General features: G+C 61.0%; 104 protein-coding genes and 1 pseudogene (1 of these 105 running past the window's edge). 76 read left to right on the forward strand and 29 right to left on the reverse strand.

Annotation, left to right across the window (positions count from 1 at the left end; all coding sequences use genetic code 11):
- Positions 1–63 precede the first annotated feature (63 nt).
- Entirely contained in the window at positions 64–2,082 is a 2,019-nt protein-coding gene (sucB, locus tag HMPREF2537_RS06325; protein ID WP_070526610.1) for a 2-oxoglutarate dehydrogenase, E2 component, dihydrolipoamide succinyltransferase, read from the reverse strand.
- A gap of 148 nt (positions 2,083–2,230) precedes the next feature.
- Between sucB and HMPREF2537_RS06330 the strand changes: the two genes are divergently transcribed.
- A complete protein-coding gene (locus tag HMPREF2537_RS06330; protein WP_070526613.1) occupies positions 2,231–2,638 on the forward strand; it encodes an oxidoreductase in 408 nt (135 codons plus the stop codon).
- A 20-nt stretch (positions 2,639–2,658) separates the two neighbouring features.
- Here HMPREF2537_RS06330 and HMPREF2537_RS06335 read toward each other — a convergent pair whose 3' ends face one another.
- Complete coding sequence (locus tag HMPREF2537_RS06335) at positions 2,659–3,201, reverse strand: isochorismatase family protein (RefSeq protein WP_070526616.1); 543 nt, start codon at positions 3,199–3,201, stop codon at positions 2,659–2,661.
- 28 nt (positions 3,202–3,229) lie between these two features.
- On the opposite strand from HMPREF2537_RS06335, the gene HMPREF2537_RS06340 reads away from it, so the two are divergent.
- Positions 3,230–4,504 (forward strand): glutaminase, encoded by a 1,275-nt coding sequence (locus HMPREF2537_RS06340; RefSeq protein WP_070526619.1) that lies wholly within the window; start codon positions 3,230–3,232, stop codon positions 4,502–4,504.
- A 48-nt stretch (positions 4,505–4,552) separates the two neighbouring features.
- Here HMPREF2537_RS06340 and HMPREF2537_RS06345 read toward each other — a convergent pair whose 3' ends face one another.
- Positions 4,553–6,052, reverse strand: coding sequence for a leucyl aminopeptidase (locus tag HMPREF2537_RS06345; RefSeq protein WP_070526623.1), 1,500 nt, complete (start codon positions 6,050–6,052; stop codon positions 4,553–4,555).
- 177 nt (positions 6,053–6,229) lie between these two features.
- Here HMPREF2537_RS06345 and HMPREF2537_RS06350 point away from each other — a divergent pair, with 177 nt between their 5' ends.
- Complete coding sequence (locus tag HMPREF2537_RS06350) at positions 6,230–7,333, forward strand: branched-chain amino acid aminotransferase (protein ID WP_070526626.1); 1,104 nt, start codon at positions 6,230–6,232, stop codon at positions 7,331–7,333.
- 9 nt (positions 7,334–7,342) lie between these two features.
- On the opposite strand, the gene HMPREF2537_RS06355 is transcribed toward HMPREF2537_RS06350, so the two are convergent.
- Together HMPREF2537_RS06355 and HMPREF2537_RS06360 are read right to left on the reverse strand one after the other, a co-directional pair.
- Entirely contained in the window at positions 7,343–8,260 is a 918-nt protein-coding gene (locus tag HMPREF2537_RS06355) for a nicotinate-nucleotide--dimethylbenzimidazole phosphoribosyltransferase (RefSeq protein WP_070526629.1), read from the reverse strand.
- A 12-nt stretch (positions 8,261–8,272) separates the two neighbouring features.
- Positions 8,273–8,965 (reverse strand): DUF3043 domain-containing protein, encoded by a 693-nt coding sequence (locus tag HMPREF2537_RS06360; protein ID WP_010190581.1) that lies wholly within the window; start codon positions 8,963–8,965, stop codon positions 8,273–8,275.
- Between the two features lie 181 nt (positions 8,966–9,146).
- Between HMPREF2537_RS06360 and HMPREF2537_RS06365 the strand changes: the two genes are divergently transcribed.
- A complete protein-coding gene (locus tag HMPREF2537_RS06365) occupies positions 9,147–9,491 on the forward strand; it encodes a HesB/IscA family protein (RefSeq protein ID WP_070526632.1) in 345 nt (114 codons plus the stop codon).
- 70 nt (positions 9,492–9,561) lie between these two features.
- Here the strand turns inward: HMPREF2537_RS06365 and asnB are convergent, their stop codons facing one another.
- Positions 9,562–11,484 carry an asparagine synthase (glutamine-hydrolyzing) gene (gene asnB, locus HMPREF2537_RS06370; RefSeq protein WP_070526635.1) on the reverse strand — a complete coding sequence of 641 codons (1,923 nt, stop codon included), beginning with the start codon at positions 11,482–11,484 and terminating at the stop codon, positions 9,562–9,564.
- Between the two features lie 354 nt (positions 11,485–11,838).
- Between asnB and HMPREF2537_RS06375 the strand changes: the two genes are divergently transcribed.
- From HMPREF2537_RS06375 to HMPREF2537_RS06430, 12 genes are all read left to right on the forward strand, one after another.
- Positions 11,839–12,918: an aa3-type cytochrome oxidase subunit II gene (locus HMPREF2537_RS06375; protein WP_070526638.1), complete on the forward strand. Its 1,080-nt coding sequence runs from the start codon at positions 11,839–11,841 to the stop codon at positions 12,916–12,918.
- 19 nt (positions 12,919–12,937) lie between these two features.
- Positions 12,938–13,369: an aa3-type cytochrome oxidase subunit IV gene (locus HMPREF2537_RS06380; protein ID WP_070526641.1), complete on the forward strand. Its 432-nt coding sequence runs from the start codon at positions 12,938–12,940 to the stop codon at positions 13,367–13,369.
- 584 nt (positions 13,370–13,953) lie between these two features.
- Positions 13,954–14,538, forward strand: coding sequence for an aa3-type cytochrome oxidase subunit III (locus tag HMPREF2537_RS06385; protein WP_198531141.1), 585 nt, complete (start codon positions 13,954–13,956; stop codon positions 14,536–14,538).
- Between the two features lie 67 nt (positions 14,539–14,605).
- Positions 14,606–15,493 carry a cytochrome bc1 complex diheme cytochrome c subunit gene (locus HMPREF2537_RS06390; RefSeq protein ID WP_029159009.1) on the forward strand — a complete coding sequence of 296 codons (888 nt, stop codon included), beginning with the start codon at positions 14,606–14,608 and terminating at the stop codon, positions 15,491–15,493.
- Positions 15,490–16,710 (forward strand): cytochrome bc1 complex Rieske iron-sulfur subunit, encoded by a 1,221-nt coding sequence (locus tag HMPREF2537_RS06395; RefSeq protein ID WP_070526647.1) that lies wholly within the window; start codon positions 15,490–15,492, stop codon positions 16,708–16,710. The genes HMPREF2537_RS06390 and HMPREF2537_RS06395 overlap by 4 nt, the downstream gene beginning before the upstream one ends.
- A complete protein-coding gene (locus HMPREF2537_RS06400) occupies positions 16,710–18,332 on the forward strand; it encodes a cytochrome bc1 complex cytochrome b subunit (RefSeq protein WP_070526650.1) in 1,623 nt (540 codons plus the stop codon). Before HMPREF2537_RS06395 ends, HMPREF2537_RS06400 begins: the two co-directional genes overlap by 1 nt.
- Before the next feature lie 1,282 nt (positions 18,333–19,614).
- Positions 19,615–20,244 (forward strand): C40 family peptidase, encoded by a 630-nt coding sequence (locus tag HMPREF2537_RS06405; protein ID WP_070527569.1) that lies wholly within the window; start codon positions 19,615–19,617, stop codon positions 20,242–20,244.
- Between the two features lie 158 nt (positions 20,245–20,402).
- The gene (locus HMPREF2537_RS06410) at positions 20,403–21,479 is read left to right on the forward strand and encodes a C40 family peptidase (RefSeq protein ID WP_070526654.1); all 1,077 of its coding nucleotides are present in this window, start codon (positions 20,403–20,405) and stop codon (positions 21,477–21,479) included.
- A gap of 3 nt (positions 21,480–21,482) precedes the next feature.
- Positions 21,483–22,646 (forward strand): glycosyltransferase family 4 protein, encoded by a 1,164-nt coding sequence (locus HMPREF2537_RS06415; RefSeq protein ID WP_070526657.1) that lies wholly within the window; start codon positions 21,483–21,485, stop codon positions 22,644–22,646.
- Entirely contained in the window at positions 22,639–23,595 is a 957-nt protein-coding gene (locus HMPREF2537_RS06420) for an ROK family protein (RefSeq protein ID WP_070526662.1), read from the forward strand. Before HMPREF2537_RS06415 ends, HMPREF2537_RS06420 begins: the two co-directional genes overlap by 8 nt.
- Before the next feature lie 66 nt (positions 23,596–23,661).
- Positions 23,662–24,408 carry a lysophospholipid acyltransferase family protein gene (locus tag HMPREF2537_RS06425; protein WP_070526665.1) on the forward strand — a complete coding sequence of 249 codons (747 nt, stop codon included), beginning with the start codon at positions 23,662–23,664 and terminating at the stop codon, positions 24,406–24,408.
- Between the two features lie 3 nt (positions 24,409–24,411).
- Complete coding sequence (locus HMPREF2537_RS06430; protein ID WP_070526668.1) at positions 24,412–25,605, forward strand: acyltransferase family protein; 1,194 nt, start codon at positions 24,412–24,414, stop codon at positions 25,603–25,605.
- A 194-nt stretch (positions 25,606–25,799) separates the two neighbouring features.
- On the opposite strand, the pseudogene HMPREF2537_RS13035 reads toward HMPREF2537_RS06430, so the two are convergent.
- Positions 25,800–26,693 (reverse strand): annotated as a pseudogene (locus tag HMPREF2537_RS13035) (glycosyltransferase family 87 protein); the annotation flags it as partial.
- 61 nt (positions 26,694–26,754) lie between these two features.
- Between HMPREF2537_RS13035 and HMPREF2537_RS06435 the strand changes: the two are divergent.
- Both HMPREF2537_RS06435 and HMPREF2537_RS06440 read left to right on the forward strand, forming a co-directional pair.
- The gene (locus tag HMPREF2537_RS06435) at positions 26,755–27,261 is read left to right on the forward strand and encodes a polyadenylate-specific 3'-exoribonuclease AS (RefSeq protein ID WP_070526671.1); all 507 of its coding nucleotides are present in this window, start codon (positions 26,755–26,757) and stop codon (positions 27,259–27,261) included.
- A 73-nt stretch (positions 27,262–27,334) separates the two neighbouring features.
- Positions 27,335–28,723 carry a class II 3-deoxy-7-phosphoheptulonate synthase gene (locus tag HMPREF2537_RS06440; RefSeq protein WP_070526675.1) on the forward strand — a complete coding sequence of 463 codons (1,389 nt, stop codon included), beginning with the start codon at positions 27,335–27,337 and terminating at the stop codon, positions 28,721–28,723.
- Positions 28,724–28,735: 12 nt separating this feature from the next.
- Here HMPREF2537_RS06440 and HMPREF2537_RS06445 read toward each other — a convergent pair whose 3' ends face one another.
- A complete protein-coding gene (locus tag HMPREF2537_RS06445) occupies positions 28,736–29,986 on the reverse strand; it encodes a protein kinase domain-containing protein (RefSeq protein ID WP_070526678.1) in 1,251 nt (416 codons plus the stop codon).
- A gap of 50 nt (positions 29,987–30,036) precedes the next feature.
- Between HMPREF2537_RS06445 and HMPREF2537_RS06450 the strand changes: the two genes are divergently transcribed.
- On the forward strand, positions 30,037–30,435 hold the full coding sequence (locus HMPREF2537_RS06450; RefSeq protein WP_070445241.1) for an Rv2175c family DNA-binding protein: 399 nt from the start codon (positions 30,037–30,039) through the stop codon (positions 30,433–30,435).
- Here the strand turns inward: HMPREF2537_RS06450 and HMPREF2537_RS06455 are convergent.
- The 3 genes from HMPREF2537_RS06455 to HMPREF2537_RS06465 are packed head-to-tail and all read right to left on the reverse strand — an operon-like array spanning position 30,404 to position 33,651.
- Complete coding sequence (locus HMPREF2537_RS06455; RefSeq protein ID WP_070526681.1) at positions 30,404–31,942, reverse strand: alpha-(1->6)-mannopyranosyltransferase A; 1,539 nt, start codon at positions 31,940–31,942, stop codon at positions 30,404–30,406. The genes HMPREF2537_RS06450 and HMPREF2537_RS06455 overlap by 32 nt on opposite strands.
- Before the next feature lies 1 nt (position 31,943).
- Complete coding sequence (locus tag HMPREF2537_RS06460) at positions 31,944–33,035, reverse strand: polyprenyl synthetase family protein (protein ID WP_070526684.1); 1,092 nt, start codon at positions 33,033–33,035, stop codon at positions 31,944–31,946.
- 43 nt (positions 33,036–33,078) lie between these two features.
- Positions 33,079–33,651, reverse strand: coding sequence for a GNAT family N-acetyltransferase (locus HMPREF2537_RS06465; RefSeq protein WP_070526687.1), 573 nt, complete (start codon positions 33,649–33,651; stop codon positions 33,079–33,081).
- A gap of 263 nt (positions 33,652–33,914) precedes the next feature.
- Here HMPREF2537_RS06465 and HMPREF2537_RS06470 point away from each other — a divergent pair, with 263 nt between their 5' ends.
- The 21 genes from HMPREF2537_RS06470 (at position 33,915) to HMPREF2537_RS12810 (ending at position 56,417) form a co-directional block, all read left to right on the forward strand.
- Positions 33,915–34,352, forward strand: coding sequence for an SAV_6107 family HEPN domain-containing protein (locus tag HMPREF2537_RS06470; protein ID WP_070526691.1), 438 nt, complete (start codon positions 33,915–33,917; stop codon positions 34,350–34,352).
- Between the two features lie 153 nt (positions 34,353–34,505).
- Entirely contained in the window at positions 34,506–34,913 is a 408-nt protein-coding gene (locus HMPREF2537_RS06475; RefSeq protein WP_070526694.1) for a DUF3040 domain-containing protein, read from the forward strand.
- A gap of 684 nt (positions 34,914–35,597) precedes the next feature.
- Positions 35,598–36,032, forward strand: a complete 435-nt coding sequence (gene mraZ / locus HMPREF2537_RS06480) for a division/cell wall cluster transcriptional repressor MraZ (RefSeq protein WP_010190539.1) — start codon at positions 35,598–35,600, stop codon at positions 36,030–36,032.
- Between the two features lie 173 nt (positions 36,033–36,205).
- A complete protein-coding gene (gene rsmH, locus HMPREF2537_RS06485) occupies positions 36,206–37,249 on the forward strand; it encodes a 16S rRNA (cytosine(1402)-N(4))-methyltransferase RsmH (protein WP_070526697.1) in 1,044 nt (347 codons plus the stop codon).
- Positions 37,246–38,082 (forward strand): cell division protein FtsL, encoded by an 837-nt coding sequence (locus HMPREF2537_RS06490; protein WP_070526700.1) that lies wholly within the window; start codon positions 37,246–37,248, stop codon positions 38,080–38,082. Before rsmH ends, HMPREF2537_RS06490 begins: the two co-directional genes overlap by 4 nt.
- Before the next feature lie 327 nt (positions 38,083–38,409).
- Positions 38,410–40,278 carry a peptidoglycan D,D-transpeptidase FtsI family protein gene (locus tag HMPREF2537_RS06495; RefSeq protein ID WP_070526703.1) on the forward strand — a complete coding sequence of 623 codons (1,869 nt, stop codon included), beginning with the start codon at positions 38,410–38,412 and terminating at the stop codon, positions 40,276–40,278.
- A 67-nt stretch (positions 40,279–40,345) separates the two neighbouring features.
- Positions 40,346–41,899: a UDP-N-acetylmuramoyl-L-alanyl-D-glutamate--2,6-diaminopimelate ligase gene (locus tag HMPREF2537_RS06500; protein ID WP_070526706.1), complete on the forward strand. Its 1,554-nt coding sequence runs from the start codon at positions 40,346–40,348 to the stop codon at positions 41,897–41,899.
- Positions 41,896–43,431 (forward strand): UDP-N-acetylmuramoyl-tripeptide--D-alanyl-D-alanine ligase, encoded by a 1,536-nt coding sequence (murF, locus tag HMPREF2537_RS06505; protein WP_070526709.1) that lies wholly within the window; start codon positions 41,896–41,898, stop codon positions 43,429–43,431. Before HMPREF2537_RS06500 ends, murF begins: the two co-directional genes overlap by 4 nt.
- 23 nt (positions 43,432–43,454) lie before the next feature.
- Complete coding sequence (gene mraY / locus HMPREF2537_RS06510; protein ID WP_010190532.1) at positions 43,455–44,567, forward strand: phospho-N-acetylmuramoyl-pentapeptide-transferase; 1,113 nt, start codon at positions 43,455–43,457, stop codon at positions 44,565–44,567.
- Positions 44,564–45,955: a UDP-N-acetylmuramoyl-L-alanine--D-glutamate ligase gene (murD, locus tag HMPREF2537_RS06515; protein WP_070526712.1), complete on the forward strand. Its 1,392-nt coding sequence runs from the start codon at positions 44,564–44,566 to the stop codon at positions 45,953–45,955. Before mraY ends, murD begins: the two co-directional genes overlap by 4 nt.
- 14 nt (positions 45,956–45,969) lie before the next feature.
- Positions 45,970–47,451, forward strand: a complete 1,482-nt coding sequence (locus HMPREF2537_RS06520) for an FtsW/RodA/SpoVE family cell cycle protein (RefSeq protein WP_070526715.1) — start codon at positions 45,970–45,972, stop codon at positions 47,449–47,451.
- Between the two features lie 29 nt (positions 47,452–47,480).
- Positions 47,481–48,566: an undecaprenyldiphospho-muramoylpentapeptide beta-N-acetylglucosaminyltransferase gene (gene murG, locus HMPREF2537_RS06525; protein WP_070526719.1), complete on the forward strand. Its 1,086-nt coding sequence runs from the start codon at positions 47,481–47,483 to the stop codon at positions 48,564–48,566.
- A gap of 38 nt (positions 48,567–48,604) precedes the next feature.
- On the forward strand, positions 48,605–50,095 hold the full coding sequence (gene murC / locus HMPREF2537_RS06530; protein ID WP_070526722.1) for a UDP-N-acetylmuramate--L-alanine ligase: 1,491 nt from the start codon (positions 48,605–48,607) through the stop codon (positions 50,093–50,095).
- Complete coding sequence (locus HMPREF2537_RS06535; protein WP_083298984.1) at positions 50,088–50,747, forward strand: cell division protein FtsQ/DivIB; 660 nt, start codon at positions 50,088–50,090, stop codon at positions 50,745–50,747. Before murC ends, HMPREF2537_RS06535 begins: the two co-directional genes overlap by 8 nt.
- Positions 50,748–50,953: 206 nt before the next feature.
- Positions 50,954–52,318: a cell division protein FtsZ gene (gene ftsZ, locus HMPREF2537_RS06540; protein ID WP_070526728.1), complete on the forward strand. Its 1,365-nt coding sequence runs from the start codon at positions 50,954–50,956 to the stop codon at positions 52,316–52,318.
- Positions 52,319–52,342: 24 nt separating this feature from the next.
- Entirely contained in the window at positions 52,343–53,083 is a 741-nt protein-coding gene (gene pgeF, locus HMPREF2537_RS06545; protein ID WP_070526731.1) for a peptidoglycan editing factor PgeF, read from the forward strand.
- Complete coding sequence (locus tag HMPREF2537_RS06550; RefSeq protein ID WP_070526734.1) at positions 53,083–53,793, forward strand: YggS family pyridoxal phosphate-dependent enzyme; 711 nt, start codon at positions 53,083–53,085, stop codon at positions 53,791–53,793. Before pgeF ends, HMPREF2537_RS06550 begins: the two co-directional genes overlap by 1 nt.
- 69 nt (positions 53,794–53,862) lie before the next feature.
- The gene (locus tag HMPREF2537_RS06555; RefSeq protein ID WP_012715146.1) at positions 53,863–54,285 is read left to right on the forward strand and encodes a cell division protein SepF; all 423 of its coding nucleotides are present in this window, start codon (positions 53,863–53,865) and stop codon (positions 54,283–54,285) included.
- Positions 54,286–54,513: 228 nt separating this feature from the next.
- A complete protein-coding gene (locus HMPREF2537_RS06560; protein WP_010190521.1) occupies positions 54,514–54,825 on the forward strand; it encodes a YggT family protein in 312 nt (103 codons plus the stop codon).
- 168 nt (positions 54,826–54,993) lie between these two features.
- Positions 54,994–56,124 carry a DivIVA domain-containing protein gene (locus tag HMPREF2537_RS06565; protein ID WP_070526737.1) on the forward strand — a complete coding sequence of 377 codons (1,131 nt, stop codon included), beginning with the start codon at positions 54,994–54,996 and terminating at the stop codon, positions 56,122–56,124.
- A 122-nt stretch (positions 56,125–56,246) separates the two neighbouring features.
- Positions 56,247–56,417 carry a hypothetical protein gene (locus HMPREF2537_RS12810; protein WP_168162406.1) on the forward strand — a complete coding sequence of 57 codons (171 nt, stop codon included), beginning with the start codon at positions 56,247–56,249 and terminating at the stop codon, positions 56,415–56,417.
- Between the two features lie 65 nt (positions 56,418–56,482).
- Here HMPREF2537_RS12810 and HMPREF2537_RS06570 read toward each other — a convergent pair whose 3' ends face one another.
- Entirely contained in the window at positions 56,483–57,556 is a 1,074-nt protein-coding gene (locus HMPREF2537_RS06570; RefSeq protein WP_070526741.1) for an HNH endonuclease signature motif containing protein, read from the reverse strand.
- Between the two features lie 362 nt (positions 57,557–57,918).
- Between HMPREF2537_RS06570 and ileS the strand changes: the two genes are divergently transcribed.
- A complete protein-coding gene (ileS, locus tag HMPREF2537_RS06575; RefSeq protein ID WP_070526744.1) occupies positions 57,919–61,116 on the forward strand; it encodes an isoleucine--tRNA ligase in 3,198 nt (1,065 codons plus the stop codon).
- 129 nt (positions 61,117–61,245) lie between these two features.
- Here ileS and HMPREF2537_RS06580 read toward each other — a convergent pair whose 3' ends face one another.
- Together HMPREF2537_RS06580 and HMPREF2537_RS06585 are read right to left on the reverse strand one after the other, a co-directional pair.
- Positions 61,246–62,430 carry an MFS transporter gene (locus HMPREF2537_RS06580; RefSeq protein ID WP_210383635.1) on the reverse strand — a complete coding sequence of 395 codons (1,185 nt, stop codon included), beginning with the start codon at positions 62,428–62,430 and terminating at the stop codon, positions 61,246–61,248.
- 182 nt (positions 62,431–62,612) lie between these two features.
- Complete coding sequence (locus HMPREF2537_RS06585; RefSeq protein ID WP_070526751.1) at positions 62,613–63,254, reverse strand: GntR family transcriptional regulator; 642 nt, start codon at positions 63,252–63,254, stop codon at positions 62,613–62,615.
- A gap of 150 nt (positions 63,255–63,404) precedes the next feature.
- Between HMPREF2537_RS06585 and HMPREF2537_RS06590 the strand changes: the two genes are divergently transcribed.
- Entirely contained in the window at positions 63,405–64,850 is a 1,446-nt protein-coding gene (locus tag HMPREF2537_RS06590; RefSeq protein WP_070526755.1) for a DNA polymerase IV, read from the forward strand.
- Here HMPREF2537_RS06590 and HMPREF2537_RS06595 read toward each other — a convergent pair.
- Positions 64,847–65,782 carry an asparaginase gene (locus tag HMPREF2537_RS06595; RefSeq protein WP_070526758.1) on the reverse strand — a complete coding sequence of 312 codons (936 nt, stop codon included), beginning with the start codon at positions 65,780–65,782 and terminating at the stop codon, positions 64,847–64,849. The genes HMPREF2537_RS06590 and HMPREF2537_RS06595 overlap by 4 nt on opposite strands.
- Positions 65,783–65,888: 106 nt before the next feature.
- Here HMPREF2537_RS06595 and HMPREF2537_RS06600 point away from each other — a divergent pair, with 106 nt between their 5' ends.
- Positions 65,889–66,521, forward strand: a complete 633-nt coding sequence (locus tag HMPREF2537_RS06600; RefSeq protein WP_070526761.1) for a WKL family lipoprotein — start codon at positions 65,889–65,891, stop codon at positions 66,519–66,521.
- A 127-nt stretch (positions 66,522–66,648) separates the two neighbouring features.
- Here HMPREF2537_RS06600 and HMPREF2537_RS06605 read toward each other — a convergent pair whose 3' ends face one another.
- On the reverse strand, positions 66,649–67,596 hold the full coding sequence (locus tag HMPREF2537_RS06605) for a hypothetical protein (protein ID WP_070526764.1): 948 nt from the start codon (positions 67,594–67,596) through the stop codon (positions 66,649–66,651).
- 32 nt (positions 67,597–67,628) lie between these two features.
- Here HMPREF2537_RS06605 and lspA point away from each other — a divergent pair, with 32 nt between their 5' ends.
- From lspA to HMPREF2537_RS06625, 4 genes are read left to right on the forward strand one after another with little or no spacing between them, the layout of a single operon-like run.
- Positions 67,629–68,144, forward strand: a complete 516-nt coding sequence (gene lspA, locus HMPREF2537_RS06610; RefSeq protein ID WP_070526767.1) for a signal peptidase II — start codon at positions 67,629–67,631, stop codon at positions 68,142–68,144.
- The gene (locus HMPREF2537_RS06615; protein ID WP_070526770.1) at positions 68,144–69,067 is read left to right on the forward strand and encodes an RluA family pseudouridine synthase; all 924 of its coding nucleotides are present in this window, start codon (positions 68,144–68,146) and stop codon (positions 69,065–69,067) included. Before lspA ends, HMPREF2537_RS06615 begins: the two co-directional genes overlap by 1 nt.
- Positions 69,064–69,663, forward strand: a complete 600-nt coding sequence (locus tag HMPREF2537_RS06620; RefSeq protein WP_070526773.1) for a hypothetical protein — start codon at positions 69,064–69,066, stop codon at positions 69,661–69,663. The genes HMPREF2537_RS06615 and HMPREF2537_RS06620 overlap by 4 nt, the downstream gene beginning before the upstream one ends.
- A gap of 33 nt (positions 69,664–69,696) precedes the next feature.
- Complete coding sequence (locus HMPREF2537_RS06625) at positions 69,697–69,966, forward strand: permease (RefSeq protein ID WP_070526777.1); 270 nt, start codon at positions 69,697–69,699, stop codon at positions 69,964–69,966.
- 3 nt (positions 69,967–69,969) lie between these two features.
- Here the strand turns inward: HMPREF2537_RS06625 and rarD are convergent, their stop codons facing one another.
- Entirely contained in the window at positions 69,970–70,866 is an 897-nt protein-coding gene (gene rarD, locus HMPREF2537_RS06630; protein ID WP_070526780.1) for an EamA family transporter RarD, read from the reverse strand.
- A gap of 65 nt (positions 70,867–70,931) precedes the next feature.
- Here rarD and dnaE point away from each other — a divergent pair, with 65 nt between their 5' ends.
- Positions 70,932–74,507 (forward strand): DNA polymerase III subunit alpha, encoded by a 3,576-nt coding sequence (gene dnaE, locus HMPREF2537_RS06635; RefSeq protein ID WP_070527571.1) that lies wholly within the window; start codon positions 70,932–70,934, stop codon positions 74,505–74,507.
- 112 nt (positions 74,508–74,619) lie between these two features.
- The gene (locus HMPREF2537_RS06640) at positions 74,620–75,816 is read left to right on the forward strand and encodes a cobalamin-independent methionine synthase II family protein (protein ID WP_070526783.1); all 1,197 of its coding nucleotides are present in this window, start codon (positions 74,620–74,622) and stop codon (positions 75,814–75,816) included.
- Between the two features lie 90 nt (positions 75,817–75,906).
- Here HMPREF2537_RS06640 and HMPREF2537_RS06645 read toward each other — a convergent pair whose 3' ends face one another.
- Positions 75,907–76,329 (reverse strand): hypothetical protein, encoded by a 423-nt coding sequence (locus HMPREF2537_RS06645; RefSeq protein WP_070526786.1) that lies wholly within the window; start codon positions 76,327–76,329, stop codon positions 75,907–75,909.
- A 105-nt stretch (positions 76,330–76,434) separates the two neighbouring features.
- Positions 76,435–78,360, reverse strand: coding sequence for a choice-of-anchor I family protein (locus HMPREF2537_RS06650; RefSeq protein WP_070527575.1), 1,926 nt, complete (start codon positions 78,358–78,360; stop codon positions 76,435–76,437).
- Between the two features lie 178 nt (positions 78,361–78,538).
- Here HMPREF2537_RS06650 and ilvA point away from each other — a divergent pair, with 178 nt between their 5' ends.
- Genes ilvA through HMPREF2537_RS06670 form a run of 4 tightly spaced genes read left to right on the forward strand, consistent with a single transcriptional unit; the run spans position 78,539 to position 81,124 of the window.
- The gene (gene ilvA, locus HMPREF2537_RS06655; RefSeq protein WP_070526789.1) at positions 78,539–79,822 is read left to right on the forward strand and encodes a threonine ammonia-lyase IlvA; all 1,284 of its coding nucleotides are present in this window, start codon (positions 78,539–78,541) and stop codon (positions 79,820–79,822) included.
- The gene (locus HMPREF2537_RS06660; RefSeq protein WP_070526791.1) at positions 79,822–80,460 is read left to right on the forward strand and encodes a YigZ family protein; all 639 of its coding nucleotides are present in this window, start codon (positions 79,822–79,824) and stop codon (positions 80,458–80,460) included. Before ilvA ends, HMPREF2537_RS06660 begins: the two co-directional genes overlap by 1 nt.
- A gap of 34 nt (positions 80,461–80,494) precedes the next feature.
- Complete coding sequence (locus HMPREF2537_RS06665) at positions 80,495–80,731, forward strand: hypothetical protein (protein ID WP_070526793.1); 237 nt, start codon at positions 80,495–80,497, stop codon at positions 80,729–80,731.
- A gap of 6 nt (positions 80,732–80,737) precedes the next feature.
- Entirely contained in the window at positions 80,738–81,124 is a 387-nt protein-coding gene (locus HMPREF2537_RS06670) for an RNA-binding S4 domain-containing protein (protein ID WP_010190494.1), read from the forward strand.
- Here the strand turns inward: HMPREF2537_RS06670 and HMPREF2537_RS06675 are convergent.
- The 5 genes from HMPREF2537_RS06675 to HMPREF2537_RS06695 all read right to left on the reverse strand — a co-directional run bounded on the left by HMPREF2537_RS06675 (position 81,121) and on the right by HMPREF2537_RS06695 (position 87,211).
- Positions 81,121–82,125, reverse strand: coding sequence for a GTP pyrophosphokinase (locus tag HMPREF2537_RS06675; protein WP_070526795.1), 1,005 nt, complete (start codon positions 82,123–82,125; stop codon positions 81,121–81,123). The genes HMPREF2537_RS06670 and HMPREF2537_RS06675 overlap by 4 nt on opposite strands.
- Positions 82,126–82,176: 51 nt before the next feature.
- Entirely contained in the window at positions 82,177–82,812 is a 636-nt protein-coding gene (locus HMPREF2537_RS06680) for a hypothetical protein (RefSeq protein ID WP_246818706.1), read from the reverse strand.
- A gap of 123 nt (positions 82,813–82,935) precedes the next feature.
- Complete coding sequence (locus HMPREF2537_RS06685; protein ID WP_070526800.1) at positions 82,936–84,327, reverse strand: 3'-5' exonuclease; 1,392 nt, start codon at positions 84,325–84,327, stop codon at positions 82,936–82,938.
- A 53-nt stretch (positions 84,328–84,380) separates the two neighbouring features.
- Entirely contained in the window at positions 84,381–86,609 is a 2,229-nt protein-coding gene (glgX, locus tag HMPREF2537_RS06690; protein ID WP_070526803.1) for a glycogen debranching protein GlgX, read from the reverse strand.
- Between the two features lie 14 nt (positions 86,610–86,623).
- A complete protein-coding gene (locus HMPREF2537_RS06695; protein ID WP_070526807.1) occupies positions 86,624–87,211 on the reverse strand; it encodes a TetR family transcriptional regulator in 588 nt (195 codons plus the stop codon).
- Positions 87,212–87,385: 174 nt separating this feature from the next.
- On the opposite strand from HMPREF2537_RS06695, the gene HMPREF2537_RS06700 reads away from it, so the two are divergent.
- Positions 87,386–88,120 carry a hypothetical protein gene (locus HMPREF2537_RS06700; RefSeq protein WP_070526810.1) on the forward strand — a complete coding sequence of 245 codons (735 nt, stop codon included), beginning with the start codon at positions 87,386–87,388 and terminating at the stop codon, positions 88,118–88,120.
- A gap of 149 nt (positions 88,121–88,269) precedes the next feature.
- Positions 88,270–88,710 (forward strand): hypothetical protein, encoded by a 441-nt coding sequence (locus HMPREF2537_RS06705; RefSeq protein ID WP_070526813.1) that lies wholly within the window; start codon positions 88,270–88,272, stop codon positions 88,708–88,710.
- On the opposite strand, the gene HMPREF2537_RS06710 is transcribed toward HMPREF2537_RS06705, so the two are convergent.
- Positions 88,669–89,592 (reverse strand): YbjN domain-containing protein, encoded by a 924-nt coding sequence (locus HMPREF2537_RS06710; RefSeq protein ID WP_070526816.1) that lies wholly within the window; start codon positions 89,590–89,592, stop codon positions 88,669–88,671. The two genes, HMPREF2537_RS06705 and HMPREF2537_RS06710, sit on opposite strands and share 42 nt — an antisense overlap.
- Before the next feature lie 151 nt (positions 89,593–89,743).
- Between HMPREF2537_RS06710 and hisD the strand changes: the two genes are divergently transcribed.
- The 14 genes from hisD (at position 89,744) to pyk (ending at position 102,218) form a co-directional block, all read left to right on the forward strand.
- Positions 89,744–91,093, forward strand: coding sequence for a histidinol dehydrogenase (gene hisD, locus HMPREF2537_RS06715; RefSeq protein ID WP_070526819.1), 1,350 nt, complete (start codon positions 89,744–89,746; stop codon positions 91,091–91,093).
- A 3-nt stretch (positions 91,094–91,096) separates the two neighbouring features.
- Positions 91,097–92,200, forward strand: a complete 1,104-nt coding sequence (locus HMPREF2537_RS06720) for a histidinol-phosphate transaminase (RefSeq protein WP_070526822.1) — start codon at positions 91,097–91,099, stop codon at positions 92,198–92,200.
- Positions 92,201–92,258: 58 nt separating this feature from the next.
- Positions 92,259–92,891 carry an imidazoleglycerol-phosphate dehydratase HisB gene (gene hisB, locus HMPREF2537_RS06725; protein ID WP_070526825.1) on the forward strand — a complete coding sequence of 211 codons (633 nt, stop codon included), beginning with the start codon at positions 92,259–92,261 and terminating at the stop codon, positions 92,889–92,891.
- A 5-nt stretch (positions 92,892–92,896) separates the two neighbouring features.
- The gene (locus HMPREF2537_RS06730; protein WP_070526828.1) at positions 92,897–93,079 is read left to right on the forward strand and encodes a hypothetical protein; all 183 of its coding nucleotides are present in this window, start codon (positions 92,897–92,899) and stop codon (positions 93,077–93,079) included.
- A gap of 50 nt (positions 93,080–93,129) precedes the next feature.
- Positions 93,130–94,350 (forward strand): MFS transporter, encoded by a 1,221-nt coding sequence (locus HMPREF2537_RS06735; protein WP_070526832.1) that lies wholly within the window; start codon positions 93,130–93,132, stop codon positions 94,348–94,350.
- Positions 94,347–94,982 carry an imidazole glycerol phosphate synthase subunit HisH gene (gene hisH, locus HMPREF2537_RS06740; RefSeq protein ID WP_070526835.1) on the forward strand — a complete coding sequence of 212 codons (636 nt, stop codon included), beginning with the start codon at positions 94,347–94,349 and terminating at the stop codon, positions 94,980–94,982. The genes HMPREF2537_RS06735 and hisH overlap by 4 nt, the downstream gene beginning before the upstream one ends.
- 30 nt (positions 94,983–95,012) lie before the next feature.
- A complete protein-coding gene (gene priA / locus HMPREF2537_RS06745; RefSeq protein ID WP_070526838.1) occupies positions 95,013–95,795 on the forward strand; it encodes a bifunctional 1-(5-phosphoribosyl)-5-((5-phosphoribosylamino)methylideneamino)imidazole-4-carboxamide isomerase/phosphoribosylanthranilate isomerase PriA in 783 nt (260 codons plus the stop codon).
- A gap of 4 nt (positions 95,796–95,799) precedes the next feature.
- Positions 95,800–96,603: an inositol monophosphatase family protein gene (locus HMPREF2537_RS06750; RefSeq protein ID WP_070526842.1), complete on the forward strand. Its 804-nt coding sequence runs from the start codon at positions 95,800–95,802 to the stop codon at positions 96,601–96,603.
- A gap of 121 nt (positions 96,604–96,724) precedes the next feature.
- Positions 96,725–97,489, forward strand: a complete 765-nt coding sequence (hisF, locus tag HMPREF2537_RS06755; RefSeq protein WP_070527579.1) for an imidazole glycerol phosphate synthase subunit HisF — start codon at positions 96,725–96,727, stop codon at positions 97,487–97,489.
- Positions 97,486–97,896, forward strand: coding sequence for a phosphoribosyl-AMP cyclohydrolase (gene hisI / locus HMPREF2537_RS06760; RefSeq protein WP_070526845.1), 411 nt, complete (start codon positions 97,486–97,488; stop codon positions 97,894–97,896). The genes hisF and hisI overlap by 4 nt, the downstream gene beginning before the upstream one ends.
- Entirely contained in the window at positions 97,889–98,548 is a 660-nt protein-coding gene (locus HMPREF2537_RS06765) for a TIGR02234 family membrane protein (RefSeq protein WP_070526848.1), read from the forward strand. The genes hisI and HMPREF2537_RS06765 overlap by 8 nt, the downstream gene beginning before the upstream one ends.
- Before the next feature lie 170 nt (positions 98,549–98,718).
- Positions 98,719–99,546 carry an indole-3-glycerol phosphate synthase TrpC gene (locus tag HMPREF2537_RS06770; protein ID WP_070526851.1) on the forward strand — a complete coding sequence of 276 codons (828 nt, stop codon included), beginning with the start codon at positions 98,719–98,721 and terminating at the stop codon, positions 99,544–99,546.
- A gap of 41 nt (positions 99,547–99,587) precedes the next feature.
- Positions 99,588–100,496 carry a prolipoprotein diacylglyceryl transferase gene (gene lgt / locus HMPREF2537_RS06775; RefSeq protein ID WP_070526854.1) on the forward strand — a complete coding sequence of 303 codons (909 nt, stop codon included), beginning with the start codon at positions 99,588–99,590 and terminating at the stop codon, positions 100,494–100,496.
- Between the two features lie 300 nt (positions 100,497–100,796).
- A complete protein-coding gene (gene pyk / locus HMPREF2537_RS06780; RefSeq protein WP_070527582.1) occupies positions 100,797–102,218 on the forward strand; it encodes a pyruvate kinase in 1,422 nt (473 codons plus the stop codon).
- A 151-nt stretch (positions 102,219–102,369) separates the two neighbouring features.
- Here pyk and HMPREF2537_RS06785 read toward each other — a convergent pair whose 3' ends face one another.
- Both HMPREF2537_RS06785 and HMPREF2537_RS06790 read right to left on the reverse strand, forming a co-directional pair.
- The gene (locus HMPREF2537_RS06785) at positions 102,370–104,760 is read right to left on the reverse strand and encodes a glycogen/starch/alpha-glucan phosphorylase (RefSeq protein ID WP_070526857.1); all 2,391 of its coding nucleotides are present in this window, start codon (positions 104,758–104,760) and stop codon (positions 102,370–102,372) included.
- Between the two features lie 144 nt (positions 104,761–104,904).
- Positions 104,905–106,113 carry an amidohydrolase gene (locus HMPREF2537_RS06790; RefSeq protein WP_070526860.1) on the reverse strand — a complete coding sequence of 403 codons (1,209 nt, stop codon included), beginning with the start codon at positions 106,111–106,113 and terminating at the stop codon, positions 104,905–104,907.
- Positions 106,114–106,149: 36 nt separating this feature from the next.
- Between HMPREF2537_RS06790 and HMPREF2537_RS06795 the strand changes: the two genes are divergently transcribed.
- The gene (locus HMPREF2537_RS06795) at positions 106,150–106,548 is read left to right on the forward strand and encodes a hypothetical protein (RefSeq protein WP_070526862.1); all 399 of its coding nucleotides are present in this window, start codon (positions 106,150–106,152) and stop codon (positions 106,546–106,548) included.
- A 31-nt stretch (positions 106,549–106,579) separates the two neighbouring features.
- Here the strand turns inward: HMPREF2537_RS06795 and HMPREF2537_RS06800 are convergent, their stop codons facing one another.
- Complete coding sequence (locus tag HMPREF2537_RS06800; RefSeq protein WP_070527585.1) at positions 106,580–107,698, reverse strand: glycerate kinase; 1,119 nt, start codon at positions 107,696–107,698, stop codon at positions 106,580–106,582.
- Between the two features lie 171 nt (positions 107,699–107,869).
- On the opposite strand from HMPREF2537_RS06800, the gene gdhA reads away from it, so the two are divergent.
- Together gdhA and HMPREF2537_RS06810 are read left to right on the forward strand one after the other, a co-directional pair.
- Positions 107,870–109,216 (forward strand): NADP-specific glutamate dehydrogenase, encoded by a 1,347-nt coding sequence (gene gdhA, locus HMPREF2537_RS06805; protein ID WP_070526865.1) that lies wholly within the window; start codon positions 107,870–107,872, stop codon positions 109,214–109,216.
- 125 nt (positions 109,217–109,341) lie between these two features.
- A complete protein-coding gene (locus HMPREF2537_RS06810) occupies positions 109,342–110,088 on the forward strand; it encodes a DivIVA domain-containing protein (protein ID WP_070526869.1) in 747 nt (248 codons plus the stop codon).
- Here HMPREF2537_RS06810 and HMPREF2537_RS06815 read toward each other — a convergent pair.
- Positions 110,085–110,666, reverse strand: coding sequence for a hypothetical protein (locus HMPREF2537_RS06815; RefSeq protein ID WP_070526873.1), 582 nt, complete (start codon positions 110,664–110,666; stop codon positions 110,085–110,087). The two genes, HMPREF2537_RS06810 and HMPREF2537_RS06815, sit on opposite strands and share 4 nt — an antisense overlap.
- Before the next feature lie 133 nt (positions 110,667–110,799).
- Between HMPREF2537_RS06815 and HMPREF2537_RS06820 the strand changes: the two genes are divergently transcribed.
- The 4 genes in view from HMPREF2537_RS06820 to HMPREF2537_RS06835 are tightly spaced (at most 34 nt apart) and all read left to right on the forward strand, a layout consistent with a single transcriptional unit that may run on beyond the window.
- Complete coding sequence (locus HMPREF2537_RS06820) at positions 110,800–111,339, forward strand: YceD family protein (protein ID WP_070526876.1); 540 nt, start codon at positions 110,800–110,802, stop codon at positions 111,337–111,339.
- The gene (gene rnc, locus HMPREF2537_RS06825) at positions 111,336–112,106 is read left to right on the forward strand and encodes a ribonuclease III (RefSeq protein WP_070526879.1); all 771 of its coding nucleotides are present in this window, start codon (positions 111,336–111,338) and stop codon (positions 112,104–112,106) included. The genes HMPREF2537_RS06820 and rnc overlap by 4 nt, the downstream gene beginning before the upstream one ends.
- Before the next feature lie 14 nt (positions 112,107–112,120).
- The gene (mutM, locus tag HMPREF2537_RS06830; RefSeq protein WP_070526882.1) at positions 112,121–112,969 is read left to right on the forward strand and encodes a bifunctional DNA-formamidopyrimidine glycosylase/DNA-(apurinic or apyrimidinic site) lyase; all 849 of its coding nucleotides are present in this window, start codon (positions 112,121–112,123) and stop codon (positions 112,967–112,969) included.
- Positions 112,970–113,003: 34 nt separating this feature from the next.
- Positions 113,004–113,093, forward strand: the beginning of a protein-coding gene (locus HMPREF2537_RS06835; RefSeq protein ID WP_070526885.1) for an alanine/glycine:cation symporter family protein. The gene runs 1,437 nt beyond the window's last position; only the first 90 of its 1,527 coding nucleotides appear in the window; its start codon is at positions 113,004–113,006; the stop codon falls past the right edge of the window.

Consider the following 113,093-nt stretch of genomic DNA (forward strand, 5'->3'; position numbering starts at 1 on the left):
CGAAGCCCCCCCGCCACAGTGGCGGGGGAGCAGGCCTCTTAAGACTTGGAGTCTTGTTAAGCCTTAGAGGTCAAGGTCGGCTTCGAAATCTGCGGTTTCGAGGCGGTCCTTGATGGTCGTGACGAAGCGACCAGCGTCGGCACCGTCGACCACCTGGTGGTCGTAGGTGAACGGCAGGTAGCACATCTGGCGGATGGCGATGGCGTCCTGGCCATCCTCGGTGACGACAACCGCGCGCTTGGTGATAGCGGCGGTGCCCAGGATGCCAGCCTGCGGCGGAACCAGAATCGGGGTATCCAGCAGGGCGCCCTCGGAGCCGATGTTGGTCACAGTGAAGGTTGCGCCGGTCAGATCGTTCGGCTTGAGCTTGTTGTTGCGTGCCTTGTCAGCCAGCTCGGCGATCTTCTGGGCAATCTCCGGCAGAGTCAGATCTTGCGCCTTGTGGATGACCGGGGTTAGCAGGCCGCGCGGAGTATCCACGGCGATGGCCACGTTGACGTCAGCGTGGTAGGTCATCTCCTTGGTCTCCGGGTTGTAGGAAGCGTTGACGTTCGGGTGGGATACCAGAGCCTCAACAGTTGCCTTCACGATGAACGGCAGGAAGGAGAGGTTGGCCTCGTACTTATCAATGAACGCCTGCTTGGACTGCTTGCGCATATCCCAGATGGCGGTCATATCGACTTCCTGGACGTGGGTCAGCTGAGCGGAAATCTGGAGGGCCTCAACCATCTTGGACGCCGTGATCTCGCGGATACGGTTGACCTTCTGGGTGGTGCCGATGAGCTCCTGCTTCTCCGGATCCACGGACTTGGTGGACCAGCGAGCACGCGGGTTGCTGGAGGATGCGCTAGCGGAGGAAGCCGGAGCTTCACCCTCGCCAGCAGCGGCCAAGACGTCCTGCTTGCGGATGCGGCCGCCGACGCCAGTGCCAGAGACAGTGGAGAGGTCCACGCCGTGCTTTTCAGCCAGCTTGCGCACCAGCGGGGTGACGTACGGGACGTTATCGCCGTTGTTGACCTTGGTGGAAGTCTCGGATGCCTTCGGCTCCGAGGGCTGGGAAGCAGCAGGCTTCTCTTCGGCCTTCGGCTCTTCCTTCTTCTCTTCGGCCTTGGGCTCTTCCTTCTTTTCTTCCTTGGCGGCAGGCTTCTCGGAGGCTGCGGCGGAGCCGTCGCCTACGCGGGCGATGACGGCACCGACGTCGACGGTGTCATCTTCCTCGGCGAGGATTTCAACGAGGGTGCCGGCGACTGGGGACGGGATTTCGGTGTCGACCTTGTCGGTGGAGACCTCGAGGAGTGGTTCGTCGACCTCAACGGTGTCGCCGACGGACTTCAGCCACTGGGTGATGGTGCCTTCGGTGACGGACTCACCGAGTTCCGGCATCTCCACATCGGTGGCGTCACCAGAAGCAGCAGGCTTGTCCTCAGACTTCTCTTCGGCCTTGGGCTCTTCCTTCTTTTCTTCCTTGGCGGCAGGCTTCTCGGAGGCTGCGGCGGAGCCGTCGCCTACGCGGGCGATGACGGCACCGACGTCGACGGTGTCATCTTCCTCGGCGAGGATTTCAACGAGGGTGCCGGCGACTGGGGACGGGATTTCGGTGTCGACCTTGTCGGTGGAGACCTCGAGGAGTGGTTCGTCGACCTCAACGGTGTCGCCGACGGACTTCAGCCACTGGGTGATGGTGCCTTCGGTGACGGACTCACCGAGTTCCGGCATCTCTACGTCGGTGGCGTCACCAGAAGCAGCCGGAGCCTCAGACTCAGCGTCCTCAGCAGGCTTGTCCGGGGTCTCAGCAGCCTTCTCAGAAGAGTCCTCCGACTCCTCGGCAGCTGGTGCGGACTCGCCCTCATTACCGATAATGGCGATGACCTCGCCCACGTCTACGGTGTCATCTTCCTCAGCCTTGATTTCGAGGATGGTGCCGGCGACCGGGGAGGGGATTTCGGTGTCGACCTTGTCGGTGGAGACCTCGAGCAAAGGTTCGTCGACCTCAACGGTGTCACCGACGGACTTCAGCCACTGGGTAATCGTGCCTTCGGTTACAGATTCGCCCAGTTCGGGCATCACAACAGAGTGTGCCATAAGTATTAAGACTCCTCGAAAGTTGGAATTTTTGAAACGCTAGTGATTGATTCTACAGCGTGTTTATAAAAGGCGCGCATGGGTGGGGTTAATTGGGGCATCCTCCGCGTGAAGTGGCTGAAGGTGGCCTCCGGTAGGCTAAAGAGCCATGTTCAACCCCTTCCGCCGCAATAGCTCTAAGTCCCAACTGCGCCCACCCCGCGCACCGGGGGAGACCATTCGCGCTGAAGACGCGCAGGAGCTTCAAGCCTGGGTTCAAGGGCGGGCCTATGTTGAGGCATTTGTGGAGCCGGAGACCGTGGTCAACGAGATGTCGGTCGTCGTGGTTGATGAAAGCGGCGCCTTCATCCGCCGCCGCATTGGTGGGCCCAAAGGTATTGACGCGGTGGCCAAGCTTCTGCGCTGCGATGTCTATGACGTCGAAGAGACCGGTTACCCGCAGCGCATGCGCGAGCGCATCGAGCGAGAGCGCATTCTGCGCAAGCGGGAGGAGCAGCGCGAGCGCCGCGAACGTTTTGAGCAGCGCCAGCAGCAAAACCAACAGGGCGATAGCTAAACAGCCACAACCCCTGTTGCTTATTCGCTAACGATGGTGGCGCCTGCCTTGGCCAGTTCCTCCAGGGCGGCGGCGCCGCGGGCCTCGTCGACGGGCGCGCAATAGTCTGCCAGAACCCGCACGGTGAAGCCTTCCTTCAGGGCGTCGGCAGCCGTCGCGCGCACGCAGTGATCGGTGGCAATGCCAACGATGTCCACGGCGGTGACGTTGTGCTCCCGCAACCAGTCCGCTAAGGAAACTCCATCGGCCGCGCCCTCGAAGCCCGAGTAGGCGGCGGTGTATTCGCCCTTCTTGAAGTAGGCCTGGGCGGGCGCGATGGCCTCGTGCATGGCGGCGCCGAAGGAATCAGCTACGCAGTGTGTAGGCCAGGTATCGACAAAGTCGGGGTTCTCAGAGAAATGAGTGCCTGGGTCGATATGCCAATCCTGTGTGGCTACGACCGTCTCATAGGAGGCTTGGAGCGCGCCGATGCGCTCAGCAACTTCGTTGCCGCGTTCGGTGCCGAGGGCTCCGCCGGGGCAGAAGTCATGTTGGACATCGACAATGATGAGTGCAGGTGTCATACGCGGCAATTCTATACCCTGGGAAGCGATGAAAACACCGATTCCTTTTTATCTACAGAAGATTCTTGATGGCGTACACGATCATGATTCCGGTGAAGTAGCGGACTATATCCCGGAACTGGCCAGCGCAAACCCAGACCAGTTGGGCGTTGCTCTGTGCTCTGTGACAGGCCACCTATATAGCGCCGGTGATGCGGAAAACCGCTTCACCATCCAGTCCATCTCAAAACCATTCGTCTATGCCCTCGCTTTGAGCGAGCTGGGCTTAGACGCGGTGCGTGAGGTCGTCGGCCTCGAGCCCTCTGGGCAGGCCTTCAACGAGCTTTCCCTAGCCAAAGACCACCGGCCGGTAAACCCGATGATTAACGCTGGCGCCATTGTGGTCAACCAGCTCATCAACGGTGTGGACTCCAGCGTGGAGGACCGCGTGGAAAAGATTCGTTCCTTCATCTCCAAGCTGGCGGGGCGCGAGGTGGACGTCGACAAGCGCCTGTGTGACTCCGAACTAGAGCACGCCGAGCGTAACCTCTCCCTCGCCCACATGCTGCGCTCATATGGCATCATTCAGGACGATGCCCACGACGCAGTGCTGTCCTATACCTCGCAGTGCGCGCTGTCGGTCGACGTGCGCGACCTCGCCGTCATGACCGCCACCTTGGCCAATGGTGGGCGCCAGCCGGTGACGGGGGAGAAGATTCTGGACGCCGATGTATGCCGCATGACCTTGGCGGTGATGAGTTCCTGTGGCATGTATGACGGCGCTGGGCGCTGGATGACTGAAGTGGGAATCCCCGCTAAGTCGGGTGTATCCGGCGGTCTCATCGGCACGCTGCCGGGCCAGATTGGTGTGGCGACGTTCTCGCCGCGCCTCGATGAGCAGGGAAATAGCGTGCGCGGCACCGCAATCTTCCGCGAGCTCTCCTCGGACATGGGCCTGCACCTGATGTCCACGGAGAACCGCTTCGGTGTGCACCCCGTGCGCAGCGTTGACGAAGACGATGACACGGCGATCATCCGCCTGCAGGGTCACATCAACTTCACCGCAACAGAAGCCATCCTCCACGAGCTGGAGGAGCGCCAGTTCTCCGGCAAGCGCCTGGCCCTGGACTTCTCCCAGGTCTCTGGGTTGCACAAAGTGGGCCGGCGCATGCTCAAGGAAGGCCTGCGCCGGCTGCGTGAGGGCGGCAACGAGGTGGCGCTTGTCGACGACCATGGGGTCGTCACCGATCGCGCTATGTCCGACGGCACCGTCCTCCCGCTGGCTGACAAGGAGGACTACGTTATCGCCGGCGAAGAGGTGTGAGCGGCCTAAAGCCGCTCACACGAGGGGGCGACTTGAAGACGCTCTGATTTAGGCTTCGGAAATCTCGCGCAGCGCTGCCACCACGGTGCGCACCGGCACACCGGTGGCGCGCTTCGGGGTGTAGCCGCGTGGGGCGGAACCATTCCAGGAAGGGCCTGCGATATCGATGTGGGCCCACTCGATGCCCTCGCCCACGAACTGCTTGAGGTAGGTACCAGCGAACTCCATGCCGCCCTCGCGCTTAGCGTTGATGTTGCGGATATCCGCGGCCTGGGACTTGATCTCCTCGTCGTGCTCTTCCAGCAGCGGCATGGCCCAGGCATTCTCGCCCACCTCGCGGCCGATTTCGGCGAGGCGATCGCGGAGGACATCGGAGCCCATGATTCCAGAGGTACGCGAACCCAGTGCCACAATTTGTGCGCCGGTAAGCGTAGCGGTTTCGATGAGGTAATCCGGCTTGTCCTCGCTGGCGCGGGCGATGGCATCCGACAGCACGAGGCGGCCCTCAGCGTCGGTGTTGAGCACCTCGGAGGTCAGGCCACCGTAGTGGGTAATGACATCGCCCGGGCGGGTGGCACCAGAGCCCGGCATGTTCTCAGCCAGCGGCAGGGTAGCGGTGATCCGAACCGGCAGCTTCAGCTTGGCTGCAGCGATGATGGTGGCCGCCATGGCAGCGGAGCCGCCCATATCCGAAATCATGTCCCACATGCCATTGCCCGGCTTCAAGGAAATACCGCCGGTATCGAAGGTAATGCCCTTACCCACGAGAGCCACGTGCTTCTTGGCCTTCTTGGGCTTCCAGCTCAGGCGCACCAAGCGCGGCGGGCGAGCAGAGCCCTTGCCCACGGCAAGGATGCCGCCGAAGCCCTGCTTCTTAAGCTGCTTTTCATCGAGAACCTCGACGTCCAATCCAGCTTCCTTCGCCTCACCGGAAAGGAACGCGGCGTAGGACTCCGGGTAAAGCTCGTTCGCCGGGGTGTTCACCAGGTCGCGGGCGATCAAGACAGACTCAGCCACGATGCGGGCAGCCTCGAATTCTTCGGAAACAGACTTATCAGCCACCACGATGAAGGTGGACGGTTGCTCCTTCTCCGTGAGCTCGGTGGAGCGGATACCGCGGTAGGCATAGCCGCCGAGGATGAGGCCCTCAACGGCGGCCGTAACGCCGAAGTCCGCCAGGGTGGTCACGATGGTGCCCACGCCCGCGGTGGCGCGAGCGGCGCTGCCAGCGGCGCGGCGCAAAGCTTCATCGTCGAGCGCTTCAACGTCACCCAAGCCCAACGCGATGACCTGCGCAGCACCTGCCTTCTGTGGGGCGGGAACCTTCACGATCTCCCCGGCCTTACCCGTCGCGCCCACCGCAGCGAGAGCCTCGTACGTAGAGCGCAGCGCGGAAGAACCAAGCAGAGAGGTGCCCGGAACCTCGAGCCCCTCCTCACCAGCAAAGGTAGCAATGAGCAGGGCGTCTGCCTGCTTGGGGGCCTTCTTGGTCAGCTCAACGGTGGGGAAAGAGCCGCGTGCGGGCAGTTCGAACGTGGAAGAAGCCACGATGTCCTCCTTGAGAAAAATGATAATGGGATACTCCTCACACCCTACCCGTGTCCATGACGTGGAACGCGCAAGGACTATTCATCCATAGGTTGATTGCTTCACAACTTCTCCATGAGTTAGTTCGTTGGGGCATTTCTGCACTTCTATAGGTGCCTGGGGAGTACGCTGTGATGCATGTTGAATTACACCGTGACGCGAACTGAAAATCCCACCTCCCCGGAACGCCTGCAGGAGATTCTGGCGAATCCGGGCTTTGGTAAGTACTTCACCGACCACATGGTGACGATTGACTGGACCGAGGACAAGGGTTGGCACGACGCGCAGGTGCGCCCCTACGCGCCGTTCAGCATGGATCCGGCCTCCACTGTCTTCCACTACGGCCAGGCCATCTTCGAGGGCATCAAGGCCTACCGCCAGCCCGACGGCAGCATCGCCACCTTCCGCCCAGAGCAGAACGCGCAGCGTCTGCAGGCTTCTGCTGAGCGCATGGCAATGCCGCAGCTGCCAGAAGAGGAGTTCATCGAATCCCTGCGCCAGCTTGTCGACGTCGACCAGGCCTGGGTCCCCGAAGCCGGCGGCGAGGCAGCTCTGTACTTCCGCCCCTTCATGATCGCTACTGATGTCTCCCTGGGCGTGCACCCGGCGCACTCCTATCGCTATGTTGTTATCGCCTCCCCAGCAGGCGCGTACTTCACCGGCGGCATCAAGCCGGTGTCCGTCTGGCTGTCCACCGACTACGTCCGCGCTGCTCCCGGCGGCACGGGCGCGGCCAAGTTTGCCGGTAACTATGCAGCCTCCCTTCTCGCCCAGGCGCAGGCAGCGGAAAAGGGCTGCGACCAGGTGGTGTGGCTGGACGCCATCGACCGCACTTACATCGAGGAAATGGGAGGCATGAACCTGGCCTTCGTCTATGGCGAAGAGGGCAACCAAACCCTGGTGACCCCAGCGCTGTCGGGTTCTCTGCTGCCAGGCATTACCCGCGCCTCGCTTCTGCAGGTTGCTGAGGACATGGGTCTGAAGGTGGAAGAACGCCGCATCACCTATAAGGAGTGGGAGCAGGACGTTGCCTCCGGCGCGATGGTGGAGGCCTTCGCCTGCGGTACCGCGGCCGTTATTACCCCGGTGGGTCACGTCATGGGCAACGAGACCGACTTCCACATCAACAACGATGAGGCCGGTGCCACGACGATGGCTCTGCGCGAGCGCCTCACCGGCATCCAGCGTGGGTCCGTGGAGGATACCCACGGCTGGCTGCACACGCTGGTTGAAGCGAAATAAGTAAGCTGTCTAGGCGAGCTCGGCGGCCAGCTGCACCAGCGGCAAGGCCGCGAGCGCGCCGAGAGGGAAACCTTCACTCAGGTTTAAATCAAGCAGTGGGCTAAGGCCCAGCTCCTTGAGTGCGAGGGCATAAGCCGGATCGGGGGTCGTACTGCCAGCGCGCAGCCAGCCCTTCACGCCGGGCGCGGTGCGCTCGGCCAAGACGGCAGCGGTGGCGGCCACGGGGCCGTCGATAAGCACCGGCGTACGCCGCGCCGTGGCCTGCGCGATGAAACCCACTAACGCTGCGAGAGCCGGGGAACCGATGGTCTGCACGACCTCCCAGCCCTCTAGGTTGCGGGCGCGGAACATGGAGTCACGCACAACGCTCACGCGGGCCTTCCACTGCGCATCCGTGATACCGCTGGCGAGCGTATTCGTCCCCACGATCGCTACAGGTTCGGTGTGGGTGATCCGGCCCATAACACTGGTGGCAACGGTCTCCGTGCCGATGTCACAAGCGGACGCGATGAGCAGGTCGGCGCCGGAATCGATCTCCCGATCTGCCGTGGTCATGCCTAGGCTTACGAAGGAGTCGCACTCCGCAGGGGACATGGCGGTAGTGCTGCCGCGCGGCTCAGAGTTTTCGGAGCCGCTGCTGGTGCACTCGACGAAGTCGATGCCCGCCCCCGCCCGCTGTGCAGCGCTGAGGAGATTATCGCGCCACTGTTCCTCATCAGCGGGGGAGTGCTGCGTGATACCCACGCCGTCAACAGTGCGTTCAGCGCTGGGGCGGGCGCTTTCAAAGACGACGGCCCGGGGCCGCTCAAGCGCTGTGGCCTGCGAAGAATCCTGCGCTGCCGCCAGCCATGCAGCAATCTCTGCCATGCGGTTTGGTTGTGCTGCGGTTGAAGGGCGCAGCTGGGGAACGGCGGTGAATTCAGGCATGTGTCCTCCGGCCTAGACGGTGGCCCCGCGCTCCACCTGCGGACGCGGCGTGCGCCACTTGCGTGGCTGGGAGGCGCGGGAGTACGCGTAGAACCCTAGACCAAAACCGGCCTCGGTGGTGCCGGGGAACTTCAGGCGCACGGCGTTGTTGCACTTGCGCGCGAGCCAGAAGCCCTCGACAGCGAAGACCACGATGACCGCCATCGCGCCGATCGAGATGATCTGGGACAGACGCGGGTCCCGGGTGCTGACGAACATGAGCACCAGCAGCACGATGGCAAAGGGCATGACCCACTCGTTAATGAAGCGGTGGGAATCTACCCAATCGCGCACGTAGCGGCGGACATCGCCCTTATCGCGGGCGAGGAGGTAGCGCTCGTCGCCCGCGGCCATGCGTTCCTGTGCCACCTTGTTGCGCTCGCGGGACTCTTGGCGCTCCTTGCGCTTGTATTCCTTCCACTCTGCCTTAGACATGGAAGCTTTGAGTTCCTTGCGGTGCTGGTAGCGCTGCGCGTCCGACATTCCTCGGGGATCTCGCTTAACACCGCGGGCGATTTCTTGCGCATCGCGCTTGGGTGTGGGGCGGCCCTTCGGCGGCGTGTAGCCCTTGCGGTGCGGTTTCTCGGCGGCGGGTTGCTCTTCCGGCGCCGGGGTGTGCTCGGCGGGGGAAGAAGTCTTGTCATCTTTTTGCCACGGAAGTTTCACGCTGTTTAGCGTACAAGGTCGCGCGGACATAACGGGAATAGGCCCGCGGGAGATGGCGTTGTGGTGAGGGAACAGGGCGCCAGTGAACCACTAGTGAACTGTGAGGCATCCTTTCTTCCTCTTGTATGAGGGGGTAGGGTGGGCTCCAGAAAAAATTCCGTAAACATAATGAGGAGAAATCATGACCGCTCCCGCGTCTGCAACCGGAGTTATCCTGACCGAGGCCGCTGCGGCTAAGGCAAAGTCCCTGCTTGATCAGGAAGGCCGCGATGATCTGTCACTGCGCATTGCCGTTCAGCCGGGCGGCTGCGCGGGTCTGCGCTACCAGCTCTACTTCGATGACCGCACCCTGGATGGTGACAAGGTAGACACCATTGGTGGAGTCAATCTCGTTGTGGACAAGATGTCCATCCCGTACCTCACCGGTGCCAAGATCGACTTCTCCGACACTATTGAGGCCCAGGGCTTTACCATTGATAACCCCAATGCTGGCGGATCCTGCGCTTGTGGTGACTCCTTCAATTAAAGTCACATAGACGATATACCGAAGCCCTCGCCGTGTGGCGAGGGCTTCGCTTTTTTATTCTTTATCCTTATTAGAGCTTCACGGGGTAGTCGCGCTGCTCAATCTTCGGGTCGATGCGCTCCTCCACGAAGATGCCATGCCAAATCATGAAGGACAGCACCGTCCACAGGCGGCGGGAGTGATCGGAGATTCCGTCACGGTGCTCCTTGAGCATCTCCAGAACTTCCTTCTTGTTGAAGATGTCCTCGGTCTGGGACTCCGTGATCTGATCCTGGGCCCAACCGTAAAGCTCATCGCCGGCCAACCAGTGGCGCATGGGAACCGGGAAGCCCAGTTTCTTGCGGTGCAGTACGTGCGGCGGGACAATCTGCTCCATGGCTTTGCGCAGAGCGTACTTGGTGGTGCCGTGCGAAATCTTGAGGTCATAGGGGATAGTTTCCGCGACCTTGAACACTTCCTTGTCAAGGAAAGGAACGCGCAGCTCTAGGGAGTTGGCCATGTTCATCTTGTCGGCCTTGACCAGAATATCGCCGCGCATCCACGTAAACAGGTCGAGGTGCTGCATGCGGGCTACCGGGTCAAAGTCCTGGGACTGCGCATAAATCGGCGCGGTGACCTCGCGGTGGTCCCACTCCGGCTTAGCCCACGGGAGCACCCGCTGGAGCTGCTCGAAGTTGAAGGAACGAGCGTTGCCGTAATAGCGCTCCTCCATGGTCATGGAGCCGCGGTTGAGCAGGGACTTGCCCTTCATACCTTCGGGGAGGACCTGCGAGAGCTTGCCCAAGCCACGGCGCAGCGGGGAGGGGATCTTCTCGAACGGGGCTAGCGAGAGTGGCTCCTTATAAATGGTGTAGCCGCCAAAGAGCTCGTCCGCACCTTCACCGGAGAGCACTACCTTGACGTGCTTACGGGCTTCCTGGGCCACGAAGTACAGCGGAACGAGGGAGGGATCCGCGACGGGGTTGTCCAGGTACCACATGATCTTCGGTACAGCCTCGGCGTATTCCTCGGGGGAGACGATCTTGACGATGTGCTCTACACCGATGGCTGCGGCGGACTCGGCGGCTACGTCTACCTCGGAGTAGCCTTCGCGTTCGAAGCCAGTGGTGAAGGTGAGGAGGTCCGGGTTATGCCGCTTGGCCAAGGCTGCGATGGCGGTGGAGTCGATGCCGCCCGAGAGAAAGGAGCCGACGGTCACATCGGCACGCATGTGCTTCTCGACGCTATCCTCCAACGCCCGGGCAATCTTATCGAAGAGCTTCTGCTCCTCGCCTTGCTTCACTGGCTGAATGGGGAAGCGGGGCTTGAAGTAGCGCTCAGATACAACTTTTTCGCCAGGGCGAAGCGTAACGGTGCAGCCAGACTCGACGCGGCGAATATTGGCGTGGAGGGACTCCGGCTCAGGCACGTACTGCAAGTCCACGTAGTGCTCGATGGCGCGCCTATCAAGGCTGAGGTCTAGACCCAGCGAATCGGCCATCGAGAGGATGCACTTCATTTCAGAGGCAAAAACGGCGCCGGCGTCGGTGGTGGCGTAGTAGAGGGGCTTGATGCCGAACTGGTCGCGCGCGGCAAACATCGTCCGAGTTTCGGTATCCCAGATGACGAAGCCGAACATGCCGCGCAGGTGCTCGACAACGTCCTTGCCCCAATGGTGGTAGCCGACGACGATGGGCTCGCCATCGCCTTCAGTATTGAAGGTGTAGCCAGCTGCGCTGAGCTCTTCGCGCAGCTCCACGTAGTTATAAATCTCGCCATTGAAGGTGAGGGCATAGCGCTCGGGGTTGTCCTCGGGGCCCCAGCGAAGCGGCTGGTTCGAGTGCTCTAAATCAATAATGGATAGACGGTTAAAGCCGAAGGCTGCATCCTCGTCATGCCAGGTGCCGGCAGCGTCGGGGCCGCGGTGGCGCATGCACTGGAGGGATTGCTCGAGGGCCTCCAGGTGCTGGGTGGCATTGCGATCGGCGCTCAGTAGCGCGCAGAGTCCGCACATAAACTTGCTTCTCCTTATATATCAAGCTTCATCTTTGACACACTTTACGGCCGGATCCGGAGGATCTGCGAACCCCGCGCCGCGCTCCCCGTTAGGGTGCGAACTTTCGGATGATGCACAGCTGTACGCTCTGTGAATTGGGTCATAGCGGGTAGGGGGAGGGTGGGGTAGTCGGTGTGACCTTGTGCAGGTGGGCCGGTAACATCCCGTACGTTCACTATTTATAGAGCGGGGCCAGCGTCTAATCAGTCCAGCGAAAAGGTCTGAAATTCAGGCAGGATCCTCTATCCTGATTGGGTAGGAATGCTCTGTGAGTATTCGAGAAGTTTGTGTGCACAGAAAGGCAGAACACACGTGGGACAGCGTAAGCAACGCAACCTCGGCCGTAAGGCGGGCCTAGCGGGCGTCATCGCTCTGGGCGGTCTAGCTCTGGCAGGTTGTGACGTCGCAGCACCGACGGCCGTTGAGAACCTCCTTGGCATGGGTTGGCCGAAGGGTGTGACCCCTGAGGCGACCTCGATGTACAACTTCTGGATCTGGGTCTGGGTTGCTGCATGGATTATCGGTTTCATTATGTGGGGTCTGTTCCTCACCGCTATCTTCCGCTGGAGTGCGAAGAAGGCTGAGAAGGCTGGCAAGGGCGAGTTCCCGAAGCAGCTGCAGTACAACGTGCCGCTGGAGATGGCTCTGACCATCATTCCGATTCTCATCATCATGGGTCTGTTCTTCTTCACGGTTCAGGCACAGCAGAAGGTGACGGCGTTGGATAAGAACCCTGAAGTTACCGTCGACGTCACGGCTTTCCAGTGGAATTGGAAGTTCGGCTACGCCGAGAACAAGGTTGATGGCGAGAACTACGATGGTGCCGATGCTGAGCGCCAAAAGCTCGCTGAGGAATCTTCCATGGATCCGGAGGGCACTGAGAACCCGAACCCGATCCACGGTAAGTCCATGGGTGACATCTCTTACCTCAACTTCAACAAGATTGAGACCGTCGGTACCACCGAAGAGGTTCCGGTCCTGGTTCTGCCGGTAGACACCCCGATTGAGTTCCGCCTCGCCTCCGGCGATGTTTCCCACTCCTTCTGGGTTCCGGAGTTCCTGTTTAAGCGCGATGCCTACGCACACCCGGAGAACAACTCTCAGGAGCGTCGCTTCCAGGTAGAGAAGATTGAGGAAAAGGGCGCCTTCGTTGGTCGCTGTGCTGAGATGTGCGGTACTTACCACGCCATGATGAACTTTGAGATTCGCGTCGTTGACCGCGCAGACTTCAACGAGTACCTCAAGTTCCGTGAGGAGAACCCGCAGGCAACCAACGCCGAGGCTCTCGAGCACATCGGTGAAGAGCCCTACGCAGTTACCACCGCTCCGTTCAACTCTCTGCGCGACACCCGCGATGCCGACAACTTCGTCGACACCGCTGAGGCGGCATAAGAAAAGGAACTGATAGAAAATGCGTGCAACATCTAAGGTCTTCTATTCCATCGCGACCTACCTCTTCGTGTCGCTCATCGTCTACACCATTGGCGTTAATTACGTCAAGGATGATGGCTACATGTACGGCACCGAGTGGGTTGGCATCGTGGGTATGGTCCTCGCAATGCTTCTCTGCCTCATGTTGGGTGGCTACCTGCACTTCACCGAAAACCGCTCCGACATCGTACCGGAAGATTGGGAAGAGGCGGAGACTGAAGACGCAGCCGGTATCCTCGGCTTCTTCTCTCCGAGCTCCATCTGGCCACTGTGCATGACTGGCTCCATTGCGGTGCTGGGTCTTGGCATCATCTACCTCTACTTCTGGATGATCATCCTGGGCGCAGTCCTGCTCGTCACCTCCGTGACTGGCCTGTCCCTGCAGTATGGCCTTCCGAAGGAAAAGCACTAAAGCTTAACCCTTTCCCCGCGCTTTCTAGCGTCACGACTTCTCACGCCCCCGCCACGCATCGTGGCGGGGGCGTTGTCGTTGATAAGACTGCGTCGTACAGTGTTGTGGAAAGTTCCCAAAATTGGCGAAAGAATTTCGCTGCGGGTGGAACGCTGGGGGAGTGGGCGACTGTCGAAAGCGTGTAACTGTAGGTCTGTGCCTAGAGTTCCAGCACGTTAACGGCCATTTTTACGGGGGTCAACCGAAAGTTGCAGTCCTGCGCTTTCGCCGGCGGGGGCGGGTGTGATTTATCTCATTAGCGTTGGTCTGCCCGGAATTGAACTGCGGGGAAAACGTACCGATTCTTGCCCTGTTGCTGGCTTCGCAACAATCGTTGCCAAGTCTCACTACCTGCAGGGATGGGGCGTCGTAAAGCGTGCTAAAAAGTTCCCGGCTATTTCCTGGAAGACCTATGGTCCGCACCCAGGGTTAAAACTGTGAAGGTCTAGGTCGTAACCTCCAAAAGATCGGGGGGAAATGAGATGACTTATGCGGCTGGACCAGCCATACTGTTATGCGTGACGAGCGTAGTTTCTAACCAAGGTATGGCAGCACCACGTGTTGCCGCGCTGAACCGACCCAACATGGTCAGCGTCGGCACCATCGTGTTCCTGTCTCAGGAATTGATGTTCTTTGCTGGACTGTTCGCGATGTGGTTCACCTCGCGTGCGAACGGCCAGGAGGGTGACTGGGCAGAGCACACGGCGCACATCAACGTGCCCATGGGCTTCCTCATTACGAGTGTCCTGGTTCTTTCCTCCGTGACCTCTCAGTTCGGCGTGTTTGCAGCAGAAAGGGGTGACGTTTACAAGCTCCGACTCTGGTACTCGGTAACCATCGCGTTGGGTGTTGTCTTCTTGGGCATCATGGCGTTCGAGTGGACAGAGTTGATCATGGCTGGTGTCACTGTTCAGTCCAGCGTGTTCGGTTCGGTCTTCTACATCCTGACCGGCTTCCACGCGGCCCACGTGACTGCGGGTCTGATTTCCTTCGGAATCATCTTGGCGCGCATTGCGCGCTCCAAGTTCACGCCTGCACAGGCCACCGCGGCAATGGCAGTGTCTTACTACTGGCACTTCGTTGACGTTGTGTGGATCGGCGTGTTCGTAGTCATCTACCTAGTTCAGTAGGTCGTAGTCGCCGGAGAATATCCGGCCTACAGTCATTCATCTCCATGTACGAGTTATCTAAAGGAAAATGATGGATAACATCCAGCAGCCCGCCGCAGTGGAAGACACCACTGCCGCGGCTAAGAAGACCCGCCGTCGCCGCAAGGCGAAGCGCACGCTTGCTGGCGTCTTTGCACTGAGCATCGGGCTTACCGGCGCAGGTGTCTTGGCTTCCGCCCTGACCCCTGATGCACAGGTGGCCACCGCCGCAAAGGATGACCAGGCACTCGTCCAAGAGGGCAAGGACATCTACGAAGTCGCTTGTATCACCTGCCACGGTGCGAACCTGCAGGGTATCCAGGACCGCGGTCCTTCCCTCGTTGGTATTGGCGCCGGCTCCGTGTACTTCCAGGTTCACTCCGGCCGTATGCCGATGATGTCTAACGACGCTCAGGCGGAGCGCAAGACTCCGCGCTACACCGAGCAGCAGACCCTGGCGCTTGCCGCCTACGTCGCTGCCAACGGTGGCGGTGCCGACATCGTCTACGACGAGGATGGCTCCGTTGCGCAGGAGTCCCTGCGCGGCGCTAACTACAACGGTCAGATCCAGGCAGAGGACGTAGCAAAAGGCTCCGAGCTCTTCCGTATGAACTGCGCCTCCTGCCACAACTTCACCGGTAGGGGAGGCGCCCTTTCCTCTGGTAAGTTCGCTCCGCCGCTAGACCCCGCCAACGAGCAGGAGATCTACCAGGCGATGCTGACCGGTCCGCAGAACATGCCTAAGTTCTCTGACCGTCAGCTGACCGCAGATGAGAAGAAGGACATCATCGCCTACCTCAAGTCTGCGAAGGAAACCCCGTCTCCGGCTGGTTGGTCGCTCGGCGGCCTCGGTCCGGTGGCTGAGGGCCTGGCAATGTGGATTATCGGCATCAGCCTTCTGTGCGTTGCCGCTATGTGGATTGGATCTCGCTCATGAGCAACGTAAAGAAGAATTACTCTCGTAAAGAGCTCGATGCTATGAGCAACGACGAGCTCGCAGCGCTCGGTACCGAGCTGGATGATGTCACCGTTGCCTTCCGCAAGGAGCGCTTCCCAGTCGAGGGAGACCCCGCTGAGAAGCGCGCTGCCGGCAATGTCACCTTCTGGCTTATCATCTCCGTCCTGATGGGTATCGCTTTCCTTGGCGTGTACCTCTTCTGGCCGTGGGAGTACAAGATGCTGGGTGAGGATGGCCTGTGGTGGCATACCCTTTACACCCCGCTGCTTGGCCTGACCTCTGGTCTGTGCATCCTGGGCCTGGGCTTCGCCATTGTCCAGTACGTCAAGAAGATTCTCCCCGAGGAGATTTCCGTTCAGCGTCGCCACGATGGTCCTTCCGAAGAGGTTGACCGTCGCACGCTGACCGCACTCCTCAACGACTCCTGGACCACTTCGACTCTGGGTCGTCGTAAGACCATCATGGGTCTGCTCGGCGGTGCTGGCGTTCTCTTCGGCCTTACCGTCATTGCTCCGCTCGGCGGCGCTATCAACAACCCGTGGAAGAAGCGCCACGACTTGGACTACACCGGTGACGGCACACTGTGGACCTCCGGTTGGACCATGCACGAGAAGGGCGTCAAGCTCTACCTCGCACGCGACACCGGTACCATCGCTGAGAAGCACGAGGGTGAGTCCGGCTCTCACTACACCACGCGCGGTGTTACCCGCCTGGTGCGTGTGCGTCCGGAGGATCTCGCTGCCGGTGGTATGGAGACCGTCTTCCCGTTGGCTGCTGAGGACGTCAACGATGGTGCTGAGTACTCCGAGGATAAGGATGTCTACACCAACCACATGCACTCCATCCATGGCAACCGTAACGCCGTGATGCTCATCCGCCTGCGCAACGATGATGCCAAGAAGGCCATCGAGCGCAAGGGTCAGGAAGACTTCCACTACGGCGATTACTACGCCTACTCCAAGATTTGTACCCACATTGGTTGCCCGACCTCGCTGTACGAGGCTCAGACCAACCGCATTCTTTGCCCGTGCCACCAGTCGCAGTTCGATGCACTGCACTACGGCAAGCCGGTCTTCGGCCCGGCCGCTCGTGCGCTGCCGCAGCTGCCGATTGACGTAGACGAAGAGGGCTACCTCATTGCAAAGGGCAACTTCATCGAGCCCGTCGGACCTGCATTCTGGGAGCGTAAGTCATAATGAGTAACAAACTTGCACAGATGGGTAACAACATGGACGAGCGGTACTCCGCTGCCGGCGTCCTGCGTACCCAGCTCAACAAAGTCTTTCCCACTCACTGGTCCTTCATGCTCGGTGAGATGGCACTGTACAGCTTCATCATCTTGGTGCTGACCGGCATCTACTTGGCGCTGTTCTTCGATCCTTCCATCACGAAGGTCATCTATGACGGCGGCTACACTCCGCTGAACGGCGTCGAGATGTCCCGTGCTTATGCAACGGCGCTGGATATTTCCTTTGAGGTGCGCGGTGGCCTCTTCGTCCGCCAGATGCACCACTGGGCAGCACTCATGTTCATGATGTCCATGATTGCCCACATGCTGCGCATCTTCTTCACCGGTGCGTTCCGCCGCCCGCGTGAGGCTAACTGGATTATCGGTTGCGCTCTGATCCTTCTGGGCATGGTCGAGGGCTTCCTCGGTTACTCCCTCCCGGACGACCTGCTCTCCGGTGTTGGTCTGCGAATCATGTCCGCCATCATCCTGGGTCTGCCGATCATCGGTACCTGGCTGCACTGGGCCATCTTCGGTGGCGACTTCCCGTCCGACCTGATGCTGGACCGCTTCTACATCCTGCACGTGCTGGTTATCCCGGGCATCATCCTGGGCCTCATCGCAGCTCACCTCATCATGGTCTGGTTCCAGAAGCACACCCAGTTCCCTGGACCGGGTCGCGCTGAGAACAACGTTGTCGGTGTTCGCATTATGCCGGTCTTCGCTACGAAGGCCATCGGCATGGGCATGATGGTTGCCGGCGTGCTGGCACTCATCTCTGGTCTGATGACGATTAACGCCATTTGGAACCTTGGCCCGTACAACCCGTCCCAGGTCTCCGCTGGTTCCCAGCCGGATATTTACATGCTGTGGACTGATGGTGTTGCTCGTGTCATGCCGGCATGGGAGCTCTACATCGGCAATTACACCATTCCGTCTGCCTTCTGGGTTGCACTGCTCTGTGGTCTGATGGTTGTCCTGCTCTTCGCCTACCCCTTCATTGAGAAGAAGCTGACTGGCGACGACGCTCACCACAACCTCCTGCAGCGCCCGCGTGACGTTCCGGTTCGCTCCGCTATCGGTGCGGCTGCCATCGTCTTCTTCCTGCTGGTAACGCTGTCTGGTGGTAACGACCACGTGGCACACTTCTTCCAAATCTCGCTGAATGCGATGACCTGGGTTGGCCGTATCGGTCTGATTGTCCTGCCGCCGATTGCATACTTTATGACCTACCGCATTTGTGTTGGTCTGCAGCGCTCCGACCGTGAGGTGCTGGAGCACGGTATTGAGACCGGCGTCATCAAGCAGCTGCCGAATGGTGCCTTCATCGAGGTTCACCAGCCGCTCGGTCCGGTCGATGACCATGGCCATCCGATTCCGCTCGAGTACGCTGGCGCCCAGGTTCCGAAGCAGCTTAACCAGCTTGGTCTGGCTGATTCCGAGACGCAGGGTATCTTCTCCACCGATGACCCGGCTATCGTGTCCCGCGTCAACGAGATTCGCCACGAGAACCACGCTGAGGAGACGGAGATGTTCCGTCAGCTCAACGAGGCTAACCGTCGCGAGGACGAGGAGAATGGCCGCATTTAGCGCCTTCACTCACTGAAACACGCTCACAGAGCCCGTACCGCCTTCCATGTACTAGGGAGGGGGTACGGGCTTTCAGCGTTTATTTGTATGAGGCGTATTAAGTGAAGTCCCGGTCAGCCTTTGGCTGACCGGTCACGACGGGCTCTTGCAGTCTTCCGCTTGCTTCGCTTCCTAAGCAGTGATCTCCATGGGGTAAGTGGGTAGGGGCCCTTCTGTCCGTGCATGAGCGGCGCGGATAAAGGGCAATCTATATATAGAGCAATGAGTTTCGTCCACTCGATGGACGGGATGCTTTCTCATTTTTTGCCCCTTATGCGGGCCCCTGATGCGTGCTAATAGGGCTAGAGGGTGCTTAAGCCCCTTTCTAATTGAAGATCTGTTCTTTCGGTGAGACCGGTGCGCTAGTTGGAGTTCCCGGCGTTGGTAGGAAGCGATTCAAGGGAAGAGGCGGGGCGTATTACTGAGACAAGCGGTAAGTTCCAGAATTCATGATTCCCTTAGGTTTCGAGCGTCCTTAGTACTTGAATTCAAGCGGATTGCTCGGTCCCGTGGCCGGAATCGCTGCGTTGAGTGTCGTGCGTGATTTAACAGTGCGCTTTTCGAGCTTCTCTCTTTATATGTATGGCTATTGTTGCATCGCCGTTGTTCGCGAGTGCTGAAAGGCGGAATGCGTGCGGTGCTGGGAGAGGGATTTCTTTCAACGGTCCGTGCTGTTTGAGGCTCGGATGGGAGTTGGTAGTGGGGCAAATGGGGCTTTTGTTAAAGCCCATTACGGCGGTGTGACGAAGGTTACATCACTAGTTTTGTGAAGCTTTCCCGTTGACGTATTGTGTCAATGGTCTAGCGATTGTGGCGCGCCCCTGAGGCACTGATGTCGCTGCTCAGGTCATGCTATCCGACGATAGTTATTGTGCACTGGAGTGAAAAAATTCCGCACTATGTCGTTTGGGTTGCCATTTGATAACAGGACGGTAACGGGGTTGGTTTTGCGTTTCTGACTCGACATCGCTTGTGATGGTTTCGTAACCTATTCGAGACATTGAGTTACCGACACGGTGTACACATCACCGGTGCTCAATACGAACTGAAGATTTAAGCGCCGCGTCTGGCCCCTCCTAAAAATTCGGGGGCCGAGTGGAGATGGCTCTACAGGAATGGGTCATCGTCGAACGCTAGGCCCGTCCCTTGGGTCAGAGCTTTTTCCGCGTTGCGAAGGCAAATGCAAGGTTTTCCTTCCTTGGCGGAGAAAGTAGGCGCGCAGGAAGATTTGGAGTTTAAATTCGTGGCTAAGCACCGTCGTCAGGGCAACCTAAACACCCGTCGCATTGCATCCACCGCTGCTATTGCAGCAACCGCAGCAGTTGTTACCCCGGCAGCTGCCAACGCCACCGAGGTTGTTGTTCCGAACACCGACATCCGCTTCGAGGTTGCCGGCCTGGAGAACGTTCCGAACATCCAGCAGCTGCCGAACGTTGACCGCTACATCCCGGCTTTCAGGGCTAACCAGGGTGGCGGCTACGCCGCTGCTGTTGAGACCCCGGCCGCCGCAGCCCCGGCACCGTCCCAGTCTGTGGGCGAGAAGGTGCTCGCAGCCGCTCGTTCCGCAATCGGTTCCCCGTACGTCTACGGTGCCAATGGTCCGAGCGCCTTCGATTGCTCTGGCCTGACCTCCTGGGCCTACCAGCAGGCTGGTGTGTCCATCCCGCGTACCTCTCAGGCGCAGGCTTCCGCAGGTACCCCGGTGTCCCTCGATGCACTGCAGCCGGGTGACATCATCGTGTACTACTCCGGAGCATCCCACGTCGGTATCTACACCGGCAACGGCACCATCATTGACGCTCTGAACTCCGGCACCCCGGTGGCTGAGCGCTCCCTGCACTACATGCCGATTCACTCCGCAGTTCGCTTCTAAGCGCGCTCGGTAATCGTCTTAACCCCTTCCGCTGCTCTTGCCATGTTGATGGTGAGGGTAGGGAAGGGGTTCGGCTATTCTTGTAACCGCTATGTTTTTGCTCGGCTGTGGGTATAATTCAGTCAGCTATTAACCTTCTCTAAGTTTCGGGGGTATCCATGTCGCGTCGTGGCCTTGTGTGTGCGGTCGCTGCACTTGCCTTGAGCCCAGCTCCAGTTGTCGTCCTTTCACCATCGGCTGTGTCCCAGGAGGTTTCTCCTGAGCAGCAGCAGGAAAGCACCTCGCAAGCGCAGGATCCTGAAGACCTCCCCGGCCTCATTGAGCGTATGGCGGACGTCGCCCAGCGCGTGTCTGCCAAGGGCGAAGAGGTCAAGGGACTTGAGGATGAGCTCGCCGAGTCGGAGAAGAGCATTGAAGAGCTGGACCGCAAGGCCGAGGAGGCACACCGTAGTTCCGAAGACGCTTCCGCGGCGGTAGCTGCGCAGCAGGAACGCATCGATGCGCTCGCGCAAAAGCGTTATCGCAGGAATGCTGCATCGACCTCGGTCTCGGCTGCTCTTAACGCCAACGATGTTGCCAGCGCGGTCGAGCGCATGGGCTACCTGGGCGCTTTGTCCAAGGCCGCGAAACGTGAAGAAGATGCGATGGTAGCTGCTTCTGCCGCCGCCGATGATGCGCACCAGGAAGCTGTCGATGCTGCCGAGGAAGCACGCCGCAAGCGTGATGAATTGCAGGACCAGCGGGATACTGTTCTGAAGGAAAAGGCCGAGCTGGAGGAACAACAGAAGGAACTAGAAGCCACCATCGATGGCCTCAGCCCTGAAGCCCGAGAGGCGTGGGTCCAGCACTTCGGTGGGTCTTCCGATCTTGACCTAGCCGCGTTGGCTGATGGATCGGGCTCCGCCGCCGTCGAAGCCGCTCTCACCCGCATCGGCGCTCCCTATGGATGGGGCGCTACTGGTCCCGATACCTTTGATTGTTCGGGTCTTATGGTGTGGAGCTACCAGCAGATGGGCAAGAGCATTCCGCGCACCTCGCAGGCGCAGCTTGCCGGTGGCACCCCAGTGCCGATGGATCAGCTGCAGCCAGGGGACATCGTGGGCTACTATCCCGGTGTCACCCACGTGGGAATGTACATCGGTGATGGCCAAGTGGTTCACGCCTCCACCTACGGCGTGCCCGTCGCCGTGGTGCCGCTTAATTCCATGCCCGTCCAAGGCGCTGTTCGATACTAGGTCATGGCGCGCACCCTCCTCGTCACCAATGACTTCCCGCCCACCATTGGCGGGATCCAGTCCTATCTTCGAGATTTTCTGGCTACCCTCACCCCACGGGAAGTCGTGGTCTTCGCCTCGACCCAAGATACGGATGCTGCCGCGGAGTATGACGCGACGCTGCCCTATACCGTGGTCCGCTGGCCACGCAGCATCATGTTGCCGACGCCCGCCACGGCACGTCGCATGCAGCAACTCATTCGTGAGCACCACATTGAGACGGTCTGGTTTGGCGCTGCAGCTCCGCTGGCTCTCATGGCGCCGTCCGCGCGTGCGGCTGGGGCGCGCCGCATTGTCGCAACGACACACGGGCATGAGGTGGGGTGGTCCATGCTTCCCGTGGCGCGGCAAGCCTTGCGCAGGATCGGTCAGAACGCCGATGTCATCACGTATATCTCTGAATACACACGCAACAGGCTCGAGCCCGCGTTCGGCACGCGTACTCAGTGGGTGCACCTGCCCTCAGCGGTCAACCTGGAGGATTTCACCCCGGCTACCTCGGAGGAGAAACAAGTAGCACGGGAGCACTTCGGGCTAGGCCCAGGTCCGGTCATCGTCTGCATCTCCCGCCTGGTCCCGCGGAAGGGCCAAGACCAGCTGTTGCGCGCGATGCCGGAGGTGCGCGCGCGAATCCCCGACGCCCAGTTGCTCATCATCGGGCGCGGTCGCTATGAGGTGACTGTGCGTGAGCTTGCACGCCTGTACTGCCCGGACGCAGTGGTGCAGGAAGCGCGGGATACGGCGGAATTGCGGATGGCGCTCCACGCAGCCGACGTGTTTGCCATGCCGGCGCGCACTCGGGGTGGCGGCCTTGACGTCGAAGGTCTGGGAATCGTCTACCTAGAGGCGCAGGCGGCGGGCCTGCCAGTAGTTGCGGGGGATTCCGGCGGTGCGCCGGAGACGGTAACGCCGGAGACGGGCATTGTTGTGCGCGGTTCCTCGGTGCCGGAGCTTGAGCAGGCGTTGCGGACGCTGCTTGGCGACGTCCCCGGCGCCCACCGTATGGGGGAAGCTGGGCGTCGCCACGTGGAAGAGCATTGGACGTGGGAGATTATGGGCGCACGATTGCGTGAAGTTCTTGAATGTGATCGTGGGCAGGCCGCGGTATATCCTACTAGTCATGCTTGAACTCACTCCCTCCGCTGAAGGCGGCCACGCTGGCCTCACCATCGGGTTCGATATCGGTGGAACCAACCTGCGTGCTGCGGTGATTGATCCCTCCGGAGAGATTGTGGATTCGCTGAGTGTCCCCACCGCCACGGATGCGCAAACACTCGAAGATGACATCGTGCGCTGCGTAGACACCCTGGCCGCATCCCATGACATTGAGGCCGTGGGGCTTGCCCTCGCAGGCTTTTTGGATCCCGAGTGTGAAGTCGTTCGTTTCGCACCGCATTTGCCGTGGCGTGATGCCCCAGTACGCGAGATCCTTAGTAACCGTGTGGACGTTCCGGTTCGCCTAGAACATGATGCTAACTCGGCTGCTTGGGGGGAATGGCGCTTCGGTGCTGGACGCGGCGCGAAGGACTGGGTCTTTTTTGCCGTGGGAACCGGCATTGGTGCCACGCTTTTTACGGACGGCACAATCTACCGCGGAGCTTTCGGTACCGCACCAGAGTTTGGGCACCTTGTCGTGTCACCGGGTGGGCGCCTGTGCTCCTGCGGCAAGCGTGGTTGCCTCGAGCGTTACGCCTCCGGCACCGCATTGCCTGATACCTGTGCGGATTTGCGTGGTGACTATGACACCGCCCTACCACTCAACCCCTCCGGCGAGGAAATCACCGCTGCGGCTCGGCAGGGTGATCCACTGGGATTGGCCGTCATGGAGAACTTCGGCCAGTGGCTCGGACAGGGACTGTCCATGGTGGCGGATGTGCTCGATCCAGAGCTGATTGTGATCGGCGGTGGGGTGTCCCAGGACGCGGATCTTTACCTGGATCGGGCGCGGGAATCCATGGCTAGCCAGATTGTCGGGGCCGGTCACAGGCCTCTGGCCCGAGTCGCAACCGCGAAGTTGGGTTCGGCGGCAGGTATGATCGGAGTCGCTGATCTCGCCCGCCAGGAGCACCGAGGTTAACACCGCACATTTTTCTTTCACCGGGCAGCACCGCCTGTTCGGCACATACAGATAGGACTATAAGCGATGCGAAACAAGTGGTACTGGGCCTTTAAGCACATCTTTTTCGGCCCAGCCCTTCGAGTGTGGAACCGCCCATGGTCCGAAGGAATGGATCGCATCCCGGAATCCGGCTCGGCTATCTTGGCCTCCTCCCACCAAGCGGTGATGGATTCTTTCTACTTCCCGCTTCTGTGCCCGCGGCAGATTACCTTCTTGGCAAAGAGCGAGTATTTCACCACCCCGGGCTTCGTCGGCAGCTTGCAAAAGTGGTTCTTTAGTTCGGTGGGGCAGGTGCCGATTGACCGCGTCAACAAGGATGCCAGTGACGCGATGCTAGCGAGCGCGGAGCGCATTATCGGCCGCGGCGATCTTTTTGGCATCTACCCGGAAGGAACTCGCTCGCCTGATGGACGTATCTACAAGGGGCGCACCGGCATGGCGCGCATCGCGCTGACTACGGGTGAGAAGGTCATTCCCATCGCCATGATCAATACCCGGAAGGCCAATCCAATCGGCTCGTGGATTCCGCGCCCCGTTCGCGTCGGCATGCGCGTGGGAGAACCCATCGACCCCCGAGCATGGGCCGCTGAGCGCAACCTCGACCCGCAGGATCACGCCACCGCTCGTGACTTTACGGATTACGTGATGAAGCAACTCTCGGAGTTGACGGGCGAACCTTATGTCGACGTCTACGCTTCTGATGTCAAGGCTTCCCTGCAAGCCGGACACGGCTACCCGGAAGGGGCCGAGCCCGGTTCGGAGGCGCGGTAGTCAGTGACTTCCTCCCCGAAACAGCGATTAGCTTGGCCCGATGTAGCAAAGGGGATCTCCATCCTGGGCGTCGTGCTGCTGCACATCACGCTCACGGTTCCGGAATCCAAGGACACGTGGCTGGCTGCCTTTAACGTGTGGCTGGACCCCTTGCGCTTGCCTTTGTTCTTTTTGGTGAGCGGCTTCTTCGCACAAAAGGTGTTTCGCTTCAGCTTTGCCGAGCTTTTCACCCGCCGCCTGTGGTACTTCCTAGTGCCTTATGTCGTGTGGATGCTCGTGGAGCTGCAGACTAAGCGCGTGGAATACCACTGGGTATTCGGGGACCCTATTTTCGATGTTGATCAGATGGCCGCAAGCCTCCTAGTGGGGCATTCCATGGCCTGGTTCCTGCATGCGCTGATTCTGTTCAATATCTTCCTCTGGTGCGTACGCAAGCTGCCCGGGTGGGCAGCGATGGCGCTGAGCTTTACCCCGATTCTGTTCATCGCTTGGCAGGCGCAGTACACCTCGATTGCAAAAGCCATCATGTTCCTCCCGGTATTCGTTGGTGCTGCCTATTTTCGGGATGCCATTGCCGCATTCGCCGCCGCCATCGAGGCACCGTTTAAGGGAACATGGGATCACCGTAGCTTCTGGGCATATTCCGGGATGACCGTGGCCTATGCCATCGGATTTTCCATCCGCCGCGCGTGGGATAACTACGCAGGGGAAGTCGATGTCACCTGGCTGCTACCTGGCGCGGAGGCACTGGTGCGGGATGACGTTCACATCCTCGTCCGCATGGTAGAGCAGTTCTTCGAGGTTCCGGTAGGAATCGCGGTGGCGGTAGCAGTGTCTTATATTCCGGTCTTGTCTACTGGTTTGCGTTTTATCGGTTCGCACACGCTGCCCATCTACCTGGGGCACCCCATCGGCCTGACGGTTCTTTATGGCTACCCCATGGCGCTCCACCCGCGGGAGGTCACCCTGGCGGGTCAATGGCCACTGGAAAACACCTGGTTCTGGCTCAGCATGTGCGTGCTTTATTGCGCTGTTGCGTCCTTGGCCCTATGGGCCCTAGGCAAGGTACCTGTCTTAGGCTGGACGCTGACCCCGCCGGCGATCGGTGCCAGTCGGCGGAAGAAGGAACCTTCCTCCGCGGGCGTGAGCTTGAGCAAGCAGCTCAACGCAACGAGGAATACGACAAGCAAGAAGTAGTCATTGCCCGGAATCTGCTGCCACCACGACCACGTCAGTTCCAGTTGCTCGCCGTGGGGGACAAGCCAGTGACCGCGAGCTACCAGAACCAGCCATGTGAGGCCGGCAAAGAACCAGCGGCGGCGAGCAGTCAGATACACCGCCGCCAAGCACAGCCACGTGAAGTGGTGCGACCACGAGACTGGCGAACACAGCAGCGCTGCCGACGAGGCCAGCAGCACGAGCTCAATCTGTGAGGATGTGCGCTCCATGACCCACCACAACGTCACCACGATGATGAGGCACCCAATTATCCAGAGGTCCGTTGCCTGCTCTGGGACGATGCGGCTGAGCAGGCCGCGGAGTGATTGATTGCTCGAGTAGGCCAGCCCACCGATGCGGGAGGAATCCCGGATGGTATCGGTCCAATACACCGCGGAGCTCGCTGGGGAGGCGAGGTAGCCCACCACGCCGCAGGCAACAAAAGCCCCCACCGCCGTGGCAAGAGCGCGCCAGTCTCGGCGAACGAAAAACACGGCGAGGAAGACCGCGGGGGTGAGCTTGATAGCGATAGCTGCGCCTGTCAGAATTCCACGCCATGGGTTGCGGGGCCTCAGTATCAGGCAATCCACAATGACTGCCGCGGTCAACAGGAGGTTTACTTGACCGAAGCTGAGTGTCTCAGTAATCGGCTCGGTCAGCAAGCAGGCGCACAATGCCCACGAGGACCACCAACCGGGCCTGTGAGTGGTGCAGCTTCGAGAGAGGACGGCGTAGAGGCAGACCCAGAGCGCTGCCACCGATGCCGCAGTGAGAAGAATGGACAGTGGCCACAGCGGTAGCCATGACACCATGGCGAAAAGCGTTGCGGCAAAAGGCGGGTACGTGAACGGCAGCGAAAAACCGTTGTCGAGGACATAGCTTTGGGCGTACAGATTCTCTCCGCGTAGCAGCGCGCGTCCCCCCTCACGATAAACATCGAGGTCAATGTGGTAGGAAGGCACAATGCTGCCACTGCTGAACAACGCCGCAGGCTGAATAATCCATGCCACGGAGGCCAGCCCTGCTATGAACAAGGGGAGAAGGGGAGAGTAGAGAGCTTTCTTCACACGGTAGAGTATAGGCCCCAGTGGAGAGACGTATGTGGGCAAGAGACTAGGATTACAGGACGTGCGCTACTTCTACGACACCGAATTCATTGAGGACGGATCGACCATTGAGCTGGTCTCCATCGGTATTGTCGGGGAAGACGGAAGCGAGTACTACGCGGTGTCCACAGACTTCGATCCCGCGAAGGCCAATGCGTGGGTGCGGGAGAACGTCTTGGATAAATTGCCAAGCCCCGCAGACCCAGTTTGGAAATCGCGCGAGACCATCCGCGAAGAGCTCTTGAAATTCTTGGGCCGGCATTCCACGCCTATCGAGCTGTGGGCTTGGGTAGGAGCCTATGACCACGTGGTTCTCGCGCAACTCTGGGGAGACATGGCTAGGCTGCCCAAGGGGATGCCGCGATATACCCGGGAACTGAAGCAGTATTGGGAGTTTGCCGGCCGCCCTAAGCTGCCTCCAGTGCCCAATAGCAACCACGATGCGTTGGTCGACGCCCGCCATAATCTGGCTAAGTTTCGAGTCTGCGAGCAGCATTTGCCGCTGACTAGGGGCAACCGCGTACATTAAACGTGAATTAATACCGCAGCCGAAAAGACCATTAACTAACGCGTGACAGGCCCAAGATGGTTAAATACTGGGTGTGAGTTGGACAGTAGATATTCCCAAAGAAGTGCTTCCTGATCTGCCGCCGCTACCGGAGGGGATCAATGAGAAGTTCCAAGACGCCATTTCCCGCGAGGCAAAGCAGCAGCCGAGCTGGGATCAGCTGCAGGCTGATAACGTCCGCAAGATTCTTGAATCCGTACCGCCTATCGTCGTGGCCCCGGAGGTTGAGGATCTCAAGCGCAAGCTTGCCGACGTCGCCTTGGGCAAAGCCTTCCTCCTCCAGGGCGGCGATTGCGCGGAGACCTTCGAATCCAACACTGAGCCGCACATCCGCGGCAACATCAAGACGCTGCTACAGATGGCCGTGGTGTTGACCTACGGCGCGTCCACCCCGGTGGTGAAGCTGGGGCGTATCGCCGGCCAGTACGCGAAGCCACGCTCCTCTGATCTGGACGCGAATGGCTTGTACAACTACCGCGGTGACATCGTCAACGGCGTGGAAGCTAACGAAGAGTCCCGCCGCCACGATCCCGCCCGCATGATTCGCGCCTACGCGAACTCCTCGGCGGCAATGAACTTGGTCCGCGCGCTGACCCACTCCGGAACCGCAGACCTGTACCGCCTCCATGAGTGGAACCGTGAATTCGTGGCCAACTCCCCGGCGGGTGCACGCTACCAAGCTCTGGCGGATGAGATTGAGAACGGCCTGGCCTTCATGAACGCCTGTGGGGTTTCGGACGAGACCCTGCGTTCGGCGGAGATTTACTGCTCCCACGAGGCCTTGCTGAAGGACTACGAGCGTTCCATGCTGCGCTTGGGTACGGACTCTAACGGCGAAACCAAGCTTTATGACCTGTCCGCGCACCAGCTGTGGATTGGTGAGCGCACCCGTGGTCTCGAGGACTTCCACGTGGCCTTTGCTTCCATCATTGGAAACCCCGTGGGCATCAAGCTTGGCCCTGGCGTGACGCCGGAGCAGGCAGTGGAATACGCGGAGAAGCTTGACCCGAACCGCGAGCCGGGCCGCCTCACCATGATTGCCCGTATGGGCCACGATAAGGTGCGCTCTGTGCTGCCCCCGATCATCAAGGCAGTGGAGGACTCCGGCCACAAGGTGGTGTGGCAGTCTGATCCGATGCACGGCAATACCTTCACGGCATCGAACGGTTACAAGACTCGCCACTTCGACAAGATCGTCGACGAGGTCCAAGGCTTCTTCGAGGTGCACCGCGAGCTGGGCACCCACCCGGGCGGCGTCCACCTGGAGTTCACAGGTGAGGACGTCACCGAGTGCCTCGGCGGTGCGGAGGACATCACGGACGTGGATCTGCCGGGCCGCTACGAGTCCGCCGTGGACCCGCGCCTGAACACCCAGCAGTCGCTGGAGCTGTCCTTCCTGATCGCTGAGATGCTGCGCAACTAGAAGTTGCGCAGGCTAATACGGCCTCCAGAGAATCGGCCACGTGCCGTATTCTCCGGAGCCAAACCACCAGGCCGCCACCGCGACGGCCAAGGTGGCGAGGATGACGAGGACGAGGAAGCCAATGAGAGCAATCGCGCTGCGATTGCTCAAAGGCCGTTCTTCCGGCTCTTCCTCGGCACCGGCTGGGGGAACGGGGGCAGAAGGCTCCGGCACCGCAGGGGAGGGCGCCGGAGGCTCTACAGGCGCGGATGGCGGGAGGAAGGCGTCGTTGCGCGGCTCTACCCGGGTTTCCCGCGTTGGGGGCTGGGGCGCAGGGATAGCTGAGGTCGCTTCAAAGACCCGGGTATTGTCCGTGCCCGAAAAATCCGTTGGCACGGCAGCAGTACGTGCGGCAGCCGAGTTCCGCGGGATGGGGACAGTGAACTTCGGGAGCTGTAGCTCGCGGGAGACATCATCCAAGGCATCGAGGAATTCGCCGGCATCCGCAAACCTTTCGGCTGGCTGGCGTGCAGTGGCGGTGGCCACGAGGGCGTCGAAAAGCATGGGCACCCCCTCGATGCGGGAGGAAGGCGCCACCACATCCTCGTGCACGCGCGCGGTGGCGTGCGCCAGCGGGGTATCGCCGCGGAAGGGGACAGTGCCGGTCAACAATTCAAAGAGCACGATTCCTGCGGAGTACACGTCGGAAGCCGGCGTGATGTCCGCGCCAGTGACTTGCTCGGGGGAGAGGTAGCTGACGGTACCGACGATCTGGCCCGAACTATCGTGCTCCGCCTTAGTGGAGCGAACCAGACCGAAATCGCCGACCTTGACGCGATGGCTATCCGTGATCAGAACATTATCCGGCTTGATATCGCGGTGCACTAGGCCGGCGTGGTGGACTTCGGTGAGCCCGGCCAGCACGGAGTGCATGACGCCGGCTGCGGCATGCGGCGGCATGGGCCCGCGTTCTGCAAGGAGTTCGCGTAAGGTACCTCCGGTGATGAGCTCCATGATGAGATAGATGGGCAATCCATCCGCGGAAAAGTCATGCACGGCGACGAGATTGGGGTGGCTCAGCTGCGCCATCGCGCGGGCTTCGCGCTCGAAGCGGGTAACGAAGACAGGATCATCGTGATAGCGCTCATCCATCACCTTGGCGGCTACTGCGCGGCCCAAACGCATGTCCACGCAGCGATACACGGTGGACATGCCGCCGCGAGCGATCGGCTGATCGATGCGGTAGCGTCCCTCAAGAATGTCGCCCACGTTCAGCCTTGTCATGGATTCCAGTATGGCTGATCGGCGCCCCAAAGTGTGATCCGGCTACAGTTGTGTCCGTGACTAAGTCTGAGAAAAACACCGAGAATCCGCACCCAGAACTGCCGCAGCTCCTCGCCGGGGAGAAGCTGCTGACGCTGAAGGAGGTCGCTGAGAGGCTCGATCTACCGATCACCCGTGTCTTCGATCTGCTCAATGCGCGCAAGTTCATTGTGTGGCGCAATGCCGAGGGAGAGCGCCTCGTTCCGGAAGCATTCTTCAACGCCAAAGGCGTCATTTCCAAGCATGTATCCGGAGTGATCACGGTCCTCTCCGACAACGGGTGGGGTGACAACGAGATTCTGGCGCACCTATTTACCGAAGATGATTCCTTGCCAGGCCGCCCCATTGACGCGCTGCACGGACACCTAGCGCGCGAGGTTATTCGGCGCGCACAGGCTTCGGCGTTTTAGAACCCTCATCGGGTTTCGGGGTCGCGGTGGTTCGTGGAACACCATCGAAAATCCACTGCGTTGCTGACCAAGCTACGACCACCATGGCGATATCCCAGAACCAGTTATACAGCTGGTGGTTACCGTCGCCGGCAAAGGCGACGCCGATGAATATGGCCACACCGGTGGTGAGCTTGATCAAGGGCAATGGCGGGCGGAACGTTCCCATGAGCGTGAGCACGGAGGCATAGTACCAGGGGAGCGTCACAGAGTTGAAGACGAATGCCACCTGGTAAGCAGCGGCCGTGGCAGCGATAGCCCGGCGCACGCCCGTGCGGCCCCACCACCATACGAGGACGAGGCCGAGGAGCATGAGGATCATCGCGGCCGAGCGCAGCGCGGTGAGCACACCGTTATAGGTGGTATCGGGGGAGAAGACCTGGATGAGCGGCACGAGGATGTCAGCGAGCAGGGTAGGGCCGGCTAGAGGGTTGATGACCTTGGAATTGCCACTGATTTGTGACAACCAACCCCACGAGCTTCCCGACGCCCACGTAATCGCCGCCACCGCCAGCGCGACCTCCACCACAGCAAGGAAACCGGACAGGAGGAAGACTCCGAAGCGCTTGATGGGCTTCGTCCCCTTCGGTGCCCAGTGGTGCAGCATGAGCCACACGATAAAAGGTGCAGCGAAAATAGCGGTGGCCTTGAGCGAGACCGCCACGCCAACCAGAAGGAGGCTGGCATGGAACTTGTGGTGCACTGCGGCAAGCAGACCCAGCGAAACTAGCCCCACCATGATGGATTCATTGTGCATGCCACCGATGAGGTGCAAGAGCATAACCGGGTTCGCTACGCCCAGCCAGAGTGCGAGGGCAGGATCGCCCCCGATGCTGCGCGCCAAGCGCGGAATTGACCAGGCAATGGCGGCAAAGCCGAGGACCGATATCGCCTTGTAGACGATGATGCCTGCGGCGACGTTTTCTCCTACCAGCTGGGTTACACCATTGCCCATCCACAGGTGCAATGGGCCATAAGGGGTGGTGGTGTTGCGCCAGTCGTGGGAGACCTCCAAGAGGAAGGGACCAGGATTCACCGCCGCTCCTTCAACATAAGGGTCGTAGCCATCACGCACCATCGCGCCTTGCATGAGATAGGAATACACATCGCGAGAAGCCAGCGGTGCCGCACACAACAAAGGGGCAACCCAGCACAACAGCATCCGACGAATATCGGCCAGCGCGCCGTCTGGTTGTGGGTTCTTCACCTGCGGGGCAATGAAGTAGCGGCCGGCCAAAACCCACGCGGCAACCAAGCCGAAAAGGCCTACCCAATAGAGGACCATGCCGATGTTGCGGCCATGGCCATAAGCTAGAAAGCCGATATTGAGCGCTTCAAGGAAGCCACCGCGGTTGCGGGTAGCGCCACCGGAGAAAGAGGCGAGTGCCAGCACGACAGCGGCGATGATGCCCAAAGGCAGGGGGTGGGGAATGCGCAGGGGCACGCGCGTGGTTGTGGGACGAGCCATGCTACATCCGGCGGGCCGTGGACTTGTGAGCAAGTTCTTCCAGAGTCTCCGTAACCTCGGGGGAGACCTGAGCATTGTGGAGGTGGTCAAGGCCCGAGCGCGTGAGATCGTTGATGCGCTGCTCGACGACATCCGGCGCACCCGAATCCGCAATAATCTGCGCCATGCGGGCAATCTCTGCGGGATCCTCTGTCTGACCGATGAGGCGACGCAACTCCGCAGCCGCGGCGGGATCGGAAGCATCCGCGCGCTGCAGTGCCAAGGCCAAGAGGACTGTGCGCTTGCCCTCGCGCAAATCATCACCGGCGGGCTTGCCAGTCACGGCGGGGTCACCGAAGACCCCCAACAAATCATCGCGCAGCTGGAAGGCAACCCCGATGTCTTGGCCGTAGCCGCGGAAAGCAGCGACGAGCTTTTCGGCGGCGCCCGCTATGGCTGCGCCCAAGTGCAGGGGGCGCTCGATCGTGTAGGCGGCGGTCTTGAAACGGTTGACTGAATCAGCCAACGTGGCGTCCTCAGAACCTTCCGCCTCGAGGCAGATATCCAGCATCTGCCCGCCGATTACTTCGCGGCGCATAGCGCGCCAAGGTGCGCGGGCACGTGCGAGTGCTTCAGGGCTAAGTCCGGAGTCCTGGAGCATGTCTTCCGCCCAGACCAGGGCCATGTCACCCACCAGGATGGCGAGGGACTGACCGAAGAAATCAGCATCGCCGTGGAAGCCGAGTTCGCGATGGCGGGCTGCTACGCCACGGTGAACGGTAGGGCTACCGCGCCGGGTATCGGAGGCATCCACGATGTCATCGTGGATTAGGGCGCAGGCCTGGATGAATTCTAAGGATGTGGCTGCGCGGAGCATAGCCTGTGGGGACTCCGTCCCTTCGAGCCCGCGTGCGCCGATAAAACCTGCCCACGCGTAGAGGGGGCGGATGCGCTTTCCGCCATCCAGTACGAAGGATTCCAAATAGGAAATCGCGTTGGTTACTGGAGCGCCGATGGATGCGATGGCATCACGCTGGCGGTCTAGAAAAAGCGCGAGCTCCTCGCGTACGGCTGCGGGAATTTCGTCCAAGGAAGGTATCTGCGGTGTAGTCACGCTTGCCACTTTACCTGGGCAGGTTCAGGGTTAAGGCGCCAGGTTAAGCGGTGTCGGTTGGTGTGAGCGGCACAGTAGATTGCAGGATTGCGAAGGGGCGGGAATCAGCGGGGTAATGGAGGTCACGGAGGAAATCGCTAAAGCCCATCTTGCGGTAGAGGCCAAAGGCGGAGTTGGCTTCATTGGGAACCTCCGGTGTGGAAAGCAAAATATAGCGAGCGGGAAGATTCCAGGCCAAGGCTTCTAGTAATGCGCGGCCCAGGCCGTGGCCTTGTTTCGAGGGGAGCACGTGGATCTCTGCCAGTTCGAAGTAATTGTGGAGAATCTCTTCTTGCTCTGGGGTGGGGCCGCCGCTGGCGGCGAGTGCGCGGCGGAGCTGCTTATCCCACCAGGTATCGGGGGTGCCTAGGAAGCCGTAGGCAAAGCCGGCGATGCCATATTCATCGGTGGCCACAATGCAGGAAAACCCTGGGCGTATGAGATCTGCGCGCCACCGCGAGATGGACCCCTCGCGCACCGAGGGGTTGTAGTCCATCGCCGCAATGTAGATATCCACCAAGTGCGGGAGGGCAATGGCGAACTCTTGGGGGCTTAAGCGGCGCAGCGTGTAACTCACATGTCTAATAACAACAGATTCTTACGGTATGTGAAAGCACTCGGGAAAACTTCCATCAAACGCCGTGGCGTGAGTGTTCGATAACATTCGGAATAATGCTTTAAGGCTATTGTTAAATTCGAACACCTGCTCTAAAATTGGGGGTGGATGTAGGAAGGTGGTTTTAAGGTGAATCGCAACAACGAACAACAGCAGAAAATCAACAGCATCAACAGCACAGTCTTTATCGACAAACTGAGGAAGAAGCCCGAGGGGGAGAGGACATGGCACAGGTAATCTCAGCAACAGCGGCAGCAGCCCGCAGCCGGAACCGTGAGGCTATGCAGCGGGACCGTTTCGTAAACCAAGCGCTAGACCTCTTAGCGGATGCGCGGAGTAGCGCGGCGGAGGGGCGCCTTGCGGATGCATTGGAATTGGCTTACCGCGCCTCGCTACGTGCAGCCGGGGCACGCGTGGCGGCGTCCACCGTGTCGCGACGCCGGCGCTTGCCTACTTCCGCCTGGGAGCAGGTGGCTCTCATTGGCCCGGCTGATGCCCAGTGGGCAGAGGGGTTTAGGGAGTACTCCCGTGTGCGCTCACGTGTGGCCTCTGGCCTAGAGCCGGTCCCTGAGCCGGACGCGGTTTATCAGTACTTAGCACTCGCCGCGCGTTATGTGGATGCGACTGAGTCCGGGCTGGGCTTCGGGGCAATGGCGGCCTAAGGCTGGGGCCGGGGTCATGGGCCGTGAGGGGGTAGTGCGGCCAAATTATGGACTGTCTTTGTGGGAACTATCTCGCTATCCTTGACGTTATAGAGGTAGTACCCCACATTCCCAGTATTTCTACCTAAACCCCAACCCATTACGGAGGACGCTGTGGCCCTTTCTGAGCACGAACAGCAAGCGCTGCGTGAAATTGAACAGTCGTTGCTGGCCAATGATCCTGATTTTGGCGCGTCTGTGTCCGGTGAAACTTCTTTCGGCGGAAACTCGGGTGCCATCACCCTCCGCGGAGTGGCCTTGATTGTTGTTGGCCTCTGCATGATGGTGGGCGGTATCGCGTTGGCTCAGCAATCTCTGTGGTTTGTCAGCCTCTCCGTCCTTGGCTTCCTCGTTATGTTCGGCTCCGGTGTCTGGATGCTGCGTGGAAAGTCTGAAGATTCTCTGGTTGCAGTCGGCGCGCAGGCCCCTGCCCGCGGGCGCGGCAAGCAATCCAAGAATGGCGGCAGCGGTGTTGGAAACCGTCTGGAAGATAATTTCCGCCGTCGCTTTGAGGAACGCTAGGCGCCAATAAAACGCTCATGGGCGTTGTATAGATAGCTGCACTCTCGCCCACAGCCCTCCGCGTTAATTCGCGGAGGGCTGTTGTGATCTTTGAACTTCTAAAAATCGGTGGGGGAGGGTCAGCTGGCAAGGGTGTCGGCAGTTGTGAGGAGCGTCTGTTTTGCCTGCCGCGCTTGTCCGGTGTTGAGCTGGCCAGCGGCCTAGCAGGTGTCGATGGCGGGTAGGGCTGAAGGTTCCAGGGTTGGGCTCTGCGCCTAGGCATCAGATCTATTGATTGTTGCGGCGTCGGAAGGAATTCACATCTTCCCCCACTTTCCCCCACTTTGCCCCGGGTGGACTATTGAGCTGGTGGAAATTCTGCGTGCTTTTGTCGGGCTGGGTGATTGAAAGTCGCAGTAATTCGGGGATATAGGGGAAAGGTAGTGCTTAAGGGATGGAAGTTGCAGGTGTGAATAGCGGAATTGAGTGCGTACTTAGGGGGTGTGTCAAGGGCGTGCTGGGAAAACTTCCCACCGAAAAAATGCCTATCTAGCTGCATGTATGTCGTGACACGCGGGGATGAAGGGTGCTAAAGGTGTGGGTGGTGGGGGAAAGTGGGGTAGAGTGGGGCGCAGCGGAGGAGAGTTGTTCTCTTGTCGCGAGAGGAATCCGGAGTTTTCGAGTGACAGGAAGGTGGACCCGGGGATGTTTCTCGGCACCTACACTCCCAAGCTCGATGACAAAGGGCGGCTTACGCTTCCAGCGAAGTTTCGCGAAGAACTGGCCGGTGGCCTCATGGTCACTAAGGGGCAGGATCATTCGCTTGCGGTATACCCGCGGGAGGAATTCGCGGCACGAGCTAGGAAGGCAGCGGCTGTGTCACGCACCAACCCGGACGCGCGTGCGTTCATCCGTAACTTGGCAGCGAGTGCGGACGAGCAGCGTCCCGATGGGCACGGGCGTATCACGCTGTCTGCAGGCCACCGTGAGTACGCAAACCTGACGAAGGAATGCGTGGTTGTGGGGTCGGTCGACTTCCTCGAAATCTGGGATGCAGCCGCGTGGGCTGAATACCAGGCGCAAACTGAAGACGCTTACTCGGCGGCAGACGCCGATGACGTACTTGCCGGGTTGCTCTAAAGCTTCCCCGGCGCACCAAGAGTGCGTGTACGGACTCTGCCCGAGGAGGATGAGCTGGTGTACTTCCCCGACATCAGAACCCTTCCTCGGACAGGGCCCTATACGCACTCGCTTTTTATCGAGATCATCAGACCGCAGCATTAAGCGCCTGAACGGAAAGGGGGACAGCAACTGTGGAGCACGACGGCACCATCAACTACGACGTGAGCGACAACCACGGCCATGTCCCCGTCATGCGTGCGCGCATGGCCCAGTTGCTTGCCCCAGCTGTCGAGGCAGCGGGGGAGAACGCCGTCATCGTCGACGGTACCTTGGGCGCGGGTGGCCACAGCGAATACTTTCTCACCGCTTTCCCCTTCGTGCGCATCATTGGCGTGGACCGTGATTCCGCCTCGTTGAGCAGTGCTTCTCGACGTCTCAGTCCCTTCGCCGACCGTTTCGTGGGCGTCAACGCGCGTTTCGATGAGGTAGGCAGTGCCATTGCGGATGGGGAAGACGAGATCTTTTCCATCGCGCGGGAGCACGGCATAGCCGGGGCGCTGTTTGATCTCGGAGTCTCCTCCATGCAGCTGGATCAGGTCGATCGCGGTTTTGCGTACAAGACTGACGCCCCGCTGGATATGCGCATGGACCCGCGCCAGGGAATGACCGCCGCCGACATTCTCAATACTTATAGTCACGGAGACCTCGCCCGCATTTTGAAAACCTATGGCGATGAGCGTTTCGCCGGAAAAATCGCATCCGCAGTTCTGCGGGAAAGGGACAAGGAGCCTTTTAGCAACTCCGCGCGCTTGGTCGACTTGTTATACGCCACCATCCCCGCGGCAACGCGCCGCACTGGTGGACACCCGGCGAAGCGAACCTTTCAGGCGCTGCGCGTCGAGGTCAACCGTGAACTGGAGGCTATTGAGCAGGTCATCCCCGTGATTACGGATGCCTTGTCCATTGGCGGACGTGCGGTGTTTATGAGCTACCAGTCGCTCGAAGATCGCATTGTTAAGCATGCTTTCACCAAGCTCAGCACCTCGACCACCCCAGCGGGCCTGCCCATGGATCTGCCGGGGACCGCGGCGCACTATTCCGTGGTGACGCGTGGTGCGGAAAAGGCGAGCCAGGAAGAGATTGCGGAGAACCCACGGGCGGCATCCGTCCGTGTACGCGCGCTCGAACGCCTTGAAGGGGCGCCGTCTTTTCATGAACCGGGAGGTAGGCCATGACGCTGAGAGACCGTACCGCACAGGCAACCCACCACCGCGACCACGAGAGGACCCACACCATGGGCGCAAGCCGCGATTTCACCACCGGAGCCGATGCCACGGGCCAGGGAACCGCGCTGCTGGAACGGGGGCGCCGTACCACCCCGCTGCCGAGTCGCACCCCGCACCGCGGCACCGTTCCTACTCGCCGCGTTGGCTCCGGCCTGCGGGGAAGCCGCCTTGGCTCGAAGCAGGTTGTGAGCAATCGTGGCCGTCGTGTAGCGCAGCCCACGCGGGTCAACGGCCTCTTCGCGCGCCTGTCCTTCATCGCCATTGCTCTGCTTATTACGGGTGTGGCCGCAGCCATGTGGCTGTCGGGCTTGTCCACCTCCCAGACCTTCAAGATTCAGGAGCTCACCGCCCAGGAATCCACGCTGGATAACCAGCTGGAAACCCTGAACCGAGACTTGGAGAATGTTCGCTCGGCCTCGGATGTGGCTCGCCGCGCCCACGAGGCCAAGATGGGCATCCCTGTCCAGCCAGGCGTTGTAGAGGTTGGCGCAGACGGCAATATCGAGCACAAGCGCGAGGCAACACCGGATATGGAATCGGTCATCGATGTCAATGGAGAACCGGTCCGCCCGGGGCAGGCTTCCAGTGACCCGAACGCGACGGCCTACATGTCCGACAATCTGAATGCCCGCCCGACGCTCAGCGAGCGCAACCGCGAACGTGGAGGTGCCGCTTCCAATGACGCGCATTCGGAGAATAGCCCCGAAGGCGGCCAGCCAGGGGAGGAGAACGTTGAGCTGCCGGATATTCCGGCCCAGGCTCCCTACGCGGCGCGGGGATAGAATCCCCCTCCCGCTTCGCGCGTGCCTGCGTGGGCAGGCGGCGATAATAGGGCACAATTCGGGATGAGACTGTCTTAACCCGCGCCAAGCGTGGGGCAAGACATTCAGCTGTTTACTTACCTACCCTCGCTGCAGACAGAAAGGTGACGTGTGACCCCACCACACTCCGGTGGCCGGCGCCCGAGGCGCGCTCCCGCCGCCCGTGCCGCTCAGCCACGCGGTGCCTCTCACCAACCACGGCAGCGCTACGACGCCGACCGCGTCGTTCCCGCGACCAGCTCCCGGAACCCACGTACCGGCAAGCCTTTCCTGAGCCAGCAAAAGACGATGCGCCAGCGTGTTCACGTCATTGCGGCGGTGTTGCTCGTCATCATGCTGGCCTGGATGGGGCGCCTCGCCTGGGTGCAGATTGTGTGGGGTCCCGACCTGGCGGCAAAGGCAGCAGCGCAGCGAACCCGTGTGTACGTCGACACCGCCGGGCGCGGTGAAATCCTTGCGCGCGATGGCCAGCGCTTGGCCTACACCATGCGTGCCCGCTCATTAACCGTCTCACCGACTCGCCTGCGCGATGAGCTTCGTGAGCAGGAAAAGCAGAAAGCAACCGGCGAGGCCGAGTATGAGTCCTTAGCCCCCGAAGCGAAGAGTTCCTATCTAGACAACAAAGTGACCGAGCGGCTCACCGAAATGTCGAAGGGGATCCCGAGCAAGCTGAAGGATGCCGGAATCGATGCTGGCGACGTGGACCCGGAGCAGATTATGGACAAGCTCCGCGCCGACACTCAGTACGAGGTCCTCGTTCGCAATGTTGACCCAGATGTCGCGGTAGCCATTTCCGAGGAATACCACGGCCTTGCCGCCGATGAGCAGCAAATCCGCCAGTATCCGAATGGTTCGATCGCGGAGAACGTCATCGGCAAAGTTTCTATGGACGGCCAAGGCCAGTTCGGCTTCGAAGCCTCCGGTGATACCACCCTCACGGGTATTGACGGCAGTTCCACCGAGGACGTTTCGGCCAATGGCCAGGTGATTCCCGGTAGCCTCCGCGATCAGGTACCCACCACTGACGGCAAGAACGTGACATTGACGCTAGATCTTGACCTACAGACCTACGTGCAGCAGAAGCTGGAGAAGGCAAAGGCCAACTCGAAGGCGAAAAGCGCTGAGGCGGTCGTGTTGGATGCCGCTACCGGCCAGGTCTTAGCCATGGCGAATACTGGGACGGTTGATCCGAACAAGGACATCGAAAAGCAGCTCCAAAAGGACAAGACCTTCGACAATCTGTCAGTCTCGCACCCCTTCGAGCCCGGCTCGGTTGCGAAGATAATTACTGCTGCCGCGACCATCGAAGAGGGCCTCACCGACCCGGATGAGATTTTGCAGGTGCCCGGATCCATCGACATGGCCGGCGTGACTGTTAATGACGCCTGGCCCCACGGCGTTGAGCCATACACCACGACCGGCGTCTTCGGTAAGTCATCGAACGTGGGAACGCTGATGCTGGCGGATCGACTTGGCCAAGATAAATACGCCGATTACCTGAAGAAGTTTGGACTTGGGCAGACCTCCGGCATCGAGTTGCCCAACGAGTCCCCTGGACTGGTCCCCGATCGTTCGCAGTGGTCCGGCGGTACCTTCGCTAACCTGCCCATCGGCCAGGGCCAGTCATGGACTGCCCTGCAGCTGGCGTCTGTTTACCAGGCCCTCGCCAACGATGGCGAGCGCATCGAGCCGCGCATCATTGACTCGATTACCGCGCCGGACGGGACGAAGGAAGAGCTGGAGGAGCCCGAGACCACCCGCGTGGTCAGCGCCGAAACCGCACGCACCGTCGTCGACATGTTCCGAGCGGTCTTCCAGGATGATCCGCAGGGCCTGAACAACGGTACCGCCGGCAACGCCAACATCGAGGGCTATCAGCTCTCCGGAAAGACCGGTACCGCGCAGAAAGTCGATGAGGACACTGGGGCTTATTCCAATTCCAAATACTGGATCACGTTTGCGGGCATTGCGCCTGCCGACGACCCCCGCTTCGTCGTCGCCGTCATGCTCGATGAGCCGGAATCCGGTGTCAACGACGACGGCTCCGGCGGCCAATCCGCAGCCCCTGTTTTCAGCGATATCGCATCCTGGCTCCTCGACCGCGACAATATCCCGCCCTCCCCGCCAGCACCGCAACTGACCTTGCGCGCCGAGTAGTCAGCTCTTATACCGAAAAGCACATATCGAAAACCTAGAGACAGAGAAACAGAGAAGAGGAATCACCGTGACCAGCAGCACCACCCTGAAGCGCCTAGCAGAGATTTCTGGCGGCACGGTGGTCGGGGATGCCTCGACCACCGTGGGGTCCTGTGGACTGAATTCAGCAACATTGCCGTCCGGTGGCCTCTTCGCGGCGCTTCCTGGAACTCGCGTGCATGGAGCGCGATTCGCCGCTGATACAGAGGCCGCAGCCATCCTTACTGATGCAGAAGGACAGCGCATCCTCACCGACGCAGGGGAGACGCGGCCGCTTCTTGTGGTGGAGGATATCCGCGCCATCCTTGGGAACGTGTCCGCCGAGATCTATGGCCACCCCACGCAAAAGCTCACCATCCTCGGCGTGACGGGCACCTCCGGTAAAACCACGACGAGCTACCTCCTCGAGGCGGGTCTCTTGCACGCAGGCTATTCGGTTGGCCTCATCGGCACGACGGGTACCCGCATTAACCGGGAGCCGGTTCCGACTTCCTTGACCACTCCAGAGGCGCCGACCTTGCAGGAGCTTTTTGCACGCATGGTGTCCGAGGGAGTTACACACGTGGTGATGGAGGTCTCCTCTCACGCGCTATCTTTAGGACGAGTCCAGGGAACGCGCTTCGGCGTGGGTGGTTTTACGAACCTGAGCCAGGACCACTTGGACTTCCACCCGACGATGGAAGACTACTTTGAGGCCAAGGCCCTGCTTTTCGACGGTCCCCAAGCCGCCGATCGCTCCGTCATCTGCGTCGATGACGAATGGGGGCGTCGTATGGCACAGCGCGCCGCAGCACGCTCGGTGATCCGGGTATCAACGACCCCGCAAGGAAGCGACGCCGATATCACTGGCCGTCAGCTCAGCACTGAGGTCACCGGTGCACAACAGGTGGAACTAACGCTTGCCTCCGGTGAGCATGCCGGAACGTTTGAATTCCGCCTGCCTATGCCGGGTACCTTCAACATCGCCAATGCGGCTCTCGCTACGGGGATGGCCGCCGCTATTGGAATCGAGCCGCAGGTCTTCCTCGAGGGCGTAGAAAAGGTCGCGGTACCGGGCCGCATGGAGCGTGTTGACCGCGGCCAAGACTTTGTGGCTGTGGTGGATTACGCGCACAAGCCGGCTGCAATCGCGGCTGTTTTAGAGACCCTGCGCACGCAGTTGGAAGGCAGCGGAGGCCGCATCGGCATCGTCGTCGGCGCGGGAGGAGACCGCGATTCCTCCAAGCGTCCGCTCATGGGAGCGGCCGCCGCGAAGGGCGCAGACCTTGTCGTCGTCACCGACGACAACCCCCGCACCGAAGACCCGGCATCCATCCGTGCGGCCGTGCTCGCGGGCGCCCAGGAGGCAAACCCGGCGGCTGATATCCGTGAGGTAGGCTCCCGCGCCAAGGCCATTGATGAAGTCGTGGCGTGGGCGCAGCCGGGGGATGCCGTCATCGTCGTTGGCAAGGGCCACGAGGTAGGCCAGCTCATTGGCGATACCGTCCATCACTTCGATGACCGCGAAGAGATGGCGCGTGCCCTTGATGCCATGGCCACTGCGACTAACCTGAGTACCGAAGAATCCAAGGAGCAAGCATGATTGCGTTAAGCCTCGCTGAGATCGCTGAGATCACGGGCGGCCGCCTTGATAGCGTCGACGAACCAGACACCCAGGTGACCGGCTTCGTCGAATTCGATTCTCGCAAGGTCACCCCGGGCGGACTCTTTGTCGCCCTGCCCGGAGCACGCGTCGATGGGCACGACTATGCCAACACCGCGATCGACAAAGGAGCCGTTGCCGTGCTGGCGGCGCGCCCGGTGGGTGTTCCTGCCATCGTCGTCGAGCCGCACGGGCGCATCGAAGGTGACGGTGCCAACGCAGACATCTACGCCAATGATGCAGATGGTTCCGCAGCGGCCGTCGTGGGAGCATTGTCCGCGATTGCTCGTGCAGTTACACAGCGCCTCGCGGCAGAGCAGGCTCTCACCATCGTGGGGGTCACTGGTTCGGCCGGTAAGACGTCCACCAAGGACCTCATCGCCACCATCTTCCGTGAGGTGGGGGAGACCGTTGCCCCGCCCGGCTCTTTCAACAACGAAATCGGCCTTCCCTATACGGCTCTGCGCTGCGATGAGCACACGCGCTACCTCGTGGCGGAGATGTCGGCTCGCGGTATCGGCCACATCCGACACCTCACCGAGATCACCGCGCCGCGCGTTGGCGTGGTCCTGAATGTCGGCTCCGCGCACCTCGGTGAGTTTGGTTCGCGCGAGAATATCGCGCAGGCCAAGGGCGAGCTGGTGGAGGCGTTGCCGAAAGCGGAAGCGGGCGGCGTAGCCGTCCTCAACGCAGATGATCCTTTCGTCGCCGCGATGGCTCCCCGCACGGAGGCCAAGGTGGTGTACTACTCCACGGAGAACCGCCGCGGAGGCGCACCGGCGGCGCAGTACTATGCCACCGATATCGTGCTCGATGACGTCGCTCGCCCTTCCTTTACCCTGCACAGCCCGGATGCTGAACCCGTTGCTGTGAAGCTCCAAGTCTTTGGGTCCCACCAGGTATCTAATGCACTGGCCGCGGCCGCCGCAGCCATCGAGCTGGGGGTATCGGCAGACACGGTGGCGGCTGCGCTGTCCGGTCACCGCCTCGCCTCCGAGCACCGCATGGACGTGCGCACCCGCCGCGATGGCGTCACCGTCATCGATGACTCCTATAACGCCAACCCCGATTCGATGCGTGCGGCCATCGCCGCTTTGGCTTATACCGCAGCAGCGCGTCCCGACGCCCGTTCCATCGCGGTGTTGGGGGAGATGGGAGAACTCGGCAGCGATGCAGAGCAATCGCACCGCCAGCTCGGTGAGTTTTTGGCCAAATACCACGTCGCGCAACTCATCGCGGTAGGGGAGAATCCCAACTGCCGGGCGATGGCCGAGGCCGCTGCGCAGCAAGGTATAAATACAGTGGTGTGCGCCGATGCTGCGGCCGCCGCACAGGCGGTGGACGGCATACTGCGCGTGGCCCCGGCAGGGGTCGATGATTGGGCTAGCCGTAGCGTTAAGGACGTGGTCTTGATTAAGGCCTCCAATGCCCAACGTCTCTGGTTGGTCGCGGAACAGCTGAACCACAGCTAGCCGCTAGAAAGGACTTCAAGCTCGTGACTCAGATCATCATCGCTGGTGCGGTTAGCTTCCTCGTGGCGATCTTTACCACCCCGGTTCTTATCCGTTATTTCTCCGATACCGGCCGCGGACAAGAGATCCGCGAGGATGGCCCCAAGTCTCACCTGCGCAAGCGCGGTACGCCGACGATGGGTGGTCTTGCCATCCTCGCGGGCATCTTGGTGGCCTATGTTGTGGCCGGCCTCTATGGCCTGCTGACAGGGCATGAGGCCTTTACCGCCTCCGGCTTGCTGGTCCTCGGACTGACCTTGGGCTTGGGCGCGGTGGGCTTCGCGGATGACTTCATCAAACTCTTCCGCCACCGCAACCTCGGACTCAATAAGACCGCCAAGCTGATCAGCCAGCTCGTGCTGGCGCTGCTCTTCGGCTTCTTGGTCCTGCGTTTCCCCAACGATGCGGGGCTGACCCCAGGCTCCACCAAGCTATCCTTCATCCGAGATTTGAAGACTTTCGACCTAGCTGTCGGCGGCACGGTGATCGGAACCATCGTGTTCTTGATCTTCATGTACATCCTCATTGCGGCGTGGTCGAACGCGGTGAACCTCACCGACGGCCTCGACGGCCTCGCGGCGGGTGTTACCGCGATTGTCATGGGCTCTTATTCGCTGATGACCTTCTGGCAGTTCCGCTACTCCTGCGCCACTAATTTTGCTGCTGGGTGTTACCAGGTGCGCGATCCGCTCGACCTCGCAGTGCTTGCGGCCGCAGGTCTGGGTGGATGCCTGGGCTTCCTCTGGTGGAATGCCGCGCCCGCCAAAATCTTCATGGGAGACACCGGTTCCTTGGCACTTGGTGGTTTGGTCGCGGGTATTTCCGTTACCAGCCGTACCGAGCTGCTCATGATCATCATCGGTGCCCTGTTCGTCATCGAAACGGTCTCCGTCGTCATCCAAATCGTGGTCTTTCATTCCACCGGAAAGCGCTTCTTCCGTATGGCGCCGATCCACCACCACTTTGAGAACGGTGGTTGGGCGGAAACGGCTGTCGTTGTGCGCTTCTGGCTCCTGGCTGCCATGGCGGCGATGGCCGGTGTGGCTATCTTCTACGGTGATTGGCTCACCGCCTCCGGCATAGGAGTAGGGGCATGACGCGCCCAGACTTCCTCTCCGGTCACGTCCTCATCGCCGGCGCAGGCGTCTCCGGCCGCGGGTGCGCGGCAGTCCTGTCCAACTTGGACGTGGATTTAACGGTGGCCGATGGCAACGAGGACTCCCGCAGCCGCATCGCCGCAGAGTTGGACGTTGCCACCGTGGACACCTCCGCGGTGGACCTAGCCGAGTACTCGCTCGTCGTCACCTCACCAGGATGGCGTCCGGACTCGCCGTTGCTCGTTGCGGCCGCATCCCAAGGGCTTGAGGTCATCGGCGATGTTGAGTTGGCTTACCGTCTCGATCGAGCAGAGGTCTTCGGCGCCCCGCGCCGCTGGCTCGCGATCACCGGCACCAACGGCAAGACCACGACCACCGGCATGCTCGCCGCCATCATGGCTGCCGACGAGCAACGCTCCGGCCAGCGCGCACAAGCGGTAGGCAATATCGGCGTCTCGTCCTTTGATGCCCTGGCCGCCCAGCCCCGCGTGGACATCCTCGTAGCGGAGCTTTCATCCTTCCAATTGCACTGGTCCTCCCACCTGCGCCCAGAAGTCGGGGCACTGCTTAACCTCGCCGACGACCACCTGGATTGGCATGGATCCTTCGAGGCCTATGCCGCAGACAAGGCCAAGATTCTGCGTGGTCAGCATGCCGTCTACGGCAAGGAAGATGAGCACGTTCGAGTGCTCGCTGCTTCTCTTCCCGGCGCAACTGCTTTCAGCCATGCTGAGCCTGCCGCAGGTGAAGTAGGCGTGAGCACCGGCAGCCTCCTCGTCAACGAGGTTGCGGGGATGAAATCCGCTGTGGTGGACGATGTCACCACCATCCAACCCGCCGGTCTGGCCGGAGTGCTGGATGCCGCTGCCGCGTCGGCAGTGGCGGCTCTCGCTGGTGCTCAACCGGAATCCATCGAGGAGGGACTCAGCGCCTACGTGGTGGCAGGACACCGCGGGGAGATCGTTCACCGCCACGCTGGCGTGACCTACATCGACAATTCCAAGGCAACGAACCCACATGCCGCGGAGGTCGCTATGCGCGGGTTGGACTCCGTGGTGTGGGTGGCCGGCGGCCAGCTGAAAGGCGCTGATGTCTCGGAACTGTTGCGCACCCATGCCGCGCGACTGAAGGCAGCGGTTCTGGTGGGCGTCGACAAGCATGTGCTTGCCCAAGCCCTCGTGAAGGCAGCGCCACACGTGCCCGTTTTCATCGTGGATAGCCACGATCCGGAAGCAGCAATGGAACAGGCAGTGTCCGCCGCCGTGCAACACGCCGACGCCGGCGATACCGTGCTTTTAGCACCCGCTGCGGCATCGTTGGACATGTACACCGGTATGGGCCAGCGCGGCGATATCTTTGCCGCCGCTGCCCGCCGCCTCGCCCGCTAGCGCTAGGAGCACCCGTGACCGCCACCAGCACCCAGAAGCCACAACGCACGCTGGGATACCACCTGCGTGATCTCCGCGAGCGCCTCCGCGCCTACCCCGGGCTCGACTATTTAGTGCTGCGCATCGCCATTTTTTCGCTCATCGGCATCGGCGTCCTCATGGCCTTCTCCTCGTCGATGGCGACGTCTCTGTCAGAGACCGATAGCCCGTGGTCAGCTGCTCTGCGCCAGTGCGTGCTCGTTATCGCCGGCCTCATCGTGTTTTGGATTGGTCTGCGCATGTCGCCCCGCACGCTCCGGGCACTCGTGCCGTGGTTCTTGGGGCTATCCATCCTGCTTCTTATCCTCGTCCTCGTACCTGGCATTGGTACCGGTCGTGCGGAGGTCGGTTCGCAGTCGTGGATCATGCTGCCTGGTGGTGTGGCATTCCAGCCCTCCGAGTTCGCCCGCGTGGCTGTGGGCATGTACGGCGCCTCAGCGCTGGCGGATAAGACGCACCGTTCGATGCGCCTGACGGACCCTTTCATGATGTACTCCATCATCGCCGGCATCATGTTCGTACTGATTGTGGCCCAAGGCGATCTCGGCATGGGTGTCTCTTTCGCCCTCATCGTCGTGTTCACTCTGGTTTTCGCTGGTGTGGACTGGCGTGTTCCGACCGTCGTCGGTGTCTTCGGTGCCATCGGCATGGTCACCGTCTTCTTGGCCGGCGGCTTCCGTTCGCACCGCTTCCACACTTATTTCGATGCGCTGCGCGGCAATATCGAGGACACACAAGGTACCGGTTTCCAGGCTTACCAGGGCTTCCTTTCGCTTGCCGACGGCGGCTTCTGGGGCGTTGGCCTCGGCCAGTCACGCGCCAAATGGTTCTACCTCCCAGAGGCGAAGAATGACTTCGTCTTCGCCATCATTGGTGAGGAATTGGGCCTATGGGGCGGTGCCCTTGTCATCGGGCTATTCGCCGTGCTGGGCTACTTCGGGCTGCGGGCGGCAACGCGCGCCCAGGACCAATTCCAGTCTTTGCTGGCCGCCACGTTAGCGGTGGGGGTTGTCGTGCAGGCATTCATTAACATCGGCTACGTGATCGGCGTGCTGCCGGTGACGGGTATCCAGCTGCCGATGATTTCCGCAGGTGGTACGGCCGCGGTGATCACGATTGGGTCGATGGGCCTGCTGTGCAACGTGGCGCGCCACGAGCCGCTGCAGGTTTCCGCCATGCAGAACTTTGGGCGCCCGCTCTTCGACCGTATCTTCTTCATCCCCGAGCCCACACCGCCTAACGAGCGTCGCGGCGGGGCACACAGAGCCCCGCGTGAAGGCAAAGAGGCGACACGTTCTCAGCGCGCGCACCGCGACCGCTCCCAGCGCCATGTTGAGCGCAGCCGCGAGGAAAGATTTGGGCGTGCAGTAACAGGGCGCTCGTCGCGCGCGCAAGCGCCGCAGGGGGAACAACGGCGGGAGTATCGCCGGGAGTATCGGCGCGGCGAGCGTCGGTAGTAAAGCACGGCGCTGGTAGCGTGTAGTGCATGAATGACACGCCGATTTCCGTCGTCATCGCAGGTGGCGGCACTGCCGGACACATCGAACCAGCGCTCGCGGTGGGGGAGGAGCTGCGCCAGCGCCACGGCGCGCGGGTGACCGCGCTAGGAACCTCACGAGGTTTGGAAAGCGATATCGTGCCGGCGCGTGGCGTCGATTTGCGCATGATTACACCGGTCCCAGTCCCACGCAAGATCAACGCTGATGCCGCTAAGCTGCCGTGGCGGATCCTCAAGTCTGTTCGGGAAACCCGCGCGGTTCTGAAAGACGTCGGGGCCAATGTGGTCTTTGGCACCGGAGGATACGTTGCTGCGCCGGCTTACCTGGCAGCGAAGTCTCTGAGCATCCCGTTCTTCGTGCTCGAGACGAATGCTCTGGCTGGCATGGCTAACAAGCTGGGGGTGCGCCTCGGCGGCACGGGTATTAACGCGCAGGAAGGCTCCGGTATGCCCGGTGAGGTCCTGGGAATCCCCGTGCGTCCGGGCATGGGGGAGGATCCAGACGGCGCAAAGGCGGCTGCTGCGCGCCAGAACTGGAACCTCGACGCGCATCGCCCGACGATCGTGGTAACCGGCGGTTCACAGGGAGCGGTGAGCATCAACACTGCCGTGGCCGGCGCACTCGATGACCTGTGTCGAGATTTCCAAGTGCTGCACGCTTATGGCAAAAAGAATGCGGCGCCGGCTGCGCGCGAGCACTACACCGCGGTGCCCTATATCGATGACATGGCTGGCGCTCTGGCCGTTGCTGACCTCATGGTCTGCCGTTCTGGAGCGATGACGGTGGCAGAGGTCTCCGCCGCTGGTCTGCCCGCGCTTTATGTGCCGCTGCCGCACGGCAATGGTGAACAGGCTCTGAACTCGCGCGCGCTGGTGGAATCCGGTGCCGCGGTTCAGGTTCCGGACGCCGAGCTGACCTCGGAGCGCCTCGTTGCCGAGGTTCGCGCTATCCTTGACCACCCCGAAGCTTTGACGGCCATGCGTGCTGCCGCTGATGCCAGCACGGCCGGTGAGGTTGCAGCCATCATCGCTGACCGCATCGCGCAGCGTGTCGCCGCCGAGAACCGCGGCTAGACGCACAGTACAGGTTTATGAAAGAAGGATTTTTCACCATGACTGATACCCCTGCCCCCACGGACCTGTCCCGCGTCCACTTCGTCGGTATCGGAGGCTCCGGTATGTCCGGCCTCGCGCGCATTCTGGTTAGTCGGGGCGCGGTCGTCACCGGCTCGGACGTTAAGAAATCGACGGCTGTCGACGTCCTCCGCACGATGGGTGCGCAGATCGCCATTGGCCATGCCGCTGAGAACCTTGACCTGGCTGGTGATAAGCCGACGGTGGTCGTGACCTCCTTCGCCGCCATCCCGCAGGACAATCCCGAGCTCACTGCTGCGCGCGAGGCCGGAATCCCGGTTATTCGCCGTTCGGACCTGTTGGCTGAGCTGATGGAAGGCCACCGCCAGGTCCTGCTCGCCGGTACTCATGGAAAGACCTCGACTACCTCGATGGCGGTGTCCGCGCTGCAGCAGGCGGGGCTCGACCCCTCTTTCGCCATCGGTGGCCAGCTCAACCGTGCCGGAACCAACGCGCACGGCGGCACGGGTGACGCTTTCGTTGCAGAAGCCGATGAATCCGATGCCTCACTTTTGCGCTACAGCCCCTACGTGGCGGTGATTACTAACATCGAGCCGGATCACCTGGATTATTTCGGCACCGCGGAAAGCTACTACCAGGTCTTTGATGATTTTGCGGACCGTGTTGTTGAGGGTGGCTACTTGGTAGTCTGCCTCGAAGACGCGCAGGCAGCCACCACCGGCGAGCGCGCGGCACAGCGCGGTATCCAGGTGCTGGGCTACGGCGCACGCAGTGCGGTAAGCGAAGATTCTGCTGTGCCCCTCGCAGCGGACATCCTGGAAGAAACTGTCTCCGCCGCCGGCGCGCACGTCCGCGTTCGCCTGGCCCTGCCGGGGCAGGCGCCACAGGAGCTGTCCTATGACCTGCACGTCCCCGGACATCACATGGTTCTTAACTCGGCGGCGGCGCTGCTGGCCGGCGCGCTGGCTGGCGGAGACCCAGCGGAATTGGCCGCGGGCCTGACCGACTTTACTGGTGTGCGCCGCCGCTTCGAGTACCGCGGCAGCGAGCGCGGAATCCGCGTCTTCGACGATTATGCGCACCACCCTACGGAGGTATCCGCAGTACTTAATGCAGCCCGTGCGAAGGCGGATGCGGAGGGGGAGGGGGCGCGCGTTATCGCCTGCTTCCAGCCGCATCTGTACTCCCGGACAATGAAGTTCGACGCGGAGTTTGCTCAGGCCTTGGCGCTTGCCGACGCCGCCGTCGTCCTCGACATCTACGGTGCCCGCGAGCAACCGGTTGAAGGAATTACCTCCCGCATTATCACGGATAAGATGCCGGAGGATATGCCGGTCATCTTCGAACCCGATTTCTCCGAAGCCGCTGGCGACGTCATTTCCCTGGCACAGTCTGGTGATATCGTCCTCACGATTGGTGCGGGCACGGTTACCTACGTAGCCGGCGAGATTTTGTCCGAACTGGGACGCAACAATGAGGCGGAAGACCCGAAGGAACCGAATGTCTAAAAAGACTGGGGCGCTCGCGGTGGGCGTGGTGCTACTCGTAGCGGTCATCGCTGCAGTAGCAGTGTGGCTTTTTCCTATCCTCACGGTGAAGTCCTTCGAGGTGGTGGGAAACGATCACGTCGCTGCTGAGGATGTGGAGCAGGCTAGTGGCGTCGCCAAGGGTTCGAACCTCGCGCGCTTGGATGCTCGCGGGGCCGCGCAGGGCGTGGCGTCGATCCCGTGGGTGGAAAGCGCAACGGTGTCGCGGGCTTTTCCCTCGACGGTGCACATTGAAATCGTCGAGCACGAGGCAGTGGCTTTCGTGCGCGACGGTGACAGCACCGTCCTAGTGGATAATCACGGCAAGGAATTTGCGGAAGATGAAGCACCACCGGAAGCCGTGGAGCTGACCGGTAGCACAGACTCCGGCTCCCCAGAGATGCAGGCGGCTGTCGAGGCCGTTGCAGCCCTCCCCGCGCCGATTCGGGAGAAAGTAACGAACCTCGAGATCAAGGACAGGTATTCGCTGACTTTCCACACAGAGGATGAGAAAACCATTTTTTGGGGAGCCTCGGAAGACAATAAGAACAAGGCGATTGCTTTCGAAGATGTGCTCAAGCTCGAGGGCGAATCCTGGAACATTTCTAACCCGTCGCTGGTGACTCGCCGCTAGAGACGTCGCGAGTGGGACGGGTGGGGCGCCTGTTAAGAAAACCGCATGTCAGCAACCCTAAAGTAGAGGTTGAGGGTACCGACACGCGGCAAAATGTGCGCCGAAATTACCCCGATGTCGTTAAAGATGGATGTAACCGCCTCTCGCGAAAAGAGGCGCCTCCTCGTTTACATTAAAACCTTATTCGAAAGGCAAGAGACCCTCGTATGATCTCATCTAGCAACAACCTCGCGGACATCAAGGTCGTCGGCGTCGGCGGCGGCGGTGTCAACGCTGTCAACCGCATGATCGAAGAAGGGCTCAAGGGAGTCCAGTTCGTGGCGATCAACACCGATTCCCAGGCGCTGATTTTCTCCGATGCGGATACCAAGCTCGACATCGGCCGCGAGGCCACCCGCGGCCTCGGTGCTGGTGCTAACCCGGAGGTAGGTAAGACCTCCGCGGAGGATCACAAGACCGAAATCGAAGACGCCCTCCAGGGCTCCGACATGGTCTTCGTGACGGCCGGCGAGGGCGGCGGAACCGGTACCGGTGCGGCCCCTGTCGTTGCCTCCATCGCGAAGAAGATGGGTGCTCTGACCGTCGGTGTTGTTACCCGCCCGTTCAAGTTCGAGGGCGCTCGCCGCACCCGTCAGGCCATGGCCGGCATCGAAGAGCTGCGCGAGGTCTGCGATACCCTCATCGTTATCCCGAATGATCGCCTCATGCAGCTGGGCGGCGAGGAGCTGTCCATCGTCGAGGCCTTCCGCGCCGCCGATGAAGTTCTGCACAATGGTGTTCAGGGTATTACCAACCTCATCACCATCCCGGGCATGATCAACGTCGACTTTGCGGACGTTCGCTCCGTCATGTCCGACGCCGGTTCCGCCCTCATGGGCATCGGCTTTGCTCGCGGGGATAACCGCGCGCTCAACGCTGCCGAGCAGGCAATTAACTCCCCGCTGCTGGAGTCGACCATGGAAGGCGCCAAGGGCGTGCTGCTGTCCATCGCCGGTGGCTCCGACCTGGGCCTCCACGAGGTCAATGCCGCTGCCTCCATGGTGGAGGAGCGCGCTGACGAAGATGCCAACATCATCTTCGGTACCATCATCGATGACAATCTGGGTGACGAGGTTCGCGTCACCATCATCGCCACCGGCTTCGACGCCCAGGCCAACATGACCTCCCAGCCGGCACAGCCTGGCCAGACGCAACAGCAAGGCTCGGAGGCTACCCCGGCAGCACGCCCGGGCTCTCTCTTCGAGAACCGCGCTGAAACACAGCCGGCGAGCCCCGCAGTACCCCGCACCGAGGCCCCGCGCGAAGAGTACACCCGCGCCGAACCGCAGCGAGCTGACTCCCAGCGCATCGGCCGCGAGGAGTACACCCCGCGTCACTCCTACGAGCGCGAGCAGCCGGCTGAGCCGGCACCATCGAGCGGACTGTTTACCACCTCGGATCGCTTCCGTGGTGAGGAGTACCGCCGTGGCGCCGACGATGAGTACCGCCTCTCGCGCCCCGCTGAGCGTAACAGCCGTGATTTTGATGATGATGGCGACGACGATCTCGACGTGCCCTCCTTCATGCGCTAGTCCCAGCCAGCTACTCTGGAGTGCATGCCAGTAAACGAGGAAGCACACGCAGCACGACGCCCCGTCCGCATGGTGTTTACAACCCGTGCCGGCGGGGCGTCGTTGTCCCCCTATGACTCTTTCAACTTAGGCGACCACGTCGGCGATGACCCCGCCGCTGTGGCCGCCAATCGCGAGAGACTTCTCCGAGCAACGGGCTTAGAGGACATCGTGTGGATGGAGCAGTTGCACACCAATACCGTGACGGTCGTGGGCGCCGAACGCCGTGGCGCGAAGGAGCCCGTGCCCGCCACCGATGCCGTGGTGACCACCGAAAAGCGCTTGGGACTTGGCGTGCTCGTTGCTGATTGCACACCGGTGCTGCTTGTCGACGTCTCCGCGGGTGTCATCGGTGCCGCCCACGCCGGACGCCTAGGCGCGCGCAACGGAATCGTCCGGAATACGGTCAACACAATGATTGAGCTGGGTGCCACCCCTTCGTCGATCCAAGTGCTCATGGGGCCGGCCGCGTCTGGGCGTAACTATGAGGTTCCGGAGCAGATGGCGGAGGACGTCGAGAAGCACCTGCCCGGCTCCAAAACCCGGACCTCTTCTGGAACGTGGGGCGTTGACGTGCGCGCCGGTCTGATTCGCCAGCTGATGGGGATGGGGGTTACGGCCATTGAGTCTGATCCGCGCTGCACGATCGAAGACACTGATTTCTTTTCTTATCGCCGCGAGGGCGTCACCGGACGCCAAGCCGGCGTGATTTGGTTGGAGGATTAATGACGAACAACGACACGGCGCGCCGTGAAGAATTGCGGGCTGGCCTGGAGAGCACCCGCGCTGCCATTCACCGCTTCGCTGAGGCTGCTGGCCGCCCCGCGCCGCAGCTGTTGCCGGTGACAAAGTTTCACCCCGCCGAAGACATTGCGCTGCTGGCAGAGCTAGGGATAACGGATGTGGCGGAAAATCGCGAGCAGGAAGCGCGCGCCAAGGCAGAGGCCTTGCCCAAGATGCGTTTCCACATGATTGGCCAGGTTCAAACCAAGAAGGCGAACCACGTAGCACGGTGGGCGCACAGTGTGCATTCTCTTGATTCGGAAAAGCTGGCCCGAGGTCTCGACCGCGGCGTGGCGCTTGCGAAGGAACGCGGGCAGCGCCAGGGCAGTCTTCCGGTCTATATTCAGGTCTCCGCCGATGGTGATACCGCGCGCGGTGGCTGCCCGCTGGAGGACGTACCTGCTCTAGTGGACATCGTCGAAGAACTGGAGAACCTGCAGCTGTGTGGTTTCATGGTGGTTCCCCCTCTGGAGAGTGAACCGGCGGAGGTATTCGCGCAGGTGAGGGCGCTGACGGATGAGGTCGCGGCCAAGCTAGGGAGGGGCCTAAAAATGTCCGCTGGAATGAGCGCTGACATGGATGCAGCGATTGCATCTGGAACGGATATCGTGCGTGTCGGAACCGGAATTATGGGAGAGCGCCCGCTAGGTTAATTGTCATTGTAAAAGTGCATTACAAGACAGCAAATGAACAGCACACACTAGGTCAGAGGGAGACCCAGAATGTCACTGATTGATAGGACCAAAGAGTTCTTCGGGCTAGGCCCGATGGACATGGACGCCGACGATGCTTACTACGCAGACGAGCGCGCTTATAGCGCTCCAGCGTATGCACCTTCCTACGAGAAGCAGGAAGAGGAGTTTGTCCCGACTATCGTGGCGCTGTCGCTCGTTTCCTTCGACGATGCAGCGAAGGTTGGCGGTCCCTTCCGTGACGGTGACGCAGTGGTCTTCGAGCTCACTGACGCCGACCGCGGCTCCGCAAAGCGCTTCGTTGACTTCGCCGCCGGCCTCTGCTTTGCACTGGAAGGCCGCATGAAGAACCTGACTAAGGGCGTGGACACCAGCCGTAAGGTTTTCGCCATCGTGCCGAAGGGCGCCGATATCTCCACTGTTGAGCTCGAGCGCGCGGCACACCTGCGCTAAAGGCTTCGCGCTTTAACCGCTTCATCGCCTTTTCTCCTCCGTGTTGGCTAAGGAGAGGAGGGGTGATGGGGCGGTTTGCTGGTTTTCTTGCTATATCCTTAGCGGTCCAAGCGGAACGGCATTCTCGGCGTCGGTGCGGCCGCTGCGGTGCCGTTTCTGTTCGCCGAGGGCGAACCCTCGGGCAGGGGAGTACCGTCCGCGGGGGTGGTTCGGATAGGCTCGGGCGTTGTGAATGCTTTAGGTTCAATTCTGCTCGTCGCCGTGAGTCTTTACTCGTGGATTCTGTTGGCGCGCATTGTCATTGAGATGATTCAGTCTTTCTCGCGCCAATTCAATCCGCCCCGCTGGTTCATGATGGTTGCCGAGGTGCTCTTCGTCGTCACTGACCCGCCAGTTAAGGCGCTGCGTAAGGTCATCCCGCCGCTGCAGCTGGGAGGCATTGCGCTCGACGTTTCCATCATCGTTTTGTTCCTGCTTTTGTCCATTCTTTCGCAACTTATTGGCTGGCTATTTTTCGGTGCCAATGGACTTGCAATGTAGTTAACGGGTGTATTAAACCCTCCTGTTAACGTTGAGACTCGTGCCAGCGTTAGATAATGTGTTGATTCGGATACAATGAGTTACCACAATCCGTATTATTAACCGCATATGTACCCGGCCTCTGGACCCTCTAGAGGTTTGACCGATTCGTAAGGGGAAGAGAAGTCAATGCCACTGTCACCAGCTGATGTACACAACGTCGCTTTCAGCAAGCCGCCAATTGGCAAGCGTGGCTACAACGAGGATGAGGTCGATCAGTTCCTCGATCTCGTTGAGGATGCTCTTGCTCAGCTGCAGGACGAGAACGATGATCTCCACGCCCAGGTTGAGGAACTGAAGTCTCAGGCTCCGGCCGCCGCTGCTGGCGGCGCTTCTGCCGCAAAGGTCGACGAGGCCGCCGTACGTAAGGAAGTCGAGTCCAAGCTGCGCGCCGAGTACGAAGCAAAGCTGGCTGACTCCAAGAACGAGATTGCCAAGGCTAAGGAAGAGACCAAGCGTGCGCAGGAGCAGGCGAAGGCCGCTCAGGCGCAGTCCGCCCAGGCACCGGCTGTCCAGGCACAGGACAACTCCGCGGAGCTTAAGACTGCCCGTGAGGAAGCTGCTGCCGCTAAGCGTGAGCTCGAGGCCTCCAAGAAGGAGCTGGAGCGCACCAAGAAGGAACTCGAGTCCGCAAAGAAGAACTCCGCAGCCTCCAGCACTGCCTCCTCCGCCGCTGCCGTGGCTGGTGCAGGCGCTGCTCAGTCCAACGCACAGGGCCTCGCCACCCCGGATACCCACATGCAGGCCGCCCGCGTGCTGGGTCTGGCTCAGGAGATGGCGGACCGTCTTACCAGCGAGGCTAAGGCTGACTCCGAGTCCATGCTCGCTGAGGCGCGTACGGCTGCAGAGAAGCAGCTTGCCGACGCCGACTCCCACTCCAAGGCTCAGCTTGCTGACGCCCAGAAGCGCTACGATGCGCAGCTGCAGGAGGCCGATACCCGCTCCAAGAAGCTGGTGGCGGATGCCGAGAACAAGGCAAAGCAGACCGAGTCTGACGCTACGTCCCGCGCCGAGGCGCAGATTCGCCAGGCAGAGGAGAAGGCAGCTGCCCTGCAGGCAGATGCCGAGAAGAAGCACACTGAGGTCATGAACACGGTCAAGCAGCAGCAGACCGCTCTGGAGGCTCGCATCTCCGAGCTGCGTACCTTCGAGCGCGAGTACCGTACCCGCCTCAAGACCCTGCTGCAGTCTCAGCTTGAGGAGCTGGAGTCCCGCGGCACCGCTGCTCCCAACGGTGAAGCCGGCAAGTCCAACAATTAATCAGTGAATGAACGGCGTCCCTGCGGGGGCGCCGTTATTCTTTTATGTAGGTATACGTTCGTAGGTATACATTCTTTGTAAAGCACAGAGCCCTTAGTCATTGGTGGGGAAGGAGAGGACGCATGCTTATCGGCGCATTGCTTTTGGCCTTTGTGGCTTTCTTGGCGTTCGTGAATTACATCCTCTCCGCCGCTGAGTGGTCTCTGTACCTGCTCTTTGCTTCTGCGGGGGTAGGCATTGTTCTGTTTATCGCAGATACCGTGATTAAACTGCGCCGCAAGCACGACGAGTAGCCCTCGCCCCCAGGAGTAGTTCTGGGTGGAGGGCTTTTCTGCGAAGACACCTAGTTGTGTCGCTCCTAGTCGTCTCTTTCCGGGGCGTCGAATAGCCCGGGTGGCGCTTGCAGAGGCGTGGGCGGCGGGAGGGGACCGTAAGTCCTCATGGCCGTTCCGTTGACCCGGGCCATGCGGCCGCGTCCCGGTGGCGCGTTCGGATCGTCCTGGTTCACGCCATTGTGATACGGGCACAGCATCACCAGGTTTTCCTGGTTGGTATACCCGCCGTTCTTCCACGCGATGAGATGGTGAACCTGGCATTCATCGGCCGGTTTCATACACTTATCCCAAGCGCAGACTGGGAACTCTGCCATAGCCATGATGCGTTGCTTGATGCTGGCTGAGCGCTCCTCGTAGTAGAGGTTGACTGGCCCGTGATAGGGGTGGAAAAGGGTCGCGAGCGCGCCGTCTTTATCGATCTCACCGGCGATGACCTTGTTGAGGTATTCCGCGCCAGTCATTGTGGCGCCGTTGGTCATCTGAAGGGTGATTTCTTCGCCGTCGCCGTCGAGAATTTTCGTCATTGCATCCAGCGGGACCAAGACATTCGTTTGCAAGCCGCGGCGCGGAGCAGCGCCTTTAAAGAAGGCTTCGCGGATGGATTCGAGGGGGCGTTCGCGGTCGACGGCGTCGCTAAGTTCTGCAATCATTTGCGCGGGGCCTGTGATTGCCATTGTCCACGGTGCATTGCGACGGCGGTAAATAGTCACGCCCTCCTTCGGCGCGGGTGGGGCCGAGTGCTCCTTGAGCTTCTTCTTCGCCAGCGTTTCCATCGCTAGGGTATCGGCGCTGGTCCGGCACAACTCTAGGCGCAGCTTCCAGCCCAATGCCTGCGTCTTGGCTTTGCGGGCATAGCGGTCGATGACCTCCAGAGTGGGCAATGAGTGGCCGCGCTGGCGCGCAGCCTTCACCGCGTCGCGCTGCATTCTGGTCATGGCGGTCTTCCCAAAGAAGCTCGTGTGTAGCCGCACCAACTGCGCGGCAGTTTTGTCTGGGGAGCCGGCGGCGATCAGGTCTGCTTCAGACATGCCTTCGCACTCGGCGATGACATCGATGCCAGCTCCGAGTGCGTTGAGGAAAGTCTGTAGTGCGTTCATATTTGTGGAGCTTAAAACACCTTATGAGCTGCGCGCATTAGAAAAAATGTTCCTGTGGAAAACCTTATCCCAGGTGCCTCTTTTCTGTACTGGCGTTTCTATTTCGAGGCTTTCGGGAACCGGGGCCTGTGAAAACTTGACCGCCTCGCTATACTTTTAGGCGTATGCAGTGAGCCGGCTATCACCGGGGAGCATTCCGGAAGAACGTGAGGCGCGTGAGTGCCGCATTATTAGAACCGGGCGGGTAAGGACCGTCATCTCCTTCACATCAACGAAGCGGGGCGCCTCGGCGCCCAAGCGGGGTGGTACCGCGAGCCGCAAGGCGCGTCCCCGCCACAGCGAACGAGTGAAGGAATTTTTAGATGAGTAATAACCCCGCGAACGTCGGCAGTGTTTATCCCAAAGTCGATATGACTGCTGGGTCTTCCCGTTTCCCCGATATGGAGCAGGAGGTCCAGAAGTACTGGAAGGCCGACGACACCTTTAAAGCCAGCCTCGAACAGACAGAGGGCTGCCCCGAGTACGTCTTTTATGATGGCCCTCCCTTTGCCAACGGCCTGCCGCACTATGGCCACCTGCTGACCGGTTACGTCAAGGACATCGTCCCGCGCTACCGCACCATGGCCGGCAACCACGTCCCGCGCGTCTTCGGCTGGGACACCCACGGCCTGCCAGCGGAGCTGGAGGCAGAAAAGCAGCTCGGCATCACGGATAAGGCCCAGATTGAGGAGATGGGCCTGGAGAAGTTCAACGAGTACTGCGCCAAGTCCGTCCTCGAATACACCGATGAGTGGGAAGAGTACGTTAACCGCCAGGCTCGCTGGGTGGACTTCGAGAACGGCTACAAGACCATGGACTTGAACTACATGGAGTCCGTGATGTGGGCGTTTAAGGAGCTCTATGACAAGGGCCTGATCTACCAGGGCTTTAGGGTTTTGCCGTACTCCTGGGCTGAGCACACCTCGCTGTCCAACCAGGAGACGCGCCTGGATGATTCCTACAAGATGCGCCAGGACCCAACCCTGACGGTCACCTTCCCGGTGGCGGGTGCTGTGAAAGGAAGCGCGGCGGAGAAGACGCTGGCGGATAACGCCGAGCTTGCCGACGCCTCCTTCCTCGCCTGGACCACCACCCCGTGGACCCTGCCGTCCAACTTGGCTTTGGCGGTCCACCCGGAGGTTGATTACGTCCTGTTCAAGGCCACCGAGGGCGACTTTGCTGGCCGCACCTTCATCATGGCCGAGGCGCTCACCGGCACCCTGGCCAAGGAGCTGGGTGAGGCGGAAGTCCTCAAGACGTTCAAGGGCGCTGAGCTGGAGGGCTTTAAGTACCAGCCCATCTTCGATTTCTTCCCGGATGTCGAGAACGCCTACCAACTGCTGCTGGCGGACTACGTCACCACTGAGGACGGTACTGGTGTGGTCCACCAGGCTCCGGCCTTCGGTGAGGACGATATGCTCACCTGCCAGAAGTATGGTGTGGGCCTGGTCATTCCGGTGGACGAGGACGGTAAGTTCACCTCGCAGGTGCCACCTTATGAGGGACAGTTGGTCTTCGATGCTAACAAGGCCATCATCAAGGACCTAAAGGAAGCTGGCCGCGTGGTGCGCCACGTGACCATCGAGCACTCCTACCCGCACTCCTGGCGCTCCGGGGAGCCGCTCATCTACATGGCGCTGCCGGCATGGTTCGTCAAGGTGACCGAGTTCCGTGACCGCATGGTGGAGCTCAACCACAATGAGATTGAGTGGCTGCCGGAGCACATCCGCGACGGCCAGTTCGGTAAGTGGCTGGAGGGCGCTCGCGATTGGAACATCTCCCGTACCCGCTACTGGGGCGCTCCGATCCCGGCGTGGATCTCCGATGATCCGGAGTACCCGCGCGTGGATGTCTACGGCTCCCTGGATGAGCTGGAGCGTGACTTCGGCGTGCGCCCCACCAGCCTGCACCGCCCGCACATCGATGAGCTGACCCGCCCGAACCCGGATGACCCGACGGGCAAGTCCATGATGCGCCGCGTACCAGACGTGTTGGACTGCTGGTTCGAGTCCGGTTCCATGCCGTTTGCGCAGAAGCACTACCCGTTCGAGAACAAGGAGTGGTTTGAGACCCACTCGCCGTCGGACTTCATCGTGGAGTACTCCGGTCAGACTCGCGGCTGGTTCTACGTCATGCATGCGCTGTCCACCGCGCTCTTTGACCGCCCAGCCTACAAAAAGGTTGTGGCCCACGGCATCGTTCTGGGCAATGACGGCTTGAAGATGTCCAAGTCCAAGGGCAATTACCCGAACGTCAACGAGGTCTTTGACCGTGATGGTTCGGATGCGATGCGCTGGTTCCTTATGTCCTCGCCGATCTTGCGCGGTGGCAACCTCATCGTCACCGAGCAGGGCATCCGTGAGGGCGTGCGCCAGGCTATCCTGCCGATCTGGAATGCCTACACCTTCCTGCAGCTCTACGCTTCCCAGGACGCGAAGTTCGATGTCAGCTCCACCAACGTGCTGGACCGCTACATCTTGGCCAAGACGCATGACTTAGTGAAGAACACGAATGATGCGCTGGCGAATACCGATATTGCCTCGGCGACCGAGGAGGTTCGTCTCTTCGCGGATGCCTTGACCAACTGGTACGTGCGCCGCTCCCGCGACCGTTTCTGGGAGGGCGAGGAGACCCACGCGGAGGCTTTCAACACCCTCTACACGGTGCTGGAGACTGTTTCCCGCGTGGTGGCTCCGCTGCTGCCGCACGTGGCTGAGGTCATCTACCGTGGCCTGACCGGTGAGCGCTCTGTGCACTTGGCCTCCTACCCGAAAGCTGAGGACTACCCGGCTGACGCGAACCTGGTAGCCGCCATGGACGCCACCCGCGCGGTGGCTTCGGCGGCGTCGTCTGTGCGCAAGTCCAATAAGCTGCGCAACCGCCTGCCGCTGCCGAAGCTGACCGTGGCGATGCCGGACTCGGCCCGTTTGGCTGACTTCAAGGACATCATCCGCGATGAGGTCAACGTGAAGGACGTTGAGCTTACCGATGACGTCGATGAGGTAGGCACCTTCGAGGTGGTCTGCAACGCCAAGGTGGCAGGCCCGCGCTTGGGCAAGGACGTGCAGCGCGCCATCAAGAGCCTGAAGGCGGGCAACTACGAGCGTGACGGCGAGGAGGTTATCGTCGACGGCGATATCCGCCTCACCGCGGATGAGTACACGGAGCGTCTTAAGGCTGCGAACCCGGAGTCCACGGCGCGCGTGGACGGCGTGGATGGCCTAGTGGTTCTGGATACCAACGTCACCGAAGAGCTCGAGGCTGAGGGCTGGGCGGCGGATGTCATCCGCGGCCTGCAGGATGCCCGCAAGGCCGAGGACTTCGTGGTCACCGACCGCATCACCGTGGTCCTGTCTGTCCCGGCGGAGAAGGAAGAGTGGGCCAACCGCCACCGCGAGCACATCGCGGCAGAGGTGCTCGCTGTCGACTTCACTGTGACGACTGAGGCCCTCGAGGCTAGTGCTGGCCAGAACGTCCACGACGTTCTGAAGGGCGTAACCGCCACGGTGGCCAAGGCCTAAGACCGCAACTGCTTAATCGCGGACAGAGAAAAGCTCCGCTTCCCGGACGTGGGAGGCGGAGCTTTTAGTGTCTGTGCACAGGTAGCGCAGGGCGGCCCAGGGGTGGGCGCCGCGACTGGTGGGGCGGTGCTAGCGGCGGGTGCCGGGCAGGTGCGCGCGCCAGGCAAGGATGACGTTGATGAGGCAGACCAGTGCCAAGAAGCTACCGATGCTGAACAACGCGGTGAAACCGATGTAGGGCGCGAGTGCGCTGAAGACCATGGGGATGAAAAAGCCGGTGTAGGAAATGGAGTAGTACACGGCGGTCAGGCCGGCGAGCTCGCGCTCGCCCGCGATGCGCTGGACCTCAGACAAACCGGCGACGAGAGCTAGGCCGTATCCCGCACCCATCGTCGCGGCGGCGGCGATGCCGAGCGGCAGGGAGAGCGAGTGGGCGGCGAAGGCCCCGAGGATGGCGCCGACGGTGATGACGAACATGGCCAGTGCCGAAGCACGCGCAGACTGATGGGTATCCACGAGTCGGCCCACCATCTGGACGGCGACACCGCAGCCCAGCGTGATGACAGTCATCAGGCCGGAGAAAGCAATCGGGGCATCACCTGCTGAATCGGACAAGAGCTGTGGCAGGAGTGCATAGGCAGCTCCGGCGCAACCGAATACCCACGGGGCCACGGGGACGACGACGCGCAGGAAACGCTTGTGAGCAACGGCCGGGATATGCAGCATTTCCAGCATGTCGCGCACCCGAAGTTCCAAGACTGTGGTCTTGACATCGCCCCGGGTGGGCTGGCGGGTCTCCGGGGTATGCAGGATCCACACGGCGGTCAGCAATGTGAGCAGCATGTGGAGGATATAAGCCGTGTGCGTTGGCCACGGACCCCACTGGGCGAGTACCGAAGCGATACCTGCGCCGACGAGGAAGCCTGCAGTCAAGCACAAGGAAGCCTTGCGAGCGCCTGCCGCCGGGTCTCCGCCAGCACGCGTGATGAGCTCCGTAATCCAGGTTGAGCCCACGGCCATGACTAATCCCAAGGCCATGCCGCACAGGACACGCCCCAACGCAATGATGAGTGGCTCGTTAGGAGCGATGGATAGCAAGAAAGAGCCCGCCAATGACAGCGGTGCTGCGGGAAGCAGCAGGGGGCGGCGGCCAAGCAGATCAGACAGTGGGCCGCCAATCAACAGGGCGGGGATAATACCTACGACATATGCGGCCAAGAGCCCATTGACCGTAACCTGGGAAAAATTCGAGGTCTCGCGGTACATCACTAGCAGCGGGGTGAACTCGTTTCCGCCCCACGCCACGGCGATCATGGAACCGGCGACGGGGAACCACGCGCGCGTTGACAGTGAAGTTTCGGGGGAGTGGATGGGTGAGCCTGCGGAGACTGAGCTTTCAGTGCCTTCAGAGCTTTCAGCAATGGTGTTGGCTTCTGTACGGGCGTCGGATTGGGTAGCGGGCGCCTCGACAAGCGGGTTTGAATGCGCGGAGACAGTCACAGTTGCTTCCTTGAGGAGTTGAGGTGGGAGTGGAGTTCGGTGAGGTAGGAGTCGATGTCGCCGGTGCGAAGGGCGTCGGCAAGCACGGCGTGTTGAGCTACGAAGGCGCGTGCCTTTTCAACGCTGCGGCCAATGGCCGTGGCGGTAAATCGCTGTTGGCGCTCGCGCAGCGTGTGGCCGAGGTGCGCCAGCAGGCGGTTGCCGCCGTTGTCCATGATGGTCTGGTGAAACTTTGCGTCTAGTTGGGTGTAGGTGCCCAAATCAGAATTGTTGAGGGCTGCCCTTTGCTCATCGATGGTGGCATCGAGGACATCGGCAATGAGTTCACGTTCCTCGGTGGATAGCTCACAGATGTGTCGGGCAGAGTTTTCATCCACGAGGAGGCGGGCCTCGTAGACCTCTCGGATTTCGCGGGGGCTGATGGGCACGACCAACGCGCCGCGTTTGGGGTAGAGCTTTAAAAAGCCTTCCACCTCCAAGCGGAGGAAAGCCTCGCGCACCGGGGTTCGGCTCATCCCTAGCTCGGCGGCAAGGGCGGCTTCGGAGAGCATGTCCGAGTCATCGACCTCGTCATCGATGATGCGGCGCTTGAGGTGCTCATAGGCCCTTTCTGCGGCAGGTACCTTGTCTTTTTGCATGCATACATGATGCATGCATGCGGGGCTTGGTGTCTAGCGTCACGCGCCAATCGTGGGGCATAGATCACTCCTGCCGTGCATGAGAGCTAGTTCTCTTTGCCTGCCTAGGGCTTCCTTGTTGATGCGAATATATGTTTTAGACTTGTAGCTATGCAGCGCTGGGTTCTTCACATCGACATGGATGCATTTTTTGCGTCGGTGGAGCAGCTCACCCGCCCCACCCTCCGCGGCCGGCCGGTGCTGGTAGGAGGGACATCCGGCCGCGGAGTCGTTGCAGGTGCGTCCTATGAGGCGCGCGCTTATGGCGCGCATTCCGCCATGCCCATGTTTCGTGCGCAGCAGCTCGTGGGGTATCAAGCCGTGGTGGTGCAACCGCGCCGAGCAGTCTATTCGGCGGCCTCGCGCCGGGTATTTGGGATCATTGCGGAGCACGCTGGGGTCATCGAGCAGCTTTCCATCGATGAGGCCTTCATGGAACCGGCAGCACTCTTCGGAGCCACGCCCGCGGAGGTACGCGACTGGTCGGAGAACTTGCGCCGAGTGATTAGAGCGGAGACGGGCCTACCCAGCTCTATCGGTGCAGGTGCGGGAAAGCAGAGCGCGAAGATTGCGTCCGGAGAGGCGAAACCGGACGGCACTTTCGTTGTCCCGCACGAGCGTTTCGACGAGCTGATTCACCCGCTGCCGGTGGGCAAGCTCTGGGGTGCGGGGCCGGTCACCCAGCAGAAGCTCGCCGCGATTGGTGTGGAGACCATCGGCCAACTAGCGGCGATGAGCCGCAAGGAAGTCGAAATCTCACTCGGCAACGTGGTGGGTGTGCAGTTGTGGGAACTTGCCCAAGGAATTGATGAGCGCCCCGTTGCCCCGCGTGCGATTGCCAAACAAATCTCCACCGAGTTCACCTATCCCACCGACTTGCGCACGGCAGCGGAGGTGGATGCGGCGCTAATCCGCGCGGCGCATGGCGCTCATTCCCGTTTGCTCAAGGATGGGCGCGGCGCGCGCACAGTGACGGTGAAGCTGCGGATGGCGGACTTTCACATTGAGTCACGCTCAGCCACCTTGCCCTATGCCACCGATGATCTGAAGGTGCTCGAAGCCAAAGCACTGAGCTTGGCTCGCTACCCAGAAGAACTCGGTCCCATCAGGCTGGTGGGCGTGAGCTATTCAGGGTTGGAGGAGGCCCGCCAAGACGTGCTCTTCCCGGAACTAGACCGTGAGATCGTACGCAAAGCCCCGGACACGGACTATGAAACCGGGGTTAGTGATTATCTGCCGGGCAGCACGTCCGCCCCGGTCAAAGTCTCCTCCACGGCGGATGCCGAGGAATCGTCGAGCCGCAGGTGGCGCGCTACTCAGGACGTTTATCACCCCGATTTCGGCCACGGCTGGATTCAGGGCGCGGGCCACGGGGTGGTCAGCGTCCGCTTTGAAACCCGCGCTACGGGCCCGGGGTTTGTGCGCTCTTTTGCGACTGAGGATGAAAACCTCCGTCCGGCCGATCCGCTGAACTCCTTGGCCTGGGAAGACATTCCGCCGGACGAAGACGCCGACCCTGAGGAGGCGGTGGAGGTCCCGCCACGCGAGGACAACTAGCCCGCAGTATAAGCCGTGGCGGAGGGGGCAGTGCTAAACATCTCTGCCACCGGCGTGCCGGTAGCGAGTGCCGCGGCGAGCATAATGCGGGCTTGCCCGGCGCGGAATCCGCCGGCGGCCACCGCGCCCATCTCTCCCAAGGTGGCGCCACCGCCAGCGCCGCCATAGGCCAGCTTGGTATTCCCGTAGGGGGTTCGGGTGCTGATCACCACGGGAATGCCCGCCTGCAGCGCGCGGGCCACCCCGGCACCCATTTCCGCGCCCATGTTTCCGGAGCCCATGGCCTCGATGACGAGGCCGCGGGTGTGGGGGAGGGAGGCGTCGACAAGCGTGGCACCGGCACCCGGGTAGGCTGCGATGATCTCAACCGGATGTCCGGCCATCGGCGCTAAGGGGAGGAGAGGTACGGCGGAGTCTCCCACCGGCAGTTCCTCGAAGCCGTTGAGCTGCGAAGTGTGCCACTTGCGCACGCCGCGACCAGGAATGGTCTTGCCGCCGAACTGCACCCACACGCCCGGCTTGCCGGAGCGCAGAAGCTCGTAGGCCTCGCGCAGGTTGCGTGGGCCATCGCCGGACGGGTGGTCGAAGGCGCGCTGTGCGCCGGTGAGCACGATAGGGCCATCGCCCACGTCAAAAAGGGACAAGGCCAGCGCGGTCTCCTCCAAGGAATCCGTGCCATGCGTGATGAGCACACCGTCAATGTCCGGGCGGGCGAGCTGTTCGCGAACGCACAACAGGAGCTCATCGAGGTCGGCCAGCGTAATTGAGCTGGAATCTAGTGCGCGGAACTCCACTACTTCGATGTCGTGCGCGCCGGCGTCAGTGCCCAGAGAGGCGGCCAGCTGCTGACCGCTGACGGTGGGAACTAGGGAACCGTCACGGACCGTCGTACAAGCGATGGTGCCGCCGGTGGCGATGAGGGCAAACGTCATGCCAGCAGGCTACTACAGCCACGCACCTGCGCGGGAAACCCAGGGCTGGGTTTGCGGACGCTAGAGTAAAAGGGATAAACCACGATCCCCTACGTGAGGAGTATTTGTGAAATCCTTCAAGCTGAGCGCCGCCGTCCTGGCTCTGGGTGCCGCGACTGTCCTGTCTGCCTGCTCGTCTTCTGAGGATGCAGCGAGCGAGAACAGCACCGCCGCCAAGCCTTCGGGCGAAACCTCCGCCTCGCAGGTTGTCTCTACCGAGATGCCCACTGTGGAGCAGCTCAACGAGATTCTGGCCAAGGCAGCCGACCCGAATCTTCCCCAGGAAGAAAAGGTGCAGCTGGTCCAGGGTAGTGAGACGGCGCCGGAGCTTTTCGACGTCATGTCGCAGTCCCAGGCCGAATCCGGTGCCACCTTCGAGGTTGTGGCCCCGGTCATCCCGGGCCTCGTGCCGGATTCCGCGCTGGCGACCGTCCACATCAATACCCCGGATGGCCAGCAGCAGACCGCCGACCAGGTGGAGTTCATCAACGAGGGTGGTACATGGAAGCTGTCTAAGACCTGGGCTTGTGTCTTGGTCACCAACATTGTCCCGCCGGAAGAGGTTCCGGAGATGTGCGCCGATTCCGTGCCGGAAGACGCAGCGGCGCCTGCCGACGCCCCCGATGAAGGCCAGGAAGCGCCTGCTGAGGAGGCCCCTGCCGACGCGCCTGCAGAGAGCGCTGAGGCCCCGGCTCAGTAAGTTCGGCCGAGAAACCTAAGCGCCCACCACCCACTGGCTTTTCTGCCAGTCAGGTGGTGGGCGCTGTGTTGTCGGGAAACCGTGACGCGGCTTCCGCGTGCGGTGGCATAGGCGCCGAGCGCGCTAGCTAGTCGGTTGTGAACTCCATATCGGTGGCGCTGGTCTGCACCACGCGGAGATCGGAGCCTTCCGCACCATAAGAAATGGCGGTGGTTACGGAGACATCGCCGGCGGTGGGAAGCGGCTTGGTCAGATCAACCGTGACCGAGCCCTCCGAGGTGGATGTGTGGTCCAAGACCTTGAGTTCTTTGCCCTGCAGTTCTTCAGGGGCGTCGGCGCCGTCAAAGGACAGCGCGCCCAGGGAAGGCCGCTGCTCCACCTTGACGCTGAGGGTGGCGATATCCCCGTCCAGCTTGTCCAAGGTATAGGTCGTGGTTTGCAGCAGCGTGGATTCACCGGTGACGCGCGATTCCACCATCCACCGGGCACCAGGGCCGATTTCCTCATCAGGGAAGACGATGGGCAGGGAGGTCAGGCTGGTGATAGCGCGCTCGACTGTGCTGCGGGCCTGGTCGGTTGCTGCCTGCGGGGCCGCCAAACGCAGAGAATTCATCTGTCCGGTATCTGTACCACGCCACCCAAATTGGAAGCCTTCAGCGGATGTGACGTCCGTGCCATCAGCCTCAGGTTTGCCCACGGTGATGAAGGCGTTGCGGCTGGCTGGAAGTTGGCCTTCGACGTTCTCGGTGGCAGCTTCCACCGAAGCTTGCAGCGGAAGAGTGACCTTATCCTCGGCCGCCGGCGATGGGGCAGCGCTGCCATCCTTGCGCAGCTGCTGGTCGAAGCCCGTGGCGACCTTGTAGGTCAGCTCCTGGGAAGCATCGAGATCCTGATAAGCCAGAACGCGGCTGGCGCCCTCACCGGGCTCCAAGAGGGTGACGCGCGGGGCATCGAGGGCCAAGCCGACCGGTTCTTCGACTGGCTTGGCCGGCTGGGAATAGGAACAGCCGGCGAGCGCGCCGCTTACTCCCAGGACGGTGGCGGACAGGACTGCTAGAGCTCTCACACGAAACACGCATTCCAAATTACCGGATGAGCCTGTTTAGAATGGAACGGGTGAAAGCAAGGAGTTATATCGGAGTGATGGTTGCGGTGGTGCTCGGTGTGGCCGCCGTCGACCAAGCCGTGAAGGCGCTGATGCTGTCCATTCTCACCGAAGGTGAAGCCCTACCTGTGTTCGGTGACTGGTTCCGCTTCTACCTTTTGTTTAACCCTGGTGCGGCCTTCTCCATGGGAGGGGAGGGCGCGACGTGGTTGTTCACTACCATCCAGCTGGTTTTCGTTGTTGGAGTTGCTATCGCCGCTCCGCGTATCCACGACAAGTGGCAGGCCGTCGGGCTGGCAATGATCGCCGGCGGAGCCCTAGGCAACTTCATCGACCGCCTCGTGCGTGAACCGGGGTTTTGGTTCGGGCACGTCGTGGACTATATCTCCGTCGGCAGCTTCGCCGTGTTCAATATCGCGGACGCGGCAATCACCTGTGGTGTCGTGGTTTTCATCATCGCGATGTTCTGGTCAGAGATGAACGAGAAGTCGGAAGAACAGGAAGCAGGGGGAGTGTAATGCGTGAAAGCCGTAGATTGCCGGTACCCGAGGGCCTCGATGGCATGCGCGTGGACGCTGCCTTGGCCAAGCTCCTGGGTATTTCCCGCGCCCGAGTGGCCCAGTTGTGCGCTGCGGGGGATGTGGAAATCGACGGCGTGGCAGTGGGTAAATCCGAGCGCTTAAATGCCGGTGGCTGGATCGACGTCATGATGCCGGCGCCTGAGGAACCACTCATCCCCAAGGAGGAGCTGGTGGAGGGCATGGATGTCCTCTACGCGGACGAAGACGTCATCTGTGTGTGCAAGCCAGTGGGCGTGGCCGCGCACCCGACGTTGGGTTGGGATGGCCCTACCGTCATTGGCGGGCTGAGGGCGGCGGGCTATGCGCTTGCCGACGCCGGACCTACCGAACGCAAGGGCATTGTCCACCGCCTCGACGTAGGAACCTCCGGCGTCATGGTGGTGGCCGCCAGCGAGCGTGCCTACTCCCAACTCAAGAACGCCTTCCGTGAGCGCACCGTGCAGAAGACCTATCACGCCGTGGTCCAGGGCCTGCCGGATCCCATCGTGGGAACCATCGATGCACCCATTGGCCGCCATCCTTCGGCGGGCTGGAAATTTGGGGTCGTCGATGACGGCAAACCAGCAGTGACACATTACAAGCTGCTGGAGGCCTTCCGCGAGGCCAGCCTCCTCGAGGTTCATTTGGAGACCGGCCGCACCCACCAGATCCGCGTCCATATGTCCGCCACCGGGCATCCCTGTGTGGGTGATCCGATGTATGGATGTGACCCGAACCTGGCCAAACGCGTGGGGCTTAACCGTCAGTGGCTGCACGCGGTCGAGCTCGGATTTACCCACCCGGGTACTGGCAAGTGGTTTGAATGCCCTGCACCTTATCCCGAGGACCTGAAGCACGCCGTGGAGGTTTTGCGCGGATGAGCCCGCAGCGGAGCACCCGCCAGCGCATCTACCGGCGCCGCCGGGCCGCGGCACTGGTGCTGTTGGCCGCGCTGGCGCTAATGGTAGTTCTCGCTTTCGGTCTCCTTGGCACCCAACCCCGCACGGCGATGCAAGGAGACCAATTGGGGCCGGATGGCACCGAGACCGCCGCTGAATACCGCGAGCGCGCGGAGGCCTCACTAGCGCAGGCAGATAAGCCGGCCTATGCCTTGGTGGGCTTTCGGGAGCCGCTGAGTCCCCAGGACGTGAGCGACGCCCTGCAGCCCGCCGAGCGCATGGACGCCATCGTGATCGGATTGGCCGCCCCCATCGCAGTTCCCGAACCTGTCGCTGGCGCCACGCGCGCCGACGTCATCGATACCGTCCTGTCCCGCGTGGCCGACCATGCCCGTGACATAGGGGAGGAGGCACCAGCAGAGGTCGACGCAGTCGTGGTGTATTCCGGGGGGAGTCAGTTGCGCGCTCTCGCCACCGACCCGCGGGTCGATACCGTGGAGGTCGCTCCCGAGGATGCCGCATGGGGCTCCTTCGGTGTGCGCCCGTCCGCCAATGTTGGACAGAATGAGAACCGTTAGAACAGCTACCGCTAAAACAGCCAAGGAGAAGACATGCGCCTGTTTCCCAACACCTCCGAGTGGCCGCCGAACTACCGCTTTGCGTATCTGTTGATGTGGGCGGGCGCGTTCATCGCCTCCGGGGCCGCCATCGCGCAAGGGATCTGGGGAGCGGACAAGCTCACCTTCGGCATTCTCATCGTGGTGGCCATCTATTGCATCGCCATGGCCATCCTCATGCCGCGGTGGGCGCTCAACGCGCGCGAGGAATCTGCCCGGCGCGCTCAGGCTCGGGAGGCGCGCGAAGAGCTGAAGCGCCGCTAGTCCTTAAGCAGTGGGTGATGCGTCGGCGGGGTGGAGGCGGGCGCGGCGTCGAGAAGCGCGGCCCATGCGCACCAAGTCCGCCAGGTAGATGATGACCGCTACCCAGATGATGGCAAAGCCGATCCACCGCTCGGTGGACATGTGCTCTTGGGTGACGAACAATGCCCACAGCATCTGCATGATGGGGGTCATGTACTGCAGCATGCCGAGGGTAGACAGGCGCAGGTGCTTAGCGCCCTGGGCGAAACACAGCAGCGGGAGGGCGGTGACGAGGCCGGAGGTAATCAGCAGTGCGATGTGCCCGGGCCCTTCGGTAGTGAAGGTGGATTCGCCCTGTGCCTGCAGGTAGCCCAGGTAGATCAGCGCGAAGGGGAGCATGACCAAGGTTTCCGCGGCCACGGAGCCCATCGACGAGACCGTGATGCGTTTCTTGAGCAAGCCATAGATTCCGAAGCTGAATGCCAAGGCCAGCGAATAATAGGGGGCCTGGCCGGTCATGAAGGTCAGCCACAACACGGCGATGAAGGCGATGCTGACCGACGCCACCTGCGCCTTCGTCAGCTTTTCCTTGAGGAAGATGATTCCTAGGGCCACGGAGACAAGCGGGTTGATGAAATAACCAAGTGCGGCATCGGCCACGTGGTCGCTGTTGATGGCGATGACGTAGGTACCCCAGTTGATGGTGATGGCCACGCCGCAGGCGAGCATCCACCCCCAGGTGCGCAAGCTGAACGCTCGTAACTCGCGCCAGCCGCCGGTCACCAGGAGCATTGCGGTGACAAGAACCGCGGTCCACACGATGCGGTGGGCCAAGATCTCGAAAGGGCTGGCGGGGCGCAGCAGCGGGAAAAACGCCGGGAAGAAGCCCCACATGAGATAGGCAGCAATGGTGTAGAACATTTAAGAAAATGTACCTCAGCGAGGAGCTACGGGCGAAGCTTGACGTCCCCGCTAAGATGAGCCGCATGGCCAAAAACTCCTCCTTCGTCCACCTGCACAACCACACCGAATTCTCCATGCTGGACGGCATGGCCAAGGTGGATATGTTGGCTGATGAGGTGCTCCGCCAAGGTATGCCGGCAGTCGGCATGACTGACCACGGCAACATGTACGGTTCCAATGCCTTCTACCAAAGGATGACAAGCGCCGGGGTGAAACCCATCATCGGCATCGAGGCCTACCTGGCGCCTGAGTCGCGCTTCAACAAGAAGCGCGTGCTGTGGGGCACCCCGGACCAGAAGCGCGATGATGTCTCCGCCTCCGGTGCCTATCTGCACCAGACCATGCTGGCGGAAAATGAGACCGGCCTGCGCAACCTGTTCAAGCTTTCCTCCTTGGCGTCCTATGAGGGCCAGTTGGGTAAGTGGCCGCGCATGGACGCGGAGCTCATTGCTGAGCACGCCGAGGGCATTATCGCGACCACCGGTTGCCCGTCGGGTGATGTGCAGACCCGCCTGCGCTTGGGTCAGTTCAACGAGGCTCTAGAAGCTGCCGCGATGTGGCAGGACATCTATGGCAAGGACAATTTCTTCTTGGAGCTCATGGACCATGGGCTGGACATCGAGAAGCGCACGCGCGATGGCCTGCTGGAGATCGGCCGCAAGCTGGACCTGCCGCCGTTGGTGACCAATGATTGCCACTACGTGCTGGAATCCCAGGCCCCTTCCCACGAGGCCATGCTCTGCGTGCAGACCGGTAAGACCTTCATGGATCCGGACCGCTTCAAGTTCGACGGCACCGGCTACTACATCAAGTCCGCCGCGCAGATGCGTGAGCTGTGGGATCATATGGTGCCGGAGGCTTGCGATAACACCCTGTGGATTGCGGAGCGCGTGCAGGACTACGGCGTGATTTGGGAGGAGCACACCCACGATCGCATGCCGATTGCCGACGTCCCCGAAGGCTACACCCCAACCTCCTGGCTGACCCACGAGGTGATGGAGGGCCTGAAGGATCGCTTCAACGGTGGGGATGTCCCGCAGGAGTACATCGACCGCGCCGAGTACGAGATCAGCGTCATCGATATGAAGGGCTACCCCTCCTACTTCCTCATCGTGGCCGAGCTCATCAAACATGCGCGTTCCATCGGCATTCGCGTCGGCCCGGGACGTGGTTCGGCGGCTGGTGCACTCGTGGCCTATGCGCTAACGATTACCAATATTGATCCCATCGAGCACGGTCTGCTCTTCGAGCGATTCCTGAACCCAGAGCGCCCCTCTGCACCGGATATCGATATCGACTTCGATGACCGCCGCCGTGGTGAAATGATTACCTATGCCGCCGAACGCTGGGGCGAGGACAAGGTTGCCCAGGTGATCACCTTCGGCACCGTGAAGACCAAGCAGGCCATTAAGGACTCCGCCAAGGTGCACTTTGGCCAGCCGGGCTTCCAGATGGCGGACCGCATCAACGGCGCCCTCCCGCCCGCCATCATGGCCAAGGACATCCCGCTCGCCGGCATCATGGACCCGGAGCACGAGCGCTACTCGGAGGCGACCGAGGTCCGGCAGATGATTGAGACTGACCCGGACGTCAAGAAGATCTACGAGACCGCCCGCGGCCTCGAGGGCGTGGTCCGTCAGGCCGGCGTGCATGCCTGCGCGGTGATTATGGCCTCGGTCCGGCTCATGGACCACATCCCGATGTGGAAGCGCCCAGCCGACGGCGCCTACATCACCGGCTGGGACTACCCGGCCTGTGAGGCCATCGGCCTGCTGAAGATGGACTTTTTGGGCCTGCGCAACCTCACCGTGATTGGTGACTGCCTGGAAAACATCAAGAAGAACCGCGGCGAGGAAGTCCACTTAGAAGACCTCCATGCCGACGACCCGAATGCCTCGAAGGTTTATGACCTGCTCTCGCGCGGCGATACGCTGGGCGTGTTCCAGCTCGACTCGGGCGGCATGCAGGAGCTGCTCAAGCGCATGAAGCCAACGGGCTTTAAGGACATCGTGGCGTCGCTGGCGCTCTACCGCCCGGGCCCGATGGGTGTGAACGCGCACTGGGATTATGCCGACCGCAAGAACGGCCGCAAGGAAATTACCCCAATTCACCCCGAGCTGGAGGAGCCGCTCAAGGAAATCCTGGATGAGACCTATGGCCTCATTGTGTACCAGGAGCAGATCATGCGTATCTCGCAGAAGGTGGCGAACTACACCGCCGGCGAGGCAGACGGCTTCCGCAAGGCCATGGGTAAGAAGAAGCCGGAAGTGCTGGCCCAGCAATATGACAAGTTCTGGGGCGGCATGAAGGATAACGGCTACTCCAAGGAAGCGATGGACGCTCTGTGGGGCACCATTGAGCCCTTCGCCTCCTACGCGTTCAACAAGTCCCACGCCGCCGGTTATGGTTTGGTGTCCTTCTGGACGGCCTACCTCAAGGCCTACTATGCGCCGGAATACATGGCCGCGCTGCTGACCTCGGTGGGTGACAAGAAGGACAAGTCCGCCATCTACCTGGCTGACTGCCGCCATCTGGGCATCCGCGTGCTCTCCCCAGATGTCAACGAGTCGGTGGAGACCTTCCAGGCCGTGGGCGAGGATATTCGTTTCGGCATGGGCGCTATCCGCAACGTTGGTGGGGAAGTGGTGGATTCCATCGTGAAGACCCGCCGCGAGAAAGGTGCTTTCACATCCTTCTCCGACTACCTGGACAAGATTGAGCTGGCGGCCTGTTCGAAGCGCGTCACCGAATCCCTCATCAAGGCCGGTGCCTTCGATTCCATGGAGCATCCGCGCAAGGGCCTCATGCTCATCCATGAAGACGCCGTCGATTCGGTCCAGACGACTAAGAAGGCGGCCGACAAGGGCCAATTCGATCTCTTCGCTGGCTTCGGCGGTGGCGATGAACAAGGTGACTCTGTCTCCGCCTTCGCCATCGATATCCCAGACGAGAACTGGGACCGCAAGCACGAGCTGGCTTTGGAAAGGGAGATGCTGGGCCTGTATGTGTCCGGCCACCCGCTCGATGGTTTTGAGGAAGCCCTGAACGCGCAGACCGATACACCGATTACGAAGATCCTCAACGGTGAGGTGGGCAACGGCCAAGAGTTGGTGATTGGCGGCATCATTTCGGGTGTTGACAGGCGCTTTTCCAAGCGCGATGGTTCGCCCTGGGCCATTGTGAGCATCGAGGACCACAACGGCGCGCAGGTAGATATCCTCGTGTTCAATCAGGTCTACTCCCTGGTGGCCCCGCAGATTGCAGAAGACAACATCATCCTGGCCAAGGTCCAGGTGAAGATCCGCGATGAGCGCATGTCCCTGTTCTGCTCCGATATTCGCGTTCCTGACTTGGGCCCTGGCAACGGTGCTGGCCTGCCACTGCGGCTGACTATGCGCACGGATCAGTGCACGATGGACAACATCGCACGGCTGAAGCAGGTCCTGGTCAACAACAAGGGCGAGTCGGACGTGTACCTAACGCTTGTCGACGGCGAAGAGTCCACCATGATGGTCCTTGGCGAGCACTTGCGTGTGGAGCGCTCCAGCAACCTCATGGGTGATCTCAAGGCGACGATGGGCGCCGGCATCCTGGGCTGAGACAGCATGCTTCGTTCGGGTGCTGAATAAAAGTACAGAATGAAGCGGGCTGCGCCTCGCCCGTGGGTTACGCTAGACAGCACAGTCTAGTTGAAAGGGAGACCGTTTCCTCATGGTCAATAAGATCCGCACCACCCACGTTGGCTCGCTGCCGCGCACGAAGGAGCTGCTGGAAGCTAACCTCGAGCGCTCCGCAGGCACCATCTCCGATGAGAAGTTCCACGAGATTCTGGAACGCTCGGTCGCAGACGTCGTCAAGCGCCAAGTCGATCTCGGCATCGACATCATCAACGAGGGCGAATACGGCCACATCACCTCCGGCGCCGTGGACTACGGCGCGTGGTGGAACTACTCCTTTACCCGCCTGGGTGGTCTGACCATGACGGACAAGGACCGCTGGGAAATCGGTGACAAGATTCGTTCCGAGCCAGGCAAGATTCGCCTTTCCTCGATGAAGGACCGCCGCGACCGCGCCCTGTTCGCCGAGGCCTATAACGATCCGGATTCGGGTATCTTTACCGGCCGCAAGAAGGTAGCCAACCCGGAGTTCACCGGCCCGGTTACCTACATCGGCCAGGAGCAGGTCGAGGCGGACGTGAAACTGCTTGCCGACGCCCTTCCCGAAGGTACCGAAGGCTTCGTCGCCGCCCTGTCCCCGGGTGCTGCGGCACGTCTGCCTAATAAGTACTACGAGGATGAAACCGACCTTGTTCGTGCTTGCGGTGAGGCGCTCAAGGTGGAGTACAAGGCCATCACCGATGCCGGTCTGACCGTCCAGTTCGATGCTCCGGATCTGGCCGAAGCTTGGGACTCGGTGGTCCCGGAGCCGACGGTCGAGGATTTCCAGGCCTTCCTGCGCGAGCGTATTGAGATTCTCAACGAGTCCATCAAGGACATCCCGCGTGAGCAGACCCGCCTGCACATCTGCTGGGGCTCCTGGCATGGCCCGCACGTGACGGATATTCCTTTCGAGGACATCATTGAAGAGATCCTGCAGGCCAAGGTTGGTGGCTTCTCCTTCGAGGGGGCCTCGCCGCGTCATGCGCACGAGTGGCGCGTGTGGAAGGACCACAAGCTGCCGGAGGGCACTGTGATCTACCCGGGTGTGGTTTCGCACTCCACGAATGCTGTGGAGCATCCGCGCTTGGTGGCGGACCGCATCATCCAGTTTGCTGAATTGGTGGGCCCGGAAAACGTGATTGCATCGACGGACTGCGGCCTCGGCGGCCGTTTGCACCGCCAGATCGCGTGGGCCAAGCTGGAGTCCCTCGTAGAAGGTGCCCAGATTGCCACCGAGGAGCTGTTTTAAGTCTATCCAGCTTGGCTGCGATTGATTCCATCCAATAAAAGGCGGCTGTGACGCAATGTCGCAGCCGCCTTTTTCGTGCAGTGAAAAGTGCTAGTTCACGGTGATACCGTGGCTTTTGAGGAAATCTCGTGGGCCGTCAAGGATAGAAGGGTTAGCCTTAGCGACAAGGACCAACGCGTTGACCCCAGCGGCTACCAAACCAAAAATTGTGGTCAGCCAGGCGACGACTTCCTTGGTTGTGTCACTCGGGCGGGCGGACTGCAACCACTCTGGCATCTTTCCCCAAGCAGCATCTTCCGCAGCTTTCTTTGCTTTTTCGGGGTCCGTCTCTGGAGATGTGCCCTTTTCTGGCGCGGTGTCCTCTTTTGCTTGGGAGGAGTGCGAGACATCGAGGTTACCTACGGACAGCGAGCTACCGTTGGAGTCTGCAGTTGAGTCGTTAGCTGCCGCAAGCGGAGTAGCTAAGGCCATGGTCGTGGCGCATACAGCGACGAGGGAGGCGGAAAGACGCATGATGAGATGTTCTCCTTAGTAAGGCGGTTATGAGAGCTGCATAAAAGGTCCGGCTCGTTACAAGCCCATCTAAATGTAGCAGCCCTCCCCTTAACGACAAAGGTTTTATAGGAACTTCTCCAGTTGCTCGCGCAGCGGTGCCGGGGCAAGGCTGAGAACTGTTTCGCGGACACCCGGGGCATTCAGCAGGCCTACCGCGGCAGCCACAGCGGCGATGACTCCGATGATAGAACCGAGGGCGATGGTCGCGGTGGAGGAGTGGGAGCTCTGACTGCTCTTGTCTTCGTCGTCGTAGTCGCCAGCAGTATCCTCGTCGTCCTCGTCGGCATTGAGCAGGTCCTCAACATTGTAGACGGTGGTGGTTCCGGAGACCTCGTTGCCCACGATGAGCAGGTGCTCGCCGTTGGGGGAGTCTGCCTTGTCGACGAAGGCAAAGCCCTCCGGACCCAAGTCGCCGGCAGCAGCGAACTCATCAGTGGAGAAGTCGCGGTTGTTGACATAGGTGACGAAGGAAGCGTTGGAGGGGTCGGTGACGTCGTAGACGAAGATGCCGCCAACGCGCTCGGCGCCGATGAAGGCATATGTACGCTTCCCAACGGTGCCGATGGTCAGGGCCTCTGGCTCTGGGCCCTTGTTATCAGAGCGATCATCGAACGTTGCTTCTTCGTTGTCGGCGTTGTGGTGGAAGATACCCGGCTCGTTGAGCTCGGCGGTGATCTTTTCGAACTCGGCGCCGGAGTCGAAGACAACGTTGCCCTCCGCGTCGTAGATGCTGAAGGAGCGGGAGCCGTAGGCATAGAGCTCGTCGAAGCAGCCCTTCTCTTCGTTCCAGCCTGAGGCGTTGCTCAACTTCAGGTTGCCGGCTTCCTTCTTGTCGGCGAGCTTGTCCAGGTCGACGTCGCCCAGCGCGCCCTCGCACACCTGGCCATCCTCGACCACGTCCTTGAGCTCCACCTCATCGGTGTAGGCGCCGGAGCCGCCGTCCTTTTCCTTGATACCCCACTCGCGGGCATCACCCTCGTTCGCGGTGGCAAAGTAGGTCTGACCACCAGCGGTGAAGGCACCGATGGAATCTGGCATGGACAGGCCCTTGACCGGGATCGTGCGGAGCTCGGCCGCATCATCCTTGTTCGAGGGGTCCAGCGGGACCTGCGAGTGATCCGCAATGTGGGCAGGCAGGGTCTTCTCCACCGTGGCAGATTCAATATCGATGACACCGATGGCGTTGGCCTCCTGCAGTGTCACGAAGGCCTTGCCATCCTGGGAGGTGATGTACTCCGGCTCAAAGTCAATAGAAGGCTTGGAGTCATGGCCAGCGGGGCCGAAAACTCGTACGCCCTCCGGCAGAGGCTGGCCGTCGAAAGCCGTGAATCCAGCGATGCGGGCATCCGCCTGGGTTGGAGCCTCAACAGCCTTCGGCAGCTTGATAACGGAGACGGAGCCTTCCGGGTCCGTGACGTAGTCGGTGCCCTCGGCGTTGAGCTCATTGGAGGGCTCGCCTTCGTTAGCCACCAGCGCGTAGCCACCATCTGCGGTGAGGTGGACGTTATCCGGCAATGCGCCCACCATCACGCGGCCCAATTCGGCGGTATCCAGGTCCGTGGCCGCGGCGTTGAAGAACAGTGCTTCGCCGTCCTCGGTCTTGTCCGCCTGCTGGACGGCGGCCACGGCTAGGCCATCGGGGCGCACGACTACGGAGTTGATTTCCTTGCCCTCACCAGCAGAGATAGAGCCGATTAAGGTGGGCTTGGCCGGATCGGAAGCGTCGAGGACATCGATTTGACCAGCGTGCGCATTGACCGTAAGGATGCGCTTGGAGTTCGGGTGGAAGGCCACGATCTCCGCGGCCGACTCCGCGTATACACCGGACTCATAGGTGCCAACCGGGGTGAGCTTGAGGCTGGCGTCTGCCGCCGAGTGCTCGATGACGTTGTTCACAATCGCGGCCGAGGAGGCCGGTACGGCCACGCTGAGGCTGGTTGCGGTCGCCACGCAGAGCGCGAGAGAGCGGCGGGAGATAGAGCGAGACATTGAGAAAGACTCCTTGAAGCGAGACGAAAAAGACTCCGCATCACCGTACGTGCCGCCCATGACACCTTTGGGGAACAGAGCGTTGCGGCCAAGCGAGATCTAGGTAAACGTTCAGTGAATCGGTCGAATGCTAGGTAATGCGCGACGAAAGAATGGTGGGGCGCTAAAATGAGCCACCATGACAAGCACCCCGCAAGACTTCGAGCCAATCCACGCCTCTGATATCCAACTGGCCCAATCGCGAATTAGCTCGGAGATTGCCCCGACCCCGCTGCAATACTGCCCGCGACTGTCCCAGGAAACCGGCTATGAGGTGTACTTAAAGCGCGAGGATCTACAAGATGTGCGCTCCTACAAGATCCGCGGAGCCATCTATGGCATGTCAAACCTCAGCGAAGAGCAGCGGACGCAAGGTATCGTTACGGCGTCGGCGGGCAACCACGCCCAGGGCGTGGCTTATGCCTGCCGCACCATGGGAATCCACGGCAAGATCTACGTGCCGGAACCGACCCCGAAACAAAAACGCGACCGCATCCTGGTCCACGGCGGCGACCTCGTGGAACTCGTTGTCACCGGCGCCAATTTCGACGAGGCAGCAGCTGCTGCGCACGCGGATGCAGCGGAGCGCGGCGCCTTCTTCATCGAGCCTTTCGATTCGCGCGATACCGTTACCGGCCAAGGAACTGTGGCCGCCGAAATCGTCTCCCAGCTGTCTTCGATCGGTAAATCCCTCGATACCGTGGTGGTCCCCGTGGGCGGTGGCGGCCTCATCTCCGGCATCACCTCCTACCTCGCCGACATGGCCCCGCGTACGGCGGTGGTGGGCATTGAGCCGGCGGGGGCGGCGTCGCTAAGCGCAGCGTTCGCTGCTGGTGAGCCCGTGACCCTGGAGACCGTTGATCCCTTCGTCGATGGTGCTGCCGTCAAGCGCATCGGCGAGCTGCCCTTCCAGATTCTGGAAGCCAACCAGGGCCGCCTGCACCATGACACCGTCTCCGAAGGCGCCGTCTGCACGGAGCAGTTGGCGTTGTACCAAAACGAGGGCATTATCGCCGAGCCCGCCGGCGCGCTGAGCGTGACCGGCCTGCGCACGCTCAACCTGCAGCCGGGTTCAACGGTGGTCTGCGTGATTTCCGGCGGCAACAATGACGTGCTGCGCTACGCCGAAATCATGGAGCGCTCCCTGGTGCACCGTGGACTCAAGCACTACTTCCTGGTGAATTTCCCGCAGGAGCCCGGCCAGCTGCGCCACTTCCTGCAGGATGTTCTTGGCCCGGAAGATGACATTACGCTGTTCGAGTACCTCAAGCGCAATAACCGTGAGACCGGCGCTGCGCTGGTGGGCATCGAATTGGGTAGCGCTGCAGGTATAGACGGACTGCTGGAGCGCATGGAGAAGTCGAAGCTCAATTGCCAGCAACTTAAGCCAGGTACCCCCGAGTATGACTTCCTCGTCGCATAATGCTGGAGAGCTATCAGCGCCCCGTCGCCGGTGACATCGTTGAACACGAGATTGAGATCAAACGTTCGCGGTTTATCACCCTCATTGGCCGCGCCACGAATGAAGAGGAAGCACGCGCGCTTATCGACGCCGCCCGCGACCGCTTCCCCGACGCCCGCCACCACTGCTCGGCGTACATTTACCACGTCGATGGCTCGAATCCAGTGGAGCGATCGTCTGATGACGGCGAGCCTTCCGGCACGGCGGGCAAGCCAATGCTCGATGTTTTGAAGGGCTCCGGACTGCTCGATATTTGCGCGGTCGTGGTGCGCTACTTCGGCGGCATCAAGCTGGGCGCGGGCGGGCTCGTTCACGCCTACGGCGGTGCCGTCAGTGAGACCATGGAGCAAGTTGAGCACGTCACGCGCGCCTTGCGCGAGCTCTATACTGTCGAGGTTTCCCACGCGGAGGCCGGCCGGTTGGAGGCGGAGCTGCGCAACCGCGGTGTGGACATGGTGGATACCGACTACTGCCAGGCAGTGACCTTCACCGTGTCCGTTGAGCCCGGCGGCGAGGAGGAGCTCGCGGCGACGCTCGCCGCGCTGACCCAGGGTGGGGTAGAGCCAAAGGAAGCTGGAACTGCCTGGGTGGAGCTTTAAGGCCGCGGGATTCGGGCCATGTAGAATGAGCCCCATGACTATGCAGCGACGCCCCAACAACCCCATTGAGCAACGCAAGCAAGCCGTGCGTACCCATGCACGCAACGGAGCTATCTGCGTCGTGGGCGGCGTCGCCGGCGGTGTGCTCCTGGGCTGGGCACTTACCAGCTTCTGGACCTGGATGGCCATTGGCCTCATCGTCGCCGTGGTGGGTGGCGTGTACAACTGGGTCAAAATCCAGAAGATCGTGAACGAGAACCACAACCTGTAAAAGCTCATGGTGAATCAGCCCGACGGGCGGCCCGTACGTATTGATGCTTGGGTCTGGTCCGTGCGCATGTTCAAGACTCGCTCGGAGGCCGCCACCGCCGTGCGCGCCGGGCACGTCAAACTCAATGGCAACGCCACCAAGCCCGCGCAGCAGGTTGTGCCCGGCGACCGCGTGCGCGTGTGGCGCAACCACCACGAGCATGACCTTGAGGTGCTAGCCACCGTGTCCAAGCGCGTGGGCGCCCCGATTGCGCGCACCTGTTATATCGACCATGCCCCGCCGCCACCGCCGAAAGAGTTTATGCCCTCCGTTCCGGTCCGACCGCGCGGTGCTGGCCGCCCGACGAAGAAAGAACGCCGGCAGATGGAGAAATTCCGCGGTGGATTCCGCTAATTATTCCGGAAGTTCTTTAAGGCCTTCAAGCGCGCGTTCAAGCGGCGCTTGCGGTCTTTGCGGTCACCGGCCTCGGCCGTGGCCTCGATGTGCTGGGGGCCGAATTTGTTGAGCAGCAGGTCGTCGATAAGCCTGACCTGGCCTGGGCGGAAGCGGTAGTGCATGGCGTCGTGCACGTGGGCGATGGCGTCATCGTCGAGCAGCTGCTTGAGCTGGCTCAAGCGTGTGATGCCGTTGTTTTCGAGCAACTCGGCAAGGAAGCGATAATGCTCCGAGCGTGAACGCGGGAAGCGGTTGCCCAGAATAATGGCGAGGACGCCAGGGAGGGTCTCAGCTGTAATTTCTACGTCATCGCCTGCCTCAGAACTGGGGGCTTTGAGTGCGGCGATCTCATCGAATTGCTGGTCCGCCAGCTCAATGAGGCCCGCAGCCAGTGTGAAGAGGCGATCCACCTGTGGGGAAGGCGGGTTCGGGCCCTGCTTGTACCGGATATCGTGCTCAAATTCTGCCCAGGCGTGTTGTAGCACCGTGCGGATTTGAATCTCGAAGGTCCAGCCGATATAAGGCTCAAGTTCCTCCAGCGTGGTGGCGCTGTCCTCGGACACCGTCAGCACCAAATGGTGCGAGCCATACCCAAAACCACCAGAAATCCGTGTTTCCGCCGCCTTATCCACCGAGCGCAGTACGGCAAAGGTTTCTCCCAAAACCTCCAGGGCTTCCGGGATAACTGTGGAGTGGAAGACGGTGATTCGCACGCCCAAAACATCGTGGATATCTTCCCATGGCTTCGGGTACATCAGCTCGCCGTTATCGCGGCGCTTCTTCGCTTTGGCCTTGAGAGAAGGCCACTGCTTGACTCGGGTTGCTACGCGGTCGAAGATAATGCCGGCGTCGTTAAGCAAGTCCTCGATGGCATCGCGGAAATCCTGCGCCGCGGTGGGGTGCGCGTGTACCCAGGAATGGTACTGGTTGCTCAGGCGGGACATGGATGATTCAGCCATCGTGAAACGTGACTCCTTTCGGCCACGGCGGGGGGAGTTTGGGGGTGTTTTCTATACCTCCAGTGGGAAGCCGTTAGCCAATACTAGTGGTTGCAAGCTCAGCGGTGGTCGATGGCGCGGGCGCAATTCGGCCGCGCGGTAGGCCAGTTCCGTGGCGCGCGGCGGGGAAACGTTGAGCAGCGCGTAGAGAGTGTGTGCATCAGGCACGAGGTAGGTAATGCTCCGAGCCTGGCTAAGCCGCTGCAGATGATTGTTTAGGATAACGAAGGCCTGCGGGTGAGCCAACCACGACGAGACAGCGCAGCGATGCACCCGCACCTCGAGGCCGCTTTCCGCTCTACTGAGTCCGAGCTCAGCAGGCCGGGTAAAGAAACGCAGCCCCTGCTGCGTCAGTGCGCGGCGTTGCAGATTCAGCGCGGCAGTATCCCACGCTTGGCGCACGGTCAACCCCATATCGTCCACAGCGCGCTGGCTCACGCGCTTGGCTTCAGCGCCCGTGCCGTGCACCAAGGACATCGATAGCGTGCGCGATAGCTGGAGGCTAGCAGGTGAATCACCGAAGCCATCATCACAGAGCTTGACTCCGTTGAGCTCTTCGCTCGGGCAGAGCGAGGGGAGCAGGTGGTCGATGCGGAGGGAGGTGGGCAGCGCGATGGTCATGGTGGATTTACTCCAAAAGGTAGGCAAGTGCAGGTTCCTTGCCCTTATTGGACTGCACTTTATGCCCACAGGTTCCCACTAGTTCGGAGAAAACCCACCACGCGCTAGAGCCTTGATGCTTTGCGCCTCCGTGCTCAACAGATACGCAGGTTAGAACGGCGGAGCTTCATCAAGCTGCAGCTCCTCCAACAGCTTGTCCGTCTGCCAGATTGCGATGTCCTGGCCTTTGCCCTGCAGCTCCTCAGCGCGCTTTTCTTTAGAGGTTTTGGTAGCCCACTGGCCCACGACCAGGATGGTGGTCTTCTTCGTGACGTTCTTGCCCACCTGGCCGCCGCGTTCAGCAATCTTGGACCACAAAAGGCCCTTGTCGAAAGGCTCGAAGTCACCGGTGAGGGTGACATTCTGACCAAATAGCGCGCCTTCCGGATCCGCATCAGGATTAGGATCCGGGATGGTGTCCGGAGTAGATACGGATTGCCACGGGGCCGGACCGCGGCGCTCCTTAGCGGCGGAGCTCTTTTTGTTTTTCTTCGAGCCCGAGGCTGTGCCTGCCATGCGCGTCTTGTCGCGGAAATCCGTACCGGCGCCCAAGTCGGCCGCGGAGAGCGGAGCGGTGTTGGCGCGCAGGACCGGGATGATGGACTCCTCGCTCAACGTGCCCAGTGCAAAATCACGGGAGGTGAATAAGTCCTCGATGCTTCCCGAGTAGCCAAAGCGCTGCGCCAGGGCACTGACAATCTCGCCCGCCGCGCGGGCATCGGCTGTGGCCTCGTGATGGCGGAAATCCTCGGCACCGAGGCAGGAGGCGACGGTGGGAAGCTTATGGTTCGCCACGTCGATGACGCCCGCACGGGAGGCATCGCGGGCCAGTGCCAGGGAACACGCTAAGCGAACTTCTGGCACCGGCGCGTCGGCCTTCTTGAGGCCACTGCGCAGGGCCGTGGAATCGAATTGCGCGTTGTGGGCCACCAGCGTGTCCGTGCCGAGGAACTCGAAGAGCTCGGCAGCAGCATCAGCGAAGGGTGAAGCATCAGCAACGTCCTCCGCCGTGATGCCGTGGATGCTGATGTTGACCTCGTCGAAGTGCTCGAGTCCCGGAGGGGGAGTACACAGCCACGTGCGGGACTCGGTTTCTTCGCCGTCGCGGAAGCGGACCGCACCGATCTGGCAGACCGAGCCCCAGTTATCGTTGGCGGTTTCCACATCGACGGCGGTGAAGTCCAGCCCCTGCACGCCGGTGCTGGCAGCCGGTGCTTCCCCGCGCAGCGCTGCCTCAACCGCGCGGGCGAATGCCGCCGCATCTTGACCCGGCGCAAAGCGGATAACCGTGTCCTCACCAGTCCCCGCAGAATTGCTCGTGCCGCGCACTATGACCTGCCCAAACCCGGTTGCCGTCGGTTCCGTGCACTCCACGCCCGTGGCATCAGCCAAGGAGAGAGTCTCGCGAGCTGGGGCGCCAAGGGAAGCGGAAAGCTGGGAGCGGTGGACGGTGAGGGCATCGGTGGTGACATCAATGACGGCACCGTGGGCGGTATAGGACACGGTTTCCTTTCAAGGACGGGGTTGATGGTGGACTGCAGACGGTGGAGTGCAGTCTAGCTATCAGTTGCTGCTGCCGTGGCAGCGGATTGTGCAGAGTCATCGCTGTCGTCGAAAACCGGGGGCTCAGTCTGGCGCAGAATCAGCGTCGTGCGCGGTTGCACCACGATGGACCCTTCGGCCGCGATGAGCTTCTCCTCGTCCGGATAGCCACCGGAATCAGAGGTGTCGACGATGAGCCGCCAACTAGCACCCAGGTCCTTCTTGGGCAGTGTGAATTCGATGTCTTCGTGGTGAGCGTTGAAAATCATGATGAAGGAATCATCCGTAATGCGTTCACCGCGGGCGGTGGTTTCCGTAATCGCGTTACCGTTGAGGTAGACCATGAGGGCCTTGCCGAACTCAAAATCCCAGTCCTGCGGGGTCATGAGTTTGCCGGAGGGCACGAGCCAGGCAATATCGCGGTCCTTCACCTCAGAGCCGAAGGGGCCACCAGCCAAGAAACGCTGGCGGCGGAACACCGGGTGGTTCTTGCGGATGTTGATGAGGCGCTTGGTAAAGCCGTGCATGGCGCTGTTCTTTTCCTGCTTCAGCATCGACCAATCGATCCAGGAAATCTCGTTGTCCTGGCAATACACGTTGTTATTGCCGTTCTGGGTGCGGCCCAGCTCATCACCGTGGCACAACATCGGGGTGCCCTGGGATAGCAGGAGGGTAGTGAGGAAATTGCGGACTTGGCGGCGCCGGAGCTTCTTAATCTCTTCGTCGTCAGTCGGCCCCTCCACGCCATGGTTCCACGAGCGGTTGTGGGACTCACCGTCGCGATTGTCTTCACTGTTCTCGGAATTGTGTTTTTCGTTATAGGACACCAAATCGCGCAGCGTAAAGCCGTCATGGGCGGTGATGAAGTTGATAGACGCGGTGGGGCGGCGGCCGTTATTGGCATAGAGATCGGAGGAGCCGGTCAGGCGTGAGGCAAATTCACCCATGGTCGCCGGCTCCCCGCGCCAGAAATCACGGACGGTATCGCGGTACTTGCCGTTCCACTCGCTCCAGATGGGAGGGAAGTTACCAACTTGGTATCCGTTATGGCCCACGTCCCAAGGTTCGGCGATGAGCTTGACCTTGGAGACCACCGGGTCCTGCTGAACCAAATCGAAGAAGGTAGCCAGCTTGTCGACGTCATCCAGCTCGCGCGCCAGAGTGGAAGCGAGGTCGAAGCGGAAGCCATCCACGCGCATCTCCGTCACCCAGTAACGAAGCGAATCCATAATGAGCTGGAGGGAGTGCGGGTGACGGACATTTAGGGAGTTACCGGTGCCGGTGTAGTCCATGTAGTGCTCGGGATTGTCATCAACCAAGCGGTAGTAGGCGTGGTTATCAATGCCACGGAAGGCGATGGTGGGGCCCATGTGGTTGCCTTCGGCGGTGTGGTTGTAGACCACATCGAGGATGATCTCGATTCCAGCCTCATGGAAGGCACGAACCATGGCCTTGAATTCAGCAACTACCTCGCCGGGCTTCTTAGCGTAGGCATAGTCAGCATGCGGGGCGAAGAACCCGAAGGTGTTATAACCCCAGTAGTTGCGCAGGTCCAGCTGGCGCAGGCGATCATCCTGCAAGAACTGGTGAACCGGCAGCAGCTCGACGGCTGTCACTCCCAAGTCCTTGAAGTAGTTGATGATCGCCGGGTGCGCCATGCCGGCATAGGTGCCGCGAAGCTTCTCCGGCACATCCGGGTGCGTCATCGTCATGCCCTTGACGTGGGCTTCGTAGATAATTGTTTCATTATCCGGGGTATGCGGACGGTTGTCGCCGTGCCACTCGAAGAACGGGTTGATGACCACGGAGAGCATGGTGTGGCCCAAGGAGTCATCCTGGTTGCGGCCGGTGCCGGGTTCCTCTGCGAAGATATCGTAGGAGTACAGCGAGGGATCCCCATCAAAGTCGCCGTCGAAGGCGCGAGCATAAGGATCGACAAGAAGTTTTGAGGGATCGCAGCGCAGACCATGTTCTGGCTCATACGGGCCGTGGATGCGGTATCCGTAGCGCTGCCCGGGGCTGACGTTCGGGAGGTAGGCGTGCCAGACGTGGGCGGTGATCTCGGTTAATTCGATGCGTTCTTCGTTGCCGTCCTGGTCAATGAGGCAGAGCTCAACCTTCTCGGCGATTTCGGAAAAGATAGCAAAATTAGTACCGGCTCCATCAAAGGTGGAGCCGAGAGGGGAGGGGGAACCAGGCCACACCTGGCGAGATAGCGTTAGGTCAGCACGGGTCTCAGTCATGAGGCTTAGCTTAGTCAATTCTGATGTATGTGATCGCTTCGCAGTGACCTTAAGCCGGCGACCATCAGCTCTGCTGCGCGCACCGAGGTGGCGTCTACCGGGGCGGTCTCGGGAGCTGTAGACGCTGTGCTTGGCGACGTCCCTCCTAGCGCCGCCCCACTGAGCTGCTCTCGGGATTGTTCCATGAAAGTGGCGCCCAGCGTGTAGTGGATCAGAGTGCGGGCGGCGACGGCTCTATCCTCCGGCGAGGCATCGGGTGCTTCCTTCTGCAGTGCCTTGGTGAATAGCTTTTCTAAGTCGGCGCTCGCTGAGGATTCGGGGAAGGATGCTCCGGCGATGGCCACTTCAGCTCCATCGCGCCAGCGTTGCAGCTCACTGTGCAGAGAGCTGACCAGCTCCGCCGTGCTTTCCCCGGTGACAGGAGCGAGTATTTCAGCAGTCATGGCCGCGATCAGCGATTGTTTGTTGGCCACGTGCCAGTACAGCGCGCCGGGGGCGACCCCGAGGTTCGTGGCGACTCGGCGCATAGTGACATCAGCAAGGCCGTATTGGGTCAAGAGCTCAAGGGCGGTGGAAACGATAGCGTCGCGAGAAAGGTGCACACGACCAACTCTACGCGGCAAGAGAAACCCCACGTGAGGCTCACAGGAAGCTTCAAGGTGTAGGATATGAATTCTTCAAACAGCCCTTGTTAAGGTTATGTAAGTTGCCCAAGAGCAAACGCCGCGCCCAGCGTGGTTTAACCTATCGCTCTCTATATATTTAGGAGTTTTCCCTTGTCTTTTCTGACACCTGCCAAGAAGTCCCTCATTGCTGTTGCGCTCGTTGCACCGCTTTCCTTGGCTGCTTGTGGTTCCGATGATGAGAATGCAGGCGACACGGCGTCCTCTGCAGCAAAGACCACCACGACTACGAAGTCTAAGGAAAAGACTTCTGAGGAGAAGACTTCTGAGGAGAAGAAGGAGGGTGAGGACAAGAAGGACGGCGAAGAGAATAAGGACGATGCTTCCAAGCCGGAGGGGGAGAAACCCGAGGCTGCTAACCAGACTCTGGCCAACCCCTTCGAAGAAGGCGCGGATCCTTTCCAGAACATGCCCAAGGTCGAACCGGTGCAGGGTGAGGCCGCCAGCCAGGAGGATGTCGACGGTATTAACGCCCTAGTGCGCGGTATGTATGAGCAGCAGACCATGCGTTCCTTCGTGAAGTACCTCCCGGAGCACACCTGCGCGGCTATCCGCAACGATCCGAACTCCGGTCTCGACCAGGTTGACTACAACCAGGTTCCGGATGTTCCGATGAACCAGCTCAAGGACATGATGGCGGCAGCGGGCCAGGATACCTCCCAGATGGATGGCTTTGACTGGTCCAAGACTGGCGTTGAGTCCATCAACGATGTCGTGGTTAACGGTGACGATGCCTCCGCGACCGTGAACGTCAACACCAGCCAGGGCACGGATAGCTCCACCATGCGCTTCAAGCGTGAGAACGGTAACTGGACCTTCTGCGGCTAGAGAGTATCGTGCCTGCACTGCGTGCACCTTGCCTTCGCATACCCCGCGCCGTCGGATTCGGCGCGGGGTTGCTCGCGTTAGCCCTCTTTGGATTTTCCGCTGTTGGCGCTGTATGGGGGCTGTGGCGGCCTATTCTGGAGGGTCATCGAATGGAGGATGGCGGCTATGTTTTGGGCAACGTCGCCGACGTGCAATTCGACTCCTATATCACCTTCGTGCTGATCACAGGATTCCTCGGTATGGCCTTGGGGCTTATCGCCCACCGTTGGGGAGAGCGCTACCGCGGCGTCGGCCTGCTGGCATGGGTGGCTCTGGCAGCTTTGGCTGGTGCGGCGTCCTTCTATGTCTTCGGTGGGGCGACAGCCACTGATATTCCAGAAAGTCCCGGGGAGTTTGTGGAGTTTGTCCCGAATTTCTCACCTGGCATTGCCTGGCTCGTAGGGCCATTTATGGCCATGTTTGCCTATTGGTCTGCGCTGTATTTTGATCCGCCCAGCGTTTGGCACGAAAGCGAAACGGTAGACGATGAGGCGGCGGTCGATGATGCGCTAGGGCCAAGCGACGGGGGAGGAGCCCACCGCATCGCGTGAGATGTCGTCGATCCCGTGGAGGACGTGTTTGATGCCGCGGCCGAGGGCGGTGATCAGTTGGGCGTCGGAAAGCCCGGCGCCCGTCATGATCGCGTAATCAATGCGCACCTGCAGCCCATCAATGTTGGAGTGACAGAAGGCTGAGGCTGAGTGATTGGTCCGGTTCCAGTCATTGCAAATGAGGAAGATTTTGGAGAACTCGCTGCCCGGCAGGTTGGGATCCCAATGGCCTTTGATAATGAGGCTGGGGCCGGAATCGATGGCGAAAGCAAAAAGGACATCATTGATCCAGGCATAGACGGCCTCGTCGGCATCCGATTGGAAGCGCGTTATCCCCAGGGTAGGAAGGATCTCCCCAAGGCGGGCAGTATCCACAGCGGAGACGGGGCCGTCTAGTTCTGTTTGTTCTTCCGGAGTCGTCGGACGGGGCAGAGTGAGGACCGGGAAGTGATCGGCCAGTTCTTCGAGGCAGGCCGCAGCGTTGTGGAGTGCTGGCAGAACCGAAGCGGCAAGCTGGGACGTCGTGGGTTTCTGGTGAACCACGAGGAAGGAATGCCCCCACACTTCTACCTCGGTAGGTGCCGAATAGTTGAGGATGAGGTGCGGCGAGAGGCAGTCATGGTTCCAGTCGTTGACGAATTCACTGAGAGCGGGGATGTCGCCGAAACCTAGAATGCCGTGGTGCGTGGTGTAAAAACGCAGGATTGGTTCGCCCTCGGTGTCCATGAAAGCGCGGGTTTCCCCAAGCGGTGGGTGGGGGAAGAGGAGCTCGTGTGCGGTGACCCGAATGCAATCGAGGCTTTCGCGGTGCGCGAGGTTTTCGACGCGGGCAAGCAGGTTGGAAGGAGACTGGCTGTCCAGGCCATCGGCGCCGTTGCTCATCTCGTCGCCTCCCTTCACCGATTCGGGGTCCCGGAATGTGTTACTAGTGGCACATTCTATAACCCCTACCTGCCAGCTCGCTGGCTTTTCGGTCCAGGTATAGTAATGGGAAGGTATAGAAACCGCTGCATATTATAAAAGGGGTCTGAGCATGCTACGAACCATCGACCTGCGTGGAGAGGAACTAACCACCTCCCGGTTGCGCCGAGTCTTGCCGCGAGGGGGAACGGATGTGTCCTCGGTGATGGGCACCGTCATCCCCATGGTGGAGAAGGTACGCAAGGGTGGTGCGGCGGCGGCCCTCGACTTCGGCGAACAATTCGACGGAATCCGCCCCGCCGCGGTGCGAGTGCCTAAGGAGGAGCTGAAGAAAGCTGCCGAGGAACTGGATTCGAGTGTGCGAGCAGCCATCGAAGAATCTATCGCGCGCGTGCGCGCCGTTCACGCTGATCAGAAGCCGGCTTCACACACGACGACGCTGGCGCCAGGTGCGACGGTCACCGAGGTTTTCCAGCCCATTGAGCGCGTAGGGCTCTATGTTCCGGGCGGCAAGGCGGTGTATCCGTCTTCCGTCATTATGAATGCCGTCCCCGCTCAAGAAGCGGGCGCTGCGGCGATGGTCGTGGCTTCTCCGCCGCAGAAGGAATTCGGCGGCCTGCCGCACCCGACGGTGCTGGCCACGTGCCACATGCTGGGCGTGGATGATGTCTGGGCCGTCGGCGGCGGGCAAGCCATCGCACTTTTGGCTTACGGCGATGATGAACCCATTACGGGTGAAGAAGCACTGGAGCCTGTCGATATCATCACCGGTCCCGGCAACGTCTTTGTTGCTGCCGCTAAGCGCTCGGTGCAGGGAGTGGTGGGCATTGATGCGGAAGCTGGTCCTACCGAGATCGCCATCCTGGCCGACGAGACCGCTAACCCCGTCTACGTGGCCTATGACCTCATTTCCCAGGCGGAGCACGATCCCATGGCTGCCTCCGTGCTCATCACCGATTCTGAGGACTTTGCCGCTGCGGTGAATGCGGAGGTAGCTCAGCGCTATACCGCCACAGCCAACGCCGAGCGCGCGGCTGAGGCATTGCGTGGAGAACAGTCCGGCATTGTCGTGGTCGACAATCTCGAGGCAGGTATCGCTGTCGCGGACGCCTATGCCGCTGAGCACTTGGAGGTTCACACGAAGAATGCCCGGGCAGTTGCGGAGCGCATCCGCCACGCCGGTGCAATCTTCGTTGGCGATTATTCGCCCGTTCCGCTCGGTGATTACACCGCCGGTTCCAACCACGTTTTGCCTACCTCGGGAACCGCGCGGTTCAGCGCTGGGCTGTCGACGCACACCTTCCTACGCCCAGTCAACCTCATTGAGTATGACCGCGCAGCACTCGGCGAGGTAGCGCAGAATGTCATTGCCTTCGCCACCGCGGAGGCGCTGCCCGCCCATGGTGAAGCAATTGCGGCACGATTCGCTGATGACACCGATACCCAGAAAGAAGAGGCTTAAGCAATGGCTGAGTTGAAGGATCTTCCCCTTCGCGAAGAATTGCGCGGCTCCAGCGTCTATGGAGCCCCGCAGCTGACGGTGACCAACCAGCTCAACACCAACGAGAACCCCTATCCGCCCTCGGAGGCGCTGGTGAAGGACATGGTGGCGGCCGTCGAGAAGCACGCGCGGGAGCTCAACCGCTACCCAGAGCGCGATGCCGTGGAGCTGCGCACGGCACTGGCCGAGTACGTCAGCGAGCAAACCGGGGTGGCTGTCAGCGTGGAGAACGTCTGGGCAGCTAATGGTTCTAATGAGGTTTTGCAGCAGCTGCTTCAGGCCTTTGGCGGGCCGGGGCGTAGCGCGCTGGGATTTACCCCGAGCTATTCCATGCACCCCATCCTGTGCGCGGGCACCCAAACCGAATTCATCTCCTGCTCGCGCGATGCGGATTTCCGGATTGATGAAAAGGAGGCGTTGGAGGCCGTCGCCAAGCACAGCCCCGACGTCGTCTTCATCACCACTCCGAACAACCCCACCGGTGACGTCACCCCGATCGAACTGGTGGAGAAGATCGTGCAGGCCGCGCCGGGCATCGTTATCGTGGACGAGGCTTACATGGAATTCTCGCCTTCGCCGTCAGCAACAACACTGCTGGCGAAGTACCCGACCAAGCTCGTGGTCTCTCGCACGATGTCCAAGGCCTTCGATTTCGCCGGCGGGCGCTTGGGTTACTTCGTGGCGGATCCCGCTTTCGTGGAAGCGGTGATGCTCGTCCGCTTGCCCTATCACCTCTCCGTGCTATCCCAGATCGCGGCAACCGTGGCCCTTGCTCACAAGGAAGAGACCTTGGGCACCGTTGCGAAGCTTTCCGCAGAGCGGGATCGGGTTGTCGCACGGCTCCAGGAGCTCGGGTACTACGTGGTGCCGAGCGAATCTAACTTCGTCTCCTTCGGACGTTTTGCCGATCAACACGCGGTGTGGCAGGGATTCCTCGACCGCGATGTGTTGATCCGAGACAACGGCGTACCGGGTCTCCTGCGCGCTACGATTGGTCTACCCGACGAGAATGACGCCTTCCTTTCGGCGGCTGAGGACTTGGCAGATACAGTAGAGATGGCTAACTGAACGATGATGAACTGAGCCCACACCGTGGGCGCATAACTTGAAGAAGGAGCGTGGGGCAATGAGTGCTGGCGAAGCTGTACGCCACAACCATGGCGACCGCATTGGCCGCGCAGAGCGCGTCACCGGGGAGACAAAGATCTCTGTAGAAATAAACCTCGATGGCACCGGCCAGGCGGATATTTCGACGGGGCTGCCGTTCTTTGACCACATGCTCAACGCTGTGTGTACCCACGGCTCCTTTGACCTTCAGGTGCACGCCGAGGGTGATATCCACATCGATGCCCACCACACGGTGGAAGACACCGCGATTGTGCTAGGCCGCGCTTTCCTCGAAGCGCTGGGGGATAAGTCCGGCATCCGCCGTTTCGGCTCCCAGCTTCTGCCCATGGATGAAACGCTGGTGGAGGCCGTCGTCGATATCTCAGGGCGCCCCTACTTCGTGATGAATGGCGAGCCGGAGAACATGGAGTGGCAGATTATCGGTGGGCACTACGCCACGGTTATCAACCGACACTTCTTCGAAACCTTTGCCACGCACTCGGCGACGACCTTGCACGTCAACGTGCGCTACGGCCGCGATCCGCACCACATCACGGAGGCCGAGTACAAGGCGGTGGCCCGTGCTCTGCGCCAGGCTACTGAGCAGGATCCGCGCGTGAACGGAGTTCCTTCGACGAAGGGAGCGCTCTAAGACTTATGAATGCAATGGTTCTCGTTCTCTTTCTGGTCGCCGGTTTGCTCGTCGGTGGTGCGTGGGCGGCTTACCAGAACGGGTCGGTGCTGATGACCGTGGTCGCGGGTGCACTCGCGGCGGTCTCCGTGGCCGCTGCCTTGGTGTGGTTCCTTGACATCTTCTCAGCAGGATTGGCGGCGAAGTGACGGAAAAGACCCCTCAGAGCGTATGGAAGGTTGCTGGCTTTAGGGAAACCATGATCGCGGTGGTTTCCGCTTTTGGCGCGTGGTCGGTTTTGCTGCCCGTGGTGCCGCTGGCCGTGCTGGATTCCGGCGGTTCCGCGACATTGGCTGGTGCCACGACTGGCGTGTTCATGCTGGCTACAGTACTTACCCAGATGGCGACACCGATGCTGCTGCGTATCTTTGGCTATCGCCCGATTATGGCAGCCTCGGCGCTGTTGCTGGGTCTGCCGGCGTTGGGGCACATGCTGGGCGACGTCGCCCCGATCGCCCTGGGCTTCTCCGCCCTGCGCGGAATCGGCTTCGGTGCGCTCACGGTGGCGGAGAACGCGCTCATCGCGGAAATCACGCCACGGCGCCTTCTGGGCAAGGCCACCGGTATCTTCGGGTTGTTCATCGGAGCGGCGCAAATGGCCTTCTTACCTTTGGGTCTTGCGGTGGCTTCAGCCTTCAACTACAACACGGTGTATCTTCTGGCCGCTGGCCTTGGCCTACTGGGATTCTTCACGTGCATTCTGGTACCCCAAATCAAGGCAGCTCCAGTGGGCTTGCCGGATCCCACGGACACCACTCCGCGGGCACCAATGTGGAAGCTCGTGCTCGTCCCCGCGCTGGCCCTGACCAGTTTCTCCGTGAGCTACGGCGTGGCCTCCAACTTCATTTCCCCGGCGGTGCGCGAGCTGGACCCTGAGCGCGGCGCTGTCTTGGGCGGTCTCATGCTGTCGGTGATCGGTGGCTCGGCCATGATCGCACGCTATGTGGCCGGTGTGGTGGCGGACCGAGTGGGCCAGCCAGGCACGCTGATGATTCCCGCTCAGGCTTTCTCAGTCTTTGGTGTGGGTCTCATCGCCGCCGTGCTGTGGCAAGAATGGTCGGTATGGCTGCTTGTCTTCGGCACTGTCATCTATGGTGCGGGTTTCGGCATCGTGCAAAACGAGGCCTTGTTGTCGATGTTTGACCGTCTCCCGCGCGAGCGTCTCTCGGAGGGCTCTGCGGTGTGGAATATCTTCTATGACGGTGGAACCGGCCTTGGTTCGACGGTTCTCGGCGCTGTCGTGGCTATGTCCGGATATGATGGCGCCTTCGCCGCCGGCGCTGCCATCATCGCGGTGGGCCTGCTCATGTCCACGGCTGACCGCGCCTTGGGCAAAACCCGTGTGAGCGAGCTGAATGATATTCAGACTCGCCTGCGCATGATTAGAAGGCCGAAGAGGCCCGGAAAGGAAGCACGATGAGCTCACACGACGTAGTAGTCCTAGATTATGGCGCTGGCAATGTTCGGTCGGCAGTGCGCGCGCTGGAGCGGGTTGGTGCCACCGTTACGGTGACCGCAGACCCGAAACTAGCTGTAGAGGCCGATGGCCTGTTGGTACCCGGTGTAGGCGCTTTCGCTGCCTGCATGGAGGGGCTGCGCGCTGCACAGGGGCCGCGAATCATTGGTCAGCGATTGGCTGGTGGTCGCCCGGTTCTGGGGATTTGCGTAGGCATGCAGATTCTCTTTGAGTCCGGCACCGAACACGGCGTGCACACCGAAGGTTGCGGGGAGTGGCCGGGGGAGGTCACTCGCTTGCAGGCGCCCGTCCTCCCGCACATGGGATGGAATACCGTGGAGCTTCCTAGCGGAAGCCGCATGTTTGAAGGCGTGAGCGTAGAGGATCGCTTTTATTTCGTGCATTCCTATGCCGCGCGGAACTGGGAGCTCGAGACCGAAATTACGGAGCCGCCGAAGGTGGCGTGGTCTGAGTACGGCGGTGACCGTTTTGTCGCTGCGGTAGACAATGGCGCATTGTGGGCCACCCAATTTCACCCGGAGAAATCTGGTGACGTTGGTTCGCAGCTGCTGAAGAACTGGATAGGAACGCTTTAAAGAGCCTGCGTGAAAGGTAGACTACCCACCATGAGTTTTACACTGTTGCCCGCGGTTGATGTCGTTGATGGTCAGGCAGTTCGCCTCGATCAAGGAGAGGCCGGAACCGAGAAATCCTATGGCTCGCCGCGTGAGGCTGCCCTGAAGTGGCAGGCTCAGGGGGCGCAGTGGCTGCATGCAGTCGATTTGGACGCTGCTTTCGGCCGCGGATCCAACCATGAACTGCTTGCCGAAATCACCACGAGCGTGGACCTGAACGTGGAGCTGACCGGCGGGATTCGAGATGATGAGACCCTGGCCCGGGCTCTCGCTACCGGTGCGCGCCGCGTCAATATTGGTACCGCGGCCTTGGAGAACCCCGACTGGATTGCCAAGGCCCTGGCAGAACACGGTGACCGTATCGCAGTGGATTTGGCGGTCCGCCTGATAGATGGCGAGTGGCGTACGCGAGGTAACGGCTGGGTATCCGATGGCGGCGACCTTTGGGAGGTCCTCGAACGCCTCGACGCGGCTGGTTGTACTCGCTTTGTAGTAACGGATGTGTCCAAGGACGGTACGTTGCAGGGCCCCAACATTGAGTTGCTGCGTGAGGTCGCGGCCGCCACGGAAGCCAAGGTCACTGCCTCCGGCGGGATTTCTACCCTGGATGATCTACGTGAGTTGGCCCTCTACGAAAATGAAGGAATTGATTCCGCCATCATTGGTAAGGCTCTCTATGAGGAGCGCTTCACGCTGGAGGAGGCCCTCGCTGCCGTCGCAGAGGTGACCCCGCTGCCGGAAGAGGAATACATCGACCCGATCGAGGAGAGGTAGGCCTATGGCCCCGATGACAGGACCTTCAGCGTCGGACCCACGCGAGCTTGTTGCCTTTGCGGAAGCAGCGGTGGACCACGTTGATGATCTCTTTCGCAGGGGCCTCGGTGCAGCGCCCGCGCGTTTCAAGGGCGAAGGGGACTTTGCCACCGAGGTAGATCTGGTCATTGAGCAGCAGCTGCGCCAAACGCTAAGTCAGCTCACTGGCATCCCGGTGCTCGGCGAGGAATACGGGGGAGACCTCCAAGAAACTATCTGGGTCGTGGACCCAGTGGACGGAACCGCGAACTATTCTGCGGGAAATCCGTGCTGTGGAATTCTTGTAGCACTCTTGCACGAAGCAAGGCCCGTCGTCGCAGTTGCAGATTTTCCGTTGCTGAACCGTCGTGTCGTTGCGGCGCAAGGCATGCCGCTGCGCACCAGCGGCGGCCCCTCGACCGGTTTCGGGGGCGGCGAAGAGGCTCAGGGCTTCGACGAGGCTCGCGGCCACGTGGGCTGTTCCTCACACCTGCCGACCGGCCTGTTCAATGACCTCCGAGAAACCGGGTTGCGTCCCCGCATGACTGGATCGGTGGGGCTGGACAATGCCTTCGTGGCCCAGGGCGTGTTTGATGGTGCGGTGAATTTCTCGCCGCACCCATGGGATAACGCGGCGGGTGCGCTTATGATCAAGGCCGCCGGTGGCCGCGTGAGCGATCCAGAAGGAAATGAGTGGACCGCCAATTCGAAGGGCTTTGTGGGAGGGACCCCGCAGGTCCATGCCACAATTCTGGATGCCATCGCGCGAAATCCTCGTGGGGAGCGCTAGGCTTCGGAACTAGACCCCAGCGTTGGAGTTGGGCGCTGAAACCGGACGTAGTTTTTAGTATTCGGCAGTTTTCATACGGACTGCCTCTCATCTGACCTTTAGTTTTAGGAGGATGGTCACCATGGCACTTGCCGTGCGCGTGATCCCGTGTCTTGACGTTGATAATGGCCGCGTGGTCAAAGGCGTGAACTTCGAAAACCTGCGTGATGCCGGTGACCCAGTGGAGTTGGCTGCCCGCTATGGACAGGTGGGTGCTGATGAGCTGACCTTCCTCGACGTCTCCGCATCAAAGGATGGTCGCGGCACCATGCTCGATGTGGTGCGCCGTACGGCCGATCAAGTTTTCATCCCGCTGACCGTTGGTGGTGGCGTCAGGTCGGTGGATGATGTCCGTGAGCTGCTCCGCGCCGGCGCGGACAAGGTCTCGGTAAATTCCTCTGCTATCGCGCGCCCGGAGTTGCTGCGCGAACTGGCAGATGTCTTTGGTTCCCAGTGCATTGTGCTTTCGGTGGATGCTCGCCGCGCAGCAGATTTTCCCAGTGGCTTTGAGGTCACCACGCATGGCGGAACGCGCTCGGCGGGACTCGACGCCGTGGAGTGGGCCAAGCGCGGTGAGGAATTGGGGGTTGGTGAGATTCTGCTGAACTCCATGGATGGGGACGGCACCAAGGCGGGCTTCGACATCGAACTGATTGAGGCGGTGCGTGCGGCGGTGTCCGTGCCGATCATCGCTTCTGGCGGAGCGGGTAAGGCCGAGCATTTCCCACCGGCTGTTGATGCCGGAGCAGATGCCGTGCTTGCGGCCAGCATCTTCCACTTCGGTGAGGTAGAGATCTCTGAGGTTAAGGGGGCGCTCGCGGCAGCAGGGAAGGAGGTTCGCCAGTGAAGGAACACAATGAAAGCAGCGGACACGGAAGCACTGATTCAGAGGCCGTAGGGGACTATGAGCTGAGTGAAGAGATTGCTCAGCAGCTTAAGCGCAACGAGGCGGGCTTGGTTCCGGCCATTGTGCAATCGGAGCGCGGAGAAGTGCTCATGCTGGCCTGGATGGATGATCATGCCTTGGCCTATACGTTGGCGACGCGTCGTGGAACCTATTATTCACGCTCACGCCGCGAATATTGGATTAAGGGCCTGACGTCCGGCAATACCCAAGAGGTGGTGGGTGCGCGTTTAGACTGCGATGGAGACACCGTCTTGCTGACCGTGCGTCAGCACGGCGGCGCGTGCCATACCGGGGACCGCACGTGCTTCGATGCACGCAATCTCTTCGGAGAGGAGAACAATGGCTAAGCGCACTGAAACAAAGCGCAGTGGAGCTAAACGCATCGGACCAGTGTTGATGTTCGTTGGCGCCATCCTGTTGTGGCTGTCTTCCCGCATGACGTGGGTGTCGGCGGCGGTCGAAGACGATAAGGCCGGTTCGAGTGTTGCGGAATTATCTGGTTCCTTGTGGTCTCTTGAGCTCATTGCGCTCAGCGTCGTGGTGCTCGCTGGCGGTGTGGCAGCCTTTGCGCTGCGGCGCACGGGCCGTCGAATTGTCTCTGTCCTCACCGCACTCGCCGCGGCGGCTGCCGGATGGCGCCCGGTTGCGCTGTTGACTGCCGGCCCCGAGGCGGAGCGTGCTCAAGAGTTGCTGCAGGGAGGAACGAACGATACCTCCGTGGATTCCGCAACCATTTCGGATTGGGCCACTGTTCTCACCGCTGATGCATCGACCGCTGGCCCCGTGCTGGCTATCGTCGGTGCGGCGCTCGCCCTCTTCGGCGCGGTCATGGTGGCGAGCAATCCGGGGGCTGATAAGCCCCGTTCCACCAAATATGAAACCCCGGCGGTACGCCAGGAACGCCTGCAGGAAGATCTTGAAACCTCCCAGGACTCCGGCCGTGTGATGTGGGATGCCCTGGACGCCGATATTGACCCTACCGATCCCCGGTCTACCTAGGCATGGCAGCCACGTGAGCCGTGGCTACATTTCCTGCTTTAGAGAGTGGTCTTAGCGCGGAATCGGGTGCCCCAGATTTCTTGTTAGAGGCAAGGGCGCGCTAGCCTAAGTGTGATCTCAAACGCCCTTGTTTCTTTCTTTGAGTTTCCTTCGGGGAAGGGAGGTGCTCCATGCCTACCCCGATTGCCGTCGATCATCTTGTGGCCGGCGTACTAGCTGATGTAGCCGCACGGGAGGCGCGCGTCCCTTTCAAGGAAGTTAAAGCGCGGTCTCGAGACATGGACGCGCCGCGCGATACCGCCCAGGCCTTACTGCGCTCGGGGTGTTCTATCATCACCGAAATCAAGCGCGCCGTGCCTTATGGGGGAGAAATCGTCCACCTAGACGGGCCGCACTCCGTCGGGACCCTGGCACGAAAGCTGGAGGAAGCAGGCGTGCACGTCATGGCCTGCCAGACAGACAGGCGCCGCTTTCATGGCTCCCTGGAGGACATGCGTGTTGCCCGCGCTGCGATCGACATTCCTATGCTGTGCCGTGACACCATTGTTGATCCCTATCAGATTCATGAAGCGCGGTGTTATGGGGCGGATGCGATTCCCTTACAGGTGGAGTTGCTTGATCAGGCTCGCCTCGAGTCGCTCCTCGACCGCGTAGAGTCCCTCGGGATGACAGCCATCCTGGAAGTACGCACGTGCGCTGAGGTGGATCGCGTTATCAAAGCAGGGGGTACTGTTGTGGCGATCAATGCGTGGTCTTTGGCCTCCGATGCACTTAATCGGGAGGCCTTTTCTACTATTTCACCGGGTCTTCCTGAGAGCATCACACGTATTGCCGTGGGCGGCGTTAATAGTCCGCGTAACGTGCTGTCCTATGCCTCGCAGGGAGCCGATGCCATTCTCGTCGGTGAGTCCATCATGGCGGCCCAGGACCCGATGGCTTTGGCCCGCTCCTTAGTGGCTGCCGGCCAGCATCCGGCGTGCCCTTCGCGCAGAAGCTAGGCGCGTTGTAGCGGCCGTCTTTTTCAGGCACACTATTTCCCGTGCAGACTTACTACCTCGCCAACATTCCCTCTCCGCCACAAGGCGTGTGGCATCTCGGTCCAGTTCCTATTCGTGCGTATGCCATGTGCATTATCGTCGGCATCCTCGTCGCGCTGTGGATGACTCTGCGCCGCTATACTGCCCGGGGTGGAAACCCGGATGTGGTCTGGGATGCTGCCTTGGTGGTGATCCCGGCCGGCATCATTGGCGGCCGCCTCTATCACGTGATTACGGATAATGATAAGTACTTCTGTTCCACGTGTGATCCTCTCGACGCACTGAAAATCACCAACGGCGGACTGGGTATTTGGGGCGCAGTGGCTCTTGGCGCGGTCGCCGTGTGGCTCATGTTCAAAGTCAAGGGCATCCCTTTGGGGCCGTTTGCGGATGCCGTCGCCCCCGGACTCATATTGGCGCAGGCTATCGGCCGACTAGGCAATTGGTTCAACCAGGAACTCTATGGTCGTGAGACCACCGTCCCGTGGGCACTTGACATTTATTATCGCGTGAATGAAAGCGGTGAATACGCGCCGATCAGTGGCCGCTCGACCGGGGAAGTAATCACTTCGGTGCATCCGACATTCCTCTATGAGCTGCTGTGGAACGTGGCGGTGTGCGTGTTCCTGCTGTGGGCCCACAAGGCATTCAAGCTCGGCCATGGTCGTGTGTTTGCGCTGTATGTCGCCGGATATACAGCGGGGCGCTTCGTTGTAGAAAACATGCGTGCTGACGATGCCACGCTCATCTTTGGCCTGCGTGTCAATGTCATCGTATCGGTGGTCTGCTTTGTTGTAGCACTCATCGTGTATTTCCGGTTGCCGCGAGGCCAGGAAACGCCAGAAGAGGTGGACCCGGCCCGTGCCGCCGACGTCGGTGACAGCGTCGGAGCCGCTGACTCACAAAGGTGACAGTCGCAGCGCCTAGCGACAGATTTAGGCGCTGAGATTTCGGGAAGTAGCCGGGATCACACAATGTTTTAAGACGACTTGACCGAGAGTCTCGAGCTTCGGGCGCAAGGACATAAAATGCCCAGATGTGCCCGGTTATTCCCGGTTGTTGCCGAATCGGAAGGGGCTGCAACAGTCGCCGGGGAAGCCTGATTCAAGGGCCAAAACATGGTGTGAGCTTCATTCGTGGTGGCCGAGACCAGCAAAGCGGGGTAGTTTGGGAACCGTTAGAAACTCCCGATGTGAATAAGGCACTCCATGTTGGATAGAAGAACCAAAATTGTTTGTACGTTGGGTCCTGCTGTAGCAAGCAAGGAAGGAATCCTTGGCCTCGTTGAAGCAGGCATGAACGTGGCGCGTCTCAACATGTCCCACGGCGAGCATGCGGACCACGAGGCGAACTACCGCTGGGTCCGTGAGGCTACCGATGAGACCGGCCACGCAGTCGGCGTCCTGGCGGACCTCCAGGGACCGAAGATCCGTCTGGGTCGCTTCGTCAACGGTGAAGAGATGTGGAAGGACGGCGAAATCGTCCGCATCACCGTCGAAGACGTAGAAGGCACGCACGACCGCGTGTCCACCACCTACAAGAACCTGGCGAAGGACGCGAAGCCGGGTGACCGCCTGCTGATCGACGACGGCAAGGTCGCCGTCGTCTGCAAGGAAGTCGACGGCAATGACGTTGTTTGTGAGGTCACCGAGGGCGGACCGGTCTCCAACAACAAGGGCGTGTCCTTGCCTGGCATGGACATCTCTGTGCCGGCGTTGTCGGAGAAGGACATTGCTGACCTTCGCTTCGCATTGAAGCTCGGCGTGGACATGGTTGCCCTGTCCTTCGTTCGTTCTCCTGCGGACGTGGACAAAGTCCACGAAATCATGGATGAGGAAGGCCGCCGCGTCCCGGTTATCGCGAAGCTCGAGAAGCCGGAGGCAGTCGATGCCCTCGAATCCATCGTTTTGGCTTTCGATGCCATCATGATTGCGCGCGGTGACCTCGGCGTCGAGGTACCGCTGGAGCAGGTTCCGCTGTTCCAGAAGCGCGCTATCCAGATCGCGCGTGAGAATGCCAAGCCGGTGATCGTGGCAACGCAGATGCTCGATTCCATGATCTCCAACCTGCGCCCGACTCGCGCGGAGGCCTCCGACGTGGCTAACGCAGTGCTCGATGGTGCCGATGCCGTTATGCTCTCCGGTGAGACCTCCGTCGGCATCGACCCACAGAATGTTGTCCGCACGATGTCCCGCATCGTGACGAACGCTGAGCAGGGCGGCCAGGTTCCTCCGCTGACGCACGTGCCGCGCACTAAGCGTGGCGTCGTCTCTTACTCCGCGCGCGATATTGCCGAGCGCCTTAATGCGAAGGCCATCGTCGCCTTCACCACCTCCGGCGACACCGCGAAGCGCGTGGCTCGCTTGCACTCCCCGCTGCCGCTCCTTGCCTTCACCCCGCACCCGGCGGTGCGCTCGCAGCTGGCGTTGACCTGGGGCGCAGAGACCTTCTTGAGTGATTCGGTCGAGTCCACCGATGACATGATGGCCGCCATTGATGAGGCTCTGCTGGGAATGGATAAGTACAAGGAAGGCGACATGATCGTCGTCATCGCCGGTACCCCTCCCGGAATCTCTGGTAACACCAATATGATTCAGGTCCACGAGCTGGGCCAGACTCTGCGAGATAAGTAAAACTGTCGCAGAAAAGCAACGCCGCCTCACCCACGGTTGCTTCCTTACCCACTAAGTGGGAAGGAGGAACGGTGGTGAGGCGGCGCTTTGTTTTGTGGAAAGCCCGTCTAGGGGTTAATAGGCACTAGTACGTCTATTAACCCCTGTCCGTCTAGACGTTGGAAATGGGGGTTGGGGCCAGCTTCCACACCTCGTTGGCATAGTCAGCGATAGTGCGGTCAGAGGAGAAGCGCCCGGAATAGCAGATGTTGAGCCAGGCCTTCTTAGCCCATGCCAGCTCGTCGGCGTCATAGTCAGCTGCCATGCGGTCACGGGTCTCGCGATAGTCGGCGAAATCTCCCAGGACGTAGTAGGTGTCCTGAGCGTTTTCGCCGAAGCCATCGAGCAGCGAGGAACGAAGATCACCAAACATGCCTGCATTCTCCGACCCCAGCGTGCCATCGGTGAAGGCATCGAGGACACGCGCCAAGCCCGGAACCGTGTTGTAGAGCTCGCCCGGGTTGTACTCGGCGCGCAGCTGAGGGATGTCTTCGTTGCGGGCGCCGAAGATGTAGGCGTTGTCTTCGCCCACTGCCTCGACGATCTCTACGTTGGCGCCGTCCATCGTGCCCAAGGTCAGGGCACCGTTCATCATGAATTTCATGTTGGAGGTACCGGAGGCTTCCTTGCCTGCCACGGAGATCTGCTCGGAGACATCAGCAGCCGGGATGATGTGCTCAGCAGGGGAGACGTTGTAGTTCTCAACGAAGACTACGTTGAGCACGTCCTTGGTAGCCGGGTCGCTATTGACTAGGTCACCGATGGTGTTGATGAGTTTGATGATGGCCTTCGCGCGGACATAGCCCGGCGCAGCCTTCGCACCAAAGATGAAGGTCCGCTTCGGAACGGTTTCGCCGTCGACCTTGATGCGGAAGTACAGGTCCAAGATGTAAAGCGCATTCATCAGCTGGCGCTTGTACTCGTGCAGGCGCTTGATCTGGACGTCGAAAATGGAATCCGGATCCACGACCGAGCCCTGGTGTGCGTCAATCCATGCGGCGAAATCTTGCTTGTTGGCGCGCTTGATGTTGATGAGTTGGCGCAGCACCTTCTCATCCTCAGCCAGAGGAGCCAGCTTGGCCAGCTCGGTCAGATCGGTGACCCAGGCATCGGAGCCAGCTTGTTCTGTGAGCAGGTCGGACAGGCGCGGGTTGCACATGCGCAGCCAACGACGCGGGGTCACGCCGTTGGTCTTGTTATTGAACTTCTCCGGCCACAGCTCGTGCCACTCGGAGAGCGTGTCCGCCTTGATGATTTCGGTGTGCAGGGCGGCGACGCCATTGATCGAGTACGCGGCATAGCAAGCGATCCACGCCATGTGGACGTGCCCGTCGGATACCGGAGCCATGTAGTCGATGCGCCCTTGATCCAGGCCGCGCTGGGCCATGTCTTCGCGGAAGCGGCGGTCGATCTCTTCCACCAGCTCCCAAATGCGCCAGAACAGCTTCTGGAAGATGGATACTTCCCAGCTCTCCAAAGCCTCAGCCAGCACCGTGTGGTTGGTGTAGGCAAAAGTCTCGGTGACAACCTTCCAGGCTTCATCCCAGCCCATCCCGTGTTCGTCGAGAAGCAGGCGGAGCAATTCTGGGATGGCCAGCACCGGGTGGGTGTCGTTGAGCTGGATGCAGTTGTACTCGGCGAAGCCGGTGAGGTCCTCGCCGTGGTGCTCGATGTAGTTATCGATCATCTGCTGCAGCGAGGCCGAGACGAAGAAGTACTGCTGGCGAACGCGCAGAACCTTGCCTTCGTAGGTGGTGTCGTTGGGGTAGAGCACGCGGCAAATATCCATGACGCGCTCGCGCTCCACGATGGCCTCGGTGAAGCGCTGCGAGTTGAATGCATCGTAATCGAATTCATCGATAGGCTCGGACTTCCACAGGCGCAGCGTACCTACGTTGTCGGTGCCGTATCCGGTAATCGGCATGTCATAGGGGATAGCGCGTACGTCCATGTCATCGAAGTGGACCAAGCGCTGCTCGGAGGCACGGCGAATGATGAAGTCGTAGCCATTTTCCATCCAGGCATCCGGTTCCTCGCGCTGGAAACCGTTGTCGAAGGACTGGCGGAAGAGGCCGTAGCGGTAGAGCAGGCCGTAGCCCGTGACCGGGTAGTTCTGGGTGACAGCGGAATCGAGGAAGCAGGCGGCGAGGCGGCCCAAGCCGCCGTTGCCTAGCGCGGCATCGTGCTCGGCTTCGAGGACATCAGCCAACTCGTGGCCTGCGGCCTTGGCAGCGGCGCGGGCTTCGTCGACGAGGCCGACGTTGGTGAGGTTGTTGAGCAGGGCGCGTCCCTGGAGGAACTCAGCAGAGAAGTAGTGCTGCTGGCGGGCGGCGGAGTAGGCGGTGCGGGTGGTCTCCCAGTTGTCAGCAATCTGCTCCATTACTGAAGAAGACAAGCCGGACCAGAACTTGCGGTTGGTCGCGGCAGAGGGGGAGACACCAGCAGCGGCGCGGACGTGTCCGGGAACTGCGGTTTGAAAATCGGAGTGCTGGGCTTGACTCATAAGAATCCCTTCACCTTAGGCATAAAAATGCGGAAAAATACCAATACCCAAGCTTAACCAGTTCCGCATTCAGCTGCAGGCGAGAGCACTGCCAGCCACCGTGCGTTAATCATCACGCACGGCGAAAACGTTGTGCAGGGAAGGTTAGCGCCCCAGAAAAGACAGGACGGCTGCAGCCCCGGCGCGGGTGGCCGAGCGCATGGTGGGCTCATAATCCGGCAGGAAAGTGGATTGGTGGTTAACCGGCGGGTTGTCCAGGAGGTTGTCCGGCGTGGAGCCGATGAACCAGAAGCTATAAGGCACGTCCCAGGCTTGTGGGAGATAACAGAAATCCTCGGAGACGGTGGACGGGGTGGCGCTGACGGAGAGATCAGCAAAGACCGCGTCGAAGGCCGAGCGAACGGTCTCATGAGTGGAAGCGTCATTATCGGTGACTTCGCCGTGGGCAAAATACTCGAAGGTGGGCTCTGCTGGGCATCCTGAGGCTTCGCACTCGGCGCGCACCATACGCTCGAGGGAGGCGTAGACGCGCTGCGCCAACTCCGGCTTGTAATAGCGGGTGTTGAGCACGAGTTCGGCGCTGCCTGGAATGATGTTGTTTTTATCGCCCGAATGCAGCTCGCCTACCGAGATGACGAAGAAATCATGGGGTGGAACTTCGCGGCCGACGATGGCCTGCAGGCGCGTGACCACCATGGCGGCCACGTAGGAAGGATCGATGGCCTCGTGTGGCATGGAGGCGTGCGCTGAGCGCCCCGTAATGCGGATGCGGAGGGAATCGCAGCCGGCCAGGATGGGGCCGGCGGTGGACTGCACCTGGCCGGCGGGGCCCGGCATGACGTGTTGGCCAAAGCAGACATCGGGTGTGGGAACGCGCTCGGTAAGCCCGTCCGCAATCATGTATTTGGCGCCCATGGATGACTCCTCCGCGGGTTGGAAGAGTGCCAGGAAGGTGCCGTGCCAGGCGTCGCGGTGGGCGTCAAGAATCGCGCACGCGCCGAGTAATGCCGTGGTGTGCACATCGTGCCCGCAGGCATGCATCGCGCCATTGGTGGCGGCGAAGGGGACGCCGGTTTCCTCGGCCACGGGGAGGGCATCAAAATCCGCCCGCATCAGCGCGGTCGGGCCGTCCCCATTACGGAAGATAGCGACGATGCCGTGGCCGCCGATTCCGGTGATGAGCTCGCACTCGTACTTGTCTAGTTGTTCCAGAATCCGCCCGGCGGTGCGTTCCTCTTGGTGGGACAGCTCTGGGTGGGCGTGCATGTCTTCATAGAAGGCGCGTTGCCAGCTGAGATCGACGGAATCTTCGAGGAGGAGCGAGCTCAGCCGGGAAAGTGTGGGATCTGCCATAGTTACTGCCCTTCAAGTTTGGGTAGGGTTACCTACATGCCATTGATTCACTTTGATGTTCTGGTGCCGGATGCGCAAGCCGAGCGCGTGGCCGAAATCTTTAGCGCTGCTACCCACAAGCTGGTGGATAACAGCTCCTTAGTTTCTGCTGAGGTTACTCGTGTGCCTGATCCTGCACTCCCGGAGGGGCTGGAAGAACAGCTGCGCCAGACTTATCGCGATGAGCATGAAGAGCGTGATTTAGAGGACGCCAACGTCTACCGCTATGCCATCGATGTTGATGGTGTGAAGGGCTCCGTCAATCAGCTGACCATGGTCCTCGCGCGCTTGTTGACGCCCCATTCGGTTCTACCGAAGGATCACGTGTTGTTGGAGGATGAGCTCGCCCACGAGCGTCCAGCTATTTTCCCGTGGGCGGTGCAGGTGACCCCGTAGTTCTGCTGAGAGCTATAGCCCGCAGAGAGCTTTAGCTCTGCAGAACGTTGCGGACGAGGCGTTCGGCCGCGTTGCTTAAGTGCTGGGCGACGTCCCCCTCTTCCTCCCCATCGAGTTCTTCCAGTAGCGTGCCCTGCGGTGCCGGTGCGGTTGCGGAGCCGGCGATGATGCCCAGGGTAGGCAGGCTAGTCATGTCCGCCAGTGTGCCCACCACCTTTCCGGTAAGCGATTGTTCGTCGAAGCGCCCTTCTCCGGTAAGGATGAGGTCCGCCTCGGCGATACGCGCGGGCAGGTCGAGTGCTTCGGCTACATACTGGCCGCCCGGCACGATGCGGCAGTGCTCCGCCGTACCCCACAGCGTGCGCGAAAGCCAGCTCAGGGCGATGGGAATGCCGCCCGCGGCGCCGAAGAATTCCGCCTGTGAGTCGGTCTCCGTGACTTCGCAGAGTCGCAGCATCGCGCCCGCCAGTAGCGCTACTTGTTCGCCTTCAGCACCTTTTTGTGGGCCGTACATCGTCGCGGCTTGGACGGGCACGGCGCGAGTATCGGTGACCAAGGTGTAGTCCAGCATGGCCGCCTTCATATTGAGCTGTGCGGTGTCAATATGGTCGAGGTTGACCAAAGGTGCACCGCCTTTGGGTAGGGCGTATCCGCGGGCGTCGTGGGCGGCGGCGCCGAATGCGGCGAGGATGCCGAGACCACCGTCGATGCTGGCGCTGCCGCCGAGGCCGAGAACGATGTGCTTGGCGCCGCGCGCTTCGGCGTCGGCTACCAGCACGCCCGTTCCATAGGAATCCGCATGGAGTGGATCAAGGGCGTCGGCGACGGCAGGAAGGCCAGTTGCGGCGGCGACGTCGATGAAGGCGGTGTCGCCAACGAGCTGGTAGCTTGCCTCGGTCAGGCGCCCGATGGCATCGGTGGTAGGCAGCGTAATGGTCTGACCCGCCGTGCCGTGGTGATGAACAGCGGCGCTGGCGAGCACCTCCGCGGTGCCTTCGCCGCCATCGGCCATGGGCAGGGTCGTTACCTTCGCCGAGTCGGCGTGGGGCGAGGAGCTGAGAGCGCGCCGCGCGCCCAATGCAATGGCGGCGGCAGCTTCGGCTGCAGTGGCGGTGCCTTTAAAGGAGTCGGGGGCAACAAGAATGTGCATGCCCATGAGTATATGGCAGAGATGTGAGAAAAAATTTTCGCACTCTGACCAGCCGTTAAAGCGCTCACTAGTACGCCCGTCTTGCAATTTAGGTCGATTGATAGAAAACTATCGCTTGTTCAATGGATGACGCACCGACCGCAAGGAACGGTGCCCAATGAAAGGATTGCCATGTCCATCGACCAGCAAATCTCCGATTACTACAGCAAGCTTCTCAAGCGTAATGCGGGCGAACCGGAATTCCACCAGGCGCTCGCTGAGGTACTCGACTCACTGAAGATCGTCCTCAATAAGGACCCCCACTACGCTGATTACGGCCTGGTCGAGCGGCTGTGCGAGCCTGAGCGCCAGCTCATCTTCCGCGTCCCGTGGGTGGATGACAACGGCCAGATTCAGGTCAACCGCGGCTTCCGCGTGCAATTCAACTCGGCCCTCGGCCCGTACAAGGGTGGCCTGCGTTTCCACCCGAGCGTGAACCTGGGCATCATCAAGTTCCTCGGTTTCGAGCAGATCTTTAAGAACTCGCTGACCGGCCTGCCTATCGGTGGCGGCAAGGGCGGCTCTGACTTCGACCCGAAGGGCAAGTCCGAAGCCGAGGTCATGCGCTTTTGCCAGTCCTTCATGACGGAGCTGCACAACCACATCGGCGAGTACCGCGATGTGCCGGCCGGCGATATCGGCGTGGGCGGCCGCGAAATCGGATTCCTGTTTGGCCAGTACCGCCGCTTAGAAAACAAGCACGAGTCCGGGGTCCTTACGGGCAAGGGGCTGACCTGGGGTGGCTCCCTCGTGCGCACTGAGGCCACCGGTTACGGCCTGGTATATCTGACCTCGGAGATGATGAAGACCCACGGCGAGTCCTTCGACGGCGCCAAGGTCATTGTTTCCGGCTCCGGCAATGTTGCCATCTACGCCGCCGAGAAGGTTCAGCAGCTCGGCGGAACCGTCGTGGCGATGTCCGATTCCTCCGGCTACATCGCGACGCCGAACGGCGTGGACCTAGAGCTGCTCAAAGACATCAAGGAAGTTCGCCGCGAGCGCATTTCCACCTACGCCGGCGAGGCGGGCGCGGGAGTGGAGTACCACGAGGGCGGCAACGTGTGGGAGGTCAGCGCCGATGTTGCCCTGCCGTGCGCGACCCAGAACGAACTCGACGGCGATGACGCCAAGCTCCTGGTGAAAAACCACATCCGCTATGTCGCTGAGGGTGCAAACATGCCGTGTACCCCGGAAGCCGCGCACTACTTCGGGGAGAGCGGAATCGCCTTCGCGCCGGGCAAGGCCGCGAATGCGGGCGGTGTGGCGACCTCCGCGCTGGAGATGCAGCAGAACGCATCCCGCGACTCCTGGTCCTTCGAGTACACCGACCAGCGCCTGCATGAGATCATGTCCAATATCTTCCGCAACATCGACAAGACCTCCAAGGAATACGGCTTGGAAGGTGACTACGTGGCGGGCGCCAACATTGCCGGCTTCAAGAAGGTGGCCGACGCCATGCTGGCCCAAGGCGTAATCTAGCCGTTTCCTTATCCCTGTATATCCCTGTATCCGCGCTTAACCTCCTCGCTTGCCGGGGAGGTTTTCGCCATTTCTTCCCGCGTGGGATACGTCGCAGTGCGCGTGCGCTTGGATAGGCTGGTGCCATGTACCGCGTATTTGAGTCCCTCGATGAACTTGTTCGCAACCTGGAACAGGCCTATGCCGTTCCTATGACCTCCAACTGCATGGTTCCGCGCCACGAAATGCTGGCGCTTCTCGACGATCTCCGTAACGCCCTCCCCGTTGAAATGGATGACGCCCAGGACGTCCTAGACAAGCAGGACGAGATCCTCCAGGGTGCTGAGGAGCGCGCGGAGCAGATTATTTCTGAGGCCACCGCCGAGGCCGATGACACCGTTGCCCGTGCGCGTGAGGACTCAGACGCAATGCTTGCCGACGCCCAACACCGCGCCACCACCTTGGTAGCCCAGGCGGAAGACGAGGCCACCAACCTCGTGGACAATGCGCGTTCCGACGCCGAGCGCACCCGCGCCCAGGCGGATGAGGAGTACCAGCGCGCCGTCGCAGCAGGCCAAGCCGAGCAGGACCGCTTGGTCTCCGAATCCGAGGTTGTGCGCCGTGCCGACGACGAGGCACACCGCATTGTGGAGACCGCGCACTCTGAGTCCAACCGCCTGCGCACCGAGTGTGATGAATTCGTTGACGCCAAGCTCGGGGAATTCGAGACCACTTTGTCTGACCTCCTGCGCACCGTGAATAACGATCGCTCCGCTCTGCGCCGAGGTGCCGGTGTGCGCTCTCGTGGGGAATCGCGTGGCGAGGGACGCGGCGCTGCGCGCGAGACCCGGGAACCGGCACGCCGGGCGCCGCGTGCGCCCCGCGACTACTAGAGGGGATTAATACTCAGCCGCTCCGCGCGGTGGATCCGGGCGGCCTCCTTGGCTGGCATGGTGCTCAAGGCGGCCGCAAGACCGGCGGATACTAAACCCGGCAGCGCATAGAGCACCCACATGATGCCGAAATCCGTTCCCGGGGTGTGGGGTTCGGAGATGGGGCCCCAAGCGGCGTCGGCAAGCAGCAGCGCCACATCGACTGCGCCGACGGTCAGCATCATCAGGCCAATCCCCATGCCCGCGGCGGAAAAAGATTCCCGTGCGCGCCAGGCGATGAGCGCAGCAAAAAGCGAGAACAAGGCCGAAGATAGGATCAGGATCGGCTCAAAGTGCAGGGGTAGGAAGTACACCGCCCCGACCATTAAACCGGCGAGCGTGCTGGCGAGGGCCACGCGATGCAAGGAATAGCCGGCGTTGCCGAAGATACTGGGGCGGTGTCGCGTGAAAACGTGGCGGCACGCCACTCCCGCGAGGGCTAGCGCCACAGCGGGGGCGAGGCACTGCAAGGGGTAGCTGAGCGCGAGCTCGCGTGCCGTGGCGCTCAGGGACGCCGTATCGGTAGCGGTGTAGCTCATGGGGCTTTAGGCTAAAAGCCTCAAGCACAAGAATCGAGCTTTTAGGCCAAGTGCTTAAGTGCCTATGACCCAGCATTCAGGTCTTTGCCAGTCTAGGGCGCGCGGGCCAGCACAGGGTAAGCTGGTGGGCGCTATGAAATCACCATTGAAGTTCGACGTGACGGAATTGCTCCGCAGCCAAGGAACCGACGCGCTGCCTGAGCACCGCGTGCAGACCGGACCCGCGCCAGAGCGCATCGGCGTGGAAATGATCGGCATCCCGGAAGGTACTGAAGTTAAGGTGGATGCCACCTTGACCCCGTTGGGCTCCGGCGTGTTGGTGGACGCTGATGTCACCGGCACCCTCAGCGGCGAATGTGCCCGTTGCCTGGCAGAGCTGCACCCGGAACTGGATCTCCACGTATCCCAGGTGTTTTCCGCAGATGAATCCTTCGTCAGCGGGGATGAGGCCGAGGAGGAGGATCGCGGTTCCGGTGATGAGGTGCCCGAGATTAAGGATGGAATCCTCGACCTCCTACAGACCGTGATCGATGAGGCAGGTTTATCTCTTCCTTTTGCGCCAACGTGCGAGGAGGGGTGTGATGTGGACGCTCCTGATGGAGTGACCACGGGGGTCTCTGGGGAAGAAGAGCGCGTGGATCCGCGTTGGTCTGGGCTGGAGAAATTCCTATGAGCAAGAAGAAGAAACTCACCGGTGAACAGGCACTAGCCGCGGCATTCGCGGAGGTAGATCACGCCCCGCTGCTGAAGGCGCTCGGCGTGGAGATCAGCGATGAGCTGCTGTGCTTGGCGCTGACCCACCGCTCTTTTGCCAATGAGAACGGGCACCTGCCCAATAACGAGCGCCTCGAGTTCCTTGGGGATGCCGTCTTGGGCTTGTCCATCGCGGCCAAGCTTTATGACAAATACCCTTCGCGCCCCGAGTCGGATATTTCCAAGATGCGCGCCTCCATCGTGTCGCGCTACGGCCTGTCCGACGTCGCCCGCGAGATCGGCGTGGGCGAGCACGTCCTGTTGGGCAAGGGCGAGCAATCTACTGGCGGCCGCGATAAGGATTCCATCTTGGCTGATACCACCGAGGCCATCCTGGGGGCTATCTACCGCCAGCATGGTTTTGAGGTTGCCCGCGGGGTGGTGCTGAGGCTCTTCGCTGCCAAGATTGATAACGCCGTGGTGTCTGGCCGCCATATGGACTGGAAGACCACCTTGCAGGAGCTGTGCGCGGAGCTGAAGGCAGCGATGCCGGTCTACTCGGCCACTTCGACGGGTCCTGAGCATGATCAGACCTTTAATGCCGTGGCCACCGTGGCCGGTTTGACCGTGGGCAGGGGAACAGGCCATAACAAGAAGCTCGCCGAGCAGCAGGCAGCGGAAGAAGCATGCCAAGCGTTGCGCGAGACGCCATTGCTGGTGCAGGGCACCGCCGGCAAAGAGAGCTAAACTACGAGGATTCGATGCCAGAACTCCCCGAAGTTGAGTCCGTCCGCCGCGGACTCGAGCCCTATGTTGTGGGGCGCACTTTCGCTGCAGTAGAGGTTCTCCACCCGCGCGCTAACCGGGGCCAAGAAGCCCCGCTGTCCGCGCTGCTGGTGGGCAGGAAGATTGCCGCGGTGGCGCGCCGCGGCAAGTTCATGTGGTTGGAGTTCGCCGACGAGGACCACGACGACCCAGCTCGCGATGTGCTCTTCATCCACCTCGGCATGTCGGGGCAGGTGCGGATCGGTGAGGTGGATTCGCCTCATGTGCGCATCGCCGCCGTGCTTGATGACGCCACCCGTCTCAGCTTCGTGGACCAGCGCACTTTCGGCTATTGGCGTCTCGGGCCGTGGCTGAGCATGGCGCATATTGCTCCGGATCCTCTCGAAGCAGACTTCGATCTGACCGCGGCTGGGCGGCGCTTGCGCGCGAAACGCACAGCAGTAAAGGTGGCTTTGCTCGACCAAACGGTGCTCAGTGGGGTGGGCAATATCTATGCCGATGAGGCGCTGTGGGCGGCCCAGATTTCTCCGCTGAAGAAGACTAATGCTCTGCGGCAGCGCGATGCCGTCGCTGTGATTTCCGCGGCCGCCGATGTCATGCGCGCCGCGCTCGCCGTTGGCGGCACCAGCTTTGATGCGTTGTACGTCAACGTCAACGGCGAATCCGGATATTTTGACCGTTCCCTGCACGTCTATGGGAGGGGTGGTCAATCCTGCGATCGTTGCGGCGAAGAAATCCTGAAAACCGTGCTAGGCGGGCGTGGGACCCACTACTGCCCGTCCTGTCAGCGCCGCGGAGAGGGGAGGCAGCCCGCAGCCAACTAGGACGATTCTGGTGTGAGTTATTAATGTGTAACGCATGCAAGAAATCTTCAGCACCGTGATTGGTGTCATTAACGACAGCCTGTGGTCCTATGTTCTGCCATGGCTGCTTATCGCTGCTGGCCTT

Origin of the sequence: Corynebacterium sp. HMSC074E01, from assembly GCF_001808885.1 — a bacterium.
Classification (GTDB): domain Bacteria; phylum Actinomycetota; class Actinomycetes; order Mycobacteriales; family Mycobacteriaceae; genus Corynebacterium.

What these genes read in the sequence shown, in the direction of transcription:
- HMPREF2537_RS06335 (WP_070526616.1), bottom strand. Translation starts at nt 3,201, where the DNA reads ATGACACCTGCACTCATCATTGTCGATGTCCAACATGACTTCTGCCCC.
- HMPREF2537_RS06645 (WP_070526786.1), bottom strand. Translation starts at nt 76,329, where the DNA reads ATGCGTCTTTCCGCCTCCCTCGTCGCTGTATGCGCCACGACCATGGCC.
- HMPREF2537_RS06675 (WP_070526795.1), bottom strand. Translation starts at nt 82,125, where the DNA reads ATGGCTGAATCATCCATGTCCCGCCTGAGCAACCAGTACCATTCCTGG.
- HMPREF2537_RS06535 (WP_083298984.1), top strand. Translation starts at nt 50,088, where the DNA reads ATGTCTAAAAAGACTGGGGCGCTCGCGGTGGGCGTGGTGCTACTCGTA.
- HMPREF2537_RS06585 (WP_070526751.1), bottom strand. Translation starts at nt 63,254, where the DNA reads ATGCAAAAAGACAAGGTACCTGCCGCAGAAAGGGCCTATGAGCACCTC.
- HMPREF2537_RS06390 (WP_029159009.1), top strand. Translation starts at nt 14,606, where the DNA reads ATGATGGATAACATCCAGCAGCCCGCCGCAGTGGAAGACACCACTGCC.
- ileS (WP_070526744.1), top strand. Translation starts at nt 57,919, where the DNA reads ATGAGTAATAACCCCGCGAACGTCGGCAGTGTTTATCCCAAAGTCGAT.
- murG (WP_070526719.1), top strand. Translation starts at nt 47,481, where the DNA reads ATGAATGACACGCCGATTTCCGTCGTCATCGCAGGTGGCGGCACTGCC.
- HMPREF2537_RS06625 (WP_070526777.1), top strand. Translation starts at nt 69,697, where the DNA reads ATGCGCCTGTTTCCCAACACCTCCGAGTGGCCGCCGAACTACCGCTTT.
- HMPREF2537_RS06350 (WP_070526626.1), top strand. Translation starts at nt 6,230, where the DNA reads ATGTTGAATTACACCGTGACGCGAACTGAAAATCCCACCTCCCCGGAA.
- ftsZ (WP_070526728.1), top strand. Translation starts at nt 50,954, where the DNA reads ATGATCTCATCTAGCAACAACCTCGCGGACATCAAGGTCGTCGGCGTC.
- HMPREF2537_RS06765 (WP_070526848.1), top strand. Translation starts at nt 97,889, where the DNA reads ATGGCTAAGCGCACTGAAACAAAGCGCAGTGGAGCTAAACGCATCGGA.
- HMPREF2537_RS06810 (WP_070526869.1), top strand. Translation starts at nt 109,342, where the DNA reads ATGTACCGCGTATTTGAGTCCCTCGATGAACTTGTTCGCAACCTGGAA.
- HMPREF2537_RS06800 (WP_070527585.1), bottom strand. Translation starts at nt 107,698, where the DNA reads ATGCACATTCTTGTTGCCCCCGACTCCTTTAAAGGCACCGCCACTGCA.
- murD (WP_070526712.1), top strand. Translation starts at nt 44,564, where the DNA reads ATGACGCGCCCAGACTTCCTCTCCGGTCACGTCCTCATCGCCGGCGCA.
- HMPREF2537_RS06580 (WP_210383635.1), bottom strand. Translation starts at nt 62,430, where the DNA reads ATGATCGCCGTGGCGTGGGGCGGAAACGAGTTCACCCCGCTGCTAGTG.
- hisB (WP_070526825.1), top strand. Translation starts at nt 92,259, where the DNA reads ATGAGTGCTGGCGAAGCTGTACGCCACAACCATGGCGACCGCATTGGC.
- mraZ (WP_010190539.1), top strand. Translation starts at nt 35,598, where the DNA reads ATGTTTCTCGGCACCTACACTCCCAAGCTCGATGACAAAGGGCGGCTT.
- ilvA (WP_070526789.1), top strand. Translation starts at nt 78,539, where the DNA reads ATGACAAGCACCCCGCAAGACTTCGAGCCAATCCACGCCTCTGATATC.
- sucB (WP_070526610.1), bottom strand. Translation starts at nt 2,082, where the DNA reads ATGGCACACTCTGTTGTGATGCCCGAACTGGGCGAATCTGTAACCGAA.
- HMPREF2537_RS06445 (WP_070526678.1), bottom strand. Translation starts at nt 29,986, where the DNA reads ATGACAAGGCTGAACGTGGGCGACATTCTTGAGGGACGCTACCGCATC.
- hisH (WP_070526835.1), top strand. Translation starts at nt 94,347, where the DNA reads ATGAGCTCACACGACGTAGTAGTCCTAGATTATGGCGCTGGCAATGTT.
- HMPREF2537_RS06820 (WP_070526876.1), top strand. Translation starts at nt 110,800, where the DNA reads ATGAAATCACCATTGAAGTTCGACGTGACGGAATTGCTCCGCAGCCAA.
- HMPREF2537_RS06470 (WP_070526691.1), top strand. Translation starts at nt 33,915, where the DNA reads ATGGCACAGGTAATCTCAGCAACAGCGGCAGCAGCCCGCAGCCGGAAC.
- HMPREF2537_RS06340 (WP_070526619.1), top strand. Translation starts at nt 3,230, where the DNA reads ATGAAAACACCGATTCCTTTTTATCTACAGAAGATTCTTGATGGCGTA.
- HMPREF2537_RS06720 (WP_070526822.1), top strand. Translation starts at nt 91,097, where the DNA reads ATGGCTGAGTTGAAGGATCTTCCCCTTCGCGAAGAATTGCGCGGCTCC.
- HMPREF2537_RS06590 (WP_070526755.1), top strand. Translation starts at nt 63,405, where the DNA reads ATGCAGCGCTGGGTTCTTCACATCGACATGGATGCATTTTTTGCGTCG.
- HMPREF2537_RS06640 (WP_070526783.1), top strand. Translation starts at nt 74,620, where the DNA reads ATGGTCAATAAGATCCGCACCACCCACGTTGGCTCGCTGCCGCGCACG.
- HMPREF2537_RS06665 (WP_070526793.1), top strand. Translation starts at nt 80,495, where the DNA reads ATGACTATGCAGCGACGCCCCAACAACCCCATTGAGCAACGCAAGCAA.
- HMPREF2537_RS06705 (WP_070526813.1), top strand. Translation starts at nt 88,270, where the DNA reads ATGGAGGATGGCGGCTATGTTTTGGGCAACGTCGCCGACGTGCAATTC.
- HMPREF2537_RS06730 (WP_070526828.1), top strand. Translation starts at nt 92,897, where the DNA reads ATGAATGCAATGGTTCTCGTTCTCTTTCTGGTCGCCGGTTTGCTCGTC.
- hisF (WP_070527579.1), top strand. Translation starts at nt 96,725, where the DNA reads ATGGCACTTGCCGTGCGCGTGATCCCGTGTCTTGACGTTGATAATGGC.
- HMPREF2537_RS06555 (WP_012715146.1), top strand. Translation starts at nt 53,863, where the DNA reads ATGTCACTGATTGATAGGACCAAAGAGTTCTTCGGGCTAGGCCCGATG.
- HMPREF2537_RS06570 (WP_070526741.1), bottom strand. Translation starts at nt 57,556, where the DNA reads ATGAACGCACTACAGACTTTCCTCAACGCACTCGGAGCTGGCATCGAT.
- pgeF (WP_070526731.1), top strand. Translation starts at nt 52,343, where the DNA reads ATGCCAGTAAACGAGGAAGCACACGCAGCACGACGCCCCGTCCGCATG.
- rarD (WP_070526780.1), bottom strand. Translation starts at nt 70,866, where the DNA reads ATGTTCTACACCATTGCTGCCTATCTCATGTGGGGCTTCTTCCCGGCG.
- HMPREF2537_RS06785 (WP_070526857.1), bottom strand. Translation starts at nt 104,760, where the DNA reads ATGAGTCAAGCCCAGCACTCCGATTTTCAAACCGCAGTTCCCGGACAC.
- HMPREF2537_RS06620 (WP_070526773.1), top strand. Translation starts at nt 69,064, where the DNA reads ATGAGCCCGCAGCGGAGCACCCGCCAGCGCATCTACCGGCGCCGCCGG.
- HMPREF2537_RS06365 (WP_070526632.1), top strand. Translation starts at nt 9,147, where the DNA reads ATGACCGCTCCCGCGTCTGCAACCGGAGTTATCCTGACCGAGGCCGCT.
- HMPREF2537_RS06425 (WP_070526665.1), top strand. Translation starts at nt 23,662, where the DNA reads ATGCGAAACAAGTGGTACTGGGCCTTTAAGCACATCTTTTTCGGCCCA.
- HMPREF2537_RS06770 (WP_070526851.1), top strand. Translation starts at nt 98,719, where the DNA reads ATGCCTACCCCGATTGCCGTCGATCATCTTGTGGCCGGCGTACTAGCT.
- HMPREF2537_RS06455 (WP_070526681.1), bottom strand. Translation starts at nt 31,942, where the DNA reads ATGGCTCGTCCCACAACCACGCGCGTGCCCCTGCGCATTCCCCACCCC.
- HMPREF2537_RS06735 (WP_070526832.1), top strand. Translation starts at nt 93,130, where the DNA reads ATGATCGCGGTGGTTTCCGCTTTTGGCGCGTGGTCGGTTTTGCTGCCC.
- rnc (WP_070526879.1), top strand. Translation starts at nt 111,336, where the DNA reads ATGAGCAAGAAGAAGAAACTCACCGGTGAACAGGCACTAGCCGCGGCA.
- murC (WP_070526722.1), top strand. Translation starts at nt 48,605, where the DNA reads ATGACTGATACCCCTGCCCCCACGGACCTGTCCCGCGTCCACTTCGTC.
- HMPREF2537_RS06670 (WP_010190494.1), top strand. Translation starts at nt 80,738, where the DNA reads ATGGTGAATCAGCCCGACGGGCGGCCCGTACGTATTGATGCTTGGGTC.
- HMPREF2537_RS06355 (WP_070526629.1), bottom strand. Translation starts at nt 8,260, where the DNA reads ATGCCTGAATTCACCGCCGTTCCCCAGCTGCGCCCTTCAACCGCAGCA.
- hisD (WP_070526819.1), top strand. Translation starts at nt 89,744, where the DNA reads ATGCTACGAACCATCGACCTGCGTGGAGAGGAACTAACCACCTCCCGG.
- HMPREF2537_RS06410 (WP_070526654.1), top strand. Translation starts at nt 20,403, where the DNA reads ATGTCGCGTCGTGGCCTTGTGTGTGCGGTCGCTGCACTTGCCTTGAGC.
- HMPREF2537_RS06795 (WP_070526862.1), top strand. Translation starts at nt 106,150, where the DNA reads ATGCCATTGATTCACTTTGATGTTCTGGTGCCGGATGCGCAAGCCGAG.
- HMPREF2537_RS06660 (WP_070526791.1), top strand. Translation starts at nt 79,822, where the DNA reads ATGCTGGAGAGCTATCAGCGCCCCGTCGCCGGTGACATCGTTGAACAC.
- HMPREF2537_RS06595 (WP_070526758.1), bottom strand. Translation starts at nt 65,782, where the DNA reads ATGACGTTTGCCCTCATCGCCACCGGCGGCACCATCGCTTGTACGACG.
- HMPREF2537_RS06650 (WP_070527575.1), bottom strand. Translation starts at nt 78,360, where the DNA reads ATGTCTCGCTCTATCTCCCGCCGCTCTCTCGCGCTCTGCGTGGCGACC.
- gdhA (WP_070526865.1), top strand. Translation starts at nt 107,870, where the DNA reads ATGTCCATCGACCAGCAAATCTCCGATTACTACAGCAAGCTTCTCAAG.
- mutM (WP_070526882.1), top strand. Translation starts at nt 112,121, where the DNA reads ATGCCAGAACTCCCCGAAGTTGAGTCCGTCCGCCGCGGACTCGAGCCC.
- HMPREF2537_RS06550 (WP_070526734.1), top strand. Translation starts at nt 53,083, where the DNA reads ATGACGAACAACGACACGGCGCGCCGTGAAGAATTGCGGGCTGGCCTG.
- HMPREF2537_RS12810 (WP_168162406.1), top strand. Translation starts at nt 56,247, where the DNA reads ATGCTTATCGGCGCATTGCTTTTGGCCTTTGTGGCTTTCTTGGCGTTC.
- HMPREF2537_RS06565 (WP_070526737.1), top strand. Translation starts at nt 54,994, where the DNA reads ATGCCACTGTCACCAGCTGATGTACACAACGTCGCTTTCAGCAAGCCG.
- HMPREF2537_RS06380 (WP_070526641.1), top strand. Translation starts at nt 12,938, where the DNA reads ATGCGTGCAACATCTAAGGTCTTCTATTCCATCGCGACCTACCTCTTC.
- HMPREF2537_RS06615 (WP_070526770.1), top strand. Translation starts at nt 68,144, where the DNA reads ATGCGTGAAAGCCGTAGATTGCCGGTACCCGAGGGCCTCGATGGCATG.
- lspA (WP_070526767.1), top strand. Translation starts at nt 67,629, where the DNA reads ATGGAACGGGTGAAAGCAAGGAGTTATATCGGAGTGATGGTTGCGGTG.
- HMPREF2537_RS06395 (WP_070526647.1), top strand. Translation starts at nt 15,490, where the DNA reads ATGAGCAACGTAAAGAAGAATTACTCTCGTAAAGAGCTCGATGCTATG.
- HMPREF2537_RS06400 (WP_070526650.1), top strand. Translation starts at nt 16,710, where the DNA reads ATGAGTAACAAACTTGCACAGATGGGTAACAACATGGACGAGCGGTAC.
- HMPREF2537_RS06415 (WP_070526657.1), top strand. Translation starts at nt 21,483, where the DNA reads ATGGCGCGCACCCTCCTCGTCACCAATGACTTCCCGCCCACCATTGGC.
- HMPREF2537_RS06495 (WP_070526703.1), top strand. Translation starts at nt 38,410, where the DNA reads ATGCGCCAGCGTGTTCACGTCATTGCGGCGGTGTTGCTCGTCATCATG.
- glgX (WP_070526803.1), bottom strand. Translation starts at nt 86,609, where the DNA reads ATGACTGAGACCCGTGCTGACCTAACGCTATCTCGCCAGGTGTGGCCT.
- HMPREF2537_RS06790 (WP_070526860.1), bottom strand. Translation starts at nt 106,113, where the DNA reads ATGGCAGATCCCACACTTTCCCGGCTGAGCTCGCTCCTCCTCGAAGAT.
- HMPREF2537_RS06490 (WP_070526700.1), top strand. Translation starts at nt 37,246, where the DNA reads ATGACGCTGAGAGACCGTACCGCACAGGCAACCCACCACCGCGACCAC.
- priA (WP_070526838.1), top strand. Translation starts at nt 95,013, where the DNA reads ATGAGTTTTACACTGTTGCCCGCGGTTGATGTCGTTGATGGTCAGGCA.
- HMPREF2537_RS06815 (WP_070526873.1), bottom strand. Translation starts at nt 110,666, where the DNA reads ATGAGCTACACCGCTACCGATACGGCGTCCCTGAGCGCCACGGCACGC.
- asnB (WP_070526635.1), bottom strand. Translation starts at nt 11,484, where the DNA reads ATGTGCGGACTCTGCGCGCTACTGAGCGCCGATCGCAATGCCACCCAG.
- HMPREF2537_RS06330 (WP_070526613.1), top strand. Translation starts at nt 2,231, where the DNA reads ATGTTCAACCCCTTCCGCCGCAATAGCTCTAAGTCCCAACTGCGCCCA.
- HMPREF2537_RS06750 (WP_070526842.1), top strand. Translation starts at nt 95,800, where the DNA reads ATGGCCCCGATGACAGGACCTTCAGCGTCGGACCCACGCGAGCTTGTT.
- HMPREF2537_RS06420 (WP_070526662.1), top strand. Translation starts at nt 22,639, where the DNA reads ATGCTTGAACTCACTCCCTCCGCTGAAGGCGGCCACGCTGGCCTCACC.
- murF (WP_070526709.1), top strand. Translation starts at nt 41,896, where the DNA reads ATGATTGCGTTAAGCCTCGCTGAGATCGCTGAGATCACGGGCGGCCGC.
- HMPREF2537_RS06710 (WP_070526816.1), bottom strand. Translation starts at nt 89,592, where the DNA reads ATGAGCAACGGCGCCGATGGCCTGGACAGCCAGTCTCCTTCCAACCTG.
- dnaE (WP_070527571.1), top strand. Translation starts at nt 70,932, where the DNA reads ATGGCCAAAAACTCCTCCTTCGTCCACCTGCACAACCACACCGAATTC.
- HMPREF2537_RS06385 (WP_198531141.1), top strand. Translation starts at nt 13,954, where the DNA reads ATGGCAGCACCACGTGTTGCCGCGCTGAACCGACCCAACATGGTCAGC.